Source organism: Kaistia adipata DSM 17808, from assembly GCF_000423225.1.
Lineage (GTDB): Bacteria > Pseudomonadota > Alphaproteobacteria > Rhizobiales > Kaistiaceae > Kaistia > Kaistia adipata.
In genome coordinates this window covers 512,685-608,540 of record NZ_KE383992.1, presented here as the reverse complement: position 1 = coordinate 608,540, position 95,856 = coordinate 512,685, and the positions used below count along the sequence as shown (strand labels likewise).

The 95,856-nt window shown below is 67.2% G+C and carries 88 protein-coding genes, 2 tRNA genes and 1 pseudogene (1 of these 91 cut by a window edge); 56 read left to right on the top strand and 35 right to left on the bottom strand.

Annotation, left to right across the window (positions count from 1 at the left end; genetic code table 11):
- Positions 1 to 701: 701 nt before the first annotated feature.
- Positions 702 to 3,428, bottom strand: coding sequence for a DNA translocase FtsK (locus tag G539_RS25935; RefSeq protein ID WP_084640208.1), 2,727 nt, complete (start codon positions 3,426 to 3,428; stop codon positions 702 to 704).
- A gap of 289 nt (positions 3,429 to 3,717) precedes the next feature.
- Here G539_RS25935 and G539_RS0123095 point away from each other — a divergent pair, with 289 nt between their 5' ends.
- On the top strand, positions 3,718 to 4,590 hold the full coding sequence (locus G539_RS0123095; RefSeq protein ID WP_210162843.1) for a 2OG-Fe(II) oxygenase family protein: 873 nt from the start codon (positions 3,718 to 3,720) through the stop codon (positions 4,588 to 4,590).
- Positions 4,591 to 4,612: 22 nt separating this feature from the next.
- On the opposite strand, the gene G539_RS0123090 is transcribed toward G539_RS0123095, so the two are convergent.
- The 7 genes from G539_RS0123090 to G539_RS0123060 all read right to left on the bottom strand — a co-directional run bounded on the left by G539_RS0123090 (position 4,613) and on the right by G539_RS0123060 (position 14,057).
- Positions 4,613 to 6,619, bottom strand: coding sequence for a bifunctional DedA family/phosphatase PAP2 family protein (locus tag G539_RS0123090; RefSeq protein WP_029077312.1), 2,007 nt, complete (start codon positions 6,617 to 6,619; stop codon positions 4,613 to 4,615).
- Positions 6,620 to 6,676: 57 nt separating this feature from the next.
- Positions 6,677 to 7,090, bottom strand: coding sequence for a nucleoside diphosphate kinase regulator (gene rnk, locus G539_RS0123085; RefSeq protein ID WP_029077311.1), 414 nt, complete (start codon positions 7,088 to 7,090; stop codon positions 6,677 to 6,679).
- A gap of 494 nt (positions 7,091 to 7,584) precedes the next feature.
- Positions 7,585 to 8,610, bottom strand: a complete 1,026-nt coding sequence (locus tag G539_RS0123080) for an ATP-grasp fold amidoligase family protein (protein WP_156912102.1) — start codon at positions 8,608 to 8,610, stop codon at positions 7,585 to 7,587.
- Positions 8,611 to 8,707: 97 nt separating this feature from the next.
- Positions 8,708 to 10,429, bottom strand: coding sequence for an IlvD/Edd family dehydratase (locus G539_RS0123075; RefSeq protein ID WP_029077309.1), 1,722 nt, complete (start codon positions 10,427 to 10,429; stop codon positions 8,708 to 8,710).
- 55 nt (positions 10,430 to 10,484) lie between these two features.
- Positions 10,485 to 11,255, bottom strand: coding sequence for a FadR/GntR family transcriptional regulator (locus G539_RS25930; protein ID WP_051231959.1), 771 nt, complete (start codon positions 11,253 to 11,255; stop codon positions 10,485 to 10,487).
- 97 nt (positions 11,256 to 11,352) lie between these two features.
- Positions 11,353 to 12,987 (bottom strand): GMC family oxidoreductase, encoded by a 1,635-nt coding sequence (locus tag G539_RS0123065; protein WP_029077308.1) that lies wholly within the window; start codon positions 12,985 to 12,987, stop codon positions 11,353 to 11,355.
- A 14-nt stretch (positions 12,988 to 13,001) separates the two neighbouring features.
- Positions 13,002 to 14,057 carry an ABC transporter ATP-binding protein gene (locus G539_RS0123060; protein WP_029077307.1) on the bottom strand — a complete coding sequence of 352 codons (1,056 nt, stop codon included), beginning with the start codon at positions 14,055 to 14,057 and terminating at the stop codon, positions 13,002 to 13,004.
- Positions 14,058 to 14,299: 242 nt separating this feature from the next.
- On the opposite strand from G539_RS0123060, the gene G539_RS0123055 reads away from it, so the two are divergent.
- From G539_RS0123055 to G539_RS0123040, 4 genes are all read left to right on the top strand, one after another.
- Positions 14,300 to 15,694, top strand: coding sequence for an ABC transporter substrate-binding protein (locus tag G539_RS0123055; protein WP_051231958.1), 1,395 nt, complete (start codon positions 14,300 to 14,302; stop codon positions 15,692 to 15,694).
- 71 nt (positions 15,695 to 15,765) lie between these two features.
- Entirely contained in the window at positions 15,766 to 16,659 is an 894-nt protein-coding gene (locus G539_RS0123050; protein WP_029077305.1) for a carbohydrate ABC transporter permease, read from the top strand.
- Positions 16,659 to 17,543 carry a carbohydrate ABC transporter permease gene (locus G539_RS0123045; RefSeq protein WP_029077304.1) on the top strand — a complete coding sequence of 295 codons (885 nt, stop codon included), beginning with the start codon at positions 16,659 to 16,661 and terminating at the stop codon, positions 17,541 to 17,543. Before G539_RS0123050 ends, G539_RS0123045 begins: the two co-directional genes overlap by 1 nt.
- Complete coding sequence (locus G539_RS0123040) at positions 17,540 to 18,427, top strand: dihydrodipicolinate synthase family protein (protein ID WP_029077303.1); 888 nt, start codon at positions 17,540 to 17,542, stop codon at positions 18,425 to 18,427. Before G539_RS0123045 ends, G539_RS0123040 begins: the two co-directional genes overlap by 4 nt.
- A 9-nt stretch (positions 18,428 to 18,436) precedes the next feature.
- Here G539_RS0123040 and G539_RS0123035 read toward each other — a convergent pair whose 3' ends face one another.
- Positions 18,437 to 19,105 carry a GntR family transcriptional regulator gene (locus G539_RS0123035; RefSeq protein WP_029077302.1) on the bottom strand — a complete coding sequence of 223 codons (669 nt, stop codon included), beginning with the start codon at positions 19,103 to 19,105 and terminating at the stop codon, positions 18,437 to 18,439.
- A gap of 159 nt (positions 19,106 to 19,264) precedes the next feature.
- Here G539_RS0123035 and G539_RS0123030 point away from each other — a divergent pair, with 159 nt between their 5' ends.
- The 5 genes from G539_RS0123030 (at position 19,265) to G539_RS0123010 (ending at position 24,665) form a co-directional block, all read left to right on the top strand.
- Positions 19,265 to 20,515 carry an ABC transporter substrate-binding protein gene (locus G539_RS0123030; RefSeq protein ID WP_029077301.1) on the top strand — a complete coding sequence of 417 codons (1,251 nt, stop codon included), beginning with the start codon at positions 19,265 to 19,267 and terminating at the stop codon, positions 20,513 to 20,515.
- Between the two features lie 127 nt (positions 20,516 to 20,642).
- Positions 20,643 to 21,749, top strand: coding sequence for an enolase C-terminal domain-like protein (locus G539_RS0123025; protein ID WP_029077300.1), 1,107 nt, complete (start codon positions 20,643 to 20,645; stop codon positions 21,747 to 21,749).
- A 22-nt stretch (positions 21,750 to 21,771) separates the two neighbouring features.
- Positions 21,772 to 22,716 (top strand): carbohydrate ABC transporter permease, encoded by a 945-nt coding sequence (locus G539_RS0123020; protein ID WP_051231973.1) that lies wholly within the window; start codon positions 21,772 to 21,774, stop codon positions 22,714 to 22,716.
- Between the two features lie 4 nt (positions 22,717 to 22,720).
- Positions 22,721 to 23,566: a carbohydrate ABC transporter permease gene (locus G539_RS0123015; RefSeq protein WP_029077298.1), complete on the top strand. Its 846-nt coding sequence runs from the start codon at positions 22,721 to 22,723 to the stop codon at positions 23,564 to 23,566.
- A 10-nt stretch (positions 23,567 to 23,576) separates the two neighbouring features.
- A complete protein-coding gene (locus tag G539_RS0123010; RefSeq protein WP_029077297.1) occupies positions 23,577 to 24,665 on the top strand; it encodes an ABC transporter ATP-binding protein in 1,089 nt (362 codons plus the stop codon).
- 49 nt (positions 24,666 to 24,714) lie between these two features.
- Here the strand turns inward: G539_RS0123010 and G539_RS0123005 are convergent, their stop codons facing one another.
- The 6 genes from G539_RS0123005 to G539_RS0122980 form a co-directional block, all read right to left on the bottom strand.
- Positions 24,715 to 25,224, bottom strand: a complete 510-nt coding sequence (locus tag G539_RS0123005; protein WP_029077296.1) for an Hsp20/alpha crystallin family protein — start codon at positions 25,222 to 25,224, stop codon at positions 24,715 to 24,717.
- Between the two features lie 222 nt (positions 25,225 to 25,446).
- On the bottom strand, positions 25,447 to 26,526 hold the full coding sequence (locus G539_RS0123000) for an ABC transporter ATP-binding protein (protein WP_029077295.1): 1,080 nt from the start codon (positions 26,524 to 26,526) through the stop codon (positions 25,447 to 25,449).
- A gap of 26 nt (positions 26,527 to 26,552) precedes the next feature.
- Entirely contained in the window at positions 26,553 to 27,599 is a 1,047-nt protein-coding gene (locus G539_RS0122995; protein WP_051231957.1) for a mannonate dehydratase, read from the bottom strand.
- Between the two features lie 49 nt (positions 27,600 to 27,648).
- A complete protein-coding gene (locus G539_RS0122990; RefSeq protein ID WP_051231956.1) occupies positions 27,649 to 28,539 on the bottom strand; it encodes a carbohydrate ABC transporter permease in 891 nt (296 codons plus the stop codon).
- Positions 28,539 to 29,459, bottom strand: a complete 921-nt coding sequence (locus G539_RS25925; protein ID WP_051231955.1) for a carbohydrate ABC transporter permease — start codon at positions 29,457 to 29,459, stop codon at positions 28,539 to 28,541. Before G539_RS25925 ends, G539_RS0122990 begins: the two co-directional genes overlap by 1 nt.
- A 60-nt stretch (positions 29,460 to 29,519) precedes the next feature.
- Positions 29,520 to 30,845, bottom strand: coding sequence for an ABC transporter substrate-binding protein (locus tag G539_RS0122980; RefSeq protein ID WP_084640202.1), 1,326 nt, complete (start codon positions 30,843 to 30,845; stop codon positions 29,520 to 29,522).
- Between the two features lie 214 nt (positions 30,846 to 31,059).
- Here G539_RS0122980 and G539_RS0122975 point away from each other — a divergent pair, with 214 nt between their 5' ends.
- A complete protein-coding gene (locus G539_RS0122975) occupies positions 31,060 to 31,710 on the top strand; it encodes a GntR family transcriptional regulator (protein WP_084640200.1) in 651 nt (216 codons plus the stop codon).
- Between the two features lie 102 nt (positions 31,711 to 31,812).
- On the opposite strand, the gene G539_RS0122970 is transcribed toward G539_RS0122975, so the two are convergent.
- Positions 31,813 to 31,887: transfer RNA gene (locus G539_RS0122970), tRNA-Gly, on the bottom strand.
- Positions 31,888 to 32,168: 281 nt separating this feature from the next.
- Positions 32,169 to 32,243: transfer RNA gene (locus G539_RS0122965), tRNA-Gly, on the bottom strand.
- A gap of 292 nt (positions 32,244 to 32,535) precedes the next feature.
- Between G539_RS0122965 and G539_RS0122960 the strand changes: the two genes are divergently transcribed.
- The 6 genes from G539_RS0122960 (at position 32,536) to G539_RS0122935 (ending at position 36,369) form a co-directional block, all read left to right on the top strand.
- Positions 32,536 to 33,141, top strand: coding sequence for an outer membrane protein (locus tag G539_RS0122960; protein WP_029077290.1), 606 nt, complete (start codon positions 32,536 to 32,538; stop codon positions 33,139 to 33,141).
- 135 nt (positions 33,142 to 33,276) lie between these two features.
- A complete protein-coding gene (locus G539_RS0122955; RefSeq protein WP_029077289.1) occupies positions 33,277 to 33,795 on the top strand; it encodes a prolyl-tRNA synthetase associated domain-containing protein in 519 nt (172 codons plus the stop codon).
- A 74-nt stretch (positions 33,796 to 33,869) separates the two neighbouring features.
- Complete coding sequence (gene trxA / locus G539_RS0122950; RefSeq protein ID WP_035832309.1) at positions 33,870 to 34,796, top strand: thioredoxin; 927 nt, start codon at positions 33,870 to 33,872, stop codon at positions 34,794 to 34,796.
- An 11-nt stretch (positions 34,797 to 34,807) separates the two neighbouring features.
- On the top strand, positions 34,808 to 35,485 hold the full coding sequence (locus tag G539_RS0122945; protein ID WP_035832307.1) for an LON peptidase substrate-binding domain-containing protein: 678 nt from the start codon (positions 34,808 to 34,810) through the stop codon (positions 35,483 to 35,485).
- An 8-nt stretch (positions 35,486 to 35,493) separates the two neighbouring features.
- The gene (locus tag G539_RS0122940) at positions 35,494 to 35,682 is read left to right on the top strand and encodes a Trm112 family protein (RefSeq protein WP_029077287.1); all 189 of its coding nucleotides are present in this window, start codon (positions 35,494 to 35,496) and stop codon (positions 35,680 to 35,682) included.
- A gap of 288 nt (positions 35,683 to 35,970) precedes the next feature.
- Complete coding sequence (locus G539_RS0122935) at positions 35,971 to 36,369, top strand: nuclear transport factor 2 family protein (protein ID WP_035832471.1); 399 nt, start codon at positions 35,971 to 35,973, stop codon at positions 36,367 to 36,369.
- Positions 36,370 to 36,646: 277 nt separating this feature from the next.
- Here G539_RS0122935 and G539_RS0122930 read toward each other — a convergent pair whose 3' ends face one another.
- Complete coding sequence (locus G539_RS0122930) at positions 36,647 to 37,885, bottom strand: ubiquinone biosynthesis hydroxylase (RefSeq protein ID WP_029077285.1); 1,239 nt, start codon at positions 37,883 to 37,885, stop codon at positions 36,647 to 36,649.
- 131 nt (positions 37,886 to 38,016) lie between these two features.
- Between G539_RS0122930 and tesB the strand changes: the two genes are divergently transcribed.
- The 7 genes from tesB (at position 38,017) to xth (ending at position 47,279) form a co-directional block, all read left to right on the top strand.
- Complete coding sequence (tesB, locus tag G539_RS0122925; RefSeq protein WP_029077284.1) at positions 38,017 to 38,916, top strand: acyl-CoA thioesterase II; 900 nt, start codon at positions 38,017 to 38,019, stop codon at positions 38,914 to 38,916.
- A gap of 235 nt (positions 38,917 to 39,151) precedes the next feature.
- Positions 39,152 to 39,490: a P-II family nitrogen regulator gene (locus G539_RS0122920; protein WP_029077283.1), complete on the top strand. Its 339-nt coding sequence runs from the start codon at positions 39,152 to 39,154 to the stop codon at positions 39,488 to 39,490.
- Between the two features lie 124 nt (positions 39,491 to 39,614).
- On the top strand, positions 39,615 to 40,961 hold the full coding sequence (locus G539_RS0122915) for an ammonium transporter (protein WP_029077282.1): 1,347 nt from the start codon (positions 39,615 to 39,617) through the stop codon (positions 40,959 to 40,961).
- Between the two features lie 189 nt (positions 40,962 to 41,150).
- The gene (locus G539_RS0122910) at positions 41,151 to 42,335 is read left to right on the top strand and encodes an aminotransferase class I/II-fold pyridoxal phosphate-dependent enzyme (RefSeq protein ID WP_029077281.1); all 1,185 of its coding nucleotides are present in this window, start codon (positions 41,151 to 41,153) and stop codon (positions 42,333 to 42,335) included.
- 128 nt (positions 42,336 to 42,463) lie between these two features.
- The gene (locus G539_RS0122905; protein WP_029077280.1) at positions 42,464 to 45,007 is read left to right on the top strand and encodes an FtsK/SpoIIIE family DNA translocase; all 2,544 of its coding nucleotides are present in this window, start codon (positions 42,464 to 42,466) and stop codon (positions 45,005 to 45,007) included.
- Positions 45,008 to 45,125: 118 nt separating this feature from the next.
- The gene (locus tag G539_RS0122900) at positions 45,126 to 45,791 is read left to right on the top strand and encodes a LolA family protein (RefSeq protein ID WP_245576951.1); all 666 of its coding nucleotides are present in this window, start codon (positions 45,126 to 45,128) and stop codon (positions 45,789 to 45,791) included.
- Between the two features lie 684 nt (positions 45,792 to 46,475).
- A complete protein-coding gene (gene xth, locus G539_RS0122895) occupies positions 46,476 to 47,279 on the top strand; it encodes an exodeoxyribonuclease III (RefSeq protein WP_029077278.1) in 804 nt (267 codons plus the stop codon).
- Between the two features lie 7 nt (positions 47,280 to 47,286).
- On the opposite strand, the gene G539_RS0122890 is transcribed toward xth, so the two are convergent.
- Both G539_RS0122890 and G539_RS0122885 read right to left on the bottom strand, forming a co-directional pair.
- Positions 47,287 to 47,754 (bottom strand): cyclic nucleotide-binding domain-containing protein, encoded by a 468-nt coding sequence (locus G539_RS0122890; RefSeq protein WP_035832303.1) that lies wholly within the window; start codon positions 47,752 to 47,754, stop codon positions 47,287 to 47,289.
- 52 nt (positions 47,755 to 47,806) lie between these two features.
- Complete coding sequence (locus tag G539_RS0122885; protein ID WP_029077276.1) at positions 47,807 to 48,490, bottom strand: response regulator transcription factor; 684 nt, start codon at positions 48,488 to 48,490, stop codon at positions 47,807 to 47,809.
- A gap of 144 nt (positions 48,491 to 48,634) precedes the next feature.
- Between G539_RS0122885 and G539_RS0122880 the strand changes: the two genes are divergently transcribed.
- Complete coding sequence (locus G539_RS0122880; RefSeq protein ID WP_029077275.1) at positions 48,635 to 49,165, top strand: L,D-transpeptidase family protein; 531 nt, start codon at positions 48,635 to 48,637, stop codon at positions 49,163 to 49,165.
- Positions 49,166 to 49,262: 97 nt separating this feature from the next.
- Here G539_RS0122880 and G539_RS0122875 read toward each other — a convergent pair whose 3' ends face one another.
- Positions 49,263 to 49,994 carry a YggS family pyridoxal phosphate-dependent enzyme gene (locus G539_RS0122875; protein ID WP_029077274.1) on the bottom strand — a complete coding sequence of 244 codons (732 nt, stop codon included), beginning with the start codon at positions 49,992 to 49,994 and terminating at the stop codon, positions 49,263 to 49,265.
- 202 nt (positions 49,995 to 50,196) lie between these two features.
- Here G539_RS0122875 and leuS point away from each other — a divergent pair, with 202 nt between their 5' ends.
- The 3 genes from leuS (at position 50,197) to holA (ending at position 54,529) form a co-directional block, all read left to right on the top strand.
- On the top strand, positions 50,197 to 52,818 hold the full coding sequence (gene leuS / locus G539_RS0122870; RefSeq protein WP_029077273.1) for a leucine--tRNA ligase: 2,622 nt from the start codon (positions 50,197 to 50,199) through the stop codon (positions 52,816 to 52,818).
- Positions 52,805 to 53,377 carry an LPS assembly lipoprotein LptE gene (gene lptE, locus G539_RS25920; protein WP_051231953.1) on the top strand — a complete coding sequence of 191 codons (573 nt, stop codon included), beginning with the start codon at positions 52,805 to 52,807 and terminating at the stop codon, positions 53,375 to 53,377. Before leuS ends, lptE begins: the two co-directional genes overlap by 14 nt.
- A 120-nt stretch (positions 53,378 to 53,497) precedes the next feature.
- Complete coding sequence (gene holA / locus G539_RS0122860) at positions 53,498 to 54,529, top strand: DNA polymerase III subunit delta (RefSeq protein WP_029077272.1); 1,032 nt, start codon at positions 53,498 to 53,500, stop codon at positions 54,527 to 54,529.
- Between the two features lie 120 nt (positions 54,530 to 54,649).
- Here the strand turns inward: holA and G539_RS0122855 are convergent, their stop codons facing one another.
- From G539_RS0122855 to mnmE, 5 genes are all read right to left on the bottom strand, one after another.
- Complete coding sequence (locus tag G539_RS0122855) at positions 54,650 to 55,540, bottom strand: ParB/RepB/Spo0J family partition protein (protein ID WP_029077271.1); 891 nt, start codon at positions 55,538 to 55,540, stop codon at positions 54,650 to 54,652.
- Between the two features lie 50 nt (positions 55,541 to 55,590).
- On the bottom strand, positions 55,591 to 56,439 hold the full coding sequence (locus G539_RS0122850; RefSeq protein ID WP_035832299.1) for a ParA family protein: 849 nt from the start codon (positions 56,437 to 56,439) through the stop codon (positions 55,591 to 55,593).
- 26 nt (positions 56,440 to 56,465) lie between these two features.
- Complete coding sequence (gene rsmG, locus G539_RS0122845) at positions 56,466 to 57,101, bottom strand: 16S rRNA (guanine(527)-N(7))-methyltransferase RsmG (protein WP_051231952.1); 636 nt, start codon at positions 57,099 to 57,101, stop codon at positions 56,466 to 56,468.
- Complete coding sequence (gene mnmG / locus G539_RS0122840; RefSeq protein WP_029077268.1) at positions 57,098 to 58,984, bottom strand: tRNA uridine-5-carboxymethylaminomethyl(34) synthesis enzyme MnmG; 1,887 nt, start codon at positions 58,982 to 58,984, stop codon at positions 57,098 to 57,100. The genes rsmG and mnmG overlap by 4 nt, the downstream gene beginning before the upstream one ends.
- Positions 58,985 to 59,091: 107 nt before the next feature.
- Complete coding sequence (mnmE, locus tag G539_RS0122835; protein ID WP_029077267.1) at positions 59,092 to 60,417, bottom strand: tRNA uridine-5-carboxymethylaminomethyl(34) synthesis GTPase MnmE; 1,326 nt, start codon at positions 60,415 to 60,417, stop codon at positions 59,092 to 59,094.
- Positions 60,418 to 60,500: 83 nt separating this feature from the next.
- Between mnmE and G539_RS0122830 the strand changes: the two genes are divergently transcribed.
- Entirely contained in the window at positions 60,501 to 62,516 is a 2,016-nt protein-coding gene (locus G539_RS0122830; RefSeq protein ID WP_029077266.1) for a thioredoxin domain-containing protein, read from the top strand.
- 111 nt (positions 62,517 to 62,627) lie between these two features.
- Here G539_RS0122830 and rho read toward each other — a convergent pair whose 3' ends face one another.
- From rho to hemE, 3 genes are all read right to left on the bottom strand, one after another.
- The gene (rho, locus tag G539_RS0122825; protein ID WP_029077265.1) at positions 62,628 to 63,893 is read right to left on the bottom strand and encodes a transcription termination factor Rho; all 1,266 of its coding nucleotides are present in this window, start codon (positions 63,891 to 63,893) and stop codon (positions 62,628 to 62,630) included.
- Between the two features lie 220 nt (positions 63,894 to 64,113).
- A complete protein-coding gene (gene hemJ, locus G539_RS0122820) occupies positions 64,114 to 64,542 on the bottom strand; it encodes a protoporphyrinogen oxidase HemJ (RefSeq protein ID WP_029077264.1) in 429 nt (142 codons plus the stop codon).
- Between the two features lie 117 nt (positions 64,543 to 64,659).
- A complete protein-coding gene (gene hemE / locus G539_RS0122815; protein ID WP_425402378.1) occupies positions 64,660 to 65,697 on the bottom strand; it encodes a uroporphyrinogen decarboxylase in 1,038 nt (345 codons plus the stop codon).
- Between the two features lie 420 nt (positions 65,698 to 66,117).
- Here hemE and G539_RS0122810 point away from each other — a divergent pair, with 420 nt between their 5' ends.
- The 5 genes from G539_RS0122810 to dnaQ all read left to right on the top strand — a co-directional run bounded on the left by G539_RS0122810 (position 66,118) and on the right by dnaQ (position 69,870).
- Positions 66,118 to 66,993, top strand: a complete 876-nt coding sequence (locus G539_RS0122810) for a pyruvate, water dikinase regulatory protein (protein WP_029077262.1) — start codon at positions 66,118 to 66,120, stop codon at positions 66,991 to 66,993.
- Positions 66,990 to 67,577, top strand: coding sequence for a Maf family protein (locus G539_RS0122805; protein WP_029077261.1), 588 nt, complete (start codon positions 66,990 to 66,992; stop codon positions 67,575 to 67,577). Before G539_RS0122810 ends, G539_RS0122805 begins: the two co-directional genes overlap by 4 nt.
- Positions 67,578 to 67,586: 9 nt before the next feature.
- Positions 67,587 to 68,465 carry a shikimate dehydrogenase gene (locus G539_RS0122800; RefSeq protein ID WP_051231950.1) on the top strand — a complete coding sequence of 293 codons (879 nt, stop codon included), beginning with the start codon at positions 67,587 to 67,589 and terminating at the stop codon, positions 68,463 to 68,465.
- Positions 68,462 to 69,070 (top strand): dephospho-CoA kinase, encoded by a 609-nt coding sequence (gene coaE, locus G539_RS0122795; RefSeq protein ID WP_029077259.1) that lies wholly within the window; start codon positions 68,462 to 68,464, stop codon positions 69,068 to 69,070. Before G539_RS0122800 ends, coaE begins: the two co-directional genes overlap by 4 nt.
- Before the next feature lie 80 nt (positions 69,071 to 69,150).
- Positions 69,151 to 69,870, top strand: coding sequence for a DNA polymerase III subunit epsilon (dnaQ, locus tag G539_RS0122790; RefSeq protein ID WP_029077258.1), 720 nt, complete (start codon positions 69,151 to 69,153; stop codon positions 69,868 to 69,870).
- A gap of 78 nt (positions 69,871 to 69,948) precedes the next feature.
- Here the strand turns inward: dnaQ and secB are convergent, their stop codons facing one another.
- Complete coding sequence (gene secB, locus G539_RS0122785) at positions 69,949 to 70,434, bottom strand: protein-export chaperone SecB (RefSeq protein WP_029077257.1); 486 nt, start codon at positions 70,432 to 70,434, stop codon at positions 69,949 to 69,951.
- Positions 70,435 to 70,707: 273 nt separating this feature from the next.
- Between secB and G539_RS0122780 the strand changes: the two genes are divergently transcribed.
- The 4 genes from G539_RS0122780 to G539_RS0122765 are packed head-to-tail and all read left to right on the top strand — an operon-like array spanning position 70,708 to position 73,558.
- The gene (locus G539_RS0122780; RefSeq protein ID WP_029077256.1) at positions 70,708 to 71,436 is read left to right on the top strand and encodes a Tim44/TimA family putative adaptor protein; all 729 of its coding nucleotides are present in this window, start codon (positions 70,708 to 70,710) and stop codon (positions 71,434 to 71,436) included.
- A 15-nt stretch (positions 71,437 to 71,451) separates the two neighbouring features.
- Entirely contained in the window at positions 71,452 to 72,558 is a 1,107-nt protein-coding gene (mltA, locus tag G539_RS0122775) for a murein transglycosylase A (protein WP_051231949.1), read from the top strand.
- Entirely contained in the window at positions 72,555 to 73,142 is a 588-nt protein-coding gene (locus tag G539_RS0122770; RefSeq protein ID WP_029077254.1) for a Smr/MutS family protein, read from the top strand. The genes mltA and G539_RS0122770 overlap by 4 nt, the downstream gene beginning before the upstream one ends.
- Positions 73,139 to 73,558 (top strand): helix-turn-helix domain-containing protein, encoded by a 420-nt coding sequence (locus G539_RS0122765; RefSeq protein ID WP_029077253.1) that lies wholly within the window; start codon positions 73,139 to 73,141, stop codon positions 73,556 to 73,558. Before G539_RS0122770 ends, G539_RS0122765 begins: the two co-directional genes overlap by 4 nt.
- Positions 73,559 to 73,570: 12 nt before the next feature.
- On the opposite strand, the gene G539_RS0122760 is transcribed toward G539_RS0122765, so the two are convergent.
- The 3 genes from G539_RS0122760 to hslV form a co-directional block, all read right to left on the bottom strand.
- Complete coding sequence (locus G539_RS0122760; protein ID WP_029077252.1) at positions 73,571 to 74,521, bottom strand: DUF1402 family protein; 951 nt, start codon at positions 74,519 to 74,521, stop codon at positions 73,571 to 73,573.
- 166 nt (positions 74,522 to 74,687) lie between these two features.
- A complete protein-coding gene (gene hslU / locus G539_RS0122755; protein WP_029077251.1) occupies positions 74,688 to 75,992 on the bottom strand; it encodes an ATP-dependent protease ATPase subunit HslU in 1,305 nt (434 codons plus the stop codon).
- 17 nt (positions 75,993 to 76,009) lie between these two features.
- Complete coding sequence (hslV, locus tag G539_RS0122750) at positions 76,010 to 76,576, bottom strand: ATP-dependent protease subunit HslV (protein WP_029077250.1); 567 nt, start codon at positions 76,574 to 76,576, stop codon at positions 76,010 to 76,012.
- A 182-nt stretch (positions 76,577 to 76,758) separates the two neighbouring features.
- Between hslV and hisB the strand changes: the two genes are divergently transcribed.
- The 10 genes from hisB (at position 76,759) to G539_RS25910 (ending at position 83,774) form a co-directional block, all read left to right on the top strand.
- Complete coding sequence (gene hisB / locus G539_RS0122745) at positions 76,759 to 77,352, top strand: imidazoleglycerol-phosphate dehydratase HisB (protein WP_029077249.1); 594 nt, start codon at positions 76,759 to 76,761, stop codon at positions 77,350 to 77,352.
- A gap of 8 nt (positions 77,353 to 77,360) precedes the next feature.
- Positions 77,361 to 77,852 (top strand): DUF2628 domain-containing protein, encoded by a 492-nt coding sequence (locus tag G539_RS25915; RefSeq protein WP_051231947.1) that lies wholly within the window; start codon positions 77,361 to 77,363, stop codon positions 77,850 to 77,852.
- Positions 77,849 to 78,499 carry an imidazole glycerol phosphate synthase subunit HisH gene (gene hisH / locus G539_RS0122735; RefSeq protein ID WP_029077248.1) on the top strand — a complete coding sequence of 217 codons (651 nt, stop codon included), beginning with the start codon at positions 77,849 to 77,851 and terminating at the stop codon, positions 78,497 to 78,499. The genes G539_RS25915 and hisH overlap by 4 nt, the downstream gene beginning before the upstream one ends.
- Positions 78,499 to 79,239, top strand: coding sequence for a 1-(5-phosphoribosyl)-5-[(5-phosphoribosylamino)methylideneamino]imidazole-4-carboxamide isomerase (hisA, locus tag G539_RS0122730; RefSeq protein ID WP_029077247.1), 741 nt, complete (start codon positions 78,499 to 78,501; stop codon positions 79,237 to 79,239). Before hisH ends, hisA begins: the two co-directional genes overlap by 1 nt.
- Entirely contained in the window at positions 79,239 to 80,024 is a 786-nt protein-coding gene (hisF, locus tag G539_RS0122725; RefSeq protein ID WP_029077246.1) for an imidazole glycerol phosphate synthase subunit HisF, read from the top strand. Before hisA ends, hisF begins: the two co-directional genes overlap by 1 nt.
- Before the next feature lie 10 nt (positions 80,025 to 80,034).
- The gene (locus tag G539_RS0122720; RefSeq protein ID WP_029077245.1) at positions 80,035 to 80,358 is read left to right on the top strand and encodes a phosphoribosyl-ATP diphosphatase; all 324 of its coding nucleotides are present in this window, start codon (positions 80,035 to 80,037) and stop codon (positions 80,356 to 80,358) included.
- A 25-nt stretch (positions 80,359 to 80,383) separates the two neighbouring features.
- Positions 80,384 to 81,337: a type I pantothenate kinase gene (gene coaA / locus G539_RS0122715; protein ID WP_029077244.1), complete on the top strand. Its 954-nt coding sequence runs from the start codon at positions 80,384 to 80,386 to the stop codon at positions 81,335 to 81,337.
- A 120-nt stretch (positions 81,338 to 81,457) separates the two neighbouring features.
- Positions 81,458 to 82,357, top strand: coding sequence for a cation diffusion facilitator family transporter (locus G539_RS0122710; RefSeq protein ID WP_051231944.1), 900 nt, complete (start codon positions 81,458 to 81,460; stop codon positions 82,355 to 82,357).
- Positions 82,358 to 82,468: 111 nt separating this feature from the next.
- Positions 82,469 to 83,071 (top strand): nucleotide exchange factor GrpE, encoded by a 603-nt coding sequence (gene grpE, locus G539_RS0122705; protein ID WP_029077242.1) that lies wholly within the window; start codon positions 82,469 to 82,471, stop codon positions 83,069 to 83,071.
- A gap of 13 nt (positions 83,072 to 83,084) precedes the next feature.
- On the top strand, positions 83,085 to 83,774 hold the full coding sequence (locus tag G539_RS25910) for a trimeric intracellular cation channel family protein (RefSeq protein WP_245576950.1): 690 nt from the start codon (positions 83,085 to 83,087) through the stop codon (positions 83,772 to 83,774).
- Between the two features lie 21 nt (positions 83,775 to 83,795).
- On the opposite strand, the gene olsB is transcribed toward G539_RS25910, so the two are convergent.
- Positions 83,796 to 84,758: a l-ornithine N(alpha)-acyltransferase gene (olsB, locus tag G539_RS0122695; RefSeq protein WP_425402376.1), complete on the bottom strand. Its 963-nt coding sequence runs from the start codon at positions 84,756 to 84,758 to the stop codon at positions 83,796 to 83,798.
- A gap of 272 nt (positions 84,759 to 85,030) precedes the next feature.
- Positions 85,031 to 86,347: pseudogene (locus tag G539_RS25905) on the bottom strand (YifB family Mg chelatase-like AAA ATPase); the annotation flags it as partial.
- 168 nt (positions 86,348 to 86,515) lie between these two features.
- Between G539_RS25905 and G539_RS25900 the strand changes: the two are divergent.
- From G539_RS25900 to G539_RS26450, 8 genes are all read left to right on the top strand, one after another.
- On the top strand, positions 86,516 to 87,769 hold the full coding sequence (locus G539_RS25900; protein WP_035832452.1) for a tyrosine-type recombinase/integrase: 1,254 nt from the start codon (positions 86,516 to 86,518) through the stop codon (positions 87,767 to 87,769).
- A gap of 49 nt (positions 87,770 to 87,818) precedes the next feature.
- Positions 87,819 to 88,430 carry a DUF3800 domain-containing protein gene (locus tag G539_RS0122680; protein ID WP_029077240.1) on the top strand — a complete coding sequence of 204 codons (612 nt, stop codon included), beginning with the start codon at positions 87,819 to 87,821 and terminating at the stop codon, positions 88,428 to 88,430.
- A 718-nt stretch (positions 88,431 to 89,148) separates the two neighbouring features.
- Complete coding sequence (locus tag G539_RS0122670; protein ID WP_156912099.1) at positions 89,149 to 89,760, top strand: hypothetical protein; 612 nt, start codon at positions 89,149 to 89,151, stop codon at positions 89,758 to 89,760.
- Positions 89,753 to 91,294: a DNA primase family protein gene (locus G539_RS0122665; protein WP_051231940.1), complete on the top strand. Its 1,542-nt coding sequence runs from the start codon at positions 89,753 to 89,755 to the stop codon at positions 91,292 to 91,294. Before G539_RS0122670 ends, G539_RS0122665 begins: the two co-directional genes overlap by 8 nt.
- Positions 91,295 to 91,669: 375 nt before the next feature.
- Positions 91,670 to 92,482: a terminase small subunit gene (locus G539_RS25895; protein WP_084640195.1), complete on the top strand. Its 813-nt coding sequence runs from the start codon at positions 91,670 to 91,672 to the stop codon at positions 92,480 to 92,482.
- A gap of 9 nt (positions 92,483 to 92,491) precedes the next feature.
- Positions 92,492 to 93,064 carry a hypothetical protein gene (locus tag G539_RS0122655; protein ID WP_029077236.1) on the top strand — a complete coding sequence of 191 codons (573 nt, stop codon included), beginning with the start codon at positions 92,492 to 92,494 and terminating at the stop codon, positions 93,062 to 93,064.
- On the top strand, positions 93,057 to 93,440 hold the full coding sequence (locus G539_RS0122650) for a hypothetical protein (RefSeq protein ID WP_035832292.1): 384 nt from the start codon (positions 93,057 to 93,059) through the stop codon (positions 93,438 to 93,440). Before G539_RS0122655 ends, G539_RS0122650 begins: the two co-directional genes overlap by 8 nt.
- Before the next feature lie 8 nt (positions 93,441 to 93,448).
- Positions 93,449 to 95,856 carry the 5' portion of a phage tail tip lysozyme gene (locus G539_RS26450; RefSeq protein ID WP_156912098.1) on the top strand. The gene runs 280 nt beyond the window's last position, so only the first 2,408 of its 2,688 coding nucleotides appear in the window; the start codon lies at positions 93,449 to 93,451; its stop codon lies off the right edge, out of view.

The following is a 95,856-nucleotide window of genomic DNA, read 5'->3' as shown; positions in this document are numbered from 1 at the left end:
GCCAACCGGCCGAACCAGAGGTGCTTATCTAGCCACCAACCGATGGCCCGTCAAGCACCCAAATAACAAAACTCAGAGACGAGTTTTCCGTTCGCTGGCAGCGGTGCCGCCCGCGTTCTTGAGCCGGGTTATAGGCCCAGCTCCCGAAACCGTCAACTCGAATTTCCGACAATTCGAACTTTTTCCGCCAACCCAAATCCCGCCATGTGGACAACCAACCCAGCCCCACCCAACAAACCGCAGAACCCAGCCATTCCCGACTAACCCATTGAAAACATTAATTTCCGTTAACCATCGTGAGATCCGATGGCAGCGCCTGTGAGGCCACCCGCCGGGGGCTCCGTTCGGCGCGCCACCCCTTTGGACGCGCCAGCGCATGGCTCCCATGCGCCCGCCGCAGGCATGGCGAACCAGCCCCTCAGGCGCGCCAGGGAGGCCTACGGATGAAGCCCTGTTCCAGGCAGGGTCCGGCTCCGGACGGGGCCGCCGCGCGCCAGCGTCGCGGCGCTTGCAGCGTCTCCGGCGGCCGTCCCCTCCCCCGGACGGCCTCCCTCTTCCACGATGGCGGGCACTCGCCCTGACGACGTTGCGCCCACGCCTCGCAGGTGTCGCCCGGCCCGGTTCAAGAGAAAGAGGCGCAAAAGCAAAAACGGCGGCCCGAGGGCCGCCGTTCGTGTCGGAATGGGGGCGGGGCCGTGCCCCTAGCGCTCCATGAAGATCTCGCGCTTGCCCGCGTGATTGGCCGGGCCGACGATGCCTTCCTGCTCCATGCGCTCCATGATCGAGGCGGCGCGGTTGTAGCCGACCTGCAGGCGCCGCTGGATATAGGAAGTGGAGGCCTTGCGGTCGCGCAGCACCAGCGCCACCGCCTGCTCATAGGCATCGCCCTCCTCGCCCATGGCGCTCTTGTCGAACACCGCGACATCCTCTTCCGGCGCCGCCGCTTCCTCTTCCTCGTCGCCGGCCGTGACGGCGTCGAGATATTCCGGGCGGCCCTGGCGCTTCAGGTGGTCGACGACATGCTCGACCTCGAGATCGCTGACGAACGGCCCGTGCACGCGCTGGATGCGGCCACCACCAGCCATGAACAGCATGTCGCCCTGGCCGAGCAGCTGCTCGGCGCCCATCTCGCCGAGGATGGTGCGGCTGTCGATCTTGGACGTGACCTGGAACGAGATGCGGGTCGGGAAGTTCGCCTTGATCGTGCCGGTGATGACGTCGACCGAGGGACGCTGCGTCGCCATGACCAGGTGGATGCCGGCGGCGCGGGCCATCTGGGCGAGACGCTGGACGGCGCTCTCGATGTCCTTGCCGGCGACCATCATCAGATCCGCCATCTCGTCGATGATCACGACGATGTAGGGCAGATGGGTGAGGTCCATCACCTGCTCTTCCTGGGTCATCTCGCCGGTCGAGCGGTCGAAGCCGGTCTCGACGATGCGGGTGATGACCTCGCCATTGGCGCGGGCCTCGGCGACACGGACATTATAGCCGTCGATGTTGCGCACGCCGAGGCGCGACATCTTGCGATAGCGCTCCTCCATCTCGCGCACCGCCCATTTGAGCGCGGTGACCGCCTTCTTCGGGTCGGTGACGACCGGCGTCAGCAGGTGCGGGATGCCCTCGTAGACGGAGAGCTCCAGCATCTTCGGATCGATCATGATCAGCCGGCACTCTTCCGGGCGGTGCCGGTAGAGCAGCGACAGGATCATGGTGTTGATGGCGACCGACTTGCCCGAGCCGGTGGTGCCGGCGACGAGCAGATGCGGCATACGGGCGAGATCGGCGATGACCGGCTCGCCGCCGATCGTCTTGCCGAGGCAGAGACCGAGCTTGGCCTTCGCTTCCGCGAACGCCTCGCTCGCCATCAGCTCGCGCAGCCAGACCGTCTCGCGGGTCTGGTTGGGCAGCTCGATGCCGATGACATTACGGCCCTCGACCACGGCGACACGCGCCGATACCGCGCTCATCGAGCGGGCGATGTCGCCGGAGAGGCCGATGACGCGCGACGACTTGGTGCCGGGCGCCGGCTCCAGCTCGTAAAGCGTCACGACCGGGCCGGGATTGGCGTCGATGATCTCGCCACGCACGCCGAAATCGCGCAGCGTCTGCTGCAGGAAGGTCGAGTTCTGGTCGAGATACTCGGCCGAGAGCTCGAAGGGCGGCTCGGTCACCGGCGGCTCGGCCAGCAGCTCGAGCGGCGGCAGCTCGTATTCGCCGGCATGGAAGGAGACGGTCGTCTCGGCCCGGACGGGCTCGACCGGGGAAACGGCCTCGGCGACGGGCGCCGCGACAGGGGCGACGGCGACAGGGGCAACCGGCTTGTCATCGGCGGGCGCAGGCTGCGGCGCGACGACGGCGAGCGCGGCGGGCGCCGCCGACGCCACGAGCTGGCCACGCCGCTCCCAGCGCGCCTTGCGGGCGCGTTCGCCGAGCGAGAGGGTCGGCGCGACGGCGCGCGGCCACTCGAACCAGACGCGGATGGTCGCCTCGACGGAGCCATCGGCATGCACCACCGGCGCCGGCGCTTCCGGGACGACGGGCTGCGCGGCGGCGACGGGCTCCGGCGCCACGGGGGCGGGCTCGGCCGAAACCGGCGCGACCACGGCGGGCGGAACGGGGGCACGCGGAGCCGGCGCGACCGGGCGGCTGACGCGGCCCTCGGGCGCGGTGGAGCGCTCGGCCTGACCGACGACGGTGCCCGGCACCGGCGTCGACCGGCCAACCTGGATCAGGCGCTCGAGGCGACGGATGTTCGAGGGCTGGGCGGCGGCGGCGAGCTCGCGTGCCCGGTCCGCCTCGGCGGCGGGCGCCTCCGGCGCGGCGGGCGCGACGACGGCGGCGATTTCGGCCACGGGAGCGGTAGGCTCCACGGCGGGCTCTGGCGCCCCGGCGACCGGCGCGGGCACGGCCAGGATGGTCGTGGCGGCACGCGGCGCGAAGGCGGCGAGCAGGCTGGCGACCGGCGGCGTCGGAGCCGGGTTGGAGGCGACGAGCGCCGCGGCCGGCTCGACGATCTCGGGGGCGGCCGCGACCGGCTCGGTCACCGGCTCGTCGACGACGAGAACGGGAGCCTCGGGAGCCACGAGAACCTCGGGAGCGATCGCCTCGACGACGGGCTCGACGGTGACATCGGCCACCACCTCGGCTTCCGCCGCGAGCTCGACCTCGGGCTCGGCCTGGCGGGGACGGCGCAGATAATCCGGCGTGCGGGTGAAGCGCGCATTCATGCCGGCGGTGAAGGGCTGCAGCCAGGTCGGCAGCGGCTCCCCGTCCGGTCCCAGGACCGGCTCGTCGCGCGATGCCGGCGGAGCGGCCGAGCGCGTCTGCACCGGATGGGAGGGCGCCTCCCGATCGCGGTAGGAACGGCTCGTCGGATCGACGGCATGGATGGTGGTGAACTGGGGAGGCCTGTTGGAAGAACGCATGTTTGTCGCTGACCCTGATACGCGGTCTGGCCGACCGTTGCTGGTCGCTCAGGGATACGAAGAACAGCGTTAACGAATGGTTTGGACGACCGGTCCAATTCACCATTCGAGGGGCCTGTTGCAGCGGGCCCACAGCCATCCGGCGAGGCCCGAATGACAGGATGCCGCGGATCGACGGCACGGTCGGCGCCAGTGTGACATCGATCATTGCGGAATCCGCCAGGGGTGGTATCGATCCGACGAAAGCAAGCATTGGTTGCGATGCCCTGTCTGCGAAAGGAAGCGTCCCTTGGCCAAGCTCAATCCCGTGCACCGCATCGACGACGGCGTCACCGCCCTGTCCTATGACGATCCCTACGCGCCGGTCCTGTTCACCGAATCGCTGCGACGCACCGGCTTCGCCGTGATCCGCAGGCACCCGATCCCGCGCGAGCTGGTGCAGACGATCCATGCCGAGTGGCTCGCCTTCTTCGAGAGCGATGCGAAGCACGCCTATGCCTTCGACCCGACGCGTCTGGATGGCTTCTTCCCCGCCACCGTCTCCGAGACGGCCAAGGGCAATGACAAGCGCGACCTGAAGGAGTTCTTCCACCTGTTTCCCTGGGGCCGCTATCCGGGCGAGGTCTCGGGCGCGGCGCGGCGCTATTTCGAGATCGCCAGCGACTTCGCCGGCGAATTGCTGTCCTGGGTCGAGGCCAACACGCCGGCGGAGGTGACCGACCGCTTTCCGATGCCGCTCGCCTCGATGATCCGCGAGAGCCCGACGACGCTGCTGCGCGTGCTGCGCTATCCGCCCCTGACCGGCAGCGAGGAAGCGGGCGCCGTCCGGGCCGCGGCGCATGAGGACATCAACCTCCTGACCGTCGTGCCCGCCTCGAACGAGCGCGGCCTGCAGCTCCTGACCCGATCGGGCCGCTGGATCGACGTCCCGGCCGACCCCGGCACACTCATCGTCAATGTCGGCGACATGCTGCAGGAAGCCTCGCGCGGCTATTACCGGTCGACCACGCACAGGGTCGTCAATCCGAGCGACGACGGCGCGCGCCGTTCGCGCCTGTCGCTGCCGCTCTTCCTGCAGCCGCGCCCCGAGGTGGCGCTGTCGGAACGCCACACCGCCGGCAGCTACATGGACGAGCGTCTGCGCGAACTCGGCCTGAGATAGAGAAGGCGGAGGCCCGGCTTGCTCAGTCGGGGCGCGCGAGCAGCAGGACGTGCCGGCCAGCCGATTCCCGGGGCAGCAGCGCGACGCCAGGCAAGGCCGGGTTCGGGCCCAGCAGGGCGAGCTGGACGGCCGGCGCCAGCTCGCGCTCGCGCAGCAGCGACGCGAAGCCGAGCGGACGGCGGAGGCGTTCCTCGCTGACCGAGCCCAGCAGGATGCGGTCGCGCCGGGGACCGGCCTCGGCGAAGGCGGTCGTCGGCCAGAACCGCATCACCAGGCGGCTGTCCGCCTCGAGCGGGCGAACCAGCGTCAGCGCGGCGAAGCGGCCGGCATGGGTCAGCGGCAGCGGCGGGAGCGCGTCGATCGACGGTTGCGGCGACAGGAAGCGGACCGCGCCGGCGAGATCGTCGGCCAGCGCGGGCTCCCAGCCGGCGGCGGCGAGGGCCGCGCCAAGCCGCGCCGGATCGAGATCCGACTGCAGCGTCAACGCGCCGCCATCGGAGCCGTCGAGCTCCCAGCGGTCGGCGGCAAACTGCGCCCAGTCGTGATCGCGCCAGAGCGAAGCCGCCACCATCGTCTCGGCGACGCGCGGCCGATAGGCTTCCCAGGCCGCGGGAAAATGGGTCTGGATGCGAAGACCGCCGCCGACCGCCAGCACGGCGACCACCAGCGCCACCAGCCGGAGCGGCCGCATCGAGCGGATATCGAGCCGGCGGAAGACGAGCGCGTAGAGCGCCGCCAGCATCGATCCCAGCGCCAGGCCGGCCAGCACATCCGACGGCCAGTGCGCCGCCAGATAGACGCGCGACACGGCGATCGCGCCGACCAGCAGGCCGGCGAGCACGAAGCCGAGGATCTTCCAGCGCAGCGCGGCATTGTGCGTCGCCAGCCAGGCGAGCGACAGATAGAGCGCGGCGGCGTGCGTGGCGTGGCCGCTCGGAAAGCTGAAGGCGTCGGCCCCGGCATAGAGATCGATCGGGCGCGGCACGACGAGGGCGCTCTTCAGGAGCGGCACGGCGAGTGCGGCCAGCGCCATCGTCACGACCAACCCGGCGGCGAGCTTGCGCCGACGGTGGGCGACGAGCCAGATCACCGCCGCGACCAGCACGGCGATGATAACGACGCCGTCGCCGAGGCTGGTGATCGCGATCATCACAGCGTCGAGGCGCGGCGTCCGCCAGCCCTGCACCAGCGTGCTGACGGCGGAATCCATGCGCGTGACCTGCTCGCGCATGAAGACGTCTTCGGCCAGCGACAAGAAGGCGGCGGCGAGCGCGATCGCCACCGTGCCCATCACCAGCAGCGTCGACGTCCCGGGATCGTCGGGATCGAACAGCGCCACCAGCACGCGGTCGATCCGCGTGTCGCGCCGCTTCGCGGCGTCGATGAAGGCACGATAATGCCGCTCGAGCCCGGGCAGCACCCAGCGCAGCGCGACCCGCACCGCCCAGATCGCGATGGCGACAAGCAGCAGCGCCGCGACGAGAATGGCGACGAGCCGGCCGGCGATGGAACCGAGCACGCCGAGCGCCAGCCCGACGCCGGCGCCGGGCAGGATATGGGCCGGCGCCCAGACCAGGGCGGAGAGCACGTTGACGACGTAGAACGGGAACGGCCGCATGCCGGCGATGCCGGCAATGAGCGGGATGACGGCGCGCACGCCGGGGACAAACCGGCCGATCGCCACGCTGAGCGCGCCATGGCGCACGAAGAACGCCTCGCCCTTGGTGAAGAGCTCCGGGCGGGCGCGGAGGGCGGGGATCGTCCGGATCCGCTCCTTGTAGCGATGGCCGAGCCAGTAGGAGAGCCCGTCGCCGGCGATCGCCCCGAGCGTCGCCCAGACCAGAACCGGCCAGAGCGACAGGTCGCCGAGGCCGGCGACGGCGCCGATCGCGATCAGGATCGCCGATCCCGGCACGATCATGCCGACGACGGCGATCGACTCCGCCATCGCGGTGACGAACACCAGCAGGCCCGCCCAGTGCGGATGCGCGGCGATGAAGTCGACAAGCGCCTGCAGCCAGCCATCCATGACGTTCCCCCCGCCTTTAGCGCCGAGGACCGGACGGAGGCGCGGCGCGATCGCGCATCAGGCGCTCGCTGCGTCGCCGACCTGGAGGACGGTCAGGCGCTTCAGCTCGCCATTGCGCGTCTCCCAGCTGATCGATTCGTCGACGCCGACGCCGATCAGCGCCGCGCCGATCGGGGTGAGGACGGAGATCTTACCCTGGCCGATATCGGCATCCTCGGGATAGACGAGCGTGACCTTGCGGACCGTGCCGGCGGTGTCGTCGCGATATTCGACGACATGCCCCATCCGCACGAAGGGATGCGCGCGCTTGGCATCGGCGACGACGCGGGCCCGGTCGAGTTCCTCGGTCAGGATCGCCGAAACATCGGGATGGGTGTTGGCCGCCGCGCGCGCCAGCGTCGACAGCCGCTCGTGGTCGGCGGCGAGGATCGTGATGCGAGGCTTCAGGCGGCCGGCGCTGCGCGTGGTCATGGTCTTCGTCTCCAAATTGGACCGCACCTGCTCGCAAGCGACGCGGGTCCCGAATTGATCTTCCATCGCCCTGCCCCCGTTGGGAAGAGCAGTACGGATCGAGAATGAATGCGTCCGGACATCGCCGCGCGCGACAATGTTCCGGGGCGTGTGGCTGGATCGGCCCCGCCTGGCGGACGCCAAGGCGCCCTAGGGCAGAAAGAGACCGACTTCCTGGAATGTGTTGAAGGTTATGCTGGCACAAACCCCGTGTCCGGGGCGAAGACGCGCCGAACCCGGGGCTAGTGGCCCGCGATCAGAAAACCCGCATGGTGCAGGGAACGGCGAAAGGTCGAATAGGTCAGCATGGTCCAACAGACATAAGCCGACCGACGCGAAAGTCAAACCGGGAGATCGAGCTTATTTGCGCCGGGCCACGACGCCGGCGCGCGCGCCGCGGATTTCGTCACACGTGAAACACCCGCCCCGGCCGTGACGAGGGCCGGGCGCGCGGCTCAGGCGAGCGTGGGAACCGGGTCGCTGCCGAGCGCGTCGACATGGCGGCGCAGCCGCCGCTGATAGGCGGCGCGCCATCCGTCCTGCGGCGTCGACAGGAACCAGGACTGGCGGAGATCCCAGCACCTCCCCATCGCCGCGAGCACGGCCGGATCCGAATTCGTCATCAGCCCGGCGGTCGGATAGGGCGTGATCTCGCCGCCATGCAGCTTGCCGTCGACGACCATGAAATCGACCCGCAGATAGTCGGTTCCCGCCGCGACGCGCCGCGCCACCCGCATCGCCTCGCCATAGCAGTCCGGCACGCGGTAGGAACCGGACAAGGCCCGCGCCGGATTGCGCGCCACCAGCGTGTTGGTCACGCGCAGGCGCCGCCCGGTCGCGTCGAAGATGCCCGAAAGCCCGGTCGGCAGTTTCTCGCCACGATAGACCAGGGCGTAGAAGACCTCGCCGGAGAAGAGGTGCACCTTGATCTCGTCCATGCCGCGGGGGTCCGGCATCAGGACCTCCTCCGCGAACAGGCGCGGGATCACCTCGCCATAGGCCCATTCGCCATAGCGACGCCCGTAGGGACGCGAAAGCCAGCGCCGGCATGTTTTCCGGAACGCCGCCTCGTCGTCCGGCCGCTCATGGAAGAACCAGTTGCGGGCGCAGCCGGCGTTCATCTTCACCACGACATCGGAGCGGCGCAGCGCATCCGGCAATTCGGCCGGATCCGACCCTGTCCAGATCGTCCGCGCCAGGGCGAGATCGGGCGCGTGGCGACGGAAGATTTCCTTGGTGGCGAGCTTGTCGCAATAGCCGACGAAGGCTGGATTGCGATCGAAGATCCGGCGCCAGAACATCTTGTCGTTGTAGCTGACCGGCAGCGCGACGCGCGGCCGGACGCCGAGTTCGGCCCGGAAGGCGTACGCCGAGCGCCAGTGACGCACCTCGACGGCGGCATCGATCAGACGCGGAATCCCCCGCGCGGCGTCAGTCGGAGCGACGAGATCGCCCGAAGGCGCGGCAGGCATGGAGGGCATCTGCAAATTCCAGAAAGGCGGCGCTTGCGCGCCGCCCCCTTGAACCCATGCAGGCTGCCATCGTCAAGCCTGCGCGGTGCTTTCCAGTCGCGAAAGCCTAGTGGCTCTCGCGCGGCACGGCGTGGCCGCGGCAGCCGACCAGGAAGTCGAGATCGGCGCCCTTGTCGGCCTGCAGCACGCGCTCGACATAGAGCGACTGGTAGCCGCCCTCCATGGCCGGCTTCAGCGGCTGCCACAGCGCGCGGCGGCGGGCGAGCTCCTCATCGCTGACATCGAGATGCAGCCGCCGGCCGGCGACGTCGAGCTCGATGAAATCGCCATCCTGGACCAGCGCCAGCGGGCCGCCGACGGCGGCTTCCGGCGCGGTGTGCAGCACGACGGTGCCGAAGGCGGTGCCGCTCATGCGCGCATCCGAGATGCGCACCATGTCGCGCACGCCCTGCTGCAGCAGCTTGCGCGGCAGCGCCATGTTGCCGACCTCGGCCATGCCGGGATAGCCCTTCGGGCCGCAGTTCTTCAGCACCATGATGCAGCTGGCGTCGATATCGAGATCGGGATCGTCGACCCGCGCCTTGTAGTGGTCGATGTCCTCGAACACGACGGCGCGGCCGCGATGCTGCATCAGTTCCGGCGACGCCGCCGACGGCTTGATGATGGCGCCGTCGGGCGCGAGGTTGCCGCGCAGCACCGCCATGCCGCCGTTCTGCACAAGTGCCTTGTCGCGCGGCAGGATGACGTCGGGATCGAAATTCTCGACGCCCTCGATGTTCTCGCCCAGCGTCTGGCCGGTGACGGTCAGCACGCCGAGGTCGAGCAGGTCGCGGATCGCGTCCATGACGGCGGGAATGCCGCCGGCATAGCAGAGGTCTTCCATCAGGTATTTGCCCGACGGCATCAGGTTGACGATGGTCGGGATGTCGCGGCCGAAGGCGTCCCAGTCATCGAGCGTCAGGTCGACGCCGACGCGGCCGGCGATGGCGAGCAGGTGCACGACGGCGTTGGTCGAGCCGCCGATCGCGCCGTTCATGCGGATGGCGTTGGCGAAGGCGGCGCGGGTCAGCACCTTCGACAGGCGCAGATCCTCGTTGACCATGGCGACGGCGCGGCGGCCGGTCAGCCGCGCCAGGCGGGCGCGGCGGGCGTCGACGGCCGGATAGGCGGCGTTGCCCGGCAGGGTGACGCCGAGCGATTCCGCCATCGACGCCATGGTCGAGGCGGTGCCCATCGTCATGCAGTGGCCGGGCGAGCGCGACATGGCGCTTTCCGCCGCCATGAAGTCGGCCTGGCTCATCACGCCGGCGCGCACGTCCTCGGAGAACTTCCACACATCCGTGCCGGAGCCGATGTCCTTGCCGCGAAACTTGCCGTTCAGCATGGCGCCGCCGGAGAGCAGGATGGTCGGCAGGTCACACGACGCCGCGCCCATCAGCAGCGACGGCGTGGTCTTGTCGCAGCCGGCCATCAGCACGACGCCGTCCATCGGGTTGCCGCGGATCGCCTCCTCGACATCCATCGAGGCGAGGTTGCGGAACAGCATGGCGGTCGGGCGGAGATTGGATTCACCGCAGGAGAAGACCGGGAATTCCAGCGGGAAGCCGCCGGCGTCGAGCACGCCCTTCTTCACCTCCTCGACCAGCGGCCGGAAATGCGCATTGCAGGGGGTGAATTCGGAGAAGGTGTTGCAGATGCCGATCACCGGCCGGCCGTCGAACATGTCGTCCGGCAGGCCGCCATTCTTCATCCAGCTGCGATGGATGAAGGCGTCCTTGTCGAAGCCGCCGAACCAGGCCTGCGAGCGGAGTGGGGTCTTGCGGGTCATGTTTCCTCGAATGAATGCGCCGCGGGCGACCGGCCCGCATGGTGGTGGCAGAAGGTCAGGAGGCCTGGCCGAGCCGGCTGCGCGCGCGGCGCATCGTGGCGAGGTTCTCGATGTTCTTGTCGAGCAGCGCCGTCATGATGGCGCGGGCGCGCTCCGGATCCCGGTCATGGATCGCCTCGGCGACCAGCTTGTGGTCGTCGGGATAGCGCGACGAGACGAAATCGACCTCGATCGCCAGGTCGAAATTGGCCCGGAGCACGACGAACACCGTGCGCATCAGGCTCAGCATCATCTTGTTGTGGCAAGCCTCGAACAGGCGGCGGTGGAACAGCACGTCCGCCTCGATGCCGGCGAACTTGTCCGGCGCGTTCGCCATCAGCTCGTAGGCCTCGAACAGGCGAAGCACCTCGACCGTCGTCGCGGCGGTCGCCGCCAGCGCCGCGACCTGCGGCTCGATGATGGCGCGCAGCCCGCTCAGCTCGTCGATCAGCTCGTCGCGCAGTTCCGGATGGTCCAGGTTCCACTGGATGACGTCCGGATCGAGATAGTTCCATTCGCCGCGCGGCAGCACGACCATGCCGGTGCCGCGGCCGGCGCGGACGAGGCCCTTCGCGGACAGGATCTTGATCGCCTCGCGCACGACGTTGCGGCCGACGCCGAGATCGGCGGCGATCTCGGCCTCGACCGGCAGCGTCTCGCCCGGTGAATGCTCGCCCCAGACGATATCGCGACCGATGGTCTGGACGGCGTCATCGACAAGGGTGCGAGCCTTCTTGCGCTCGCCGGTCAGGGGGGCCCCCTTCGGGGCGGTACGGTCAGCGACCACGATCGTTCTCACAACTCCGGCCGCCCCTCGGGCGGCCCTTCCAAACACGGGTGTCAAGGCCCCGCGCGCGCAACCATACAGTGCATCGCGCCGCCGGTCAGCGATCCAGTACGGCCGGCGCGACGGTCTCGTTCATCAGGATCGACACGGCCTTGTTACCGAGCGCCAGCGCGATCGCATTGGTGTTGGCGGACGGGATGAACGGGATCGCCGAGCAGTCGATGACGCGCAGTCCCTCGACGCCGCGGACCCGGAGCTTGGTATCGAGCACCGCCATCGGGTCGTCGTCGCGACCCATGCGGGCCGAGCCGGACGGATGATAGTTCGTCTTCACCGTCTTGGCGCAGAAGGCCGCGAGCTCGTCATCGCTGACCCTGGCGGCGCCCGGCATCAGCTCGTCCTTGATCTTCGGGCCGATCGGATCGGTGGCGAGCAGCTTGCGGGCAAAGCGCATCGACGCGATCGTCAGGCGCAGGTCGTCGGGATCGCCGAAGAAGTTGGAATCGACCAGCGGCTTGTCGGCGGCATCGGCCGAGCGAAGCTTGACCGAGCCGCGCGCCTTCGGCCGCAGCAGGCAGGAGGTCAGCGTCACGCCATAGGTCGGCTTCTGGTCGGTGACGTCGCGGTCGAGATAGACGATCGGCGCGCAATAGAGCTGCACCGTCGGCCGCTCGCCGCCATCGGGATCGTAGAACAGGCAGGTCTCGATGCCGGTGGTCGACACCGGCCCGGTGCCGAACAGCACATATTGCAGGCCGTTGCGCAGCATCGGCCAGCCCTTGTCCTGGCCGAAATAGCCGCTCGGCCCCCTGGTCGTGGCGATCACCGGGACCTCGTGGTGGTCCTGCAGGTTCTGGCCGACGCCCGCGAGGTCGGCCTTGACCGCGATGCCGTGCTCCTGCAGATGCGCCGCCGGACCGAGGCCGGAGAGCATCAGCAGCTTCGCCGTGTTGTAGGTGCCGGTCGCGACCAGCACTTCCTGCTCGGCGCGCGCCTCGACGCGCTTGCCCTCCTGGACATATTCGACGCCGACGGCGCGATTGCCCTCGAACAGGATGCGCGTCACCAGCGCCTCGGTGACGACGGTCAGGCGCTTGTCGTCCATCACCTGCGACAGGAAGGAGAACACGGCGTCGCTGCGGCGCATGCGGCCGTTCACGACGCCCATGGTGTGCTGCATGACGCCGACGCCGTTCTGGCGCACGCCGTTGAAATCGGGATTGTAGGGAATGCCGGCGCCCTGGGCGGCGAGGATATAGTCCTGCGCCATGTCGCAGATCTGGCCGGGATCCGAGACCAGCAGGCTGCCATGGATGCCGTGATAGGCGTCGTTGAACTTCTGGTTCTTTTCCAGCGCCTTGAAGTGCGGCAAGAGGTCGGCATAGCTCCAGCCGGTGCCGCCGCCGAGAAAATCGTCCCAATGGTCGTAGTCGTCGCGCTGGCCGCGCATATAGACCATGGCGTTGACCGAGCTGCCGCCGCCCAGCACCTTCGCCTGCGGCACGATCGGGCCGCGGCCGCCGAGGCGCGGCTGCTCGACCGTGTGGTGCATCTCGAGGAAATCCTCGCGGCCGAGATATTTCATGTAGCCGGCCGGCATCTGCATGAGCCTGGCGTAATGCGACGGGCCGCGCTCGATCAGCAGCACGCGGGCGCCGTGGTCGCGCACCAGCCGGGTGGCGGCGACGCAGGCGGAGGAACCGCCGCCGGCAAGGATGTAATCAAAAGCCATCTTGATCGGTCCCGTCAGAAGCGAAGGCGCTTTTCGCTCTTCGTGTCAAAGAGGAAAGTATGCCCGGGGCGAATGCGCAAGCCGACGCGCTCGTCGAGCTGCGGGCGGAAGCCGGAATCGGCCATGACCGTGATGCGCGTCTCGCCCAGCTGCACCGTCACCTGCATGCCGGAGCCGGTATACTCGACCGAATAGACGGTGCCGACGATGTCCGCCGCGTCCGGATCGGCGACGTCGATGTGGTCGGGCCGGATGCCGAGCGTGACGGAGCCGGAAAGTTGAATCGGGAACCCGCCCAGCCGCATGCCGGGTGCGCTGAAGGCGCCGCTCGCCAGCGTGCCGGCGATCAGGTTCATCGGCGGCGAGCCGATGAAGGTGGCGACGAACAGCGAGGCCGGATCCTCATAGATCTCTTCCGGCGTGCCGAGCTGGACGATCTCGCCCTTGTTCATGACGGCGACGCGGGTCGCCAGCGTCATCGCCTCGATCTGGTCATGCGTGACGTAGATCGTCGTCGTCTTCAGCTCGTGATGCAGCCGCTTCAGCTCGGCCCGCATCGAGACGCGCAGGATCGCGTCGAGATTGGAGAGCGGCTCGTCCATCAGGAACAGGTTCGGCGTGCGCACGATGGCGCGGGCGAGCGCGACGCGCTGGCGCTGGCCGCCGGAAAGCGCGCGGGGGCGGCGCTCGAGCAGGTGCTCGAGATGCACCTTCTCGGCCGCGGCGCGCACCCGGCGCTGGCGCTCGTCGGCCGGCAGATTGCGCAGTTTCAGCGGGTATTCGATGTTCTCGCCGACGGTGAAATGCGGGTAGAGCCCGTAGTTCTGAAACACCATGGCGATGTCGCGGTCGCGCGCCGGCCGGTCGTTGACCCGCTCGCCGCCGATCAGGATGTCGCCGCCCGTGACCGGCTCGAGCCCGGCGATCATGCGCATCGTCGTCGTCTTGCCGCAGCCCGACGGGCCGAGCAGCACCAGGAACTCCTGATGCGCGATCTCGAGATTGAGATCCTGGATGGCAGCGAAATTACCCCAGCGCTTCTGCACGCCGCGCAGCTGTACGTCGACCAAATCGTCCTCCCTGCTCCTCGCCGTGACCGGACGGGCACCTCTCCCGCGCCGCCATCCCGTCACCGGATTTAGGAACCGCCGCCGGGGCAGCTTGACATTCCCGCATCTCAAGTCCCATTCTTACCACCATTAAGTCCTACTTATCAACTCGATGAGTATGATGAATCGGTCGCAGGAGGCGATCGATGGGCGCGGCGGGCGGAGAGGACCGCCGGTCGCGTCGGCACAGTCCGGGAGGAAACATGTCGAAATCCGTTCTGCCGCCGAAGGGCGGACTCCATCTGCCGATTACCCGCCGCAGCCTGCTGCAGGCGACCGCGATCCTGTCCGGCGCCGGCATCCTGTCGGTGCGCGGCGTGCCGGTCTTCGCCAGCGAGGTGTTCGACGACATCAAGGGCCAGTGGGAATCGGCCAAGATCGACTGGAAGCGCCAGAGCGGCGCGACGATCGTGCTGAACGGCGTCCAGCACCCCTGGATGGACGCGATCACCCCGCTGGTGCCGCATTTCACCAAGCTCACCGGCATCGAGGTCAAGGTTCAGACCCAGTCGGAGTCGGAATACATCGCCTCGCTGCCGGTCAAGCTCGGCGCCAAGAGCGCGACGCCGGACGTCTACATGGTCTGGGCGCTCGGCCAGGCCGTCACCGCCGGCTGGCTCGAGCCGCTCGGCCCGATGTTCGCCGATCCGAAGCTGGCCGACCTCGCCTGGTGGGACGTCGACGACCTGTTCCCGTCGACGCGCGCCTACCAGACCTGGGCCGACGGCAACCAGTATGTCGTCTCGGTCACGGCCGAGGCGCAGACCCTCTTCGCCAACAAGACCATGCTCGACGAGAAGGGCCTGGCGCTGCCGAAGACGATGGACGAGCTGCTCGCCACCGCCAAGGCGCTGAAGACCGACGACGTCGCCGGCATCGCCATGCGCGCCAAGTCGGGCGACGGCGCCACCTGGCCGGCCGGCGGCTTCGTCTTCTCCTATGGCGGCGCGATCATCGACCTCGACGGCAAGGTCGCGGTCGACCAGCCCGAGGCGGTCGCGGCGATCGACATGTACGGCAAGCTGCTGCGCGAGGCCGGCCCGATCGGCATCGGCAACTACCACTGGATGGAGTGCCTGAACGACTTCATGGCCGGCGCGGTCGCGATGTCGAGCGACTCGTCCAACTTCGCCACCGACATCGGCAACAAGGACAAGAGCGCCGTCGCCGGACAGGCGATCTATGGCGGCATGCCGGTCGCCGCCGGCAAGCCGGCCAAGCCGAACATCTACAACTGGACGATCGGCATGAACCCGAACGCCGCCAACAAGGACGCGGCCTTCCTGTTCCTGCTCTGGGCGACCTCGAAGCCGACCGCCGCGATGGCAGCCGCCGCCGGCCTCGCCACCCAGCGCACCTCGGCCTGGAAGACCAGCGCCTTCGGCGAGCGCTTCGGCGAGCAGGCCGTCACGGCCGTGCTGGAAAACCTGAACGCCGCCGACGCCGACCTGATGAAGGCGACCTGGTTCCATGCCAAGGGGCCGCAGATCCTCGACGCCTTCGGCATCGGCGTGAACGAGGTCGTCACCGGCGCCAAGGATGCGCAGTCGGCCATGACGGCGGCGGCGGAGAAGATGCGGGCCGCCATCGGCGGCTGATCCCTGCGCGTTCTCCGAAACTGACCAGCGGGGTGGCGCGAGCCGCCCCGCATCCGACTGGATTTCCCAAGATGCGCTCCTCCGCCGCCCGCAGCCGCAATCGCTTCATCCTGCTCATGCTGACGCCGGCGACGGTGCTCCTGGCCGGGCTGACGCTCATCCCCTTCGTCGTCAGCGTCGGCTTCTCGCTGACCAATTATTCGCTGACCGCGCCGAACGACATCGCCTTTGTCGGCCTCGGCAACTACATCGCGCTGTTCTCGAGCAGCGAGTTCTGGAACGCGGCCTGGATCACGGTGCTGTTCACCGTCATCGCCGTCGGGCTGCAGCTCGTCCTCGGCGTCGGCATCGCCGCGCTGCTGCATCACGAGACCCGCGCCGTCTCGGCGCTCAGGCTGATCTACCTGCTGCCGATGGCGATCACGCCGGTGGCGGCGGTCTTCACCTTCCGCATGATGTTCAATCCGACGCTCGGCGTGTTCAACTACATGCTGAAGACCGTCGGCCTGCCGGCGCAGGACTGGCTCGGCTCGCCGACCATGGCGCTGGTGTCGCTGATCCTGGTCGACAGCTGGCAGTGGACGCCCTTCATCCTGTTGATCGCCGCCGGCGGCCTCGCCGCGCTCGACGAGGAGCCGCTGGAAGCGGCGCGCATGGACGGCGCCGGACCGCTCGCGATCTTCTTCCAGCACACGCTGCCGATGCTGTTCCCCTATCTGGCGGTGGCGATCGTCTTCCGCTCGATCGACGCCTTCAAGACCTTCGACATCATCTTCGTCCTGACCAATGGCGGGCCGGGCGTCGCGACGCGCACGCTCAACCTGCTCGCCTACAAGCAGGGCATCGAGTTCCTGTCGATGGGCTATGCCGCGGCGATCGCCATCGTCATGCTGATCGTCACCATCGTCGCCAGCCAGTTGTTCCTGCGCCGGGTCGACCTGTTCAAACCCAAGGCGGCGCTCTGATGGCCGAGATCACGATGACAAGCCCCGCCGCCCGCGTAAACCTGCGCCCGCTTTCGCCCGCCACCCGGCTTTCGCGCGCCGCCGCGCCCTGGCTGCGCCGGCTGATCCTCTGGGCCTTCGCGATCTGGTGCCTGTTCCCGATCTACTGGCTCGCCAGCATGAGCCTGAAGCGGCAGGTCGACGCGATGGCGCGCACGCCGCGCTTCCTGTTCCAGCCGATCTGGGACAACTACCTCGCCGTGATCTCGGCCGGCGACATCTGGAGCTATTTCGGTTCGTCGCTGATCGTCGCGCTGGCGACGACGGCGGTGGCGCTGGCCCTCGGCATCCCGACCGCCTATGTGCTGGCGCGCTACCGCTTTCGCGGCAACGCCGATTACGGCTTCTGGATCCTCTCGACCCGCATGACGCCGCCGGTCGCCATGCTGATCCCGTTCTTCGTGCTCTATGTCCGCACCGGGCTTATGGACACCTATCCGGGCCTCGTCATCGCCCATGTCGCGATCAATCTCTCGATCGTCGTCTGGCTGATGAAGGGCTTCTTCGAGGATCTGCCGAGCGAGCTGGAGGAAGCCGCCTTCATGGACGGCGCCACCTATTTCCAGGCGTTCCGTCAGATCTGCCTGCCGGTGGCGCTACCCGGCATTGCCGCCGTCGCCATCCTCTCCTTCCTGTTCTCCTGGAACGAGTTCCTGTTCTCGCTGGTGCTGACCAACGAGATCCGCACCGTGCCGGTCGGCCTCTATTCCTTCGTCGGCTACCAGCAGGTGCGCTGGGGCGAACTCTCGGCCTCGGCCGTGCTGATGCTTGTGCCGGTACTCGCCTTCGTCTTCATCTTCCAGAAACAGCTGGTTCGCGGCCTCACCATGGGAGCCACCAAATGACCGTCCGCGGCGTCCACGCCATCCTCTACGCCTTCTTCGACGAGAACGAGCGGCTCGATCGCGCCGCCATGCGCCGCCAGGTCGAGCTCTGCCTCGACGCCGGCGTCGCCGGCATCGCCGCGCTCGGGCTCGCCACCGAGGTGGCGAAGCTCACCGTCGACGAGCGCCGCACGCTGATGCAGTGGGTTTCCGAGGATGTCGGCGGCCGCGTGCCGGTCGGCTTCACCATCCTCGGCCAGTCGGTCGAGGAGCAGGTGGCGCTGGTGCGGGCGGCGGAAGCGGCGAAGGCCGACTGGATCATCCTGCAGCCGCCGGCCGTCGGCAGCTATGGCGCCGACGAATATATCGCCTTCTTCAGCCGCATCATGGCGCAGACCGATCTGCCGGTGGCGATCCAGAACGCGCCGCAATATCTCGGTCGCGGCCTCGACGCCAACGACATCGCGACCCTGATGGAGCGTCATCCCAACATGACGCTGATCAAGGCCGAGGATTCGGCGGTCGGCATCGAGCGGCTGATCGCCCGCACCGAGGGCCGGATCGACGTCTTCAACGGCCGCGGCGGGCTGGAACTGCTCGACAATCTCCGCGCCGGCTGCGCCGGCTTCCTGCTGGCGCCCGACCTGGTCGACCGCGCCGTCGAGGTGATGCGGCTCTACGATGCCGGCGACCCGGCGGCCGACGCCCGCTACGCCGAGATGGTGCCGGCGATCGTCTTCGTCATGCAGTCGCTCGAGACCCTGATCTGCTACGGCAAGCGGCTGTTCGCGGCACGCGCCGGATTGACCGTGCACGACCGTGGCCCGGCCCTGCGGCCGACCGCGTTCGGCCTCGACCTCGTGGCGCGCCACGCGGCCGCGATGGGATCGTTCGGGAGGCGCTGAGGCGCCTCCTCAGAGGCCCATCGCGCGGTGCATGGCGCGGGCGAGATGGGCGTCCATCGCGGCGACCGCCGCGTCGGGATCCTGCCCTTCCAGCCCGACGATGACGGCGAGGTGCTCCTGCATCGTCTGCACGATGGCGAGCGCCGACAGCATGTACATGTTGTCGAGCCGGATGACGCCGATCTGCTCCATCATGTGCGAATGGGCGGAAATCATCAGCGGGTTGCGTGTGCTTTCGAGCAGCGCCTCGTGAAAGGCCTGGTCGACTTCGGCCGAGCGCTGGATCAGCGCCGTCTCGACGGTGCCGCCGCGCGCCAGTTCGATGATCCCCTCATGGCGCGCCCGCCAGTCGGCCAGTTCCCCCATCGTTGCGCGCTCGGCAAAGCGGCGCACCGCCTCGCCTTCCAGGACGCGCCGCATCTGGAAGCAATCCTTCAGGTGGCTCATGTCGGGCTTGACGATGCGGATGCCCGAGCGCGGCAGGACGGTGAGGAACCCTTCCTTCTCCAGCAGCTGCATCGCCTCGCGCAGCGCGCCGGTCTGCACCTGCAGCAATTCCGCCAGCTCGCCCTGCGACACCGTCCCGCCGATCGGAATCCGGCGCGAGAACAGCGCCTCCTTGAAGCGCTGATAGGCGATCTGGCTGAGTTTCGTGGGGGCTTCCGCCGTCTGCGTCATGGTCTCGTGCTCCTCCTCGACGGCGTCTATAGCACATTCTTCATATATGAAATAGCGACCCTGTTGCTATCAGAATGCCGATGTGAATAATCAGGAGGTGATTTTGGTTGCAGGAGAGGCGACCAGAGATCAGTCATAGGTCGACACTGGGAGGATCCAATGGTCGCCAATCTCACCCGCCGCAGCCTGATGGTGGGCGCCGCCGCGCTGTCCGCATCGGCCGCCTTCGCGCCGATGCGCGCCTTCGCCGCCAGCAACATCAACTATTGGCACCACTTCACCAGCCAGGCCGAGTTCGCCGGCCTGCAGGCGGTGATGGAGGCCTTCGCCAAGGCGAAGCCCGACATCAAGGTCACCCAGGAAAACATCCCGAACCCGGAATTCATGGCGAAGTTCACCGCCGCCGTGGTCTCGGGCAGCCGGCCCGACACCACCATGGTGACGGCCGAGCGCCTCGCCGACATGCTGGCGATGGAGGGCCTGGTCGACATCACCGCCCGCGTCGACGCCTGGCCGGAGAAGGCCAACTTCCCGGCCGACCGCTGGAAGGGCATCTCGCGCGACGAGAAGATCTACGGCGTGCCGGCCTTCGCCTTCGTCGACTGGGGCTACTACCGCTCCGACTGGTTCGAGGAAGCCGGCATCGCCGCTCCGCCGACCACCTATGCCGAGTTCGTCGAGGTCGCCAAGAAGCTGACCGACCCGGCCAAGGGCCGCTACGGCTTCGGCATGCGCGGCGGCGCCGGCGGCCAGAAATACGTGCTCGACATGATGGAATCCTTCGGCGCGCCGGTCGTCGACGCCGAGGGCAATATCGGCCTCGACCGCGACAAGGCGATCGAGGCGGTCAAGTTCTATGCCGGCCTGTTCACCACCGAGAAGGTGGTGCCGCCGAGCGCGCCGGGCGACGGCTACCGCCAGATCATGGAAGCGTTCCGCACCGGCCAGACCGGCATGATCTGGCACCATACCGGCTCGTTCCAGGAGATCTCGGCGGCGCTGAAGCCCGGCGTCGAGTTCAAGACCTTCGCCATTCCGGCCGGCCCGGTCTCCCGCGTCGCCCGCCTCGCCTATCTCTACAATGCGCTGATGAAGGAAGAGAACGCCGACGCGGCGTGGGACTGGATCAGCTATTGGGGCCAGGCGGAGCCGGCGATCGCCTTCCTCGAGAAGACCGGCTACTTCCCGGCCAACGCCGCCGTGGTCAAGGACGAGCGCATCACCTCGAACCCGCTCTATGCGCCGGCCGTCGAGACGCTCGATTTCGGCATCCTGCCGGCCAATTTCGTCGGCATCGCCGGCTGGTCGGAGCACACCGTGCTCGCCGCCTTCCAGAAGGTGCTGATCGGCCAGCTCTCCGCCGAGGACGCCGTCGACGAGATGATCGCCGGCCTCGAAGAGGTCAAGTAACGGCGAACCGGTCCCGGCACCGGTCGAGCCTCCAAATCCCGGCACGGCGCACGCCGTCCGTGCCGGGCACCATGTCCTTTTTCCCCACCGAGCCTGTCAGGCGTGCCGCGCGCGCCGGGAGCCGCATGTGAAGATCACCGATATCCGCGCCTACATCGTCGAGGACGATCACCCGCAATACGCCTTCCGCTGGCGCGAGGGCCTCGCCGGCTCCGGCGACGGCACGCCGCTCGACCAGCGCCCGAAATCCGCGATCCTGCGCATGGACACGGACGAAGGCATCACCGGCGCGATCCAGATCGGCGACGGCGAGACCATCGCCAGCCTGACCCGCCGCCGCTTCAAGTCGCTGATCGGCGAGAACCCGCTCCTGACCGAACGGCTCTGGACCAAGATCTGGGAAATCGACCGGATCGAGGAGCTGCACATGCGCCATCTCGGCCTGATCGACCAGCTCGCCTGGGACATCAAGGCCAAGAAGGCCGGTCTGCCGCTCTACCAGCTGCTCGGCGGCAATTCCAACCGCATCCAGGCCTACGCCTCGACCGTCACCTGGGACACGATGGAAGAGTATGAGCGCCACATCAAGGAATGCATGGATGTCGGCTTCACCGCCTTCAAGCTGCATGCCTGGGGCGACGCCAAGCAGGACGCCAAGCTCTCGCACAATCTGCGCAAGTGGACCGGCGACGACGCAGTGCTGATGTTCGACGGCTCGGCCGGCTGGGACTTCGTCACCTCGCTCTGGTTCGGCCGCCAGCTCGAGGACGCCGGCTTCCTCTGGTACGAGGAGCCGATGCGCGAGTTCGACCTCAGAAGCTACGCCAAGCTGACCGAGCAGCTCGAGATCCCGGTGCTCGCCGCCGAGACCTCGGATGGCTGCCACTGGAACGCCGCCACCTGGATCGACATGGGCGCGCTCGACATGATGCGCACCTCCTCCTTCTACAAGGGCGGCATCACCGGCGCGATGAAGGTGGCGCATCTCGCTGAATCGCACGGCATGCGCGCCCAGGTGCACGGCATGGGCGTCGCCAACGCGCATATCTGCGGCGCCATTCCCAACAACGACTTCTACGAGCAGCTCGTGATGTCGAGCGAGCAGATCGCCGGCCTCGCCACCATGGCGGAGCTGCCGGTCGTCGACGGCTACATCACTGTCCCGGAAGCCCCGGGCCTCGGCCTCGAGCCGGACTGGGCCCAGCTTGAGCGCACCGCGCTCCTGATCGTCTGAGGAAAACGGGATGGCCGAACGCATGTCAGCCTTTTCCGAACCGTCACAGTCGATCTGGCGGCGGCTCGACCCGGCGGCGGCGCTCGGCCGCCTCTCCGAAAGCCGGTACTGGATGTATCTGCTGCTGGTCCCCAGCGCGATCCTGATCCTGGCGGTGGTGCTCTATCCCACCGTCTATGGCTTCCAGCTCTCGTTCCGCCAGATGCGGTTGAACCGGCCCGATCTCGGCACCGGCTTCGTCGGCTTCAAGCACTACATCTACATGTGGTCCGACAAGGTATTCTGGCTGTCGCTGCGCAACACCGCGGTCTGGGTCACCTTCGCCGTGGTGATCGAGTTCGCGCTCGGCCTCGTCGCGGCGCTGGCACTGAACCGCAACCTGCCCGGCACCAAGATCATGGGCGTGCTGATCCTGCTGCCCTATTTCCTGCCCAACGTCGTCGCCGGCCACATGTGGGCGCTGCTGCTCGATCCGCGCCTCGGCGTCATCAATGACCTGCTCGTCCGCGTCGGCATTCTCGAAAGCTACAAGGCCTGGTTCGCCGATCCCGCGACCGCGCTCGGCGCCGCCATCCTCGTCGAGGCCTGGCACGGCTTCCCGTTCTTCGCGCTGCTGCTGCTCGCGGGCCTCAAGGGCGTTCCGGACGACCTCTACAAGGCGGCCTCGGTCGACGGCGCCGGCCCGATCCGGCAATTGCGCCTGATCACGCTGCCGATGCTGCGCTCGGTCATCGCCGCCGCCGTCATCCTGCGCGTCATCGGCCTCGTCAACTCGCCGGACCTCCTCCTGATCCTGACCGGCGGCGGCCCCGGCCAGTCGACCCAGGTGCTGTCGCTCTACGCGTTCCAGAAGGCCTACAAGGACTTCAACTTCGGCTATGCCGGCGCGCTCTCGGTGGTGATGTTCATCCTGCTGATGCTGTTCGCCTGGGCCTATGTGCGCGTCTCCAAGGTGAACCAGGACTAGCCCCATGATCACGACAAGCCGACGCGCCCGTCTCGCCTGGAACATCGCCACCTATGCGGTGCTGATCACGCTGACGGTGTTCTGCATCTTCCCGCTGGTCTGGACCTTCCTGACCTCGCTCAAGCACGAGGCCGACATCGTCACCCAGACGATCCAGTACATCCCGACGCGGATCACCTTCGACAACTACGTCGCGATCTGGACCCAGTCCGGCTTCCCGACCCTGGTGATGAACTCCTTCGTCGTCACCGCCACCACCGTCCTGCTCTGCCTGATCACCGGTACGCTCGCCGCCTATTCCTTCTCGCGCTTCCACTATCGCGGCCGCAGCGCGCTGATGCTCGGCTACCTGGTCATTCGCATGTTCCCGGCCGTGCTGATGATCATCCCGCTCTTCATCCTGATGCGCGGCGTCGGCCTGCTCGACAGCCGGCTCGGCCTGGCGCTCGCCTATACGAGCTTCCTGCTGCCGCTCTTCGTCTGGATGCTGAAGGGCTTCTTCGACGCGGCACCGAAGGAGCTGGAGAGCGCCGCCCGCATCGACGGCTGCACGCGGCTCGGCGCCATGGTCCGCATCGTGCTGCCGCTCGCCCGCAACGGCCTCGTCGCCACCTCGGTCTTCGTCGCCATCGCGGCGTGGAACGAGTTCCTGTTCGCGCTGATGCTCACCACCAGCCAGGGCTCGCGCACCTGGCCGGTCGGCCTGCAGCTGATGGTCGGCGAATTCCAATTGCCCTGGGGCGTGCTCGCCGCCGGCGGCATCATCAGCATCATCCCCGTCATGATCCTGTTCGCCATCGTGCAGCGGACCATGGTTCACGGAATCACCGCCGGCGCGGTCAAGGGTTGAGGACACCATCATGTCGACACTGACGCTGAACGGCGTGCGCAAGAGCTTCGGATCGCTGGACGTGCTGCAAAGCATCGACCTGAAGCTGGAAGATGGCGAGTTCCTGGTGCTGCTCGGCCCGTCCGGCTGCGGCAAGTCCACGCTGCTGAACATCATCGCCGGGCTGGAGACGCCGACATCAGGCGACATCCTGATCGGCGACAAGCGGGTCAACGACGTCCACCCGAAGAACCGCAACATCGCCATGGTGTTCCAGAGCTACGCGCTCTACCCGACCATGCCGGTCGAGCGGAACATCGGCTTCGGCCTGGAGATGCGCGGCGTCGAGACCGACACCCGCAAGCGCGCCGTCGACGGCGCGGCGCGGATGCTGCAGGTCGACCACCTGCTCGACCGCAAGCCGGGCCAGCTCTCGGGCGGCCAGCGCCAGCGCGTCGCCATGGGCCGCGCCATCGTGCGCGAGCCGGAACTGTTCCTGTTCGACGAGCCGCTCTCCAACCTCGACGCCAAGCTGCGCGCCGAGATGCGCACCGAGATCAAGCGCCTGCACAACCGGCTCGGCACCACGGTGGTCTACGTCACGCACGACCAGATCGAGGCGATGACGCTCGGCACCCGCATCGCCGTGATGAAGGGCGGCGTGATCCAGCAGCTCGCCGACCCGATGACCACCTATGAGAAGCCGGCGAACATGTTCGTCGCCGGCTTCATCGGCTCGCCCTCGATGAATTTTGTCCATGGCTCGCTCGCGCGGGACGGCGAGCACATCGTGTTGCGCACGGAGGGCAAGGATCCGACGACGATCCGGCTGCCCCGCGTCGCGTCCAATCTCGACGCCCTCGCCGGCCGCAAGGTGGTGCTCGGCGTGCGGCCGGAATCCTTCGCCGCCAATGCGTCGGCACCGGATCTGACCGGCACGGTCGACGTCGTCGAGCCGACCGGCCCGGATACGCTGGTTGTGCTGACGCTCGGTGGCCAGTCGCTCACCGCCCGCCTCGGCCCGAAGCTCGCCATCGCCCCCGGCGAGACGCTCGGCCTGACGATCCATCCGGATTCGATCAGCCTGTTCGATCCGGACAGCGGCAACCGCATCGCTTGAAAGAACGAGCGCCGCCGCGCCCCGCGCGGCGGCGCCACGACTGACCGCCTCAATGGCTGGTGCCGCTGCCCTTGCCGGCGCCGCCAACGGGAATGTGCCGGGTCTTTTCCTGCGCCGCGTTCTTCGGCAGGACCACGGTCAGGACGCCATTCTCGACATTCGCCCGGACCTGGTCGCGCAGGACCGATTGCGGCAGGCGAAGCGACCGCATGAAACGACCGAACGACCGCTCGACGAAGTGGTAGTTCTCCCGGTCCTCCTTCTGTTCCATGCGCTTCTCGCCGCGAATCGTCAGCACGTCGTCGTCCAGGGTGACCTCGACATCCTTTTCCGCGACGCCGGGCAACTCGGCCGTGATGCGGATCTCCTTGTCGGTTTCGGACACATTGATCTGCGGCATCAGCACGGCGCCCTCCTGGCCCTCCGCGCCGGTCGCCGGCAGGCCCGCCGTGCTGAACATGTCCTCGAAGAGACGGTTCATGCCGCGCTGAAGCGAGACGAAGGGGTCGATGCTGCTCATCTGGCTGCTGCCGAAGGGTACAAGGGAACGACGGGCCATGGTCATGATCTCCTGTGAACGAAGGCCGGCGTCTCGACGTTGCAACCCTGCCCGGCCGGCGCTGGCAGGGCACGCACGATCCCCCCGGCGCCCACGGAAATAGGGCGCCGGCCCGAGCTTTCGAGAGCGCGGGACGACAAGGCGCCGAGTCGCGACGGACCGCCGCATGAGGCGGTCGGCCCGGCATCGGAGACCGCGGCCGGTCCCCTCCGGAGCTCTCCGCTAGTCGAGGCGGAGCCCGGTCTCGGCGTCGAAGAGATGCAGCCGCTCGGCCGGATAGGTGAGGTTGAGGGTCGCGCCGGCCCCCTGCTCGATCCGGTCGCGCATGGCGAGCACGATCTCGGTCGCGCCGAGGCGGGCCGAGACCAGCGTCTCGGCGCCGGTCGGCTCGGTGACGGCGACGCGCACCTGGAAGCTGTTTCCGTCGTCGGCCGTGGCGAGCGCGATGTGCTCCGGCCGGATGCCGAGGATCAGCTTGCGCCCCGCCAGCCCGGGCCGCAGCCCCGGCAGGGGCAGCCGCTCGCCGTCGGTGGTCACCAGGTTGGCGGCGGCACCGGTCGCCTCGACCGTGCCGGTTATCAGGTTCATCGCCGGCGAGCCGAGGAAGCCGGCGACGAAGAGGTTGCGCGGCCGGTCATAGAGCTCGAGCGGGCGGCCTGCCTGCTCGACAACGCCCTGGTTCATCACCACGATGCGATCGGCCATGGTCATGGCCTCGATCTGGTCGTGCGTGACATAGACTGTCGTCGTCTTGAGGCGCTGGTGCAGCTCCTTGATCTCGGCCCGCATCGCCACGCGCAATTTGGCGTCGAGGTTGGAAAGCGGCTCGTCGAACAGGAACACCTTGGGGTCGCGCACGATGGCGCGCCCCATGGCGACACGCTGGCGCTGGCCGCCGGAAAGATGGGCCGGCTTGCGCTGCAGGAGCGGCACCAGGTCGAGAATCTCGGCCGCCGCGCGGACGCGCCGTTCGATCTCCGCCTTCGGCCGCCCCGCCAGCTTGAGCGCATAGCCCATGTTCTCGGCGACGTTCTTGTGCGGATAGAGCGCGTAGCTCTGGAACACCATGGCGATGTCGCGATCGCGCGGCGCCAGGTCGTTGACGACCCGGTCTCCGATCGAGATCTCGCCCTTCGAGATCGTCTCGAGCCCGGCGATCATCCGCAGAAGCGTGGACTTGCCGCAGCCCGACGGCCCGACGAGGGTGACGAACTCCCCGTCGGCGATATCGATCGAGACCCCATGGATGACGGGGGTGTTCGCATAGGACTTGCGAACCCCGTCGAGCGTCAGCGTTGCCATCCGACAATCCTCTCGGTGCGGCCGCCTCAGGCGGCCTTGAGGTGCTGGGCCATGCGGATCAGGCCCTGCATGTAGCCGATGGCATGGGCGCGGCCGCGATGGTTCCACGCCGTGTCGCCGTCCATCTGCGGCACGTGGTCGTCGAGCAGGAAGCCGTCGAAGCCGTTCTGCATCAGGAGCGCCATCACCTCGCCGGGATCGAAATTGCCCTCGCCGATGAAGCACTCGATGAAGTTCGGAACCGTGCCCTGCACGTCGCGGAAATGGATGTAGATGATGCGGCCCTTCGGCGCGAAGAACTCGATCATCTCGCGCACGGCGTCCTTGCCACCCGGCATTTCCGAGCAGCAGCCGAGGCAGAGATCGAGACCCCAGGCAGCGCTGCCCTTGCTGATCTCATAGGCGCGCTTGAAGTTCTCCGGCCGGTAGAACAGCCGGGCGACGCCGCCGAGCATCGGCACCGGCGGATCGTCCGGGTGCAGCGCCAGCTTGACGCCGGCCGCCTCGGCCACCGGCAGCACGGCCTCCATGAAATAGGTGTAGTTGGCCCACATCGTCTCTTCGTCGATCAGCACCGTGCCGGGCTCGGCCAGCGGCATGGCGCTCTGGTGGCCGAGCGAGGTCGGCAGGAAGGCGCGCAGCTCCTCGATCGACCCGGCCGCGTCGACGACGGCCATGTCGAACTGGGTGTTGCCGGCGCCGCCGCGTCCCGGCGCCGAACGTTCGGTGCGCCAGACCGAATTGGGCATGAAGTGGTAGCCGAGCACCGGAATGCCGGCGGCACCGACGGCGCGGATGGTGGCGCAGTAGTTCTCGATCTGCTCGTCGCGGCCCGGCAGGCCGAGCATCGCCTTGTGGTAGAAGTGCACCGGCACATTCTCGATCGCCTCGAGCTTGAGGCCGGCCGCCTCGGTCTTCTCGACCAGCGCGCGCAGATCGGCCTCTTCCCAGCGATGCTCGCCCGGCAGCTTGGGCGTGTTCATCTGGATGCCGCTGGCACCGATCTGGGCGGCGAAGCGCAGCTTCTCGTCGGTGAGTTCGTTGAATTGCCCGACGGCAACGCGGATCGTCATACTGGTTGTCCTTCCCGGATGAATTGAACGATGGAGAGCGGTCGCCAGCTCAGCCCTTGACGGAACCGGCGGTGAGGCCCTGCACCATGAAGTGCTGGGCGATGAAGTAGAGGATCATCAGCGGCACCGACGACAGCACGGCGCCCGCCATCAGCGGCCCCCAGGGCAGCACGTCGCTGGTGATCAGGTAGTTGAGCGCGAGCGGCGTCGTGCGCTGGCTTTCCGACGTCACCAGCACCAGCGCCAACAGCAGTTCGTTCCAGGCGCCGGTGAAGGTGAAGATCGAGACGGCGGCGATGCCGGGTGCCGACAAGGGCAGCACGATGCGCAGCAGCGCGCCGAACCGGCTCAAGCCGTCGATCATGCCCTGCTCTTCCAGCTCGCGCGGCACGCCGCGGAAATAGCCCTGCAGCAGCCAGGTGCTGAGCGGCAGCGAGAAGGTCAGGTAGACGAGGATCAGCCCGTGCAGCGAATTGCCGAGATTCATCCGCGCCATCAGGATCGACAGCGGGATGAACAAGAGCGAGGTCGGCGTCAGATAGGCGAACAGGATGATGCGCCCGATCAGCCCCTTGAAGCGGTAGCGGAAGCGCACCATCGAATAGGCCGCGCAGGACGAGATCAGCACCGAGATCACGGTCACGGCGGTCGAGACGATCAGGCTGTTCAGGATCGGCCGCAGGAAATCCTTGTCGACCAGCAGGACGCGGAAATTCTCGAGCGTGAACACCCGCGGCCAGAGCGACGGCATGCGGTAGATCTCGCGCGGCAGCTTCAGCGAGGTGATCACCATCCAGTAGATCGGGAAGACGATCACGATCACGGCGACGACCAGGCAGAGATAGGTCAGGCCGCGGCCGATCCAGAAGCGTTGCCGGTCGGTCAGCACCGCCTTGCGCGCCTCGGGCCGGCGGACGGGATTGCGCAGGGCCTGTTCCATCAGTCCTCGTCCTTCTGCAGCATCGAGGTGGCGATGATCACCAGGATGGCGAGAACCGGCAGCATGGCGACGGAGACGGCGGCCGCCTCGCCGATGCGCTGGGTCTGCATGCCGAAATAGGCGAGCACCGGGAACACCATGGTGGCGTCGGACGGACCGCCCTGGGTCAGCAGCCAGACATGCTCGAAGGCATTGGCGGTCCAGATCGAGGAGAGCAGCGTCGTGACGATCAGCACCTGGCGGATGCCGGGGAACGTCACCATCCAGAAGCGCTGCCACGCATTGGCGCCGTCGACGCGCGCCGCCTCGTACAGGTCCTTCGGGATCGACTGCAGCGCGGCGAGGATGCTGATGAACCAGAACGGGAAGCCGCGCCAGACCGAGGCCAGGATCACCGACGGCATGGCCGTCTCGCGCTTGCCGAGCCAGTCGATGACATGCGGATAGATCCCGGTCTGGGTCAGGATCAGGTTCAGCCCGCCGCCGATCGGCTGGTAGAGGACGCGCCAGGTCAGGAAGGCGACGAAGGCCGGCATCGCCCAGGGCAGCATCAGGAAGGCGCGGAACAGGCCGCGACCGGGCAGATGCTGGTTGACGAGAAGCGCCAGCCCGAGCCCGATCAGCAGCTTGAGGATGTCGGTCACCACCACCAGGACGACCGTGTTCCAGATCGCGCTGGAGAACACCGCCGTCCCGGCAAGATAGCGGAAATTGGCGAAGCCCACCCAGTTGCCCGCGCTGCCGACCATGCGGTCGGTGAAGGCGACATAGATGGCGTAGAGAAAGGGATAGGCGACGAGGCCGAGGATGAGCGCGATCGCCGGCAGCACCAGCGCATAGGCGAAGAGGTGCATGCGGCGGCTGGCGGTGAGCCAGCGCCCGGCGCGCGGCGCGGCCTGCGGTTCAGCGGATGAGGACATGATATCTCGCCAGGGCGGCGCCGGCGGCAAGGCTGCCGCCGGCCGGGGAATGGCAGCGGCTCAGTACTTGTCGTAGATCGCCTGGGCCTGCGTCTGGGCCTCGTCCATCGCCTTGTCGAAATCCCAGCCGTCGATGACGACGCGCTGCGCCATCTTCGGAATGATGAAGTTGGAGAACGCGTCGGCGAAGGCGGCGTTGTAGACGTCGGGATAGCCCGGCGCCGAGCCGTTCTTCACGAGGTCGAGCAGGCCGGCATGGATGGGATCGCTGCCGTCGAAGGCCGGCAACTTGGCCTCGGCCTGGAGCACCGGGCCATAGATCGCGGAGGCGTAGTAGGCGCTGGTGAAGGCTGGCTCGGAGAGATGGGCGAGCAGGGCCTTGGCCGCCGCCTGGTTCTTACTGGCGGCGGGAATCGCCCGCATCTGCAGCATGATCGGCGAGATCGTCCCGACCGAGCCGGCCGGCAGCGGCGAATAGCCCGTCGTCTCGTAGAGCTCGGGATCCTGGCTCTTGGCGGCGAGGCCGACCGAGCCGGTATTGGCGATGAAGGCGGCCTGGCCGGAGAGATAGGCCTGGTTGTCGCCGGCGCCGTCCCAGGTGGCGTTGCCGGGCGGGAACACGCCCTTGTCCCAGGCGTTCTTGAGCCAGGTCAGGTAGGCGCGGGTCGCGTCCGACTTGATTGTCACCGTCTTGCCGGTGTCGTCGGCGATCCGGCCGCCGAACGACTGCATCACCGAGACCTGCACATTGCCGTCGCCGACATTCGACAGCGCGAGGCCGAGGCCGGAGACCGGCGCCTCGGTCACCGCCGCCGACTGCGCGACCAGTTCGTCCCAGGTCGCCGGCGCCTTGTCGAAGCCGGCGGCGCCGAGAAGGTCGGTGCGGCGGAGCAGCAGATTGCCGGTGACGCCGAACGGCAGGCCTGTCCGGCCGCTGGCGACGGCGCTGGTGTCGCTCGCCTTGTCGACCGCCTCGTACCAGCCGCCCTGCGCCTTGCCGACCGCCTCGTAGACATCGTCGAGCGGGACGAAGACGCCCTGGCGCGACAGCACGAGCAGCAGTTCGAGACTGAGATCGACGGCGTCCGGCAGGGTCTTCGATTCGACCGCCGCCGACAGCTTCTGCACCATCTCGTTCTGGTTGATCATCACGACGTCGGTCTCGACGCCGTTCGCCTCGCCCCAGGCCTCGACGGCCTCGACCAGCAGCTTGTTCGCCGCTTCCGAAAAGATCAGGCCGCCCCAGAAGGTCAGCTTGGTGCCGGCGAAGGGCTTGTCCTGCGCCAGCGCCGGCGCGCCGCCGGCGGCAATCGCGAGCGCCACGACCGACGCCGCGGCCATGACATGGCGGCGCGTCCAGGCGCGCATCCCGTGCTCAACCGTCATTCCGTCTCCTCCCCAGACGCGCACCGAGCCGCGCCCCGCGGCAGGCCGCAGCGCATAACTCGATCCGATATGCCTATTAAATATATTTAATAGCCGATATCACATATCCTATGTGGCCATTAATTGTTCTGTCAATCCGGTGAGCGCCCAAATGCCACGTGACACCAATGCGGCGAGCGGCTAGTGGTGGGCCTTCACGAGGAGCGCTTCATTCATGAATGGGGGTATGGAAAATCCCGGTTCCCAGGCCTTTTTCGCGGCCCTGATCGACGGGCGGCTGAAGCTCGGACAGACCATCACCCAGGACGAGCTCTGCCAGGTGCTGGGGCTGACGCTGTCGCGCGTGCGCGAGCTGACGGTGCTGCTCGAGGCCGAGGGGCTGATCCAGGTCAAGAAGCGCGTCGGCCTGACGATCTTCTATCCAGACGTCCGATTTGTCGGCAATACGTTCCAGTATCGCGAGATCCTCGAATGCGAGGGGCTGCGCCGCTTCGCCGAGACGGTGACGGCCGACTGGACCAGCCGGATGCTGTCCGAGCACCGGGAGATCATCGAGTTCGTCAAGCTGAACCCGGATCCGCTGATCTATGCCGGTCCGGTGACGGTGCTCGAAGCCGATTTTCACGGCAGCTTCATTGAAGCCTTCGCCAACGACCAGATCAGCATCAACTATGCGCGCAATTCGCAGAAGATGTACCTGCTGCGCCTGCTAAACCCGGACGCTGTCGGCCCCAGCAACACGGTTCGGTCGATGCAGGAGCATATCGAGGTGGTCGACGCGCTGTCGCGTCGCGACGCCGGCGCCGCGGTCGAGGCGCTGCAGCGCCACATGAAGAACGTCCTGCACCGCATCCTGACGCACTGAGGCGGGGCACGGCGTCGTTCGCGCGCAAATTCAGATGCCAGAAACGCAAAAAGGCCACGGAAACCGTGGCCTTTTTTGATGTCCGGTGGGTGACCGGAAGATTGGAGCGGGTGAAGCGATTCGAACGCTCGACCCTAACCTTGGCAAGGTTATGCTCTACCCCTGAGCTACACCCGCATCCTGTCCGGCGCGCCGGCATGCGCACCTTATGACGCAAGCCTTGGTCCATTGCAAGCGCGCGACGCGGCCACCCCACCGCGTCGCGACGGGCCTGTGAAAAACCGAACCCGGCGCAGGAAAACCGCCCCAACCGGCGGGCGCGACGCCGACTTCGCGACGAAAAATCCGTCTGGAAACAATGGTCGCCGCGGGAATGACAAGCAAGCAGGCCGGGAAAAGCAAAAGGGCCACGGAAGACCGTGGCCCTTTTTGAACATCCGGTGGGTGACCGGAAGTATTGGAGCGGGTGAAGCGATTCGAACGCTCGACCCTAACCTTGGCAAGGTTATGCTCTACCCCTGAGCTACACCCGCATCCGTCCGGCGTCGCCGGCGTGGGCACCTTATGACCGAAGCCGGAATCGATTGCAAGAGGGTTTTTTCGATCCGATTTGAGCCCGAAAGCCGCCACCGGACCGCCACGATGCGAGACCTTTTTACCGCACTCGCCCCGCGATTCCGGAGTTTCGAACGCGCCGCCGCCATCCGGGGTCGCCAAGCCGGAAGCGGCCATGCTACCCCGGCCGGCGAGGCTCAAGTCAGGGGTGGCTGAGAAACCGGGACCGGGCGCGTCTTGTCCGGATCCGCTTTGCTTGAGGTTACCCCAATGAAGAAGTTTCTCCTCGCCGGCGCGGCGCTCCTCGCCCTTTCCGGCGCCGCCTCGGCGGCCGATCTGACCTATGAGCCGGCCCCGGCTCCGGTCGAGCCCATCGTCACCGAGGCCGCCTTCGACTGGACCGGCTTCTATGTCGGTGTGCATGGCGGCGCGCTGTTCGGCGATTTCACCGGCGACCTGGACGGCCTCGGCGGCACCGGCGGCCTCGTCGGCGCCCAGGCCGGCTACAACTACCAGATCGACCACTGGGTGATCGGCGTCGAGACCGACATCGCCTATTCGTCGCTGTCCGACGTCGCCGATCTCGAATGGCTCGGCAAGACGACCGTGCGCGGCGGCTACGCCTGGGACAAGTTCCTGGTCTACGCCAAGGGCGGTGTCGCCTATGGCGACGTCAAGTTCGCCGACGAGAGCCAGTGGAACGTCGGCTGGACGGCCGGCGCCGGCGTCGAATACGCCTTCACCAACAACATCACCGCCAAGCTCGAATACAACTATGTCGACCTCGGCGAGGACGACATCGGCAACCTCGTGCCGGCGGTCAGCGGCGGCGCCACCGGTTCGTCGGTCACGGCCGGCCTGAACTTCAAGTTCTGATCGGTTTCCCCGAGACCACGGAAAAGCCCGGCCCCGCGCCGGGCTTTTCTTTGCCCGCGGCGCCGGCCACCGCGCTTGCGGCACCGAGCCCGGCATGCTTCATCTGCGGCTCGCAACAGGGACATCGAGGGCAAGGTGCCGGCCACGCAAGACGACCTCTACCGCACATTCGCCGATCTCGGCATCGAGACGGTGACGGTCGAACATCCCCCACTCTTCACGGTCGAGCAGTCGCAGGGCCTGCGCGGCACGATCGCCGGCCTGCACAGCAAGAACCTCTTCCTGAAGGACAAGAAGGGCGCGCTCTTCCTCGTCGTCGCCGAGGAGGATGCGGCGATCGACCTGAAGAAGCTGCACGAGCGCATCGGTGCCTCCGGCCGGCTCTCCTTCGGCCCGGCCGAGCTGATGCTGGAGCTCATCGGCGTGACGCCGGGCTCGGTGACGCCCTTCGGCCTGATCAACGATCCCGAGGGCCGCATCCGCGTCGTGCTCGACGCCCGCCTCGCCGGCGACGAACCGGTCAATTTCCACCCGCTCGTCAACACCGCGACGACGACGATCGCCCCCGCCGACCTCCTCGCCTTCCTCCGCGCCACCGGGCACGAGCCGATGCTCCTCGACTTTTCGGCCGTCCCCGCCAGTCCGGATTTGTAAAACCGGCTTCGAAGCGCCATCTTCTCCCCGACAAGTCGGCACGCGCCGGCCCCGAGACGATTGAGGCAATCCACATGAACCAGCAGAGCTTCAGCCTTGGCGACGCCGCCGCGCCGTCGGCCAATGGCGCCGACGCGCTGATCAAGGACACGACGACCAACGCCTTCGCCAAGGACGTGCTGGAGGAATCGCGCCGCCAGCCGGTGCTTGTCGATTTCTGGGCGCCCTGGTGCGGCCCGTGCAAGCAGCTGACGCCGGTGATCGAGAAGGTCGTCCAGAACGCGCGCGGCACGGTCAAGCTGGTCAAGATGAACATCGACGACCATCCGCAGATCGCCGGCCAGCTCGGCATCCAGTCGATCCCCGCCGTCATCGCCTTCGTCGACGGCCGCCCGGTCGACGGCTTCATGGGCGCGCTGCCCGAGGGCCAGATCAAGGAGTTCATCGAGCGCGTCGCCGGCCCGGCCGGCGGTCCCGAGCTCGAGGCCGCGCTCGGCGAGGCGGACGCGCTGGTCGAGCAGGGCCAGTTCGCCGAGGCGGCCGAGCTCTACGCCGCCATCCTCGCCGCCGAGCCGGACACGTTCCGCGCCCTCGTCGGCCTGATCCGCTGTGACGTCGCGACCGGCAATGTCGACGCGGCGAAGGAGCTGCTCGAATCGCTGCCCGACGACAAGGCCAACGATCCGGCCGTGACGGCGCTGAAGGCGCAGATCGCGCTCGCCGACCAGGCCGCCGACCTCGGCGAGGAAGGCGAGCTGCGCGCGCGGATCGAGAAGGATCCGAAGGATTACGACGCCCGCTTCGATCTGGCGCTGCTGCTGAACGCCAAGGACCAGCGCGAGGACGCCGCCGACCAGCTCCTTGACATTTTCCGCCTGAATCGCAGTTGGGAGGATGATAAGGCCCGCAAGCAGCTCGTGCAGTTCTTCGAGGCCTGGGGGCCGACGGACGAGGCGACGCTCTATGGCCGTCGCCGCCTTTCCTCTCTGCTGTTTTCCTGAAGGCGAGTTGCATGCAGGTAGGCATCGCCACCTATGAAGGCCCGGAAGATCTCCCCGATCTGATCCCGCTGTTCCCGCTGCCGGAAGCGCTGCTGCTGCCGCGTGGCCAGATGCCGCTCAACATCTTCGAGCCGCGCTATCTGGCGATGATCGACCACGCCATGGCGGGCGACCGCATCATCGGCATGGTGCAGCCGCTCGCCGCCCCGGAATCGGACGAGGACGAGGTCGGCGAGGTGTTCGCCATCGGCTGCGCCGGGCGGATCACCTCCTATGCCGAGACCGGCGACGGCCGCTACATGATCTGCCTGACCGGCATCAGCCGCTTCCGCATCGTCGAGGAGGTGGAGCCGGAATCCGGCTTCCGCCGCGCCCGCGTCACCGCGGCGGGCTTCGACACCGACTTCATCGAGGACGCCGGCTCCGACACCGTCGACCGCACGCATCTGCTCGACACCTTCCGTCTCTATCTCGACGCCAACCATCTGGAGGCGGACTGGGACAGCATCGAGAAGGCGTCGAACGAGACGCTCGTCAACGCGCTCTCGATGATGAGCCCGTACGGCATGGCGGAGAAGCAGGCCCTGCTCGAGGCGCCGGACCTGAAGACGCGCTCCGAGACGCTGATCGCGCTGACCGAGGTGTCGCTGGCGCGGCGCCCGGGCGGCGCGCCGTCGCAGCTGCAATAGGGGGCGCCATGTCGGTCGAGCGCCCCGCCAGCCGCATCGACAGCCGCCTTCTGGAGCTGCTCGTCTGCCCGCTGACCAAGACGACGCTCGAATACGATGCCGAGCGCCAGGAGCTGATCAGCCACGCCGCGCGGCTCGCCTATCCGATCCGCGACGGCATCCCGATCCTGCTGCCCGACGAGGCGCGGCCGTTCTGAGGGACGGGCATCCCCCGCATTTCGGTCATCCCGGACGCGCATCGCGCGATCCGGGATCGATTCCCGTCCTGACCTTCCAGATCGTCCGACCGGCTCCGCCATCCTCCTGAGGTGCTTCGCACCAGCGAAGCCTCGAAGGAGGATCCAGCGTGGCACTCGGTGTTCCCTGGTCCTTCCTTCGAGGCCCGGCTCCGCCGGAAAGCGGGCGTCTGGGCGGCGTGGACGAATCGTTGACGCGGCCCGGGGCTCCAAGCGAGACTCCGCACTCGCTCAGACGGGAGGATGATCGTGGAAGATTTTGCCGAGATAGAGCACTGCGAACAGCAGCTGCGCGACGCCATGCTGCATAGTGACGTGGCGCAGCTGGATCGCCTGCTGAGCGATGGGCTGGTTTTCATCAATCAGGACGGCGCGCGCCTTACCAAGGCGGATGATATCGCCACGCATCGATCCGGTCTGCTGGCGATCACCACGCTCTCGGAACAGGGCGAGCGCATCATCCGAAGGTTTGGCGATACCGCGATCGTCTGCCTGACCACCGCGATATCGGGCGAATATGCCGGCCAGCCATTCAGCGGTACCTTCGCCTATTCGCGCGTTTGGCACTCCGAGGATGGGCGCTGGCAAGTCGTGCTCGGCCACTGTTCCGCCGTCGTTTCGGCAGGCCAGATGGTGGAGGCTGCCTAGGGTCCGTACTCAATTGGAAACGAGGCAGCGCTTGATGGAAACGGGATCAGTTCCAGGAGATGTCGGCGACGTTGGGCCTCACCCAACGAGCCGGCAGCGACGCCGAAATGGCCCGGTTTCCATCAAGCCCTCCGGGTTGGGCGAAAATCCCGCGCCGGTGTGTCGCCGATCCGCGCCGATGGGCAGCCATCGGCTGTGGTCGGCTCCTGCCGGCGCGGGATTTTGGCCCAACGCTGCCGCATTTCCAATCGAGTACGGACCCTAGCCGGGTCGGTTCTCAGATCGCCTCGCCGCGCAGCAGGCGCGGCCCGGACGAGCCGACATCGGACGCCGTGCCGATGAAGCTCTCCTTCAGGCGCGGCAGCCGGTCGACCAGCCCGAGGCCGACGTCGCGGACGATCCGCAGCGCCGCATTGTCGTTCGAGAACAGCCGCGTCAGCGCGTCGGTCATGACGCCCATCTGCACCGTGTCGAAGCGGCGCCAGCGCTCATAGCGCTCGAGGATGTCGAGCGCGCCGGGATCGAGGCCGAGGCGCGCCGCCTCGACCACCGTCTCGGCCAGCGCCGCGGCGTCCTTGAAGCCGAGATTGAGGCCCTGGCCGGCGATCGGGTGGATGGCGTGCGCGGCGTCGCCGACCAGCGCCACGCGCGGCTTGACGAAGGCGCGGGCGAGCTTCAGCCCGATCGGATAGGCGCGGCGGGTGCCGATCGGCTCGATCGCCCCGAGCTGATGGCCGAAGCGGCGCTCGAGCTCGAGCTGGAAGGTGAAATCATCCGCCTTGACCAGCCGGTCGGCGCTCTCCGTGCTCTCCGACCAGACCAGAGACGAGCGGTTGCCCGGCAGCGGCAGGATGGCGAACGGCCCGGCGGGCAGGAAGTGCTCGACCGCGCGGCCATGGTGCGGGCGCTCGTGCTGGACCGTGGTGACGATGCCCGACTGGCCGTAGGACCAGCCGACGGTGCGGATGCCGGCGAGATCGCGCAGGCGCGACTTGGCGCCGTCGGCGGCGACCAGCAGTCGCGCCCGGATCGTCGCACCGCCGGCGAGCCGGGCCGAGACATGCGACGGATGGGTGATGAAATCGACGACCGATTCGCTGGCGATCAGCTCGACGCCGGCCGAAGCGGCGGCTTCCGCCAGCGCGCCGACCATGGCGCCGTTCGGCACCATGTGAGCGAAGGGCTCGCCATCGCCGACCGAGCCGGAAAAGGTCAGGAACACCGGCCGCACCGCGTCGCGCAGCTTGCTGTCGGTGACGATCATCTCGGTGATCGGCTGGCTCGTCGCCGCGATCTTCTCCCAGATGCCGAGCTGCTCCAGCATGCGCTTCGCCGCCGCCGCGATGGCCGAGGCGCGGCCGTCGCGCGAGCCGGCGCCGGCCGGCGCGGGATCGACGACGGCCACCGACAGCGACGGCGCGCCCTGCTTCAGGGCCAGCGCCGTGCACAGGCCGACATAGCCACCGCCGGCGATCAGCACGTCGATGACGACATCCTCGTGCGCGCGCTTGTCCATCTCGTTCCGTCCCTTCCGGCAGTCCGTCCGACGCGGGGTCGAACGCGCGACTAGCGCTTGACTCGAACCCGCATCGGCAGCAACACCAACAGTCTCTTCCGCCGCCCCGCCCGCAAGAAACCCGCTGAGACATGATCGACGACCTTCTCTCGATACTCGATCTGGAGCCTCTGGAACACAATCTGTTCCGGGGTCGCAGCTTCGATCCCGGCTGGCAGCGCGTTTTCGGCGGCCAGGTCATCGGCCAGGCCCTGGTGGCGGCTTCGCGAACCGTCAGCGACCGCTTCGTGCACTCGCTGCACTGCTATTTCCTGCGCACCGGCGATCCGGCCCTGCCGATCGTCTACGAGGTCGAGCGGGTCCGCGACGGCGGCAGCTTCTCGACGCGGCGCGTCGTCGCGATCCAGCACGGCAAGCCGATCTTCGTCATGTCCGCCTCGTTCCACATCCGCGAGGAAGGCCTCGAGCACCAGATCACCATGCCGGACGTGCCGGCGCCGGAGGACCTGCCGGTCGACGGCCTGCTGGCCGACAAGCTGCTCGAAGGCGCGCCGGCCGGCGTCCGCCGCTACTGGGAGCGGCTCAGGCCGATCGAGCTGCGCCCGGTCGATCTCGCCGGCTTCCTGCGCCGGGCCGAGCCCCGGCACGGCCAGGCGATCTGGATCCGCGCCAAGACCTCGATCGGCGACGACCCGGTGCTGAACAGCTGCGTGCTCGCCTATGCGTCCGACCTGACGCTGCTCGACACCACCCTGCTCGCGCATGGCCGCTCGGCCTTCGACCCGGCGCTGCAGGTGGCGAGCCTCGACCACGCCATGTGGTTCCACCGGCCGTTCCGCATGGACGACTGGCTGCTCTATGTGGAGGACAGCCCCTCCGCCTCCGGCGCGCGCGGCTTCAACCGCGGCAGCCTGTTCGACCGCCGCGGCGTCCTCGTCGCCTCGGTGGCGCAGGAAGGGCTGGTCCGCCCGGTCGACGCCTCGACGCCCAATTCCCTGGCGCTGACCCGGGAAGATCCGCCTAAGAATTAGGCACCGCGCGCGATCTGATTACCAATCAGGCAGATATTGCGGCGAGATCGCGGCATTGCCGCCGATCGCGCCGGGCCTGCTGACGCGTTTTTGCGCGGACCGCATTTTTTTCCGACCACCCGACGGCACTTGGCACGGCACTTGAATGAGCCTTGTCAGCGAACGCCGCCGCACGGCCAGCCCGACGCCAGCCTTGCGGTTCCATAGCTGCCTGAGAAGACGGGAATCGGAACACATGCAAATCGTGATGGCGATAATCAAACCGTTCAAGCTGGACGAGGTGCGCGACGCCCTGACGGCGATCGGCGTCCAGGGCCTGACGGTGACGGAAGTGAAGGGCTATGGCCGCCAGAAGGGCCATACCGAGATCTATCGCGGCGCCGAATACGCCGTCAGCTTCCTGCCGAAGCTGAAGGTCGAGGTCGCCGTGGCCTCGGAAGCGGTCGACGCGGTGGTCGAGGCCATCGCCAGCGCCGCCAAGACCGGCCAGATCGGCGACGGCAAGATCTTCGTCTACCAGATCGAGCAGGCGGTGCGCATCCGCACCGGCGAGACCGACGCGGACGCCCTCTAGCCCGGACGGCCCGCGCCGGACGGCGCAGGCCCCGGACCCGACATCATACCGAACAACCGCCGCGACGCGGGCGACGCGCCCCGACCGGCAGCCGAAGCAGAGCTCGGCGGTAAGGAGAGGTTCCATGAAGCTTCGAAATGCTCTTTCCCTTGTCGGCATGGGGGGCGCGCTCCTGGCGTCGACCGTCGCCGCCCTGGCCCAGGACGCGACCGAACCGGCGGTCGAGGCGGCGGAAGCGGCCGTCGCCGCCGCCGCACCGACGCTGAACTCCGGCGACACCGCCTGGATGCTGATCTCGACCGTGCTGGTGCTGGCGATGATCGTGCCCGGCGTCGCGCTGTTCTACGGTGGCCTGGTGCGCGCCAAGAACATGCTGTCGGTGCTGATGCAGGTCCTGCTCACCGCCTGCGTCGCGATGATCATCTGGGTCTTCTACGGCTACAGCCTGACCTTCACCGACGGCGGCGCGCTGATCGGCGGCCTGTCCAAGGCCTTCCTCGCCGGCGTCAAGCCGGACACGCTCTCCGGCACGATCCCGGAATATGTCTTCCTCTCCTTCCAGATGACCTTCGCGGCCATCACCGCCGCCCTCATCGTCGGCGCCTTCGCCGAACGCATGAAGTTCGCGGCCGTGATGCTGTTCATGGTGCTCTGGATCACCGTCGTCTACATCCCCGTCGCCCACTCGGTCTGGCAGTCGACCGGCTGGCTGTTCCAGCGCGGCGCGCTTGATTTCGCCGGCGGCACGGTCGTCCACATCAACGCCGGTGTCGCGGGCCTCGTCGGCGCCATCCTGGTCGGCAAGCGCAGCGGCCTCGGCAAGGACCTGATGCCGCCCCATTCGCTGACGCTCTCCATGGTCGGCGCCGCCCTGCTGTGGGTCGGCTGGTTCGGCTTCAACGCCGGCTCGGCGCTCTCGGCCGGCGCCGTCGCGGGCCTCGCCACCGTCAACACCTTCGTCGCCACGGCGGCGGCCGCCATCGGCTGGTCGCTGGTCGAGTGGATCGTCCGCGGCAAGCCCTCCATGCTGGGCGCCATCTCCGGCGTCGTCGCCGGCCTGGTCGCGGTCACCCCGGCCGCCGGCTTCATCGGCCCGGTCGGCGCGATCGTCCTCGGCTTCGTCGCCTCGATCATCTGCTTCTTCTTCGTCACCACGGTGAAGAACAGCCTCGGCTACGACGACAGCCTGGATGTCTTCGGCATCCACGGCGTCGGCGGCATCGTCGGCGCGATCGCCACCGGCATCCTCGTCAGCCCGTCGCTCGGCGGCGTCGGCATCGAGGGCTACCAGATGGGCCACCAGCTCTGGGTCCAGATCGAGGGCGTTCTGTTCACCCTCGCCTGGTCGGGCATCGGCTCGGCGATCCTGTTCAAGATCGTCGACGTGATCGTCGGCCTGCGCGTCCGCAAGGAAGTCGAGAGCGAGGGCCTCGACATCACCGAGCACGGCGAGCGCGCCTATCACGGCTAGTCCCGGCCGGCGCCCGGGCCTCCTCCCCCCGGGCGCCGACCCACCAATCAAAACACCTTCCAGAGCCAACGAGACCCCGGCCCGCCGCCGGGGTCTTTTTTTCGCCGCACGTCCGGGATGGTTAAAGCCAACTTAACCAACGGCCCTCTAGGGTCGAATTCACCCTCTTCGAACACAAGGATCGGCGTCATGCTCGGCCCGACGAGCGCCCGGAAAGCTTCCTCTCCCTTCGCCCGCCTCAACGACACGCTGGCCGGCATCGATCCTGGCCTCGCCCCGATCAACCTGACGATCGGCGAGCCGCAGCATCCGGTGCCGCCCTTCGTCGCGCCGGTGATCGCGGAGAACATCGCGCTGTTCGGTCGCTACCCGCCCATCCGCGGCACGGACGCCTTCCGCGCCACGGTCGCGCGCTGGCTCGACCGCCGCTACGGGCTCGTCGCCGGGATCGATCCGGAGCGCATGGTGCTGCCGCTGAACGGCTCGCGCGAGGGCCTGGCGCTGGCCGCGCTCGCCGCCCGCCAGCGCAAGGGAGATGTCGAGAACCCGGTCGTGCTGCTGCCCAATCCGTTCTACCAGGCCTATGCCGCCGGCGCGGAACTGGCGGGCGCCGAGATCGTGCTGCTCGACGACGGCGCCGACCAGCGCTCGATCCCCGATCTCGACGCCATTCCCGAGGCCGTGCTGGCCCGCACCGTCGCCCTCTACATCGCCTCGCCGACCGCGCCGCAGGGCGACGTCGCGACGCTGGAAGACTGGACGCGGGTGATCGAGACCGCGCGCCGCTTCGACTTCATGGTCTTCGCCGACGAGTGCTATTCCGAGATCTACCGGGAAACGCCGCCGCCGGGCGTGCTGCAGGCGGCCGACCGCCTCGGCGCCGGCGTCGGCAACATCCTGACCTTCCACTCGCTTTCCAAGCGCTCCAACCTGCCGGGGCTGCGCTGCGGCTTCGTCGCCGGCGACCCGGAGTTCCTCGCGGCCTGGATGCGCTTCCGCAACATCGCCGCGCCGCAGGTGCCGGGGCCGATCCAGGCGGTCGCGATCGCCGCCTATGAGGACGAGAGCCACGTCGCCGAGAACCGCGCGCTCTACAACGCCAAATACGCAGCCGCCACCGCGACGCTGGGTCCCAAGATCCGCGCCCGCACGCCGGACGGCGGCTTCTTCCTCTGGCTCGACGTCGGCGACGGCGAGGCGGCGGCCGTGCGCCTCTGGCGCGAGGCCGGCGTCCGGACCATCCCCGGCGCCTATCTGTGCCTGCCCCGCCCCGACGGCTCCAACCCGGGCACCCCCTACATCCGCGTCGCCATGGTGCAGGATCTCGCGACCACCCAGGAAGCGCTGACCCGCATGGCGCGTGTTCTCGGCTAGAAGCGTTTTCGAGCGGAATGGATACCGGTTTGCGTGAAGAAAGCGCAATCAAGACAAAGAGTTGGAGCCGATCGGCGTTTCGATGGAACGCGGGTCGGCTCTAGAGGCGCAAAGGACATGACCGGATAATGCGTTCGACACGATCGGCCTCGCTGCCCATGCCGTCCGACGACGATGACGGCCTCCGCCGCCTCCTCCGCCGCCATGTCCGGCTGCTCGCGGGACTGGCGCTCATCGCCGGCACCGCCGCCATCGCCACCGCCCTGGCCACCTGGGCGGTCGACGATCCCTCATTGTCCTACGCGGTCGACAAGATCCCGGCCAACGCGCTCGGCCTGCCGGGCGCGATCATCGCCGACCTCCTGATGCAGTTCTTCGGCCTCGCCGTCGCCGTGCTGCTGCTGCCGGCCGTCATCTGGGGCTGGCGCGGCCTGTTCGGCGGCCGCCCCTTCGCCAAGACCATGCTGCTCTCCTGGATCGGCAGCAGCGCCTTCGCCGCCGCCGTCCTCTCCTATGTCCCCGTCACGGCGAAATGGCCGCTGCCGACCGGCATGGGCGGCGTCGTCGGCGACATCCTCGGCCGCCTGCCGGCGCTGGTCGTTGGCTCGCCGGTCGAGCGCGACGCCATGCTGGTCGCCGGCGCCCTCTACGCCGTCATCGCGCTGGTCCTGTTCCTGAACGCGACCGGCTTCCTCCGCCTCAGCCGCGCCACCGAGAACGCCCAGGCGCGCGAGACGCCCCGCGCCGCGGCGCCCAAGCGCCCGCGCCAGGAAGAGCGCTTCGACGCCGACGACCTGCTCGGCGAGGACGAGGAGCGCACCAGCTTCCTGGCCGTGCCGCTCGGCGCGCTCGCCCATTTCGGCTATTCCGCCAAGGCCAATCTGGCCCGCCTGTTCGGCCGCAAGGGCGAGGACGAACCGACGCATCGGGCCGAGCCCGAGGCGCGCCCCGGCCGCGTCGAGCCGCGCATGGCGGCGGCGGCGGCGGGCGGCGGCCGCGTTCGCGTCGCCGAGCCCGACGATTTCGACGATTATGGCGACGACGACGACGATCTCGCGCCGGTCCCGGCGCCAGCGCCGGCCCGCGCCGCCGGTCGCGGCAAGGCGGCGAAGCGCGCCGCGCGCGAGCCGCAGCCGACACGCGGCCCTGACGACGTGTTCGAGCTGCCGACGCTCGACTTCCTGACCCCGCCGCGCGCCGTCGATCCGCGCGCCAAGCTCAACACCGAGGCGCTCGAGCAGAACGCCCGCGTGCTCGAGGGCGTGCTCGACGATTTCGGCATTCGCGGCGAGATCATCCATGTTCGCCCCGGCCCGGTGGTGACGCTCTACGAGCTCGAGCCGGCGCCCGGTATCAAGTCGTCGCGCGTCATCGGGCTTGCCGACGACATCGCCCGCTCGATGAGCGCCATCGCCGCCCGCGTCGCCGTCATTCCCGGCAAGAACGCCATCGGCATCGAGCTGCCGAACGCCCGGCGCGAGATGGTGTTCCTGCGCGAGATGCTGGCGGCCGAGGATTTCGAGCACTCGAAGGCCCGCCTGCCGATCGGCCTCGGCAAGACGATCGGCGGCGAGCCGGTCGTCGTCGACCTGTCGCGCATGCCGCACCTGCTCGTCGCCGGCACGACCGGCTCCGGCAAGTCGGTCGCCATCAACACCATGATCCTGTCGCTGCTCTACCGGCTGACGCCGGCCGAATGCCGCCTGATCATGATCGACCCGAAGATGCTCGAACTCTCCATCTATGACGGCATCCCGCATCTCCTGACGCCCGTCGTCACAGATCCGAAGAAGGCCGTCGTCGCGCTCAAATGGACCGTGCGCGAGATGGAGGACCGCTATCGCAAGATGTCGAAGGTCGGCGTCCGCAACATCGACGGCTACAACGCCCGCGTCGGCCAGGCCAAGGCGCGCGGCGAGATCCTGACCCGCACGATCCAGACCGGCTTCGACAAGCAGACCGGCGAGGCGATCTACGAGCAGGAGGACCTGCCGCTCGAGCCGATCCCCTACATCGTCGTCATCATCGACGAGATGGCGGATCTGATGATGGTCGCCGGCAAGGATATCGAGGGCACCGTGCAGCGCCTCGCCCAGATGGCGCGCGCCGCCGGCATCCACGTCATCATGGCGACGCAGCGCCCCTCGGTCGACGTCATCACCGGCACGATCAAGGCGAACTTCCCGACCCGCATCTCGTTTCAGGTCACCTCGAAGATCGACAGCCGCACCATTCTCGGCGAGCAGGGCGCGGAGCAGCTGCTCGGCCAGGGCGACATGCTCTACATGGCCGGCGGCGGCCGCATCCAGCGCGTGCACGGCCCCTTCGTCTCCGACGAGGAGGTCGAGAAGATCGTCAACCACCTGAAGCTGCAAGGCCGGCCCGACTATCTCGACGCCATCACCGAGGATGACGGCGAGGACGAGGGCGGCGGCGATCCGTCGGCGGTGCTCGGCAGCGAGGAGTCGAACGACCTCTACGACAAGGCCGTCGCCGTGGTCTTGCGCGACCGCAAGGCCTCCACCAGTTATATCCAGCGTCGCCTGTCCATCGGCTACAACCGCGCCGCGTCGCTGATCGAGCGGATGGAGCAGGAAGGTCTCGTCGGCCCCGCCAACCATGCGGGCAAGCGCGAGATCCTGGTCGGCGGCGAGGAGGAAGGGCGCTTCTGACGCCCCGAAATCGCCATCCGGCGATCCTAGATGCAGGCCGGGCGGCCGCGCCGAGGGCGGCGCGTCGCCCATCCTCCAACGCCGGCCCGGCCGGCCCACGACGCGAAGGATGTGCAAGGTGACGATCGACACGGACAAGGGCTTCTCGCGACGCCGCTTCCTGACCCTGTCGGCCGGCATCGCGGCGGCCGCCGCGACCGGCCCGGCGCTGATGACCGGCAAGGCGCACGCCGCCTTCGACGCCAACCAGAAGGCGGCGCTGGCCAAGATCAATTCCTATTTCAACGCGATCCGCACCATGCAGGGCCGCTTCATCCAGTTCGGCCCGAACGGCGAGCAGTCGGAGGGCGTGTTCTTCATCTCGCGCCCCGGCAAGATCCGCTTCAACTACAGCCCGCCGGTCCGCATGGACGTCGTCAGCGACGGCAACCAGGTCGCGATCCGCGACAACAAGCTCCGCACCCAGGACCTCTATCCGCTGAAGCGCACGCCGCTGCGCTACCTGCTCGCCGACAAGATCGACCTGACCTCGTCGAACATCGTCCGCAAGATCATCGAGGAGCCCGATCTGATCTCGCTGGTGCTGGAGCAGGAATCGGCGTTCGGCGGCGGCAGCCTGAAGCTGATCTTCGACACCCAGACCTACGAGCTGCGCCAGTGGGTCGTCACCGACGCGCAGGGGCTCGACACCTCGGTCGCCGTCTACGACGTCGAGATCGGCCGGCCGGCCAATGCCAAGAACTTCAAGATCGACTACTACCTGCCCAACAAATCGCTGCGTTAGGGCGGCTCGCGCCGATGTGATCGGGGGTGATGCCGGATTGTCGCACGGGTCCTTGAATCCCGGCCCGGCATCCCCAATTGATAGGAACAGCGGGCCATTCCATCGATCGGTAGTGCCCCCCGTCTCGCCGAAGATGGTCCCGCGAGCGCCGCGTCACTAGACGGGCGCAAGGCGCTGCAAAGCGCAACGCCCAGCTTCCCCCCCGGAGCTGGGCGTTTCCTTTTGTGGGCCTCCGTTTCCTCTCCCCGACACCACACATTCGCTGGCGGGAAAGCGGCCTCGCTCTCCGCTGCATCCCAGCCCTCCGCCGTCATCCCTGCGAAAGCAGGGATCCATGCCGGTCGCGCGCTTCACCTCTCCCTAAGGAGACATTCGCTCCACAGCGCCCTCAACATGCTGAGGAGGCCCGGAGGGCCGTCTCGAAGCACGCAGAACGGCGCCGGTATCCAGATTTGCCCTCAGGATGTTGGATATCGAGACCTGCAGAGCACTGGCTTTGGTTGCGCGAGAGCCTCCTCAGGGAGAGGCAGGGGGAAGCGGATCTCGGCGGAGGAAGTCCGTGCCGCTCTCGCATTTCCGGCCCGGTTTCCGCATCGGCACGTGGTCGAGGCCGATTTTGCTTGGCGACAAGCAGCCCGATCCCGTATGCCGGGCCGGCGCCCTCTCCTGCCGCCGGAATCCTGCATGACCCTCAGCATTGCGACCTGGAACATCAACTCGGTCCGTCTCCGGATCGATCTCGTCACCAATTTCCTCGAGGCGCACCGGCCCGACGTGCTGTGCCTGCAGGAGATCAAGTGCATCGAGGACAATTTCCCCTCCGCCGCCTTCAGGAAGCTCGGCTACATCCACCAGGCCGTGCACGGCCAGAAGGGCTATCACGGCGTCGCCACCGTCTCGCGCAGGCCCTTCATCGAGACCAAGCGGCGCGGCTTCTACGGCAAGGAGGATGCGCGCCACATCCAGGTCGCGCTGACCGACCGCGACCTGCCGATCACGCTGCACAATTTCTACGTGCCGGCCGGCGGCGACGAGCCGGACCCCGCGATCAACGACAAGTTCGAGCACAAGCTCGGCTTCCTGAACGAGATGAAGAGCTGGCTGACCGGCGCCGAGACCAGCGGCCCGGCGATCCTTGTCGGCGATCTGAACATCGCCCCCTACGAGCACGACGTCTGGTCGCACAAGCAGCTTCTGAACGTCGTCAGCCACACGCCGGTCGAGACCAAGCTCCTGGAAGAGGTGCGCGAGGCCGGCGGCTGGATCGACGCCATGCGCCAGTTCGTGCCGATGGACGAGAAGCTCTACACCTGGTGGAGCTACCGGGCGAAGGACTGGCAGGCCGCGAACCGCGGCCGTCGGCTCGACCATGTCTGGGTGACGCCGCCGCTCCGCGCGCGGCTGCAGGGCATCGAGGTGATCTCCGAGGCGCGCGGCTGGAACAAGCCGTCCGACCACGTGCCGGTGATCGCCAGGATCGCCGTCTGACGATCGATCAGCGCGGCGGCGGACCCGCGAAGCGATTTTCGAGCGCGCCGAGCTCGCCGACCGTCTCGATCAGCCGGTCGGCGATCTGCGCGTGCAGGCGGGCCGCGACGTCGGGGAATTCGGTCAGGATGCGCCGCATCAGCGTGCGGTCGATCTCGACCACCAGCGTGTCGCCGACCGCCGTCGCCGTCGCCGGCCGCCGCGTCTCCACGAACAGGGCCGATTCGCCGAGCAGCGTGCCGGGGCCGTAGCGGCCGAGCTCGACGGTGTCGTCGCCGCTGCCGCGCGACAGCGCGATCTCGCCCGCCATCACGACGAAGCCGGACAGCGCCTTCGCGTCGGCGCGGAACAGCACCCGTCCGTCCGCCAGCTCCAGTCGCGTCGCGCTGAAGGCGATGAGGCGCAGATGATCCGTCGCCAGCTCCGCGAAGAGCGGAACCATCGACAGCCTTGCGATGTCCTGTTCGAGCGTCACGCCGATATTCCTGCCTCGAGCCGCGATCGAAGCCGCATGACCGGTCGGTCGGTCATGGCACCAGCTTGTAGCCGCCGGCTTCCGTCACCAGAAGCTCCGCGATCGAGGGCTCGCGTTCGATCTTCTGCCGGAGACGATAGATATGGGTTTCGAGCGTGTGCGTCGTGACGCCTGAATTATATCCCCAGACTTCGTGCAGCAGCACGTCGCGCCCGACCACCTTTTCGCCGGCGCGATAGAGGAATTTCAAGATCGAGGTTTCCTTCTCGGTCAGCCGGATCTTCTGGCCGCGCTCGTCGAGCAGCAGCTTGGCGCTGGGGCGGAAGGTGTAGCGGCCGATCGAGAAGGTGGCGTCCTCGCTCTGCTCGAACTGGCGCAATTGCGCGCGGATGCGGGCGAGCAGGACGGCGAAGCGGAACGGCTTCGTCACATAGTCGTTGGCGCCGGCCTCGAGGCCGAGAATGGTGTCGGATTCGGAATCATGCCCCGTCAGCATGATGATCGGCGCCTTGAAGCCGCCCTTGCGCAAGAGCTTGACCGCCTCGCGGCCATCCATGTCCGGCAGCGTCACGTCCATGATCAGCAGGTCGATCGGCTCGGCGCGGGCGCGCTGCACGCCCTTGGTCGCCGTCGGCTCGTCCAGGAGCTCGAACTCTTCGTAGAGTGACAATTGCTCGACAAGACTTTCGCGCAGCAGGTCGTCATCGTCGACGACCAGAATTCGCCGTGCAGCCATGGTGCTTGCCCCTGACGGTTTCTTCGGCTTTCGTGACAGAAACCGAAGCATTCTTCACTCGCAGTCGTCTAAGGTTTAGCGCCCAAGTGTGGCGGCGCGCAAGCAAGCCGCCATCGTTCTCCCGAAAGTCCCGCCGCGAACCCTATGACTAGACACGATCGCCAGACTCTCCATGTCCTGCCCCGCCCCGGCAACCCTGCGCAGGGCCTGCTGCGTCTGGGCTCGCTCCGCGTGCGCTGCGCGCTCGGGCGCTCTGGCGTCACCCACTGGAAACGCGAGGGCGATGGCGGCACGCCGGCCGGCCGCTACGCCCTGGTCGAGGTGCGCTACCGGCCGGACAAGATCGCGCGGCCGCGCACGCTGCTGCCGCTGCGCCGTACCCGCCGGCAGGATGGATGGTGCGACGGCAAGGGCGACCGCAACTACAACCGCCCCGTCCCCCTGCCCTATCCGGCCAGCGCCGAGACGATGTGGCGCGACGATGACGTCTACGACGTCGTGGTCGTCCTCGACTGGAACCTGCGGCCGCGCCGCCAGAACGGCGGCAGCGCGATCTTCTTCCACCTCGCCCGACCGGGCTACCGGCCGACCGAGGGCTGCGTCGCGGTCAACCGCGCCGACATGCTCAAAATCCTGCGCCGGCTGCGGCCCGGCGCGGCCTTCAAGGTGCGGTAGGAGCCGCGGCCCTGCCTCCTCTTCACCTCTCCCATGGGGAGAGGCGAAAAAAGAACGCCATCCCGCGTATCGCCGGCGGCAAAGCCCTCGGGCCGTCTCAGCCAGCCGTGGGCTCCTCTGGCGCTTCCGGAACCGCCGCCGTCACCAGCGGAGGGCGGGAGCCGAAGATCGCGCCGCCGACGCGCACATAGGTGGCGCCGAAGGCGATCGCCGTCTCGAAATCGCCGCTCATGCCCATGGAGAGTTCGCTGACGCCGATCTCGGCGGCGAGCTTGGCGAGCAGCGCGAAATGCGGCCCGGCCGCCTCGTCGGCCGGCGGGATGCACATCAGCCCGTCGATGGCGAGTCCATGCACGGCGCGGCAGCGCTCGACGAACGCCGCCGCCTCGCGCGGGGCGATGCCGGCCTTCTGCGGCTCCAGCCCCGTATTCACCTGCACGAACAGTTTTGGCGCACGGCCCTGCTTCTGGATCTCGGCCGCCAGCGCGCCGGCGATCTTGTCGCGATCGACGGTGTGGATGGCGTCGAACAGGGCGACCGCCTCCTTGGCCTTGTTCGACTGCAGCGGCCCGATCAGGTGCAGCTCGATATCGGCCGTCTCGGCGCGCAGCAGCGGCCATTTCGCCTGCGCTTCCTGCACCCGGTTCTCGCCGAAGCGGCGCTGGCCGGCGGCGATGACGGGGCGGATCTCGTCGACGCCGAAGGTCTTCGATACGGCGATCAGCTGCGCCGAGCCGGCGGGGCGATGGCTCGTTGCCTCCGTCGCGCGGATGCGCGCGAGGACGGCGGCGAGGCGCGACTGGACGTCGTCGGACTGGATATCGGGCATGGCGCGCTCCGGGAGCTTGAAGGTGCTGCGGCCGTAGCATGCGCCGCCGTGCCGCTCAACCGAGCGGCGGAGCGCCGCCGGGCGGGCCTCGGCGCGCTGCGGCAGCGTTAACGGTTGACCGGACGGCGCGTTTCTGGTGAAGGTCGCACCCTGCTCTGGCGGCGTTACACCGCCCTTTCCCTCTCTTTTTCGACGACGGACCATGGCCATAGAACGCTACAACCCTCGTGACGCCGAACCGCGCTGGCAGCGTGCCTGGGCCGAACAGGGCATTTTCGAGACGAAGAACAACGACCCGCGTCCGAAGTACTATGTGCTCGAGATGTTCCCCTACCCGTCGGGGCGCATCCATATCGGCCATGGCCGCAACTATGTGATGGGCGACGTGGTGGCGCGCTTCAAGCGCATGAAGGGCTTCAACGTCCTGCATCCGATGGGCTGGGACGCCTTCGGCCTGCCGGCCGAGAATGCCGCCATCGAGCGCAACAGCCATCCCAAGATCTGGACCTACGAGAACATCGAGACGATGAAGGAGCAGCTGAAGCTGCTCGGCCTGTCGCTCGACTGGAGCCGCGAGATCGCCACCTGCGATCCCTCCTACTATGCCGAGCAGCAGCGCATCTTCACCGACCTGCACGCCGCCGGCCTCGTCTATCGCAAGGAGAGCGAGGTCAACTGGGACCCGATCGACAACACCGTGCTCGCCAACGAGCAGGTGATCGATGGTCGCGGCTGGCGTTCGGGCGCCCTGGTCGAGCGGCGCAAGCTGTCGCAGTGGTTCTTCAAGATCACCGATTTCGCCGAGGAACTGCTGGCCGGGCTGGACGGGCTCGATCGCTGGCCGGACAAGGTCCGGCTGATGCAGCGGAACTGGATCGGCCGTTCCGAGGGCCTGATGGTCCGCTTCGGCCTCGATCCGATCTCGGCGCCGACCGGCGAGACCGAGATCGAGGTCTACACGACCCGTCCGGACACGCTCTACGGCGCCTCCTTCGTCGCCATCGCCGCCAACCATCCGCTGGCCGAGAAGCTGGCCGCGACCAATCCGGCGCTGGCCGAGTTCAACGCCGAATGCCGCCGCACCGGCACCTCGGCCGAGGCGATCGAGACGCAGGAGAAGAAGGGCTTCGACACCGGCATCCGCGCCAAGCACCCGCTGGTGCCGGGCTGGTACCTGCCGGTCTATGTCGCCAATTTCATCCTGATGGATTACGGCACCGGCGCCGTCTTCGGCTGCCCGGCGCATGATCAGCGCGACCTCGACTTCGCCCGCAAATACGGCCTGCCGGTCAAGGCGGTCGTGCTGCCGGAGGGCGCGGATTCGCTCACCTTCGAGGTTGGCGACACCGCCTATACCGACGAGGGCACGCTGTTCCATTCCGACTTCATGAACGGGATGACCATTCCCGAGGCGAAGGAAGCCGTCGCGCTGCGCCTCGAGGGCCAGGTTCTTGGCGACGCGCCGCAGGCGAAGCGGCAGGTGAACTTCCGCCTGCGCGACTGGGGCATCTCGCGCCAGCGCTACTGGGGCTGCCCGATCCCGATCATCCATTGCCCGACCTGCGGCCCCGTCGCCGTGCCGAAGGCCGACCTGCCGGTCACGCTGCCGGACGACGTCACCTTCGACAAGCCCGGCAACCCGCTCGACCGGCATCCGACCTGGAAGCACGTGAAGTGCCCGCATTGCGGCGAGGCCGCGACGCGCGAAACCGACACGATGGACACCTTCGTCGACTCGTCCTGGTATTTCGCCCGCTTCGCCAGCGCGCCGAACGAGGCGCCGCTCTCGAAGGAAGCGGCGGACCACTGGCTGCCCGTCGACCAGTATATCGGCGGCATCGAGCACGCGATCCTGCACCTGCTCTATTCGCGCTTCTTCACCCGCGCGCTCGAGCACACGGGCCGCGTCTCGGTGACCGAGCCCTTCGCGGGCCTGTTCACCCAGGGCATGATCGTGCACGAGACCTACAAGGACCAGAACGGCAAGTGGCTGTTCCCGGAAGAGGTCGAGAAGCGCGACGACGGCACCTCGGTCCGGGTCGGCACGGACGAGCCGGTCACCGTCGGCCCGCCGGAGAAGATGTCGAAGTCGAAGAAGAACGTCGTGCCGCCGGAGGTGGTCGCCGACACGTACGGCGTCGACTGCGCCCGCTGGTTCATGCTCTCCGACACGCCGCCGGAGCGCGACAGCGAATGGACCGAGGCCGGAATCGAGGGCGCCTGGCGCTTCACCCAGCGCCTCTGGCGCCTGGTCGGCGAGGCGATCGAGCTGGCGCCCGCCGGCACGGCGAAGCCCGAGGCCTTCGGCGCCGAGGCGACGGCGCTGCGCCGCGCCAGCCACAAGCTGGCCGCCTCGGTCGAGGACGATGTCGAGCGCCTGCGCTTCAACGTCGCCGTCGCCCGCATCCACGGCTTCGCCAACGTCTTCGGCGACGCGATCGCGGCCGCCCGCAAGGCCAGCGACAAGCCGGAAGCGGACGTCGCCTTCGCGCTGCGCGAGGCGGCGGAGTTCCTGGTCGCCGCGATCGGCCCGATGATCCCGCATCTGGCGGAGGAGATCTGGGTGCAGCTCGGCCGCGAGGGCCTGGCCGCCGAGGCCGCCTGGCCGACCGTCGACGCCACGCTCCTGGTCGAGGACGAGCTGGTGCTGCCGATCCAGATCAACGGCAAGAAGCGGGCGGAATTGACAATCTCGGCCACCGCGTCGGAAAGTGACATCGAGGCCGCAACGCTCGCCCTCGACGGCGTCATCAAGGCGCTGGAAGGGCGGTCCCCCCGCAAGATCGTCATCGTGCCGAAGAGGATCGTCAATGTCGTCGTCTGATCGCGGACAGGATGAGACACGCGCCCCGGCCGCCGGCCGGGGCCTCGGACGCGGCATCCGGGGCGGCCTCGCCGCCCTGGCGCTCGGCCTGCTCACGGCCGCCTGCACCGTGCAGCCGGTCTACATGCCGATTGCCCAGGGCCCGCAGGTCGCGGCCGACCTGTCGGCCATCCAGATCGAGGATGTCAGCGACCGCGTCGGCCAGCAGGTCCGCAACAACCTGATCTTCGGCTTCACCGGCGGCGGCGGCGCCGCCCCGCCGCGCTACGACCTGTCGATGCGCGTCACCTCGCGCGAGGCGCGGCTCGGCTTCGAGCGCGACGAGACGGCGCCGGCCTATTCGGTCACCGTCACCGTCGCCTACGAGCTGAAGGAGATCTCGACCGGCAAGGTCGTGCTGCGTTCGCTCAACCGCGGCGTCGCCTCCTATGACCGCTCGAACCAGGCCTTCGCCAACCAGCGGGCCCGTATCGACGCCGAGGACCGCGCCGCCCAGCAGGTCGCCGACGACATCCAGCTCCGCCTCGCCGCGGCGCTCGCCTCGCGCAAGGCCGACTAGCGCGTCCGCGACCGGCGCAACACGCCGGCGCACCGACGTCCCGGCCGTTTATTGGACTACGTTTTCCCAAGGGCGAAGCGGCCTCCGCTTCGCCCGAAACGTTTGAGGCCCGCGGACACGATGGTCCAGATCAAGCCCCAGGATGCCGACCGCTTCTTGAGCCGCCCGGATCCCGGCATCCGCGTCGTCCTCATCCATGGCAGCGATACCGGCCTGATTTCGGAACGGTCGGCCGGCTTCGCCAAGACGATCCTCGGCAAGAACGAGGATCCCTTCGCGCTGGTGCGGCTCGATTCCGCCGAGATCGCCGCCGATCCCGGCCGCCTCGCCGACGAGGCCAACACCATCGCGCTGTTCGGCGGCACCCGCGCCATCTGGGTGAAGGTTTCCGGCAACCGCCCGATCCAGACCGCGGTCGAGGCCGTGCTGAAGGCGCCACCGCAGGATGCCTGGATCGTGCTCGAGGCGGGCGACATCAAGAAGGGCGTCGGCCTGCGCAAGCTTTGCGAGAACGCCCGCAACGCCGCCGCGATCGCCTGCTACGCCGATACCGACGCGGCGCTCGACCGGCTGATCGACGGCGAGCTGAAGGAAGCGGGCCTCGGCATCGAGCCGGACGCCCGCGCGCTGTTGCGCAGCCTGCTCGGCGCCGATCGCCTGGCGAGCCGCTCCGAGGTCGGCAAGCTGGCGCTCTATGCGCTGGGCAACCAGACGGTCACCGCCGACGATGTCCGCGCCGTCGTCGGCGACGCCGGCGCGTCGGCCACCGACGAGGCGGTCGACGCGGCAGCCCTCGGCGACGCCGCCGGCTTCGACAAGGCGTTCCGCCGCATCCTCGGTTCGGGCACCGCCGCCTTCGTCGTCGCCAACGCGGCGCTGCGGCATTTCCAGCTGCTGCACCGGATCCGCGCCGCCGCCGATGGCGGCATGCCGCTGCCGGGCGCGGTCGAGCGATACGCCGCCGGCATCTTCTTCCAGCGCAAGGGCAAGCTCGAGCAGCAATTGCGCGCCTGGTCGACGGAACGGCTAATGCAGGCGCTGGAGCGGCTCGACGGCGCGATCCTCGACAGCCGCCTGAAGGCAAACATAGCCGACGAAGCAATCGGCCAAGCGCTGCTCTCGGTCAGCATGATGGCGCGGGCCCGACGCTAGGCTGCGCCTCGATTTCCGACGAAATAAAGCCAGCTAATATAGTGAGCTGAAGACCGTCTGGGCCCGGCGCGCGTCGCGCCGAGCCGGGCCGGACTTAGCCGGCGTAGAACCGCCTCGCGACTAATCGCGCTTGAGCAGGCGGCAGACCTCGTCGAGCTGTTCCAGCGTCTTGTAGCGGACCTTGAGCTCGCCGGTGCCGTTCGCCTTGTGGTCGATCGTCACCATCAGCCCGAGGACGTCGCCGAGCAGCTTTTCCAGCGCCCGCGTGTCGGCGTCCTTCTCGGCCTTGTTGGCCGCACGCTGGGCGGCGCCCTTCTTCGGCTCGCTCTGCGTCAGCGCCTCGGCGTCACGCACCGTCAGCCCCATCTCGACGATGCGCTGCGCCACCGCTTCCGGATTGTCGACGGTGACGAGGGCGCGGGCGTGGCCGGCCGTCAGCTTGCCGTCGCGCAGATAGGCCTGCACCGGCGGCGGCAGCTTCAAAAGCCGCAGCGTGTTGGCGACATGCGGCCGGCTCTTGCCGATGACGTCGGCGAGCGCCGTCTGGCTGTAGTCGAACTCGTCGATCAGCTGCTGGTAGCCGAGCGCCTCCTCGAGCGCGTTGAGATCGGCGCGCTGGACGTTCTCGATGATGGCGAGCTCGAGCGCTTCCTTGTCGTTGACGTCGTGGATGATAATCGGCACGTCGTGCAGGCTGGCGCGCTGCGCCGCGCGCCAGCGCCGCTCGCCGGCGATGATCTCATAGGCGTCGGCCGGCCCGCCCGGAACGGGACGGACCAGGATCGGCTGCATGATGCCCTTCTCGCGCACCGAGGCGGTCAGATCGGCGAGATCGTCCTCCTCGAACGCCTTGCGCGGGTTCCGCGGGTTCGGGCGCAGGAACTCGACGGGCACGCGGCGCGAATTGCGGCTGCGCGGGTCGCTCGCCACCGTCTCCTGGCTGCCGACATCGCCGATCAGGGCGGCCAGGCCGCGGCCCAGTCGCCGGCGCGATCCGTCTTCCATGCTCATGACGTCAAACTCCTGCACATCCCGAATAAATCGTGGTCGGCGAGCGCGCCTCAGGCGGCGCGCAGGCGCTTCTCGCGTTGAATGATTTCCGAGGCCAGCCGCAGATAGGCCTGGCTGCCGGTGCTCTTGAAATCGTAGAGCAACACCGGCTTGCCATGCGACGGCGCTTCCGAGATGCGGACATTGCGCGGGATCACCGTGTCATAGACGGTGTCGCCCATATGCGCGCGCACGTCGGCCACCACCTGGCTGGCGAGATTGTTGCGGCTGTCGAACATGGTCAGCACGATGCCGTGGATCGACAGCTCCGGATTGAGCGCGTGCTTGACCTGCTCCACCGTCTGCAGCAGCTGGCTCAAACCCTCGAGCGCGAAGAACTCGCATTGCAGCGGCACCAGGATCGAATGCGCGGCGGAGAGCGCGTTGATCGTCAGAAGGTTCAGCGAGGGCGGGCAATCGACCAGCACATAGCTGTAGTTCCGGTTCCGAATCGATTCCGGCTTCTGCATGTGGTGGGCGATCGAACGGCGCAGCTTGAAGGCGCGGTCGGACCGGCTGGCGATCTCGAGCTCGACGCCGAGCAGGTCCATGGTCGACGGCGCCACCGACAGGCGCGGCACCGCCGTCTCCAGCACCACTTCCGCCAGCGAGGATTCGCCGACCAGCACGTCATAGGTCGAGCGCAGCCGCGCCTTGCGGTCGATGCCGAGGCCGGTCGAGGCATTGCCCTGCGGGTCGAGGTCGACGATCAGCACTTCCTCGCCGATCGCCGCCAGCGCGGTACCGAGATTGATCGCCGTCGTCGTCTTGCCGACGCCGCCCTTCTGGTTCGCCAGCGCGATCACCCGCGGCAGCGGCGGCAACAGGGACGGCGGCGAAAACGTGTCGGCGTGGGACATTACGGCCTCTTCGGTTGAGCGGCCGGTCAAGCGGACCGGCGCTCCGCGCGCGTGATCTCGACGATCAGACTGCGCTCATCGATCATGCTCTTGTGTTTTACCAGATCGAGGCTCCAAGATTTAGAGGCCTCGACCAGTTCCCCCTCGAAATCTTCACCTTTGTGAAAGGTTCCTGTGCTTCCCGTCGCCAGAACTGGCGCCGAAAGGTCGAGCAGGTCCTTCAGCGAGGCGAGCGCCCGCGCGCTGACCCGCTCGACCGGGTGCTGCCATTGTTTCAGAACCGATTCGATCCGCCCTTCATGCACCTCGGCCTTCGCGCCGGTCTCGCGAATCACCGTGCGCAGGAAGGCGCATTTGCGCTGGTTGGCCTCGACGCAATGCACGATCGCGCCGTCCTGGTCGGCGAGCAGAATGCCGGTGATCATGCCGGGCAGGCCGGCGCCGCTGCCGAGATCGAGCCAGCGGCGCGTGTCCGGAAACATCGCCACGAGTTGGGCGCAATCGGCGACATGCCGGTTCCAGATCTGGCCGAGCGTGTTCGGCGAGACGAGGTTCTGCGCCGGCTGCCATTTGCGCAGCAGGGCGACATAGGTCTCCAGCCGCTCGCGTGTTTCACGTGAAACGGGAAGGACGGCTTCCACCGCCGCAATCGTATCGGTCATGCCACCGTCCGCAGGTTTTGGGCTGAACGACGGCGGGCCGTCGTGAGAAGCAGGGCGAGCGCCGCCGGCGTCATGCCCTCGACGCGGCCGGCCTGGCCGAGCGTCGCCGGCTTGATCAGCATCAGCCGCTGGCGCAGTTCGTTCGACAGGCCCTCGATCGAAGCGTAGTCGATGGTCTCACCGAGCACGACGGCTTCGTCACGCTTGACCGACTCGATATCGTTACGCTGCCGATTCAAATAGACCGCGTATTTGGCGTCGGCCTCGATCTGGTCGAGGATCGCCGGCATGAAGCGGCCGAGCTCGGGCCAGACCGACACCAGCCGCGCCGCGTCGATATCCGGATAGGCCAGGAGGTCGAAGGCCGAACGGCGGACGCCGTCCTGGTTAACACTGAGCCCAACTTTGACCGCCTCGTTCGGCGTCATGCTGACGCTAGCGAAGGCGGCGCGACCGGCCTCGAGCTCGGCCAGCTTTGCGCCAAAGGCCTCGCGGCGCCGCGCGCCGACCGATCCGATCGCGATGCCGAACGGCGTCAGGCGCTGATCGGCGTTGTCGGACCGGAGCGACAGCCGGTACTCGGCGCGCGAGGTGAACATCCGATAGGGCTCGGTGACGCCGCGCGTGATCAGGTCATCGATCATCACGCCGATATAGCTGTCGGAACGACTGAAGGCGACGCCGTCCTGCCCGCCGGCGCGACGCGCCGCATTGATGCCGGCGACGATGCCCTGCGCACCCGCCTCTTCATAGCCGGTGGTGCCGTTGATCTGGCCGGCGAGAAACAGGCCCTGCACCTTCTTGGTCTCGAGCGAGGCGGTCAGCTCGCGCGGATCGACATGGTCATACTCGATCGCATAGCCCGGGCGGAGGATGACGGCGTTCTCCAGACCGGGGATGGTCGCGACCAGGGCCTTCTGCACCTCTTCCGGCAGCGACGTCGAAATGCCGTTCGGATAGATGGTCGGGTCATCAAGACCTTCCGGCTCCAGGAAGATCTGGTGCGAGTCGCGCTCGGCAAAGCGGACGATCTTGTCCTCGATGCTCGGGCAATAACGCGGGCCGCGGCTTTCGATCTGGCCGGAATACATCGGCGAGCGATGCAGGTTGGCGCGGATGACGTCGTGCGTCGCCTCGGTCGTGCGGGTGATGAAGCAGTCAACCTGCTGGCGATCGATCGATCGCGTCAGCGTCGAGAACGGTTCCGGATCCTCGTCGCCGGGTTGGCGCTCGAGGATGTCGAAATTGATCGTGCGGCCATCGAGCCGCGCCGGCGTACCGGTCTTCAGCCGCGCGACGCTGAAATCATGCCGCAGCAGCGCGCCCGACAGGCCCATCGCCGGCTTCTCGCCTACCCGGCCGGCCGGAATCTTCGTCTCGCCCATATGGATGAGGCCGCGCAAGAAGGTGCCGGTGGTGATGACGACGGCGCCGCAGGCAATGCGGCGGCCATCGGCCAGCACGACACCGGCAATGCGGCCCTCGGCCACGACGAGGTCATCGACCTCGCCTTCGACGACCGTGAGATTGTCGGTAGCGGCGATCTCGGCCTGCATCGCCTCGCGATAGAGCTTGCGATCGGCCTGCGCGCGGGGTCCGCGCACGGCCGGCCCCTTGCGGCGGTTCAGCATCCGGAACTGGATTCCGCCGGCGTCGGCGACGCGGCCCATCAGGCCGTCCAGCGCATCGATCTCGCGCACCAGATGGCCCTTGCCCAACCCGCCGATGGCCGGGTTGCACGACATCACGCCGATCGTCGCCGCCTGGTGCGTGACGAGGGCGGTGTTGGCGCCAAGTCGCGCCGACGCGGCCGCCGCCTCGGTGCCGGCATGGCCGCCGCCGATGACGACGACGTCGAAGATCGCGTTGGCTGCGCTGCTCATGAATTCGATCCTGTTGATCGCGATGTCCTAATCGCTCGGCCCGGCGACGTCAAAGCCAAAACGGTTTCACGTCCAAAACTGTTTCACGTGGAACAGATCGGGAATCCCTATTTGCCGATGCAGAATTCCGAGAAGATCACGTCCAGCAGGTCCTCAACATCGACCTTGCCGGTGACGCGACCGAGCGCGTCGGCCGCGCTGCGCAGCAGCTCCGCCTTGACCTCAACCGCGGCATGACCGGCCTGGGCCAATTCGCTGAGATAGAAGAGCGCCTGCGAAACCCCGTCGCGCTGCCGCGTCCGCGTGATCAGGGCGGACGGCATCGGACGGGCCAGATCCAGCGCGGCGCCGATGGCAGCAACGAGCGTATCCAGTCCCTCGCCGGTGCGCACCGAGATGCCGATCGCGTTGCCGTCCAAGGCTTGTTTCGAGTCCGAATCGATAAGGTCGAGCTTGGTGCGGACCCGGATGACCTTGGCATCGGCGGGCATCGTTTCGACAGAAGAGTCCTGATCGGAGAGGGCGAGGATCAGATCGGCGGTATCGGCGCGACGGCGGGCGCGGGCGATGCCCTCGCGCTCGACGACGCTCTCAGTCTCGCGCAGACCGGCCGTATCGATCAGCGTCACGGCGTGACCGCCGATATCGAGCGACACCTCGATCAGGTCGCGCGTCGTCCCCGGCTCGGCGGTGACGATCGCCGCCTCGCGGCGCACGAGCGCGTTCATCAGGCTCGACTTGCCGACATTCGGCTCGCCGAGCAGCACCACCTCGAAGCCGGAGCGAACCCGCTCGCCCCAATGCTGGTCGTCGAGATGCCTGGCCATTTCCGCCGCGACGCCGGCCGCCTCGTCCCAGGCCGGCGCCATGACATCGTCCGGCACATCTTCCTCGTCGACGAAATCGAGGCCGGCCTCGACCAGGGCGCGCGCCCGGATCAGCCGCCGGCGCCAGTCCTCATAGACCCGACGCAACCCGCCCTCGGCCTGGCGCACGGCAAGGCGACGCTGCACTTCGGTCTCGGCGGCGACGAGATCGGCGAGCCCCTCGATCTCGGTCAGGTCGGCGCGACCATTGGCGAAGGCGCGGCGGGTGAACTCGCCCGCCTCGGCCGGCCGGTATCCGGGCAGGCCGGCGAGCGTCTTCAGAACCGCGGCGATCACCGCGCGTCCGCCATGGACCTGCAGCTCGGCGACGTCCTCGCCGGTGAAGCTCGCCGGGGCCGCGAAGAACAGAACGAGTCCGCGATCGAGGATCTCGCCATCCGGCGCGCGGATCGTCCGCAGCGCCGCCTGGCGGGGGGCCGGCACCGAGCCGAGCAGAGTTTCGAGTCCGAATCGAACGCCGCTTCCGCTCAGCCGGATCACGGCGACCCCGGAAGGCGCCGCGCCACTCGAGAGCGCGAAGATCGTGTCGTCGTGCCGCTGGACCATGCCTGACTGCCCTGCCCTATTGCTCATGCGCCCCGCGGGGCTAGTTTGGGTGATCTTCGTCCCGGAGGCCGCCTGGAAAGCCGATGACCGACAACCTGCTGCGCGACGAGACCAGTCCCTACCTGCTCCAGCACAAGGACAATCCCGTGCACTGGCGCGGCTGGAACGCCGCCGCCCTGGCGGAGGCCCGCGCCCTCGACCGGCCGATCCTGCTGTCGATCGGCTATGCCGCCTGCCACTGGTGCCATGTCATGGCGCATGAATCGTTCGAGGACCCGGCGACGGCCGAGGTCATGAACAATCTCTTCGTCAACATCAAGGTCGATCGCGAGGAGCGGCCCGACATCGACCAGATCTACATGGCGGCGCTGCACGCGATCGGCGACCAGGGCGGCTGGCCGCTGACCATGTTCCTGACGCCGGACGGCAAGCCGATCTGGGGCGGAACCTATTTCCCGAAGACCGCCCGCTATGGCCGGCCGGGCTTCGTCGACGTGCTGACCCAGATCGCCCGGTTCTATGCCGAGGACCGCGACGAGATCCTGGCGCAGGCGGACCGCATCGCCGCGCATATCCGCCCGGCCGCAGCCGCCAATGGCCCAGCGCTCGGCGCCGGCCTGCTCGACCGCGCCGCCCATTCGATCCTGTCGATCATGGACCTCGAGCGCGGCGGCACGCGCGGCGCGCCGAAATTTCCGAACGTAGCAGTGATCAACTTCCTCGCCCGCAGCGCCTTCCGCGCCGATCGGGCCGACTATGCGCGCGCCGTCGACGCGACGCTGACCGGCCTTTCCAATGGCGGCATCTTCGACCATGTCGGCGGCGGCTTCGCCCGCTATTCCACCGACGCGCAATGGCTGGTGCCGCATTTCGAGAAGATGCTGTCCGACAACGGCCTGCTCCTCGAGCAATTGGCGCTGGCGACGCGCTGGAGCGGCGAACGCGATCAGTACCGGCGCCGGATCGAAACCACGATCGGCTGGATGGTGCGCGAGATGCTGGTGCCGGGCGGCGCCTTCTCGGCCAGCCTCGACGCCGATTCCGAGGGCCACGAGGGCCGGTTCTACGTTTGGGACAGAGCGGAACTGGATAGCTTCCTGCCTTCGCCGGACGCCGCCTTCATCGCCAATCTCTACGACATCACGCCGGAGGGAAACTGGGAGGGCGTTTCGATCCCGAATCGATTGCGGACCGCCGCGCCGCTCTCCGAACCCAACCAGGCGCGCGCCGACGCGCTGCTGCACCGGATGCTGGCCCATCGCGGCCAGCGCATCCGGCCCGGCCGCGACGACAAGATCCTGGCCGACTGGAACGGCTACGCGATCACCGGCCTCGCCACGGCGGGCCTGCTGCTCGACCGGCCCGACTGGGTCGAAATCGCCGCCCGCGCCTTTCGTTTCCTGTCCGAATCGATGTCACCGGGCGGCCGTCCCGGCCATGCGCTGCGCGAAGGCCGCATGGTGCATCCGGGCTTCTCGTCCGATCTCGCATCACTCGCCCGCGCCGCGATCGCGCTGCACCAAGCGACGCAGGCCGCGACCTATCTCGCCGAAGCGGCGCGGTTGCTCGACTTGCTCGAAGTCCATCACGGCGACGGCAACGGCAATCTCGCCTTCACCGCCGATGACGCCGAGCCGCTGATCGTGCGCAAATCGGACCGGGTCGACGACGCGGCGCCCAATCCGCACGGCCTTGCCGTCGACAGCCTGGTCCGGCTCTGGGCGCTCACCGGCGACGACGCCTATCGCGATCGCGCCGACGCGATCCTCGCCACCTCGGCCGGCGCCATCGCCGAGAACGTCTTCGGCACGGCGAGCCTGCTCTCGGGTCTCGATCTTCGCCTCGCCGTCCGGACCATCGTCCTCGTCATCCCGGCCGGCGCATCCGCCACCGCGCTCCGCGACGTGGTCACAGGCGATTGGCGATCGACCTTCGTGCTCGACATCCGTGCCGACGACGAGCCCCTGCCCGCCGGTCATCCGGCGCATGGCAAGACCGCGATCGGCGGCAAGGCAACCGCCTATCTCTGCCGCGAAGGCAATTGCTCGCTGCCGATCACCGATCCCGCCGCGCTGGCCTCGGCCCTGGCTAACGCATGATTAACGGGACGCTAACGCGTTAACCCGGCCCGGCAACAAAAATGGCCGGACGTTTCCGCCCGGCCATCCGCAGGTCCATCGATCTCCGGCCGGCAGCGCCGACCGGTCCGATCAGGTGTTCATCTGGTCGAAGAAATCCGAGTTGTTCTTCGTCTGCCGCAGCTTGTCGAGCAGGAACTCGATCGCGTCGACCGTGCCCATCGGCATGAGGATACGGCGGAGCACGTACATCTTCTTGAGCACATCGGACGGAACCAGCAGTTCCTCCTTGCGCGTGCCCGAACGGGTGATGTCGATCGCCGGGAAGGTGCGCTTGTCCGCGACCTTGCGGTCGAGGATGATTTCCGAGTTACCGGTGCCCTTGAATTCCTCGAAGATGACTTCGTCCATGCGGCTGCCGGTATCGATCAGCGCGGTCGCGATGATCGTCAGCGAACCGCCCTCTTCGATGTTGCGCGCGGCGCCGAAGAAGCGCTTCGGCCGCTGCAGCGCGTTGGCGTCGACACCGCCGGTCAGAACCTTGCCGGAGGACGGCACGACGGTGTTGTAGGCGCGGCCGAGGCGGGTGATCGAGTCGAGCAGGATGACGACGTCGCGACCGTGTTCGACCAGGCGCTTGGCCTTCTCGATGACCATCTCGGCGACGGCCACGTGGCGCGTGGCGGGTTCGTCGAAGGTGGAGGAGATCACCTCGCCCTTCACCGAACGCTGCATGTCCGTCACTTCTTCCGGGCGCTCATCGATCAGGAGGACGATGAGATAGCACTCGGGATGGTTCTGGGCGATCGAGTGGGCGATGTTCTGCAGGAACACCGTCTTGCCGGTGCGCGGCGGCGCGGTGACGAGGGCACGCTGGCCTTTGCCGAGCGGCGCCACCAGATCGATGATCCGCGGCGTCATGTCCTTGCCGGCCGGAACCTCGAGCTCCATCTTGAAGCGCTCGTTCGGGTAGAGCGGCGTCAGATTGTCGAAGTGGACCTTGTGGCGCGCCTTGTCAGGGTCCTCGAAATTGATCGTGTTGACCTTGAGCAGCGCGAAATAGCGTTCGCCATCTTTCGGACTGCGGATATAGCCCTCGACCGTATCGCCCGTCCGGAGCGAAAAGCGCCGGATCTGCGAGGGAGAGACATAGATATCGTCCGGTCCGGCGAGATAGTTCGCGTCGGGCGAGCGCAGGAAGCCGAAACCGTCCTGCAGCACCTCCACGACGCCTTGTCCGACGATCTCTACGTCGTTGTCTGCCAGCTGCTTCAGGATCGCGAACATCAGCTCCTGCTTGCGCAGCGTGCTCGCATTCTCGACCTCAAGTTCCTCGGCGAAGGCCAGCAGCTCCGTCGGGGATTTGGACTTGAGGTCCTGCAGTTTCATTTCACGCATGTGTTTTGTGAATCTCGTTTGGATTCAGGAAGGATGAATTGCGTAGCGCATAAAGGGGATTGCGCAGAACTTCAGCCTGACAGGGTCAAGGCCCGCCGGCGCGATGCTTCGGTCGTCCCTGGCAGGCCAACCGGCATCTGTCTGCTTCGACAAGATGGCGCACCATAATCGCTCACCGTTTTTGCGGCAAGCGATACAAATGTCGCAAAATCGCAGAGGATCAGAACGGTTTGACGACGACGAGCACGACGATCAGGATCATCAGGATCGTCGGAATCTCGTTGGCCATGCGATAGGCCCGTTCCGACCGCGCATTGCGATCCGCCGCGAAGGCCTTGCGGCACGACGCGAGCCACATATGGAAGATGGACATGGCGATGACAAGCACAAATTTGGCCATGAACCAGCCCTGCTGCTCCCAGCCGCCCATCCGCGCGATCGTCAGGCCGGTGATCCAGGTCAGGATCATCGCCGGATTCATGATGATCCGGAGCAGCTTGGCTTCCATGACCTTGAAGGTCTCGGACTTGTCGGAACCGGCCGCCGCGCCGGTATGATAAACGAACAGACGCGGCAGGTAGAAGATGCCCGCCATCCACGAGATCACCGCGATGACGTGCAGTGCCTTGATCCAGTCGTAATAGGCCATCATTCCCGTCCCTGCCCCTGAGCGTTTTCGAGCGAAGTGGATACCGGTTCGCGCCGAAAAAAAACGCGAACAAACTGAAGGGTTAAGGCCGCCCGGCGTCGGTCGGACGCCGGCCCCCTAGCCGCGCACGCGCCGGATCAGCCGCTCGACATGCGCGATCGGCGTCTGCGGCACGATCCCATGGCCGAGATTGAAGATCAGCCGGCTGCCGTCCATCGCGGCGAGGATTCCGTCGATCGCCGCGTCCAGCTCGGCGCCGCCGGCGACCAGCGTCATCGGATCGAGATTGCCCTGGATCGCGGCGCGGCCGGCGATCTCGCGGCGCACGACGTCGAGCGGCACGGTCCAGTCGACGCCAACGCCGTTGACCTGGGTCTTTTCGACGAAGTCGGAAAGGCCGCGATCCGCGCCCTTCGGGAAGCCGATCACCCGCGCATCCGGCACCACGGCACGGACGCCGGCGACGATGCGCGCGATTGGGCCGGCCGACCAACGCTCGAACGCCGCCGGTGACAGAACGCGCGACCAGCTGTCGAAGATCTGCACGGCGTCGGCGCCCGCCTTCAGCTGCGCGACGAGATAGACGATCGAAGCATCAACGAGCGCGTCGATCAGACGATCGAGGGCTTCGGGATCCCGGGCCGCGAGCAGCCGCGACGGCGCCTGGTCGGGTGTGCCGCGGCCAGCGATCATGTAGGTCGCCACCGTCCAGGGCGCGCCGCAGAAGCCGATCAGCGCCTTGTCGGGATCGAGTGCCTTGCGGACGGCGCCGACCGTTTCCAGCACGGGCGCCAATCGATCGAGCATGCCTTCGTTCGAGAGCCCGAAGATCTCGGCGCGCTCGATCGGATCCAGGCGTGGTCCCTCGCCTTCGACGAAGCGGACGTCCCGCCCGAGCGCATGCGGGATCACGAGGATGTCGGAGAAGAGGATCGCTGCGTCGAAGCCGAAGCGCCGGATCGGCTGCAGCGTCACTTCGGTGGCAAGCTCGGGATTGTAGCAGAGGTCGAGGAAGGAGCCGGCCTTGGCGCGCAGCTCGCGATACTCGGGAAGATAGCGGCCCGCCTGGCGCATCAGCCAGATCGGCGGCTCGGCGAGAACCTCGCCATCGAGGACGCGCAGCAGGCGCGCTTTCGTCGTCAAAGCCGTCGGAATGTTCTGCACCACCACCCACCAAATAAGAGATCTATCTGTAGTTTTTCTTCTTTTAGGCTGTGGATTAGCGTCATTCAGCGCTGTCCACAATGCGACCGAGGCGCCGCATGAAAAACCCGGCGTTTTCACCCCCGTACCGGCGCGGCTGGGGACAGGGCGTGGATGGCGACGCTCATCTCTTTGGACGATCTGCGTTTTTCGCCAATCCCCAAGATTGGCCCGGTTCCGCCATCAGTGTTAATATCCCCTTAACGCATAGGTTAATAACTCGTTAATCCCCGATTCCGTCGACAGCCCCGGACTCGATCTCCCCAGCCGGAGCCGCTGTTGATCAATCCAACCCGATCGGTGACAAGTCGGGGATCGGAGCCGGCGTGGCGGTGTTTTCCCGTGCCCGTCCACAGCCCTGGGGATGAGAGTGTGAAGAACGAGTCCCGCCACCTGCACCTGCACCTGATTTCCGACGCGACCGGCGAGACGCTTCTGACCGTCGGTCGGGCCGCTTCGGCGCAATATCCGGGCGTTATGGTGATCGAGCACATGCATTCCATGGTGCGCGCGCCGAAGCAGATCGATCGCCTGTTGCAGGAAATCGAGCAGCAGCCCGGCATCATCCTCTACACCCTGGTCGATCGCGTCATGGCGGCGATGCTCGAGCAGGGCTGCCGCGACATCGGCGTGCCCTGCTTCTCGGTGCTCGATCCAGTGCTGCAGGTGTTCCAGTCCTATCTCGGCGCATCGAGCCAGGGGCGCGTCGGCGCGCAGCATTCGCTCGACGGCGACTATTTCCGCCGCATCGAGGCGCTGACCTTCACGATGATGCATGATGACGGGCAGCTGCCGGAGGATCTCGACCTCGCCGAGATCGTCATCATCGGCGTCAGTCGGACCTCGAAGACGCCGACCAGTATCTATCTCGCCAATCGCGGCGTCCGCACCGCCAACATTCCGATCGTGCCGGGGATCGGTCTTCCCCTGGAGCTCGAGGCGGCGCGAAAACCGCTGATCGTCGGCCTGGTCGCGACGCCCGACCGGATCGTGCAGATGCGCGAGAACCGTGTGCTTTCCAATGCTGCCTTTGGCGGCGAGGACGATCCCTATGTCGATCGCGCCGCCGTCGCCAACGAGATCGCGGCAACGCGCAAGATCTGCGCGCGCAACGGCTGGCCGGTGATCGACGTGACGCGGCGCTCGATCGAGGAAACGGCGGCCGCCATCCTCGCGTTGCGCAACCGGCAGATGACCGGACGGGACGGTTCTGGCGCGGACGGCATCAAGGACGGCTTTGCGTCATGACGCTCGTCCTCGCCTCGACCAGTTCCACCCGCATCGCCCTGCTCCGAAACGCCGGCGTCGCCTTCGAGGCCCGCTCGCCCGGCGTCGACGAACGGAGCGTGGAAGCTCCGCTGCTCGCGGCCGGCGCCACGCCTTCGGAAATCGCGCTCGAACTGGCGCGCGCCAAGGCGCTGGCGCTCGGAGCGCCTGGTGAACTGGTACTGGGGGCCGACCAGGTCCTCGATCTCGACGGGGCGCGTTTCACCAAGCCCGCGGACCGCGCAGCGGCGGCAGCGCAGATCGCGACCCTCGCCGGTCGAACCCATCGGCTTCGGACCGCGATCGTGCTGGTCCGCGATGGCGACATCCTCTTCGAGCATGTCAGCACGGCGAACCTGACGATGCGGCCGCTTTCGGCCGAGGCGATCGAGCGCTATCTCGACGCGGCGGGTGAATCCGCCCTCTGGTCGGTCGGCGCCTATCTGCTGGAAGGCGTCGGAATCCAGTTGTTCTCCGCCATCGAAGGCGACTATTTCAGCATTCTCGGACTTCCCCTCCTGCCGCTGCTCGCCGAATTGCGACGGCTCGGCACCCTTCCGTCCTGACGAGGCATCATGACGAACTCCGCCGCGACGAAGACCGCCGTGCCGACCGCCTGCGTCATCGGCTGGCCGATCAAGCATTCGCGCTCGCCGATCATCCATCGCCACTGGCTGGCGGAACTCGGCATCGAAGGCGACTATGTCCGCCACGCGGTCGAGCCGGAGCAGGTCGCCGCCTTCTTCGCCGCCCTCCCCGATGGTCCCTTCGTCGGCTGCAACGTTACCGTGCCGCACAAGGAGGCGGCGTTCGCCGCCGTCGATCAGGCCGACGCAGTGGCGACGGCGCTCGGCGCGGTCAACACCATCTGGCTCGAGAATGGCCGCCGGCTCGGCTCGAACACCGATGCGGAAGGCTTCATCGCCAATCTCGACCAGCGGGCGCCGGGCTTCGACGCCAATCCCGGCCCGGCGATCGTGCTCGGCGCTGGTGGCGCGGCACGCGCGGTGATCTGGGCGCTGAAAGAGCGCGGTTTCGCGCCGATCCATGTGATCAACCGTACCCGCGATCGCGCCGAGGCGATGGCGGAACGTTTCGGGTCCGTCGTGCGTCCCGCCGGCTGGGAGGACCTGCCGGGCCTGCTGCCGACCGCCTCGCTCCTCGTCAACACGACGTCGCTCGGCATGGAAGGCCAGCCGCCGCTCGTGATCGACCTCGCGGCGGCGCCGGACGCCCTGCTCGTCACCGACATCGTCTATATTCCGCTCGAGACGCCGCTGCTCGCGGCGGCGCGGGCGCGCGGCCTCCGGACCGTCGACGGGCTCGGCATGCTGCTGCACCAGGCCGTGCCCGGCTTCGAACGCTGGTTCGGCGTGCGGCCGACCGTGACGCCGGAACTGCGGCGGCTGATCCTGGCCGACATGGGCGTGGTCGAGGAGGGGAACGCGGCGTGATCGTCATCGGCGTCACCGGATCGATCGGCATGGGCAAGTCGACGACGGCCCGGCTCTTCGCCGCGCATGGCGCCGTGCTGCACGATGCCGACGCCGTGGTCCACGCGCTCTATCGCGGGCCGGCCGTCGCGGCCGTCGCCACCCGCTTTCCCGAGGCGATCGAGGGCGGCATGGTCGATCGCACGAAGCTGGCCGGCATCCTGGCGAAGGAACCGGAAACGCTCGCGCATCTCGAGGCGATCGTCCATCCGATGGTGCAGGCGGTCGAGGCCGAGCGCATGGCCGAGGCGCGTCGCCAGGGCCGTTCGATGTTCGTGCTTGACGTGCCGCTTCTGTTCGAGACGGGCGGCGAGAAGCGCGTCGATGTCGTCGTCGTCGCCAGCGCGCCGGCGGATATCCAGGCGCAGCGCGTGCTGGAGCGGCCGGGCATGACGGAGGCGCGGCTCGCCGCGATCCTGGCGCGGCAGATGCCGGACGCCGAGAAGCGCCGGCGGGCGCATTTCATCGTCGAGACGGGCGGCAGCAAGGCGGAGGCCGCCTATCGCGTCGACGGCATCGTCCGGGCGCTCGCGGCCACGGCGGCGGCCCGCAGCCATGCGCCCTGAGGCGTTTCGACCGGCGCCCGGGCGTTGCATTGCCGGTCCCGACTTGTCACGATGACCAAGAGCTGAAGCGGAGCAGGACGTTGCGCGAGATCGTCTTCGATACGGAAACCACCGGGCTGGAGCCGCTGAAGGGCGACCGCCTGGTCGAAATCGGCGCGGTCGAGCTCTTCAACCACCTGCCGACCGGCCGCGATTTTCACATCTACATCAATCCCGAACGGTCGATGCCGGAAGAGGCGTTCCGCGTGCACGGGCTTTCGGAGGAGTTCCTTTCCGACAAGCCGCTGTTCAGCGCCGTCGTCGACGATTTCATCGACTTCATCGGCGATGCGACGCTGATCGCCCACAACGCCAGTTTCGACATCAGCTTCATCAATGCGGAGTTTGCTCGCCTCGGCAAGCCGCCGATCCCGCCCGAGCGCGTGATCGACACGCTGGTGCTGGCGCGGCGCAAGCATCCGATGGGGCCGAATTCGCTCGACGCGCTCTGCTCGCGCTACGGCATCGATGCCAGCAAGCGAACCGTCCATGGCGGCCTGATCGACTCGGTGCTGCTCGCCGACGTCTATCTCGAGCTGATCGGCGGCCGCCAGCCCGACCTGGTGCTCGTCTCCGACGAGACGACGGCGACGACCGACGACAGCGGGCCGATCGTCTTGGCGCCGACGCAGCAGCGGCCGGTGCCGCGCGGTTTTCGCGTCACGGCGGAGGAACATGCGGCGCACAGCGCCTTCATCGGCAAGATGGGCGATGCCGCGCTGTGGAAGGCCTATATGCCGGAAGAGCTGGCGGCCGAGTAAAGGCCCAAAAGAAAAGCCCCTGATCCGTGGGGAACAGGGGCTTCTTGATTTCGCGATCGCGCTGGACGCGCGAATGCCTCAGCTCGGGCGGGCGCCCTGCTGGGCGGCCGCCATCTCCATCAGGCGCTGGCGATAGAGCTGGGTGAAGTCGACCGGATCGACCAGCAGCGGCGGGAAGCCGCCATTGCGGGTCATGTCGGCGAGGATCTGGCGGGCGAACGGGAACAGCAGGCGCGGGCACTCGATCATCAGGATCGGGGCCAGGTTCTCCTGCGGCACGTTCGAGACGCGGAAGACGCCGGCATAGACCAGCTCGGCGACGAAGATCGCCTGGTCGCCTTCGGCGGCGCGGCCCTCGAGGCGCAGCTCGATCTCGTAGTCGTCACCGTCGAGCGGCGTGGCGCCGACATTGATGCCGATGTTGATGGACGGGGCGGTGCGACGCGGACCGAGCGAGCGCGGAGCGCCCGGATTCTCGAAGGACTGGTCCTTCACATACTGCAGCAGGATGGAGAGATTCGGCTGGGTCAGCTGGCCCGCGCCGTTTTCGGTTTCATCGGCCATATGGCGGCTCCCCTGGAACAATCGGCCGAATGGCCTGATCTTGACAACTGGGCTCGCTAACACTTCCGTCTCGGTGATACAAGCGCTGTACGAGGTCGGTCGGAAGCCGCATGGTATCGCCGCGAGGCTCAGCCCTTGACGGATGGTGGACCTTGACGGACTTGGATCGACGCCCAACGATTACCACATTGGGTCCATGATTGCTCGAACGCGCATTTCCGGCCTCAGACCCGGTTTCATGGGCCCCCAAGAACAGGACAGGATGCCTTCGGCATGAACGGCTTCGTCGATATCTACACGCTGATCTTCCTCGTCCTGGCGGTGGTGATCTTCTTCAAGCTGCGCAGCGTGCTGGGGCAGCGGACGGGCAATGAGCGCCCGCCCTTCGATCCCTATTCCCGCACCAAGACGAACGAGGCGGATGCGGCGGCCGGCGACAAGGTCGTGGCGCTGCCGCGCCGTCCGTCGGCGAATGACGATGCCGCCGCGCCGGCCCAGGCCGCCGCCGGCGAAGACCAGCGGATCACCGCCGTCGCCGCGCCCGGCACGCCGCTCGCCGCCGCGCTCGGCGCGATCATCGCGGCCGACCGTAATTTCGACCCGCAGCAATTCATCGATGGCGCCCGCACCGCCTACGAGATGATCGTCACGGCCTTCGCCCAGGGCGATCGCAAGGCGCTGAAGCCGCTGCTCGGCCGCGAGGTCTTCGACGGCTTCTCGGGCGCGATCAGCGAGCGCGAGGCGCGCGGCGAAACGGTGGAGTTCAACTTCGTCGGCTTCGAGAAGGTCGAGATGGTCGACGCGGCCCTGAAGGGCAGCACCGAGCAGGTGTCGGTCAAGTTTGTCTCCAAGCTGATCTCGGCGACCCGCAACAAGGACGGCGAGGTGGTGGACGGGGATCCGGTCCACATCGCCGACGTCACCGACATCTGGACCTTCGCGCGCGACGTGTCGTCCCGCGACCCGAACTGGACGCTGGTGGCGACCGAAACCGTCGAATGACCGGGACCTCCTGCCGTGTCGACGGAATCCAACACCAGCCGCGTGCCGGTCAGCTTCGAGGCGCTCGACGGCTGGCGGGATGATGACCACGCCGCTGCTTGGCGCGCTTTCCATCTGAGCGCCGTCCACGCGGCCGCGCATCCGCCGAAGACGCGCGCGCTCGGCATCGACGGCGCGGCGCTCGCCGAGGTCGCCGCGTTCGCCGCCAAGCTCCCCGCCGATCTCGATCGCGGGGCGGCGAAAGCCTTCTTCGAGACGCATTTCCAGCCCTTGCGGGTCGTCGAACCGGCGGGCGGCTTTTTCACCGGCTTCTATGAACCCGAGGTAGCCGCGTCGATGACGCTGACGGCCGGCTTCGCCGTGCCGCTGCACGCGCCGCCGCCGGAACTGGTCGAGGTCGATGAAACCGATCCACCGCCCGGGCTCGAGCCGGGCATGCGTTTTGCGCGCCGCACGGAGGCGGGGTTCGAGCCCTTCTTCGACCGCGGCGCCATCGAGCGCGGCGCGCTGGACGGGCGCGGGCTGGAGATCGCCTATCTGGCCGATCGGGTCGACGCGCTCTTCATCCATATCCAGGGCGCGGCGCGGTTGCGCCTGCCAGATGGCGCGGTCCGGCGCGTCACCTATGCGGCGAAGTCGGGCCATGCCTACACGCCGGTCGGCCGCGTGCTGCTGGAACGGGGACTGCTGCCGAAGGGCGGCGTCACCATGCAGTCGATCCGCGACTGGTTCGCCGCCCATCCGGACGAGGCGTCCGAGATCATCTGGCAGAACCGCTCCTACATCTTCTTCCGCGAGGCGCCGGTGACCGATCCGGCGCTGGGGCCGATCGCCGCCGCCAAGGTTCCGCTGACCGCCGGCCGCAGCCTGGCCGTCGACCGCACGTTGCACACCTTCCATGCGCCGGTCTGGATCGACACCAGGCTGCCGGCCGAGGAGGGCGGTCGCGCGCTGCGCCGGCTGATGGTGGCGCAGGATACCGGCTCGGCCATTCTCGGCCCGGGTCGGGGCGATATCTTCTTCGGGTCCGGCGACGATGCCGGGCGCATCGCCGGCCGCATGCAGGCATCCGGCGATTTCATCGTGCTGGCGCCCAAGGGCAAGTCGAGCGGCACGACATGACCCGCCGCAAGCGCAATCTCTCGGGCGAGGAGCGTACGCTCTGGGCGACGGTCGCGCGTACCGTCGCGCCGCTCCGGCCGGAAGACGCCATCGTCGAGCCGCCGGAGGCCCCGGCCGTCGAGGCGAAGCCGGCGGCGGGAGAGCCGCCGAAGCCGGCGGAGGCGGGGATGAAGCTCGGCAAGGCCGGCAAGCCCGCGCCGCCGCCGCCATTGCATCCGATCGAGCGCCGCACGCTGACCAAGGTCGCGCGCGGCACGATCGAGATCGACGGCCGCATCGATTTGCATGGGCTGACGCAGATGGATGCGCATGACCGGCTGCGCGGATTCCTTATCGATGCGCAGGCGCGGGGCGCCAAGCTCGTCATCGTCATCACCGGCAAGGGCAAGGCAACGGGCGAGGATCCCTTCGGCATGACCGAGCGCGGCGTGCTGCGCCGGCGCGTGCCGCAATGGCTGGCCGAACCCGGCCTGCGCGGCATCGTCATCGGCTTCGAGGAGGCGCATCGCAGCCATGGCGGCGGCGGCGCGCTCTATGTGCGGATCCGCAAGAAGCGGACGGCGCACAAGGCGGGTGGCGCATGACGCCGTTCGGTCAGCGCCTGCGCGAGATGCGCGAGGAACGCGGCGTGTCGCTGAAGGACATGGCCGCGAGCCTCGAGGTGTCGAGCTCCTATCTCTCGGCGCTTGAGCACGGACGGCGCGGCAGCCCGAGCTGGTTCCTGGTCCAGCGCGTCATCGTCTATTTCAACGTGATCTGGGACGAGGCGGAGGAGCTGCAGCGTCTGGCGCAGCGCTCGCATCCGCGCGTCACCGTCGACACGGCGGGGCTCGCCCCCGAGGCGACCGAGCTGGCGCATCTCCTCGCCGCCGAGATCGGCGGCCTGAGCGTGAAATCGTTACAGGACGTGAAGAAGGCGCTGCGCGACGCCGCCGCGAAGGACGCGGCGCGGCGGGAATTGCAGGCCGATCAGCCGCAGGACCGGACGACGCTCAAATAGCGCGGCGGAGGCTCAGAGCAGGGCGCGCAGCTCGTCCAGCCGGTCGTTGACCAGCCAGCCATAGTAGTTTTCCTGCGGCATGGCCGACTTGTTCTTCTTGCGCGCGGCGGCGAGCGCCCGGGCCCGCACCTTGACGTCGCCGACATTGTAGAGCGTCGCCGTCAGGCCGGGATTCTGGGAAATGTCGACGCCGGCCGTGTCGCGGTAGACATCGATCGACAGGCGGATGATCGCCGCCATGTAGTCGAGCGACATGTTGGGATCCATGATCGCCTGGTAGAGCTGCGGCGCCCGTTCGGCGTCGAGCAGCGGCAGGCCGCTCTTCCGGTGCACGATGTCGCTGACGGTGAGCGCGGTCAGCGGATTGATCTGGCCGAGGCCGAAGGTCTGGCCGGCATAGAGCGGTTGGAAGAACACCTTGGAGAAGCGGTCGCGCGGGAACGACTTGCCGTTGACGGTCTTGCCGCGGAAGCTCGCATCCCAGACGTCCTCGCGGCAGGTCCAGAGGTCGTAGTCCGCCTCGAGGCCCTCGCAGGCGGCGAATTGCGGCCGGGCGACGAAGTCGGTGACGCTCTCGCCCTTGTAGCCGAAGGCGAGGTCCTTGGTGCCGAGATAGGCGAGCGCCTTGACGTAGTAGGACTGCGCGCTGTCGAGGCCGCCGACATTGTAGGTGTGCTCGCCGATGATGGCGCCGATCAGGTGCACCGGGTCGACGCCATAGGTCTGGGCGGAGCGCTTGATCGAGCGGATCAGCGTCTTGTCGCGCTTCAGCAGCGCGTAGATCCGGCGGTATTTCGCCTCGAAGCTCTCCTTGGTCTCGCCGGCGCGCTTGATCGAGCTCATGTCGATCTCGGGCTGCTCGGCGGAGCGGTTGCCGGGCGGCGCCACCACCGGCGCGGCGAGCGCGGGCAGGGCGGTGGCGATAAGGAGGGAAGCGAGCAGGGCGCTGCGCAGGAGACGCATGGGGCGATCCGTCGTCGGTCGAGCGAAGACCGCACCCGTTACGGATCGGCCGATGCGGCGCTTATAGCATCGCCGAATCGGATCGGAAAACGGCATCCCTGCCACAGCGGCGGATAAACGTAGCGGAACCTCCCCCGCGGCCGTTGGGTCGCGGGGGAGGGACGGGTCAGAGAATGTAGCGCGACAGGTCGATGTTGCGCGAGAGATCGCCGATATGCGCCTCGATATAGGCGGCGTCGATCGTCACCGTGTCGCCCGAGCGGTCCGGCGCCGAGAAGCTGATCTCGTCGAGGATACGCTCCATCACGGTCTGCAGGCGGCGCGCGCCGATGTTCTCGACCGAGCCGTTGACCTCGACCGCGATGCGGGCGATCGCGTCGATCGCATCCTCCGTGATGACGAGGTCGACGCCTTCCGTATTCATCAGCGCCACATACTGCTTGAGCAGGCTCGCTTCCGGCTCTGTCAGGATCTGGCGGAAATCGGCCTGCGTCAGGGCGTTGAGCTCGACGCGGATCGGCAGGCGGCCCTGCAGCTCCGGCAGCAGGTCCGACGGCTTGGCGATGTGGAACGCGCCCGACGCGATGAACAGGATGTGGTCCGTCTTCACCGGTCCGTACTTGGTTGCGACCGTCGTTCCCTCAATCAGGGGTAGGAGATCGCGCTGCACGCCTTCACGTGAAACATCGCCGGCGCGGCCTTCGCGGGCGCAGATCTTGTCGATCTCGTCCAGGAAGACGATGCCGTCGTTCTCGACGATCTCGATCGCCTCGGCCGTCAGCTGCTCGTCGTCGAGCAGCTTGTCGGATTCCTCGTCGATCAGCACCCGGTAGCTGTCCTTGACCGTGACGCGGCGCGTCTTGGTCTTGCCGCCGAAGGCCTTGCCGAGCATGTCGCCGATGTTCATCACGCCGATCGAGGCGCCGGGCATGCCGGGCACGTCGAACTGCGGCAGGCCGCCGGACTGGTCGCGGACCTGGATCTCGATCTCCTTGTCGTCCAGCTCGTTGGCGCGCAGTTTCTTGCGGAAGCTCTCGCGCGTCGACGGGCTGGCGCTCTCGCCGACGAGCGCGTTCAGCACGCGTTCCTCGGCCGACAGATGGGCCTTGGCCTCGACGTCCTTGCGCTTCTTCTCGCGGGTCAGCGAGATACCGACTTCGACCAGGTCGCGGACGATCTGCTCGACGTCGCGGCCGACATAGCCGACCTCGGTGAACTTGGTCGCCTCGACCTTGAGGAACGGGGCGCCGGCGAGGCGGGCGAGGCGGCGCGAGATCTCGGTCTTGCCGACGCCGGTCGGGCCGATCATCAGGATGTTCTTCGGCAGCACTTCTTCGCGCATCGTGCCTTCGAGCTGCTGGCGGCGCCAGCGGTTGCGCAGGGCGATGGCGACGGCGCGCTTGGCGTCGTTCTGGCCGATGATGTAGCGGTCGAGTTCGGAGACGATCTCGCGGGGAGAGAAATTGGTCATGGGATGTCCCTGTCAGCTCAGGCTGCGTCGAGCTGCTCGAGCGTGACACTGGTGTTGGTGTAGACGCAGATCTCGGCGGCGATCGCCATCGCCTTGCGGGCGATCTGCTCGGCGGTGAGGTCGGTGTCGGCCAGCGCGCGGGCGGCGGCGAGCGCATAGTTGCCGCCGGAGCCGATGCCCATCACGCCGCCTTCCGGCTCGAGCACGTCGCCATTGCCGGTCAGGACCAGGCTCGTCGTCTTGTCGGCGACCAGCATCATCGCCTCGAGATGGCGCAGATAGCGGTCGGTGCGCCAGTCCTTGGCGAGCTCGACGCAGGCGCGCGTCAACTGTCCGGGATATTGCTCGAGCTTGGCCTCGAGGCGCTCGAACAGGGTGAAGGCGTCGGCGGTCGAGCCGGCGAAGCCGGCGATCACGTCGCCCTTGCCGAGCGGCCGCACCTTGCGGGCCGTGTGCTTGATGACCGTCTGGCCGAGCGACACCTGGCCGTCGCCGGCGATGACCACCTTGCCGCCCTTGCGCACGGTGATGATCGTCGTCCCGTGCCAAGCCGCGTAGGGGCTCTCGTTCTGGGAATGTGTCATGGTCTGCTTTCGTGGCGGATCGTCTTGGTCCCTTAAGGCCCCGCGGCAATCCCTGTTGGCTAGACGCCTTATGTAGGCTGCCCGGCGAGCGATGCAAAGGCTTGCGCAACCTTGTGGCATTCCAAGGAAACGCCTGATAAAAGCCGGCTGTCCCGAGCAAGCTGCCCGAGAAGGAAAGAGATATGCGAAGCGCCACGATCGAGCGCAAGACGAAGGAAACCGAGATTGCGGTCACGCTGGATCTCGACGGCACCGGCCGCGCCGACATCGCCACTGGCGTCGGCTTCTTCGATCATATGCTCGACCAGCTGGCCCGCCACGGCCTGATGGATCTGACCGTCCGCTGCAAGGGCGACCTGCATATCGACCAGCACCACACGGTCGAGGACGTCGGCATCGCCATCGGCCAGGCGCTCCGCAAAGCGCTCGGTGAGATGCGCGGCATCACCCGCTACGCCGACACCCACCTCGCCATGGACGATACGCTGACCCGCTGCGCCATCGACGTCTCCGGCCGGCCCTACCTGGTCTGGAAGGTCGAGTTCTCGCGCGACAAGGTCGGCGATTTCGATACCGAGCTATTCAAGGAATTCTTCCAGGCCTTCGCCCAGAACGCCGGCATCACGCTGCACATCGAGAATCTCTACGGCGACAACAACCACCATATCGCCGAGACCTGCTTCAAGGCGGTGGCCCGCACCCTGCGCACGGCCGCTTCGATCGATCCCCGCCAGGCCGACCGCGTGCCGTCGACCAAGGGCAAGCTCGGCGACTGAGAGGCGTCATGGCGACCTACATCGTGCTCGAGCCGCCCGTCTCCGCGTCTGGCGGAACGGACGAGGCCGACCGCCTGATGTTCGTCCGGGACGGCTTCTCCTGGGGCGCGTTCCTGATTCCCGTCCCCTGGATGCTGTATCGCCGGCTCTGGATCGCGCTTTGCTTCTACGCGCTCTTCCTGGTCGCGGTGGAGTTCGCAAGCCGCCAGTTCGGCGCGCCGACCGCCGCGGCGCTGGGCGCGCTCGGCGGACTCTATCTCGGCTTCGAGGGCGGCGCGTTGCGGCGCTGGGCGCTGGCCCGGCGCGGTTTCGTCGAGACCGCGCTGGTCGAGGCGGCGTCGCGGGACGAAGCCGAGATCCGCTATTTCCACGGCCACGGCGCCGTTGGGTCGGGCGAGCAGCCCGGTCCCGCTCCCGTTGCGCCGTCCATGCGCTTCGTGCGTCCTGAACCCACGGCCGAGATCGTCGGCCTCTTTCCGACACCGGGGACCGCCCGATGACCATTGCCATCATCGACTACGGCGCGGGCAATCTGCGCTCCGCCGCCAAGGCGCTCGAACTCGCCGCCGGCCGCATCGGCCTCGCAAGCCCCGTCATCGTGACGGCGGATCCCGAGGCCGTGGCCAAGGCCGATCACATCGTGCTGCCGGGCGACGGCGCCTTCGCCGATTGCCGCACCAATCTCGACAGCGTCGACGGCATGATCGAGGCGATCAACGAGGCGATCGACGTTCGCGGCCGGCCGTTTCTCGGCATCTGCGTCGGCATGCAGCTGCTCGCGACGCGCGGCATCGAATATGGCGTGACCCGCGGCCTCGCCCGCATTCCGGGCGAAGTGCGCCGGATCGAGCCTTCCGACGCGCGCCTGAAGATCCCGCATATGGGCTGGAACACGCTGAACGCCTCCGCCCCGCATCCCCTCCTCGACGGCATCGCGCTCGGCGATGACGGCTGGCACGCCTATTTCCTGCACGGCTACCAGCTCTATGCCGAGAACCCGGCCGACGTCGTGGCGACCGCCGAATATGGCGGCCCGATCACCGCGATCGTCACCACCGGCAATGTCGCCGGCACCCAGTTCCATCCCGAGAAGAGCCAGAAGCTTGGTCTCGCCCTTCTCGCCAACTTCCTGAAGTGGAAGCCCTGATGATCCTTTTCCCGGCCATCGACCTGAAGGATGGCGCCTGTGTCCGGCTGAAGCTCGGCGACATGGAGCAGGCGACGGTCTTCAACACCGATCCCGCCGCCCAGGCCCGCGCCTTCGAGGAGCAGGGCTTCGAATATCTGCATGTCGTCGACCTGAACGGCGCCTTCGCGGGCCAGCCGGTCAACGGCGCCGCCGTCGAGGGCATCCTCGCCAGCGTGAAGATGCCGGTCCAGCTCGGTGGCGGCATCCGTGACCGCGCCGGCGTCGAGGCCTGGCTGGACAAGGGCATCGCCCGCGTCATTCTCGGCACCATCGCGGTCCGGGATCCCGATCTCGTGCGCGAGGCGTGCAAGGCGCATCCGGGCCAGGTCGCCGTCGGCATCGACGCGCGCGGCGGCAAGGTCGCCGTCGAGGGCTGGGCCGAGACGTCCGAGCTGACGACGGTCGAGCTGGCGCGGCGTTTCGAGGATGCCGGCGTGGCCGCGATCATCTTCACCGACATCGACCGCGACGGCGTGCTGAAGGGCCTCAACATCGAATCGACGCTCGCGCTCGCCCGCGCCGTCGAGATCCCGGTGATCGCCTCGGGCGGCCTCGCCTCGATCGACGACGTCAAGCGCCTGCTCGAGCCGGATTGTGCGATCCTGGAGGGCGCGATTTCCGGCCGCGCGCTCTATGATGGCCGCCTGGACCCGGCCGAGGCGCTGCGCCTGATCAAGGCCGCGCGGGAGAAAGCCTGATGCTCAAGACCCGTGTCATCCCCTGCCTGGACGTACATGACGGCCGCGTCGTCAAGGGCGTGCAGTTCGTCGACCTGATCGACGCCGGCGATCCGGTCGAGGCCGCCAAGGCCTATGACGCCGCCGGCGCCGACGAACTCTGCTTCCTCGACATCACCGCGACGCACGAGAACCGCGGCACCATCCTCGACGTCGTCGCCCGCACGGCCGAGGCCTGCTTCATGCCGGTGACGGTCGGCGGCGGCGTGCGAGCCGTCGAGGACATCCGCGCGCTGATGCTGGCCGGCGCCGACAAGGTTGCGATCAATTCGGCCGCCGTGACCGACCGGATGATCGTCGCCCGCGCGGCGGAGAAGTTCGGCGCCCAGGCGATCGTCGTCGCGATCGACGCCAAGCAGACCAAGCGGCGCGGCGATGGCGACCATCACGACCGCTGGGAGATCTTCACCCATGGCGGCCGCAAGGCGACGGGCATCGACGCGGTCGAATATGCGATCGAGGTCGCCTCGCTCGGCGCCGGCGAGATCCTGCTGACCTCGATGGACCGCGACGGCACGCGCGACGGCTTCGACCTCGAGCTGACCCGCACCATCGCCGACGCGGTGTCGGTCCCGGTGATCGCCTCCGGCGGCGTCGGCGCGCTCGATCATTTCGTCGACGGCGTCGTCGAGGGCCATGCCAGCGCCGTGCTCGCGGCGTCGGTGTTCCACTTCGGCCAGTTCACCATCGGCGAGGTGAAGGCGCACATGGCGGCGGCCGGCATTCCGGTCCGGCTGGACGGCTGAGGAGAACGACATGGCCGGTTTCACGCTCGTCGATCTCGCCGCGATCATCCACACCCGGGCCCATTCCGGCGATCCCGGCTCCTACACGGCGAAGCTCGTCGCCAAGGGCACGTCCCGTTGCGCCAAGAAGTTCGGCGAGGAGGCGGTCGAGGCCGTCATCGCCGCGACCGAGCATAACAAGGAAGACCTGACGTCCGAGGCGGCCGACGTGCTCTACCACCTCCTGGTCATGCTGGAGGCGGCGGAGGTGCCGCTCGACGCTGTCATGGACGAGCTCGAAGGGCGCACCCGCCAGACGGGGCTGCAGGAAAAGGCGTCGCGGCCGGCGGATTGATCCGACGTCCCCGGGGAGAATGACGATGGACAAGTCCGCGCGGATCGAGCACGCCCCGCACCGCACATTCGGCCGCAAGGAATGGGCGAGCCTCCGGGCCGACATGCCGCTGACGCTGACCGAGGAAGACCTCTTCCGGCTGCGCAGCCTGAACGATCCGATCTCGATCGACGAGGTCGTGACGATCTACCTGCCCCTGTCGCGCCTGTTGAGCCTCTATGTCGCCGCGACCCAGGAGCTCTACAACGCGACCCGCACCTTCCTCGGTGCCACCGAGGGCAAGACGCCCTACATCATCGGCATTGGCGGCTCCGTCGCCGTCGGCAAGTCGACGACCGCGCGCGTGCTGAAGGCGCTGCTGGCGCGCTGGACCAACACGCCCAAGGTTGACCTCGTCACCACGGACGGCTTCCTCTATCCGAACGCCGTGCTCGAGCGCGAAGGGCTGATGGAGCGCAAGGGCTTCCCCGAGAGCTACGACCTGCCGGCGCTGCTCGCCTTCCTGTCCGACATCAAGGCCGGGCGTGGCAGCGTCTCGGCGCCGGTCTATTCGCACCTCGTCTACGACATCGTGCCGAGCGAGCGGATCACCATCGACCGGCCCGACATCCTGATCGTCGAGGGCATCAACGTGCTGCAGGCGCCGCGCCTGCCGAAGGACGGAACCGCCGTGCCCTTCGTCTCCGACTTCTTCGATTTCTCGATCTATATCGACGCCGCCGAGGCCGATATCCGCCGCTGGTATGTCGAGCGCTTCCAGCGCCTGCGCGAGACGGCGTTCCGCGATCCGAATTCCTACTTCCATCGCTATTCGAAGATCTCGGACGAAGAGGCGCTTTCGATCGCCGAGGGGCTGTGGTCGCGCATCAACCGCGTCAACCTCTACGAGAACATCCTGCCGACGCGGCCGCGCGCCGACCTGATCTTGTCCAAGGGTGAAAGTCACCTGATCGAACAGGTCGCACTGCGCCGTTTGTGAGGCGTCTCCTAGGTTTTCGGCATAGTGGATTGCCACTCGTTCGCAGTTGCGAAGATAGCCGTTGAAGCCGCCTCCGGGCGGTGTTAAGGCGCGCCCTCTGCTGCAATTCCGAGGACGATCATGCCGAAATGGAACGACAGGATAACGCTTGTCGCGCTCAGCTCGATCGTCATCGCGCTGGTCGTGATGGCGCTGAAATATGTCGCCTATCTGCAGACGGGCAGCGTCGCGCTCTACTCGGACGCGCTGGAGAGCATCGTAAATCTGGCGACGGCCGTGGTGGCGTTCTGGGCGATCCGCCTCAGCCACAAGCCGGCCGATAGCGACCACCAGTTCGGCCACCACAAGGCCGAGTATTTCGCCGCCGTGCTCGAGGGCGTGCTGATTGTCGTCGCGGCGCTGCTGATCTTGCGCCAGGCCTGGCTCAGCTACGCGACGCCGACCCCGCTCGAGAACACGACCGTCGGCCTGACGATCAACCTGATCGCCACCCTCATCAACGGCCTGTGGGCGCTCTATCTGTTCCGCTTCGGCCGCCGCCGCCGCTCGCCGGCCTTCATCGCCGAAGCCTGGCACCTGACCAGCGACGTCATCAGCTCGGTCGGCGTCTTCTTCGGCCTCGTCCTCGTCGCGCTGACCGGCTGGCTCGTGCTCGATCCGCTGCTCGCCGTGATCGTCGCGGTCAACATCCTGTGGTCGGGCTGGCGCGTCATCCGCGATTCCGTCGGCGGCCTGATGGACCATGCGGTGTCGGCCGACGTCGAGGGCGAGATCCGCTCGATCATCTCGGCCGAGGCGACGGGCGCGATCGAGGTGCACGACCTTCGCACCCGCAATGCCGGCCGCGCCGTCTTCATCGAGTTCCACCTGGTGGTTCCCGGCTCGATGACGGTCGCCGCCGGCCACGTCATCTGCGACCGCATCGAGGCGGCGCTGACGAAGGCGATCGAGGGCTGCGAGGTGCTGATCCACATCGAGCCCGAGGCCGAGGCGCAGCATCACGGCGTCATCGTGCTCTAGCAGCAGGCGAGGCCGCGGGGCGACGGCATGCGGGCAGAGCTTGATTTTCTGCCCCAAACTCATGATATCGGGCCTAACCCATTGGTTCTGATCAAAAGCGAGAGTTTCGCCATGTCCGACGATACCCAGTCCGTGCCCAACCCCGAGCCGGCCGCCGAGGCGGCGTCGGCTGCGGCGGAGGCCGACGTCGCCGCGGCGCGCATCGCGGCCCTGGAGGCGGAAGCCGCCGAACTGAAGGATCGTGTCCTGCGCACGGTCGCCGAGATGGAAAACCTGCGCCGCCGTACCGAGCGCGAGGTCGCCGAGGCCCGGCAATACGGCATCGCCGCCTTCGCGCGCGACATGCTGACCGCCGGCGACAACCTGGCCCGCGCCATTTCCGCCGTGCCGGAGGAAGAGCGCGCCGGCAATGCCGCGCTCACCGCGTTGATCGACGGCGTCGAGATGACCGAGCGCGACCTGCTGAATTCGCTCGAGCGCCACGGCGTCCGCAAGCTCGAGCCGCTCGGCCAGAAGTTCGATCCGCATCTGCACCAGGCCGTCTTCGAGATCCCGACCGAGGAACAGCCCGCCGGCACGGTGATGCAGGTGATGCAGTCCGGTTACGTGATCGGCGATCGGGTGCTGCGCCCGGCCATGGTCGGCGTCGCCAAGGGCCCCGCAAAGCCCAGGGAGCCGAAGCCGGCCGTCGACGACGCCCAGCGTTCGAGTTGAGGCAAGCGAGGCCGTGGACAATGCTTTGCTCTACGGCCTCGATCTTCTCGGTGTTCTCGTCTTCGCGCTGACCGGCGCGCTCGCCGCCTCGCGGCGGCAACTCGACATTGTCGGCTTCGCCTTTCTGGCGGCCGTCACCGGCGTCGGCGGCGGTACGGTGCGGGATGTCATCCTCGGCGCCACGCCGGTCTTCTGGATCGTCCAGCCCGCCTATGTCGCGGTCTGCGTGGCGACGGCGGTGGCGACCTACTTCCTCGCGCCCTTCGTCGAATATCGCTACCGCCTGCTGCTCTGGGCCGACGCGATCGGCATCTCCGGCTATTGCGTTCTCGGCGCGTCGCGCGCGCTCGCCGTCGACGCCAGCCCGTTCGCGGCCGTGGCGATGGGCGTCGTCACGGCGACGGTCGGCGGCATCATCCGCGACATCATCGCCGGCGAGCCCTCCGTGCTGCTGCGCAAGGAAGTCTATGTCACGGCGACGGTGGCGGGCGCCGGCCTGTTCGTCGCGGCGACGGAGTTGGGCATGCCGTTCTGGCCGGCGGCGCTGCTCGGCGCCCTTTCGGCCTTCTTCGTCCGGGCCGGCGCGCTCGCCTACGGCTGGACATTGCCGAGCTATCGCTCGCGGCCGGGCCGTGATTTTCCCGCCCGCGAGAGCTTCTTTCGCCGGAACGACCATGAGAGCGGACCGCCGCCGCTCGTCTGAGCGACGGGGAAACCGGCCGCGTCAGGTGGCGTAGCGCGTCGCGTCGACGCCGTAATGGTTCACATAGCGCTCGCTGATGGCGCTGACCGGCAGAACGATCAGCACGTCCGTTGTGCCGAACTGGCGGTCGATCACGGCGCCGTCGCCGACATAGGCGCCGAGGCGGAGATAACCCTTGACCAGTGGCGGCAGCAGCTTGAGCGCCGCCTTGGCGTCGACCGCCTCGGCCGGCAGCTGGTCCATGGCGACATGGCGCCCGGCGATCGCGCTGACCGACCACTCCTCCGGCGCGCGGGCGTTGTGGTGCAGGAAGGCGAGCGGCAGGGCGAGCGCGTCCGGATCGGTGCCGGTGAGCGAGGCGCAGCCGACCATGACGTCGATGCCGTGGCTGCGGACATAGCTCCAGATGCCGTGCCAGAGCAGCTCCACCGTGCGCTTGGTGCGGTAGGGCGGCAGCACGCAGGAGCGGCCGAGCTCGAGGAAGTTGAGCCGGTCGTGCCGCGCGGTGAGCGCGCCGATGTTGAATTCGCTCGCCGTGTAGAAGCCGGAATGCCGTTCGGCTACGGCCTGGCGCAGCAGGCGATAGGTGCCGACGATCTTCGGCGCGCCGGCGGCGGTCCGCGTGTCGTGGTCGATGACGAGAAGGTGGTCGCAGATCTTGTCGAAGCCGTCGCGGTCGCGGCGCGACAATTGCGTTTGCATGTCGGGGATGGCCGACATCTCCTCGTAGAACACCTTGTAGCGCAGCTTCTGCGCCTGCTTGATCTCGCGCGGGGTCGCAGCGAGACGGACTTCCAGCGCGCCGATCCTTCCGAGCGGTTCAGTCGAGACGGGGGCAGGGCGAGGCGGCTTGGGCATTGCAAGCCTTATACCGCCGAAAACGCGCTGCGATAGGGTGAGCGGCGCCTCGAGCGCCGGGGAGACATGCCCGATCTGACCGGATGTTGCCGCATGGGCACGTTTAGGCATCGCTCGCTCCAGCATTCCCGTCATCCGGGTCTCTTCGATCCTCTGCGAGGACTGAAGCACAGCTCTCCGACAGTTTGGTGACGAAGGGTCCGGCGCCGCCTTGCGCGGGACGGCGAAGCGGCACGCTCGTCGGCCGGCCAGAGCGGAAAACGGCATCGGCGCCCGGGTGATTCGCTCCGGCTCGATCCTTCGCCATTCCGGGTCCGCTTTCCGCGAACCGGCATCGGCGTCACATGAAATGTTCCAGGCGCGACGTCACGCGAGCCGGCATCCGCGCTCGCGCGAACTCAGGCCGCCGCCAGCACGCGCTCGCCGCCGATGCGGTATCCGATCGCCTCGGCGAGATGCGCGCGCCCGACCTCCTCCGAACCGGCGAGATCGGCGATCGTCCGCGCCACCTTCAGCACCCGGTGATAGCCCCGCGCGGAAAGCTTCAGCGCCGCCGCCGCGTCCTGCAGCAGGCGGAGGCCGGCGGCGTCCGGCGCCGCGACCTGCTCGATCAGCGCGGCGCCGCAATGGGCGTTGATGCCGACCGCGCCGGTCGAGATCCGCTCATAGCGTTCGGCCTGGATGGCGCGGGCCACCGCCACGCGGGCGGCGACGGCGGCGCTCGCTTCCGAGGCCGACGCGCCGATCAGGTCGGCTGCGGTGACGGCGGGAATCTCGATCCGCATGTCGATCCGGTCCAGGAACGGCCCGGAGAGGCGGGCCTGGTAGTCCGCGGCGCAGCGGGGTCCGCGCGCGCAGCTCTGGCCCGGCTCGCCGGCCATGCCGCACCGGCACGGGTTCATCGCGGCGACGAGCTGGAAACGGGCGGGATAGCTGACGCGGTGGTTGGCGCGCGCGATCACCACTTCGCCGGCCTCGAGCGGCTGGCGGAGGGAATCGAGCACCTGCGGCGTGAATTCCGGCAGTTCGTCGAGGAACAGCACGCCGTGATGGGCGAGCGAGGCTTCGCCCGGCCGGGCGCGCAGCCCGCCGCCGACCATGGCGGCCATCGAGGCGGAATGATGCGGCGCGCGGAATGGCCTGCGGTCGGTCAGCTTGCCGCCCGAGAGCTCGCCGCCGATCGAGGCGATCATCGAGACCTCGAGCAGTTCCCTCGGCATCAGCGGCGGCAGGATCGAGGGCAGGCGGCTCGCCAGCATCGATTTGCCCGCGCCGGGCGGGCCGGCCATCAGCAGATTGTGGCCGCCGGCGGCGGCGATCTCGAGCGCGCGGCGCCCGCTCTCCTGGCCCCTGACATCGGCGAGGTCGGCTAGCGATCCGGCGTCCTGGCGTAGCGCCGGCTCGGGCCTCGTCAGCACCTGCGTACCCTTGAAGTGATTGGCGATGGCGATCAGGCTGCGCGGCGCGAGGATCTCCATCCCGCCGCCGGCCCAGGCCGCCTCCGGGCCGCAGGCGGCGGGGCAGATCAGGCCGCGTCCCATCGCATTGGCGCCGATCGCCGCCGGCAGCACGCCGGCCACAGCCGCGATCGTGCCGTCGAGCGAAAGTTCCCCCAGCACCACGAAGTCCCGCAGCATCTCGCCCGGCACGACGCCGAGCCCGGCCATCAGGCCGAGCGCGATCGGCAGGTCGTAGTGGCTGCCTTCCTTCGGCAGGCAGAAGTTGATTTCCTGACGCTACCCAAACTGACCTGAGTTGAATTAACGGCTGGTTTCTGCCGGATTTATGCCGAGTTAGGATGGACCGAGACTACCGGTGATGGGCCTTGTTTCCGATTTCGTGGTGAGCGTATTGTGAGCTACTCACGTCGCGGGCGAGAAATGATGACAAAACTCACCGGAAAACTCACCAAAGCCATCGTGGACCGGGCGGAACCGCGCGACAAGCAGTTCACGATCTGGTGCTCAGATCTCAAAGGCTTCGGCGTTTATGTGCACCCGACGGGCCGCCGGACATACTTTGTTGATTATCGCTCAGGCGATGGCAGCCGTCGGCGCATGACTATCGGCGCGCATGGCGCCATCACTACGGAACAAGCGCGAAAGCTCGCGATCGAGACCATGGGCGGCGTGGTGCTCCAGAAGGAGGATCCGCTTCTTGAGCGCAAGACGCGCCGCAAGTCGTTGACGGTTGCAGAGCTCTGCGACCAGTACATGGAGGCGGCAGAGAAGGGACTGATCCTCGGCCGGCGTGGCAATCCAAAGAAGCGCTCGACGATCGAGATCGACCGCGGCCGGATCGCCCGTCACATCAAACCTCTCCTCGGCTCCAAGCTGGTGATGGACCTGCAACGGGCGGACATCGTGAAATTCGTTCACGATGTTGCGGCCGGCAAGACGGCGATCAAGAACCGTTCCGGGAAGAATGGTGCGCGCGTCGAGGTGAAGGGTGGAGTAGGGACCGCGGCCCGCACAACAGGCTTCCTGGGCGGTATCCTGACATATGCGGCCGATCTGGGCCTGATTGCGTCGAATCCAGTTCAGGGCGTCAAGCTGCCGGCAGACAAGAAGCGTGAGCGCCGCCTGACGGCCGACGAGTACCGACGCCTGCGGGAGGCGCTCACCGGCGAGGAAGGTCAGTACGACACGCCGCAGGCGATTACAGGGGCTTGGCTGCTCGCGCTGACCGGGTGTCGGCTAGGCGAGATCGAAAATCTGAAATGGTCTGAAGTCGACGAGGCGGGCGGCTGCTTCCGTCTCAGGGACAGCAAGTCAGGCGCATCGGTACGGCCGGTTGGGCAACCGGCATTTGAGGTGCTGCGGCGCGCTCTGCGTGTGCCTGGCAATCCCTACGTTCTGCCGGGGCTTCGGAAGTCAGGCGCCTATCGTGGACTGGCCGGCGCATGGGTTCGGCTGATGGCACGAGCGGAAATCGAGGGCGTCACCCCGCACACTATGCGCCACTCATTTGCTTCGGTGGCCGGGGATCTCGGATATGCCGATAGCACAATTGGCGCCATGATCGGTCACGTCGGTGGATCAGTCACGAGCCTGTACGTGCATCGGCTCGACGCCGTGCTTGTCGCCGCGGCTGACAGCGTTTCGAGAGACATCCATCGGCAAATGATGCAACGCTAGAGGGCAAGAAAGCTCTTGAGTTCAACTTTGCGTGTGGCGATGATGCCACATGCTGGTATTCATCGATGAGTCGGGCGACCCTGGCTTCAAATTGCTGAAGGGGTCATCGCCAACTTTTGTCGTGTGCCTGGTCGCTTTTCGTGACCTGGAACAATCTGTGTTGACTGGTCAGAGTATCAGGCAGCTGGCGCAGGAATTGAAAGTATTCCCTGAATTCAAGTTCAGTGACAGTCGTGACTACGTACGAGACGCATTCTTCGAGACTGTGACGCGCTTCGATTTCTGCGTCAGGGCTCTGGTAGTTCAGAAAGAGCGCATTTATAGTGAAAAACTTAGAACAGACAAAGAGATGTTCTATAAGTTTTTCGTAAAGTCTATGTTGAAATTTGACGATGGCCTTTTAAAGGGGGCCAGAGTTATTCTGGATGGTTCCGGGGATAGGTCGTTTAGAAACGAGCTTAGCGCCTATTTGCGGAGACACACCGAGAAGGGCGCAATAAAGAAATTCGTCTTTGCAGATTCACGAAGCGACAATCTCGTACAGCTCGCAGATATGTGTACTGGAGCTATTGCGCGATCATTCCGCGAAGACAGATCTGATGCCCAACGATGGCGCAAGATACTGTCGCAAAAGATCGAAGATGTCTGGGATTTTAAGTAGGTTGCGCCCCACCTGCCTATCTTGACGACTGTCAAGCACGCACACCATCCGGTGACAGTTCGGCGAGGCAGGGCGACTTTTCGTGGGGAAAGGTAGCGCTTCTGACGCGGTTGTCAAGCTGCACAGGACCGAGTCCGGTCTTTTGTCAAGTGTCATCTAGATATTGTACCCGTTATGCAGGGTGTCCCTAAGGGGGCTGTGGATATCGGGCGCGTGGCCGAGGGCAGGGCCTGCGACGCTCGCGAAGTGTCGCAAATGGGTTCGCATTTTACGGTCGTTTCGGACTGCCTCGATATTCGGCTGGAGGACGCCACAACCATTCGCGTGATCCTTGTCAGGTCGTGTCCATTAATTGAAAGGCATGACCATGGAACAGCGTCCACTTCGGCTCACTCGCGCCGACGCATCGTCGTATCTCCGTGAGCGTCACGGCATCAGCCGGACTGTAGGCACTCTCGCCAAGCTTGCTGTGATCGGGGGTGGACCGGCTTTCCGGAAGGTCGGTGCTCGCGGCGTGCTCTACGACGTTGCTGAGCTTGATCGATGGGCGGAGAGCATCATTTCCGCGCCGCGGAATTCAACAAGCGCTGCCGCCTAGATCCGATCTTGCCGGGCAAAGAAAACGCCCGGCTTCGTGAGAAACCGGGCGGCGCAGTCAAAATTCAAATGGTGTTGCGACAATAGCAACAAACGCCGCCGAAGCAAACCCGAAAGGGCGATGCCGATGGCCATTAGACCATCCAATACATCAAAGATCTCGAATTTCCCGATCGATGCGTCACTGAAACACATCGGCGAATGGCTGCTGGATCGTGAGATCCACATGGGGCCCGGCTATCCCCTCGGGCTCTGGATGATCGATGACAAGCTCGATGCAGATCGCGTGCGCTTGATGTCCGAACTCGATTTGGTGGAGCAGGCGCGCTACCGGGGCGCAATGTGGCACCTGATGCCCTACGGCTTTTTTGTCGAGACGAACGGAAATTTTGTTCTGTTCGATGCTTTCCGCCGGCCGCTGTTGCGCAAGTTTGCCAACGGATCATTCCGCACATTGGAGACAGATGCTCCAGTTCGATATGTGCGCGAGCAAGCTATCTATGGCGACTTGGATGCATCCAACGGCCTGAGGAGTGCAATCCACGCACTCTTGATGGTGGATCTGTACGGGCTCCGCAAAGAAATCGTGCGTCGAGCCAAGATCGGCCGCATGGTCGGGTTGCCAGAGGAGCGGCTTTTCGATCTCTCCCCGTCCGACGCGCCGGCTGTGATGGTCGGGTACGAGGCCCGGTCACCGCAGAGAAACATTGCGGGGGCCTTGGCGAATGTCTGAACTTGACCCGCCGGATTGGTTCGCTGAAATCCCCTTGGCCGGTTCGCCTGATGAGTATGGGCACAGTCAGCGGCCGGAGCCCCGGTCCGGTTTGGCGCTTTCTGCCGAACCGTTGATGCCTGCCGCCGCGGCCGCGCCATTTCTTGACCCGGCTGACCCTATGACGAGCGCCCGCCAAATGGTCGCTGCTCGCTACATGGCTGGCGATCTTGGCACGTTGAAAAATTGGCGCGACGGATTTTACGAGTGGACGCAAACGCACTGGCGCGAGGTCGATCGCGCCGCTGTCGAGGCGGCCGTGTGGCAATATCTCGACCACGCACGACGGTATGACAAGAATGGCGATCCGCTGCCGTTCCAGCCGAACCGGGCGCGCGTTGGTGATGTGTCGGCCGCGCTCGCAGCACAATGTAATCTGCCGGCCTATGTCGAGGCGCCCGCTTGGCTGAGCACGGTCGACATGCCGCACGCGTCGGAACTCACTCCGGTCGCGAATGGTCTTTTGCACCTGGTATCGGGCCGGCTCTACCCGCCGACGCCGTCTTTCTTCAATCTGAACTCAGCCGGCGTGGCGTTCGATCCGGACGCGCCCGAGCCTGCCGAGTGGTTGCGCTTCCTCAACGAGCTTTGGGGCCAGGACGTGCAATCGATCGAAACATTGCAGGATGTGTTCGGGTATCTGCTCTCGCCGGATACCTCGCAGCAGAAAATCCCGTTGATCGTCGGCCCGAAGCGATCGGGAAAGGGCACGATCGCACGCGTGCTGACGGCGCTGCTCGGCCAAGCGAGCGTCGGCGCGCCTACCTTGTCGGGTCTGTCGACGAATTTCGGGATCGAGCCGCTGATCGGAAAGTCGGTGGCGATTGTTGGTGATGCGCGCCTTGGTGGGCGGGCTGATCAGGCTGTCATTGCCGAGCGCCTGCTTCAGATTTCGGGCGAAGACAGTCTGACGATCGATCGGAAGCACCGTGCCGCCTGGACCGGCAAGCTGGGCGTGCGGTTCGTGATCATGTCGAACGAACTCCCCCGCCTGAATGATGCCAGCGGCGCACTGTCGGGCCGGTTCATCGTTATCACGATGGAGAATTCGTTTTTCGGCCGAGAAGATCGCGGGTTGTTGAACAGGTTGCTGCCGGAGCTACCTGGAATTCTCAACTGGTCTCGAGCGGGATATCTCCGGCTGAGCCGTCGTGGCTATTTCCTCCAGCCGGAAAGCGCCAGGGACGCGATTGCCGAGTTGGAGGCGCTGGGATCACCGATCGGAGCATTTCTCAAGCAGCGGTGCACCGTGGAGCCGGGGCTGCAATGTACGCCGGGGCGCCTGTTCGATACCTGGAGGGACTGGAGTGCCGATAATGGACGGAAGGAGCCCGGCACGCTGCAATCCTTCGGCCGTGATCTCCGGGCCGCCGTTCCTGGCTTGCGGATCGTCAATCCACGCGTCGCGGGGAAACAGGTCCGCATGTATGAAGGCATCGATATTGCGAATGATGCGACCTCGGCAGCGCTTCCGATCGACGGCGAGCCATGGTGATGCGCGATGATGCGCGTACCAGAGCACTGCATATTATGCCTGTGAATATTTTTCGACTTACGCGTGCAATGGTTTGGTACGCGCATCACTGCGCATCACTTGCCTGTCAGGCCTGAAATTGACGTCAATCCGGGGCGTCCGCTCTATTTTGCCGGGCCTTCTGCCTTCTCTGACGCCTCTGGCTGGCATCGCGCATTCTGCTGGTTTCCGCCGCTTCCGAGCCATTCCTCGCCCTGGAGGGCTGTTTGCGGCGATGGATCGATGCGCGGACCGCGTGTCGGCGGATGTTGGTTCACCTGCGTTCAAATGTTGGTTCGCCTGGAATAGCGCACGACCATTTCACCCTAGGGTCGCCTTCAAAGAGGACCTGACCCCATGGCGCATCTCACTCCGAAGCAGGCGGCATTCGTTCGTGAATATCTGATCGACCTGAATGCGACCCAGGCGGCGGCGCGCGCGGGCTTCAGCGCTCGGACAGCGAATCAGCAGGGCGCTCGGCTGATGACGAACCCCGACGTTCGGGGTGCGATCGACGTTGCCATGCTCGCGCGTTCTGAGCGGACGGAGATTGACGCTGATTGGGTACTGAAGCGTCTCGTTGATGAAGCTGAGGCGGATCTTGCCGATCTCTATGACAGCAAGACTGGCGCTCTGAAGCCTGTCCACGACTGGCCGCTGATCTGGCGCAAAGGCTTGGTGCAAGGCATCGAAGTCGACGAGCTATTCGAGGGGCGTGGCGAGGGCCGCACTCACGTCGGGCACGTTCGCAAGCTCAAACTCGACAACCGCATCAAGCGTATCGAGCTGATCGGCAAGCACGTCGGCGTGAAGGCGTTCGAGGAGCAGGTCGCGATGCGCGGCCTCGAGGGTCTGGCCGATCGCCTGGAGCGGATACGTCAGATGGATGCTCGAGAATACGTCGAGATCGAGATCGAAGCCGACGAGGCTGAGCCTGAGTATGAGCCGTCCGCGCCAAGGAAGGTTCTCGATCACTCGCCGACCTCGACAGCGTCGCCGCCGGCGACACTTCCAGCGGGTTACCGGCCGATCATGCGGCCGGCTCCAGCAGCCGCGCCGAACCGGCCGCCACAGCTGCCGCCGGTCGTGCTCCCCGATCGGCCCATTACTTCAGCGTACCAGAGCCAGTCCTCCGCGACGGCAGTCGACTACGACCCTCTTTCGGATTGAGGAACTCCCATGACAGCGATCACCACTGCCGACATCACAGCTCAGATTGCCGCCATCGACGGCATTCTCGCGGATATCGAGATTGAGGCCTCGCGCCTGTCGTATGCCGCCGTGAGCGGAGATGCGGCCGCCGTCCAACTCCTGGCCGAGAGCAACGCCCGGGCGGCCCAACTCACCGTCGATCGCGGCGTACTGGTCCGCGCGATGGTCACCGCAAAGGAGATCGAGGAAAAGGCACGCCTCGATCAGGAGGAGGCTACCCGCCTCGGCCACCTCACCGATGCGAGGGCTGCTGCAATTCAGCTTCTCAGGATTTCTGAGCGCGCCGACGCGCTGACGAAGAACTGCGCCGATGTCGTAACTGAACTGAACGAGGCGGAGGAGCGCGTTCGGCACAGTTTTCGACTTGCCGGCGAACCCCTCAACATTGGTCGCGTCGGCCGGGATGGGATCTCGGAGAGCCTAGTGCGCAATCTGAACAATTGCCGAGCCCGGGGCGACTTTGCCACCAAGAAGGGTGTCGCGGATATCGTTCGCGGCGCTTGGGGGGAACTGCTGGAAGAGGATAGCGCCGATGAATAGCGGGCGGCGCCCCATTGGCAAATCCTCGCCTGAAACCCTCCGCGAATGCCCTTGCTGCGGCGGCCAGGTCGATGCTCCGACCGTCGACGCCGTGGCCGCCTCCTGCGACCTGCGGCCCCTTGAGGCTCGGATCCTGCACGCTGTGTGGCGCGGCAAGGGGCACCCCGTTGCGACCGGTGAGATTTTCGACGCCATGTATTCGGACGACCCCGACGGCGGGCCGTCACAGGGCAAGATGTACACGGATCTCTGGAAAGCCCTTCGTCTTCTCCAGGGCCGTATCCGGGGCTCCGGTGTTGCGATTGAGCACGCCGGCTTTCATCGAGGCCTCCGGTTGATGCTGGCCCCGAGCACACCCCTTTCTCAAGCTGGCTGAGGTCGATCATGGTCCGAGTTCCTGAGTATCAGCCCGGCGTTGAGATCCGGCCCGAGTTCCAATCGAACCTTGAAGACCGCTCGACGCCTGGTGCGTTCGGCGCCACGATCGGCCGGGGCATGCAGGATGTGGCGCATGGTCTGGGTCAGGTTGGCGACGCCATGGCACAGGCGCAGCAGTTGACCGACGAGACCGTAGCGAGGGACGCCCGCAATCGGTTCATGATCGATGCCGACGAGGCGATGTATGGCCAGAACGGCTACGCCCAGCAGGCCGGCAAGGCTGCTATAGACGGATTTCCGGACATCGAACGGCGGCTTGAGCAGATCCGGCGCGATCATCAGTCGAAGCTCTCGCCGGCCCAGCAGGCGATTTTCAAGCGCGCCGTCGACGTCGACGAGCTTCAGCGGAAACGGACGGCGATCACGCATCGCGGCAACGAGACCCGGAAATTCGTCGTCCAGACGCATGAGGCCGGCGCCGAGACCTTTCTGAATGAGGCCGTCCGGTCTCGCCGGGATGCTAAGCAGTCGGCGCACTATCTGGCGGCGGCGCGCGCTGAGGTCGACAACCTCGGCCAGCTTGCCGGCCTGCCTTCGGATGCGATCAAGCTGAAGCAGGAAGCAGTTTCGGACGACTACTATTCCCGCGTCGCCCTCGATATGGCGAACGACGACCCGATCGCGGCGGTCGAATACGCGCAAAAGAGCCTGGCCAGCATGTCGCCCGACGCTGCCAATAAGCTCCTGGCCTCGCTCGCCAAGCCACTCGCGACCGCGGCCGGCAGGGATGCCATCGTGGCGCGCCCGTCGCGCGTCTCGGCTGATGTTTCTGCGCGCCAGAAGCAGGCCATGGCATACTTCATGCGCGAGGGGCTGACGAAGGAACAGGCCAGCGGCATCGTCGGCAACCTGATGGGTGAGAGCAATCTCAACCCTGTCGTGAGGCCAGGTGACAACGGGACCGCCTTTGGCATTGCGCAGTGGCGTGGCGAGCGTTTCTCCAAGCTGAAGCGCCATGCGGCGGCGCAGGGCAAGGATTGGCAGGACTTCGAAACTCAGCTGAGCTTCGTGCTTGCCGAGCTGAAGGGCGATGAGGCCGCCGCATATCGCGCTCTGTTGGGCGCCAAAACCGTCGACGAGGCGACGGCTGCGTTCGTCGGCTATGAGCGGCCCCAGGGTTGGACTGCTGCCAACCCGCGCGGCGGTCACAACTATCGCGGCCGGCTCAACCACGCGATGCGGGCGGCCGGAATGGATGTCGCGGCGGGCGACGCGCTGCCGACGGGCGACGGCGGCGCCGTATTCTCCGAGCGCACCGAGCGGGTCATTGCAGGCCTCCCTCATTACATGGGCGATCAGGTTCGCCAGATCGCGGCCGGCGACGTCAAGGAGTATGAGACTGCGGCGGCTGCGGCCTTCAAAACGGCTCAGACGCAGGCCGTCAACAGCTACAAGCTGCGGATCGAGACGACGGACCAGTCGCTTACCGTCCCCGAAATTCTCGCTGATCCGATCCTCGACGACGGCGACCGGGCGACGCTGATCAGCCGCTACGACGAGAAATTCAAAGGGCTGCGTGAGGCGCAGGCCAATGTCGCTCTGTTCAATGCCGGGAACTTCCACGTCGATCCTTTTACCAGCGATGGCCGAAAGTCGGTCGACGGCGTTTGGGACAGGTTTGCGGTCACGGCTGCGGAGGCGGGCGACCCTCAGCGCGCAATCTCCGTCCTGCCGAACCTGGTTGAGCAGACGGGCGTCATCCCCAGCCCCGTATTCAACGCCTTGCGCGGTGCTGTCACCGGCAACAGCGTTCCGGCGCTGGTCGAGGGCCTGCAACTCGCCGCGTCCTTGTCGGCCGCCGATGCGACCGCATTCGGCAAGCGGGACGGCGGCTCCGCGATCGCTGACGCGCTGACGAGCTACCGCCATTTCACGAACCTGCTCGGCATGACGCCGGAACAGGCAGCACAGCGCATGATCGACGCCCGCGACCCTGAGAAGGCGAGGGCACGCGCGGCTCTCATGGACAGCAAGCCGATCGTCGATTTCGTGAAATCGCAGGCGGTCGAGGGCAATGTTCGCGACATCTTCGACCCTGGCATTTTCGGATCGGATCCGAAGCTCGGCGAGACGCCGGCACAGTCGGCCGCGATGACGGCGGATTACCGCTCCATGCTGGAGGAAAGCCTGTTCGACGCCGCCGGCGACCAGGATCTCGCCAAGACGCTGGCCGCTGATCGCTTCCGGCGCCGCTATGGCACGTCAGATTTCAGCATCTCCGGCCCCAAGGTCATCACGCGCCTGCCGCCTGAGGTCACCTATCCTGCCGGCAAAGACGGGACGCACGCCTATGTCGGCGAGCAGGTCAAAGCGGCCCTGGCCGAGGCGGGCGTCGCTGCCGATGCCGTCTATCT

Coding starts and splice junctions, on each gene's coding strand:
- G539_RS0122945 (WP_035832307.1), top strand. CDS start 34,808: ATGCAGGTAGGCATCGCCACCTATGAAGGCCCGGAAGATCTCCCCGAT.
- secB (WP_029077257.1), bottom strand. CDS start 70,434: ATGGCCGATGAAACCGAAAACGGCGCGGGCCAGCTGACCCAGCCGAAT.
- hisF (WP_029077246.1), top strand. CDS start 79,239: ATGCTCAAGACCCGTGTCATCCCCTGCCTGGACGTACATGACGGCCGC.
- coaA (WP_029077244.1), top strand. CDS start 80,384: ATGGACAAGTCCGCGCGGATCGAGCACGCCCCGCACCGCACATTCGGC.
- G539_RS0122765 (WP_029077253.1), top strand. CDS start 73,139: ATGACGCCGTTCGGTCAGCGCCTGCGCGAGATGCGCGAGGAACGCGGC.
- G539_RS0123075 (WP_029077309.1), bottom strand. CDS start 10,429: ATGACCCGCAAGACCCCACTCCGCTCGCAGGCCTGGTTCGGCGGCTTC.
- G539_RS0122980 (WP_084640202.1), bottom strand. CDS start 30,845: ATGACGGTTGAGCACGGGATGCGCGCCTGGACGCGCCGCCATGTCATG.
- G539_RS0123050 (WP_029077305.1), top strand. CDS start 15,766: ATGCGCTCCTCCGCCGCCCGCAGCCGCAATCGCTTCATCCTGCTCATG.
- mnmE (WP_029077267.1), bottom strand. CDS start 60,417: ATGGTCCAGCGGCACGACGACACGATCTTCGCGCTCTCGAGTGGCGCG.
- hisA (WP_029077247.1), top strand. CDS start 78,499: ATGATCCTTTTCCCGGCCATCGACCTGAAGGATGGCGCCTGTGTCCGG.
- G539_RS0122850 (WP_035832299.1), bottom strand. CDS start 56,439: ATGTCCCACGCCGACACGTTTTCGCCGCCGTCCCTGTTGCCGCCGCTG.
- xth (WP_029077278.1), top strand. CDS start 46,476: ATGACCCTCAGCATTGCGACCTGGAACATCAACTCGGTCCGTCTCCGG.
- rnk (WP_029077311.1), bottom strand. CDS start 7,090: ATGACCACGCGCAGCGCCGGCCGCCTGAAGCCTCGCATCACGATCCTC.
- G539_RS0122780 (WP_029077256.1), top strand. CDS start 70,708: ATGAACGGCTTCGTCGATATCTACACGCTGATCTTCCTCGTCCTGGCG.
- G539_RS0122940 (WP_029077287.1), top strand. CDS start 35,494: ATGTCGGTCGAGCGCCCCGCCAGCCGCATCGACAGCCGCCTTCTGGAG.
- hslV (WP_029077250.1), bottom strand. CDS start 76,576: ATGACACATTCCCAGAACGAGAGCCCCTACGCGGCTTGGCACGGGACG.
- G539_RS0123065 (WP_029077308.1), bottom strand. CDS start 12,987: ATGGCTTTTGATTACATCCTTGCCGGCGGCGGTTCCTCCGCCTGCGTC.
- hslU (WP_029077251.1), bottom strand. CDS start 75,992: ATGACCAATTTCTCTCCCCGCGAGATCGTCTCCGAACTCGACCGCTAC.
- G539_RS0123015 (WP_029077298.1), top strand. CDS start 22,721: ATGATCACGACAAGCCGACGCGCCCGTCTCGCCTGGAACATCGCCACC.
- G539_RS0123020 (WP_051231973.1), top strand. CDS start 21,772: ATGTCAGCCTTTTCCGAACCGTCACAGTCGATCTGGCGGCGGCTCGAC.
- G539_RS0122760 (WP_029077252.1), bottom strand. CDS start 74,521: ATGCGTCTCCTGCGCAGCGCCCTGCTCGCTTCCCTCCTTATCGCCACC.
- G539_RS25900 (WP_035832452.1), top strand. CDS start 86,516: ATGACAAAACTCACCGGAAAACTCACCAAAGCCATCGTGGACCGGGCG.
- G539_RS0122960 (WP_029077290.1), top strand. CDS start 32,536: ATGAAGAAGTTTCTCCTCGCCGGCGCGGCGCTCCTCGCCCTTTCCGGC.
- G539_RS0123000 (WP_029077295.1), bottom strand. CDS start 26,526: ATGGCAACGCTGACGCTCGACGGGGTTCGCAAGTCCTATGCGAACACC.
- G539_RS25895 (WP_084640195.1), top strand. CDS start 91,670: ATGGCGCATCTCACTCCGAAGCAGGCGGCATTCGTTCGTGAATATCTG.
- grpE (WP_029077242.1), top strand. CDS start 82,469: ATGTCCGACGATACCCAGTCCGTGCCCAACCCCGAGCCGGCCGCCGAG.
- G539_RS0122665 (WP_051231940.1), top strand. CDS start 89,753: ATGTCTGAACTTGACCCGCCGGATTGGTTCGCTGAAATCCCCTTGGCC.
- G539_RS0122720 (WP_029077245.1), top strand. CDS start 80,035: ATGGCCGGTTTCACGCTCGTCGATCTCGCCGCGATCATCCACACCCGG.
- G539_RS25915 (WP_051231947.1), top strand. CDS start 77,361: ATGGCGACCTACATCGTGCTCGAGCCGCCCGTCTCCGCGTCTGGCGGA.
- G539_RS0122905 (WP_029077280.1), top strand. CDS start 42,464: ATGCGTTCGACACGATCGGCCTCGCTGCCCATGCCGTCCGACGACGAT.
- leuS (WP_029077273.1), top strand. CDS start 50,197: ATGGCCATAGAACGCTACAACCCTCGTGACGCCGAACCGCGCTGGCAG.
- G539_RS0122990 (WP_051231956.1), bottom strand. CDS start 28,539: ATGGAACAGGCCCTGCGCAATCCCGTCCGCCGGCCCGAGGCGCGCAAG.
- G539_RS0122800 (WP_051231950.1), top strand. CDS start 67,587: ATGACGAACTCCGCCGCGACGAAGACCGCCGTGCCGACCGCCTGCGTC.
- G539_RS0122915 (WP_029077282.1), top strand. CDS start 39,615: ATGAAGCTTCGAAATGCTCTTTCCCTTGTCGGCATGGGGGGCGCGCTC.
- rsmG (WP_051231952.1), bottom strand. CDS start 57,101: ATGACCGATACGATTGCGGCGGTGGAAGCCGTCCTTCCCGTTTCACGT.
- G539_RS0122770 (WP_029077254.1), top strand. CDS start 72,555: ATGACCCGCCGCAAGCGCAATCTCTCGGGCGAGGAGCGTACGCTCTGG.
- G539_RS25935 (WP_084640208.1), bottom strand. CDS start 3,428: ATGCGTTCTTCCAACAGGCCTCCCCAGTTCACCACCATCCATGCCGTC.
- G539_RS0122875 (WP_029077274.1), bottom strand. CDS start 49,994: ATGCCCGATATCCAGTCCGACGACGTCCAGTCGCGCCTCGCCGCCGTC.
- G539_RS0122670 (WP_156912099.1), top strand. CDS start 89,149: ATGCCGATGGCCATTAGACCATCCAATACATCAAAGATCTCGAATTTC.
- G539_RS0122930 (WP_029077285.1), bottom strand. CDS start 37,885: ATGGACAAGCGCGCGCACGAGGATGTCGTCATCGACGTGCTGATCGCC.
- G539_RS0122855 (WP_029077271.1), bottom strand. CDS start 55,540: ATGAGCATGGAAGACGGATCGCGCCGGCGACTGGGCCGCGGCCTGGCC.
- G539_RS0122650 (WP_035832292.1), top strand. CDS start 93,057: ATGAATAGCGGGCGGCGCCCCATTGGCAAATCCTCGCCTGAAACCCTC.
- G539_RS0122920 (WP_029077283.1), top strand. CDS start 39,152: ATGCAAATCGTGATGGCGATAATCAAACCGTTCAAGCTGGACGAGGTG.
- mnmG (WP_029077268.1), bottom strand. CDS start 58,984: ATGAGCAGCGCAGCCAACGCGATCTTCGACGTCGTCGTCATCGGCGGC.
- G539_RS0122910 (WP_029077281.1), top strand. CDS start 41,151: ATGCTCGGCCCGACGAGCGCCCGGAAAGCTTCCTCTCCCTTCGCCCGC.
- G539_RS0122830 (WP_029077266.1), top strand. CDS start 60,501: ATGACCGACAACCTGCTGCGCGACGAGACCAGTCCCTACCTGCTCCAG.
- trxA (WP_035832309.1), top strand. CDS start 33,870: ATGAACCAGCAGAGCTTCAGCCTTGGCGACGCCGCCGCGCCGTCGGCC.
- G539_RS0122710 (WP_051231944.1), top strand. CDS start 81,458: ATGCCGAAATGGAACGACAGGATAACGCTTGTCGCGCTCAGCTCGATC.
- G539_RS0122885 (WP_029077276.1), bottom strand. CDS start 48,490: ATGGCTGCACGGCGAATTCTGGTCGTCGACGATGACGACCTGCTGCGC.
- G539_RS0122975 (WP_084640200.1), top strand. CDS start 31,060: ATGAATGGGGGTATGGAAAATCCCGGTTCCCAGGCCTTTTTCGCGGCC.
- hemJ (WP_029077264.1), bottom strand. CDS start 64,542: ATGGCCTATTACGACTGGATCAAGGCACTGCACGTCATCGCGGTGATC.
- G539_RS0122655 (WP_029077236.1), top strand. CDS start 92,492: ATGACAGCGATCACCACTGCCGACATCACAGCTCAGATTGCCGCCATC.
- olsB (WP_425402376.1), bottom strand. CDS start 84,758: ATGCTGGAGCGAGCGATGCCTAAACGTGCCCATGCGGCAACATCCGGT.
- G539_RS0123035 (WP_029077302.1), bottom strand. CDS start 19,105: ATGACGCAGACGGCGGAAGCCCCCACGAAACTCAGCCAGATCGCCTAT.
- G539_RS0123010 (WP_029077297.1), top strand. CDS start 23,577: ATGTCGACACTGACGCTGAACGGCGTGCGCAAGAGCTTCGGATCGCTG.
- hisH (WP_029077248.1), top strand. CDS start 77,849: ATGACCATTGCCATCATCGACTACGGCGCGGGCAATCTGCGCTCCGCC.
- G539_RS0123030 (WP_029077301.1), top strand. CDS start 19,265: ATGGTCGCCAATCTCACCCGCCGCAGCCTGATGGTGGGCGCCGCCGCG.
- G539_RS0123045 (WP_029077304.1), top strand. CDS start 16,659: ATGGCCGAGATCACGATGACAAGCCCCGCCGCCCGCGTAAACCTGCGC.
- G539_RS0123005 (WP_029077296.1), bottom strand. CDS start 25,224: ATGGCCCGTCGTTCCCTTGTACCCTTCGGCAGCAGCCAGATGAGCAGC.
- G539_RS0122805 (WP_029077261.1), top strand. CDS start 66,990: ATGACGCTCGTCCTCGCCTCGACCAGTTCCACCCGCATCGCCCTGCTC.
- G539_RS25925 (WP_051231955.1), bottom strand. CDS start 29,459: ATGTCCTCATCCGCTGAACCGCAGGCCGCGCCGCGCGCCGGGCGCTGG.
- hisB (WP_029077249.1), top strand. CDS start 76,759: ATGCGAAGCGCCACGATCGAGCGCAAGACGAAGGAAACCGAGATTGCG.
- holA (WP_029077272.1), top strand. CDS start 53,498: ATGGTCCAGATCAAGCCCCAGGATGCCGACCGCTTCTTGAGCCGCCCG.
- G539_RS0122680 (WP_029077240.1), top strand. CDS start 87,819: ATGCTGGTATTCATCGATGAGTCGGGCGACCCTGGCTTCAAATTGCTG.
- G539_RS0123055 (WP_051231958.1), top strand. CDS start 14,300: ATGTCGAAATCCGTTCTGCCGCCGAAGGGCGGACTCCATCTGCCGATT.
- G539_RS0123090 (WP_029077312.1), bottom strand. CDS start 6,619: ATGGATGGCTGGCTGCAGGCGCTTGTCGACTTCATCGCCGCGCATCCG.
- tesB (WP_029077284.1), top strand. CDS start 38,017: ATGATCGACGACCTTCTCTCGATACTCGATCTGGAGCCTCTGGAACAC.
- lptE (WP_051231953.1), top strand. CDS start 52,805: ATGTCGTCGTCTGATCGCGGACAGGATGAGACACGCGCCCCGGCCGCC.
- G539_RS0122995 (WP_051231957.1), bottom strand. CDS start 27,599: ATGACGATCCGCGTTGCCGTCGGGCAATTCAACGAACTCACCGACGAG.
- G539_RS0123080 (WP_156912102.1), bottom strand. CDS start 8,610: ATGCCCTCCATGCCTGCCGCGCCTTCGGGCGATCTCGTCGCTCCGACT.
- G539_RS0122880 (WP_029077275.1), top strand. CDS start 48,635: ATGACTAGACACGATCGCCAGACTCTCCATGTCCTGCCCCGCCCCGGC.
- G539_RS0123040 (WP_029077303.1), top strand. CDS start 17,540: ATGACCGTCCGCGGCGTCCACGCCATCCTCTACGCCTTCTTCGACGAG.
- rho (WP_029077265.1), bottom strand. CDS start 63,893: ATGCGTGAAATGAAACTGCAGGACCTCAAGTCCAAATCCCCGACGGAG.